This window comes from Pseudonocardia sp. CA-142604, from assembly GCF_050948475.1.
In the GTDB taxonomy this organism is placed as follows: domain Bacteria; phylum Actinomycetota; class Actinomycetes; order Mycobacteriales; family Pseudonocardiaceae; genus Pseudonocardia; species Pseudonocardia alaniniphila.
The window spans coordinates 6580344-6694340 of record NZ_CP192045.1 but is presented as its reverse complement, the minus strand read 5'-3'; the positions used below and the strand labels follow the sequence as shown (position 1 = coordinate 6694340).

Below are 113997 nucleotides of genomic sequence, written 5' to 3'. Positions count from 1 at the left end.
CGGGTTACAGGGGTCGATGCCATGACTGCGGGCGCGGGCGAGTAGCCCGGCGAAGTCCATCACTTCGACCCCGTGCGGGGCTCCGATGGAGGCCCGGAACGGGACTTCGGTGATCTCGGTGTGTCTGTTTTTGCTCATATTCTGTCGCCAGGGTACAGCTTTCGGTCCAGCATCCACGTCTAGCTTAGTGACTACGGAGCTGGTCGGTGACCGAAAAAGTCGATATGCGGTCGTCCATTGATTGGAACGAAGGAGCTGTGCGCTGTGCGTTTGATCGTTGGAATGACCGGGGCGACAGGGGCCGTCTTCGGTATTCGTCTCCTGGAGAATCTGCGCGAACTGCCGGACGTGGAGACGCACCTGGTGCTCTCGCGCTGGGCCCGGACCACCATCGAGCTGGAGACCGGACTTTCCGTCGCCGAGGTCAGCGCCCTGGCCGATGTCAGCCACAACCCCGAGGACCAGGGGGCCACCATCTCCTCCGGGTCCTTCAAGACCGACGGCATGGTGATCGTGCCGTGCTCGATGAAGACCCTGGCCGGCATTCGCGTCGGCTACGCCAACGGGCTCGTGGCTCGCGCCGCTGACGTCGTGCTCAAGGAACGCCGCAGGCTCGTCCTCGTCCCGCGCGAGACCCCGTTGAGCGAGATCCACCTGGAGAACATGCTCGCCCTCGCCCGCAAGGGCGTGCAGATGGTTCCGCCGATGCCCGCTTTCTACAACCATCCCGCCACCGTGGACGACATCGTCGACCACGTCACTGCACGCATTCTCGATCAGTTCGATCTGTCGGTGCCCGCCGCCAAGCGCTGGCAGGGCATGCGCGCCGCCCGCATCGCCGCGCCCGGCACCACCGACCTCCCCATGCACGTTGCCGCCTGAAGGGGACAAACCCATGGCATACGACGACCTCCGCAGTTTCCTGGAGACCCTCGACGCAGAGGGCCAGTTGTTACGGATCACCGACGAAGTGCTCCCCGAGCCGGATATCGCCGCCGCCGCGAACGCCGCTCCACGCCTGGGCGACGCCGCTCCCGCCCTGTACTTCGACAACATCAAGGGTTTCACCGACGCCCGGATAGCCATGAACGTCCACGGCTCCTGGGCCAACCACGCCCTCGCCCTCGGACTGGCGAAAGGAACGGGCATCAGAGAACAGGTCGAGGAGTTCATCCGTCGTTGGGCGGAGTTCCCCGTCGCCCCCGAGTGGCGCGAAAACCCGCCGTGGGCGGAGAACTCCGTCGAGGGCGACGACGTCGACATCTTCCGGGTACTGCCGCTGATCCGGCTCAACGACGGTGACGGCGGCTTCTACATCGACAAGGCCGCGGTGGTCTCGAAGGATCCCGAGGATCCGGCCAACTCCGCCAGCCAGAACGTCGGGATATACCGCATCGAAGTGAAGGGCCCGCGGAAGCTGGCGCTGCAGCCGGTACCCATGCACGACATCGCCCAGCACCTGCGCAAGGCCGAGGAGGTCGGGGAGGACCTGCCGATCGCCATTACGCTCGGAAACGACCCGGTCATCTCGATCGTCGCCTCCACTCCTATGCGGTACGACGAGAACGAGTACGAGTTGGCCGGCGCCCTGCGTGGTGCGCCTGTTCCGATTGCGAAGGCTCCGTTGACCGGGCTGCCCGTGCCGTGGGGCAGCGAGGTCGTCATCGAAGGTGTGATCGAGGGACGCAAGCGCGAGATCGAGGGCCCGTTCGGGGAGTTCACCGGGCATTACTCGGGCGGGCGGAACATGACGCTGATCCGGATCGACCGGATCTCCTACCGCACCAGGCCCATCTTCGAGCACCTCTACCTGGGCATGCCGTGGACGGAGATCGACTATCTCATGGCCGCCAACACCTGCGTCCCGCTCTACGAACAGCTCAAGGCCGAGTTCCCGGAGGTCCAGGCCGTCAACGCGATGTACACCCACGGCCTGGTGGTCATCGTGTCCACCAAGAAGCGCTACGGCGGCTTCGCCAAGGCGGTCGGTATGCGCGTGCTCACCCTTCCGCACGGCCTCGGTTACGCGGCCACCGTGATCGTCGTCGACGAGGACGTCGATCCCTTCAACCTCCCGCAGGTGATGTGGGCCCTGTCCACCAAGATGAACCCGCGCGGCGACCTGGTCACCGTCCCCAACCTGTCGGTCCTGGAGTTGGCCCCGCAGGCGCAGACCCCGGGCATCGTCGACAAACTCATCATCGACGCCACCACCCCGGTCGAGCCTGACCGTCGCGGCCACTACAGCACCCAGGTTCGTGACCTGCCGGAGACCGCCGAGTGGTTGAGCCGCCTACAGCGTCTCTCGGCGCAGCACTGATTCCGCCACCGATTCGGCCGAGATATCGACTTCTGGAAAGGGCACGGAAATGACCATCGAGCCGATCTGTCCGCGCTGCGCCTGCAGCGCCGTCGAGCAGCAGTACACCTCACCCGTACCCGGCGTGTGGGACGTGTTGCAGTGCCGGCAATGCCTGTACATGTGGCGAACCACCGAGCCCGCTCGTCGCACCCGACGTGAGACCTACCCCGAGCAGTTCAGGATGACCGCCGAGGACATCAAGAACGCGCCCGAAGTCCCCTCGATCCCACCGTTACGGAGAGGGCACCGCGCCCATGCAGGAAACGAAGAAAGTGACCCCAACCGATGATGTCAACCCGCGCGACACCAGGAGAACGGAAACGATGACAGCCACGCTCAACCCGTCGTTCGACTTCCACGTCACCCGGCCGGGAACGAGCACTCTGGTAGCCAGACGGCAGCGGCAGGCAGCCGCAATCCGATAAGCGCCGGCCCCTTACGGCAATCACGGCCATCGGCCACGCCTGCCTGGCGCCTCGCATTTCGCGACCCACGGGCCCGTCGATCCGACCGGCCCGTGATCCACCACGCCCGCATCCGGCTCGCTGGTCACCGTCGTGCGGGCGAATCCATCGATCAGGAGTTTCTGATGAGCACGACCTTCGACTACGTCATCGTCGGCGCGGGTTCGGCGGGATGCGTTCTCGCCTCCCGTCTGTCCGAGCAACCCGACGTGAGCGTTCTCCTCCTCGAGAACGGGTCACGTGATGTCCGGCCCGAGGTCCATGATCCGACCGTTTGGCCGACCCTGATGGGTAGCGAGATCGACTACGGCTACCGCACGACGCCGCAACGCGAGTTGGGCGGGGTCCAGGTCGACTGGCCGCGCGGACGGGCGATCGGTGGCAGCAGCGCGATCAACGGAATGGTCTATCTGCGTGGGCATCGCAACGACTACGACCAGTGGGACAGGCAGGGCGCGACCGGTTGGGCGTTCGACGACGTGCTTCCTTATTTCCGGCGGATGGAGTCGGTACCCACGGGCGACCCGCGCTTCCGTGGCACGGACGGGCCCATGCGGCCGAGCCAGGCTCAGGATCCGAACCCACTCTCGGCGGTGTTTCTCGACGCAGCGGGCGCCGTCGGCCACCCGACAACTGCCGACTTCAACGCCGAGATCCAGGAGGGTGCGGGGTGGCAGGATCTCTCGATCACCGGCGGTCGGCGGCAGAGCGTCGCAGGCGCCTACCTGACACCCGCTGTCCTGGAACGACAGAACCTGACCGTGCTCACCGAGTCGCGCGCCGTGAAGCTGATTCTTCGCGGTTCCCGCTGCGAGGGCGTGCGGGTCCAGCAGGCAAACGCGGTAACCGACGTCCTCGCCGCCCGGGAGGTCATCGTCTCCTGCGGTGCGGTGGACTCCCCGCGCCTGCTGCTGCTGTCGGGGATCGGGCCTGCTGACGAACTGCGCGCCGTGGGGGTCGAGGTCGTGCACGATGCGCCCGGCGTCGGGCGCAACCTGCACGACCACCCGCTGACCAGCGTGGTCTACGAGGCGAAGCGGGTGATCCCGCCGGGCTCGGCCAACCTCTCCGAGGCTGCGCTGCTGTGGCGCAGCGACGAGTCGCTTTCCGGCCCGGACATGCAGATGCAGTTCGTTCACGTGCCCCTGCTGCAGGCCGGGATGCAGGCACCGCCGAACAGCTTCACGCTGGCTGTCGCGACGGTGCCCGACAGCCGCGGCACGATCCGGCTCCAGGACGGTGACCCTGACTCTCTGCCGCTGATCGACCCGCGGTACCTGGTCGAGGCCCGCGACCGCCGCCGTCTCGTTCGAGGGGTCGAGACGGCGCGTGCGATCGTCGCCGATGGCGCCTTCGATGACTGGCGTGGGGCCGAGGTGTATCCCGGTGCGGCTGTGGACGGTGCCGATGATCTCGAGGGATTCGTCCGGCGTGGTACGGGCACCTACTTCCATCCGGTGGGCACTTGTGTGATGGGGACGGGGGACGACGCGGTGGTCGCCCCGGACCTGCGCGTACGAGGCGTCGAGCACCTGCGGGTGGTCGACGCCTCGGTGATGCCTCGCGTTCCGTGCGTCAACACCAACGTCGCGACGATCATGATCGCGGAACGGGGTGCCGACCTGATCCGGGCGGGGATTTGAGCACTGCCCAAGACGCTCGCCGAGGTGGCGCCGCCGCCTCGGCGAGCAGGCTTACGCCACCCATTGCCGCGCTCGCTGATGCACTCACGGACGTGGCCGATCGACGTCGGGTGGGTGCAGGTCGATGATCTTCTGAATGGGCTCTGCACCGCACCAGGGCGGGGGCAACCCGCGCACCGTGCTGACCACTCCTCGGCTCATCCTGCGGGAGATGACCAACGCCGATCTCGACGACATGGCCGCGCTGCTCGGCGATCCCGAGGTGATGCGCTACTACCCCGCGCCGAAGAGCCGAGACGAAGCGCAGGCCTGGATCGATTGGAATCAGCGGCTCTACTGTCAGCGCGGATTCGGGCTGTGGGCGGTTATCGTCCGTGCCACGAGCGAGTTCGCCGGCGATTGCGGGCTCACACCTCAGCGGGTGGACGGCGCAGAGGAAATCGAGGTCGGCTACCACATCCGCGCCGGCCTGCAGGGCAACGGCTACGCCACAGAGGCGGCCACAGCCTGCCGCGACTTCGCCCGCGACGTCCTCGGCCTGCGCCGCCTCATTGCGATCATCGACCCGGCCAACATCCCCTCGCAGCACGTCGCCGTCAACCTCGGGCTCGAGGAGGAGAAGCGCACGACCGTCCATGGCGGCCGGCGCGTCATCTACACCGCGACCATCTGCCATCAGCGCCGAGCCTGAGCCCGACCCGGTCAGCCACTGTCCCGGCGATGGCGACCCGTACACGCCGCAGGAAGTCTACACTCGATGTCTACGGTTGGTGGCTAACAATGAGGCAGAGGTGGTGCAGGTCATGGCGTGCCGCTGTGCGCCCACCGGACTTCGCAGGCGGCCGCGCCCGACTCCCACGAACCGGTGCGCGTGCTCGGCCGACCGGGACATCTCTGGCGAGCCGTCTCTCGCGCGCCCGTATGGCGCAATCTTCGCAAATTCGGTGCATGAACCATTGCTGCGTCTGTGCACCGGTCCGGCTGAAGGCCCGGCGGTAACCGCCAAAGCCGGTTTGTCGGCGTTACCGCACAACTCATCATCCATCGAACCGGTCGTGCGCGGCGGCATTCGACCCGAACTGCGACGGCCGAACAGCTTCTCGTTCATCGAAATCGCTGTTGGCCTGAGTGCGTCGCGACTGTCATTCTCGGCAACGCCAGGACCGGCCACGCGCACGGTCCAGTTGATCTCGCGATCTCGTAAGGATCGGCTGGGGGTGCGAAGCCTGATTCGGGAGGTCGATCCGCCGGATCGCTCCATTTTCCGGCGCGTTCTGGCCCGTAGACTGCTACCCACAGAGGCGCGGGCGCTGCGGGAGGGATCCACGACTGCATCATCGGTCTCACGGGTTCGCTCACGCGATCTCGCGCGGAGCGGAAAGGATGGCGATGGCCCATAAATCAGCCGGGCGATCCGCGCTCGCGCGGGTTTTGTCTGTGCTCGAGACCTTCGACCAGGACAACGCTGCGCTCACTGTCAGCCGCATCTCGCAGCGTTCAGGGCTTCCGGTTCCGACCGTTTATCGTATTGTCGCCGAGTTGCTCGAGATGGGGTTGCTGGAGCGCGGCAGCGACCGCCGGCTCCATGTCGGCGTCCGACTTTGGGAGATCGCGTCCAGGGCGCCCCGTGCGCTCGGCCTGCGTGAGGCTGCGATGCCATTCATGGAGGACCTGCACGCAGCCACCCGCCAGCATGCGCAGCTCTACGTTCTCGAGGGCTGCGGCGCGCTCGTGATCGAGCGGTTGTCCACCCGAGGTGCGGTGACCAATGTTACCCAGATCGGCGACAGGCAACCGCTGCACGCGACGACGGGCGGACTGGTCCTGCTGGCGCACTCCAGTGTCAACATGCAGGATTCCTTTTTGTCGGCTCCGATGCGCGCTTACACGCCCAACACCCCGACCGATCCGGCCGAGCTGCGTCGAATACTCGCCAATATCCGCACCCGCGGCTACGTCGTCTGCGACGGATACATCACGCCAGACGCGCTGGGAGTCGGGACTCCGGTGTACTCGCCGGGCGGCGACGTGATCGCGGCCCTTTCTGTCGTTGTCCCCCGCGACGGTGCGCAGCCGATGACGCATGTAAGAGCGCTCCGGGTGTCCTCGCGAGGCATCACCGACGCCCTGGGGAGAGCATCACAAGTTCGCCCTCGGAATCTTCGCTTGTTTCCGTCGGGTACAGATGAGTAAAAACGGCTTCCGTCATATGGTCACCCGATCTCGATCATCTACCGAGGGGGTCGCCGGCGCCCCCCGGAGCGGAACGAGGATGTCACTGAGTCCATCACCACTGTGCCTGCCCGGTTTCGTCGACGAACGGCGTATGAGCCCCTTCCAGTACGTCGTGATCACTCTGTGTGGCCTCGTCATGCTGCTCGATGGGTTCGACACCCAGGCAATCAGCTACGCGGCGCCGCTGATCGCGCACGAGTGGAACCTGTCCGTTCAGCTCCTCGGCCCGATCTTCTCCTCGGCGCTCGTCGGGCTGATGGTCGGGTATCTCCTGCTTTCTCCGTTGTCCGATCGTCTCGGGCACAAGCGTGTGATCGTCGGCGCAACCGTGGGGTTCGCCGGGTGCACGCTCGGAGCGGCGTGGGCGGGTGACCTGACCGGGCTGATCGTGCTGCGGTTCTGCACAGGTCTGGCCCTGGGTGCGGCGTGCCCGAGCTGCGTGGCGCTGACCGGGGAGTTCAGCCCGAAACGGCTTCGCGCCACGCTCGTGCTGGTGATCTACTCCGGCTTCGTGGTCGGCATCGCTGTCGCCGGTGTGGCTTCCGGCTGGCTGCTGCCTGTCTATGGCTGGAGATCGATGTTCTGGGCGGGTGGGCTCACCCCACTCGTGCTGGTGGTGCTGCTGTTGCGGTTCCTGCCGGAGTCGCCGGTGTTCATGATCAAGCGGGGCGTCGACTCGAGGCGCATTTTGCTTGTCCTGCGCAGGATGGATCGCTCGTTGCCGGTCGGTGACACCCCGACATTCGCCGTGGACGCAGAGGGCGGCGGCAAACGAACCGCTCTGGCCAACGTTTTCGCGGAAAACCGAATGCTGGGTACGCTCCTGCTCTGGATACTCTTCGGCGTCAATATTGCTGAGTTCTACTCGTTGCAGAGCTGGCTTCCGACGATCATGACCGGATTGCACTTCGATAACGCGACGGTCGTTACGGTCACCACACTCATCGTCATCGGCGGCCTGGTGGCGACCGTCGTCACCGGACCGGCCATGGGCCGTGTCGGCCCGTACGCGACGGTCGCTGCGCAGCAGATCGGTGGCTTCCTGTTCGTGGCGCTCACCGGGCTCGCCCTCGGGGCGCCGTTGTGGGTCCTGTTCGCCGCCGCACTGCTCACCGGGGCCTGCATCGTCGGCGGGATGAACAGCTTGATCGCGCTGACGACCGTGTTCTATCCAGCGTCGATGCGCTCAACAGGGGTGGGCTGGGCACTGGGCGTAGGGAGGGTCGGCGGCATCCTCGGACCACTCGTGGTCGGCGCGGCGCTGACGGCGAAGTGGCCGGCGAGCACGGTGATCTGCGCGATGGGAGTTCCGATGATCGCGGCCGCACTAGCTGCTCTCTTGCTCGCACGACACTACGGGATGCGCCGTTGAACCGCGGCCACCTGCTCCGCCCGCTTCGACGACAACTGAGGCCAACCACGGCATCGACGCGGCACTGAACCGGATTCTCGTAGGACGCGTGACGATCATGTAGCCAGCGCCGAGATGGAGTCAGCGATGTCGCAACAGGTCGATCCGCACACGAAGCCCTACCCAATCCCGTACTCGACGCCCGCGAGCCCGGCGCAGTTTCCGGTTGCGACCGGCGCAGACGGTGGGCGGGTCCACTCGTCTCGCAAGCCTTGGCTCCGGGTCGGCTTGATCGCCGCCGTGGTGGTGGCGTTGGGCGCAGCAGCGATCGGCGGGGCGTACGCCGTGGCGCCCGACAAGGTCGCCGGCGTGTTCGGTGGCTCGACGGCGCAGCCGGCCGGGTCGCAGTCCGGGCAGCCGGATGCAGGGGTGGGAGCGGTCGGCGTCTCCAGCCCGGCAGTTCCGGACTCCGCCGCGCCGATCACCGTGGTGGCCCCGGACACGCTGGGGAACAGGCCGCGGATCGGCACCGACGACAGTGACGAAAGCGCCGACGATTCGGGGGTGCCGGGGGTGACGGCCACCGCACAGGGGATCTACGGCAACGCCGCGACCCAGGACATCGTCATCGTCACCGCGGTGGCCTCGACCAGCGGCACGCCACAGAGCCGGCTGAGCCAGTTCATCTCCGGCGTGAGCGAGGAACTCGGCGTCGACAGCTACATCGAGGCCGACCCCGGGCCGCTGGGCGGGCTCGCCCGTTGCGGCGACGGCACCCTCAACGGCGTGCCGGTCTCGGTCTGCGTCTGGTCCGACGCAGGAAGCACCGGTGCGCTCGTCCGTGTACTGCAGACTGCTCAGTCGTTCGCGCCGGACTTCCCGGCGTTGCGGGCGGAGGTCGAGCAGCGGGCGTGACGCGGCGACCGAGGACTCCGGCCGGCGACTTTCGCGCGGCGCGGTGCAGTGTGGACCGCAGATCGCAGACGGCGGCGGTTCCGCGGGTGAGGTGGATTTCCTGCTCGGCTGGTGGGGATCGGTGCCGGCCCGACCGAGGCGCGCGACGGCCGCCGGTCGTCGCGTTGATCACCTCCCGCTATCCGCGAGCCTGGCGGCTGGCCTACTCGGCCTGCGGGGCGCTCGCGGCCGGGCCGGCGAGGTCGTTGGAGAGCGGAGTCCGGCGAAGATCCGGCGTCGAATCAGCTAGCCCCGAGCAGACCGTCGAGGAGCGAGAGGATGTCGGCGGTCGTCGCCTGGGCTAGGTGCTCGAAGGTTCCGGCATGCCGACTGATGACAACACCGATGAACGCCGCGACCAGCAGCTCGGCCAAGAGATCAGGACGCTCTTCACCCTCACGAGCAAGCCGTTGGCGGAGTGGATCGATAAGGCGGTTCTCGAGTGCGGCAGCGGCAGCGGCCTGGGCCGCCGGGTCGTCGTAGGGGCGTACGGCAGCTTGAAGGATCGGACCGGGGCCGTGACGTCCGAAGCGGTCGAGAAGGCCTGCCAGTCGGCTGCGGTCACGAATATCGGCCGGTGCTTCGGAGCTGTCTTCCGCCTGGAGGACGGCGATGTAAAGCTGTGCCTTCCCACCGAAGTACCGCGCAATCATCGTCGGGTCGACCCCGGCGCGTTCACCGATGTCACGGGCAGTGCTCTGCTCGAACCCACGATCCGCGAAAAGCTCGGCCGCAGCGCGCAACAGTCGTTCGCGGCTGGCCGCTGCGTCGCGGCGACGGGGGAGCGGCTTGCTGGTCATCGGGCGTTCCTCAGCCAGTAGGAGCAGTGATCTGAGCTCGGAGAGTCGCCGACCGCAAGAACCGAGACCTGTGATTGCGGCGACCACCATCCCGACGGACACCAGGCTCGCGACCAAGCAGACGCCTGGAGCCCTCCCTGCCCGTGGGACTGCCGGTACGCGTCCATGCCCTAAGGCTACGACCGATGTCTACGCTTGATGTCTACGACAGCTGCCCGTACGAGGCGTTCGAGACTCGGCTGAGCGATGACCGTAGGTGGGGCCAGCAGCGGAGATGACGCCGTTCCCGGTGTCCGATCGACGATCATTCTCTTCAGTCCGGCTCATGATCGAGGGTTGGGAGCGGGCAGCGGCAGATGCGGTTCCCCGACCGGCGATCTTCCTGTCGGGCGCCGGCGTAGTCGCTCACTGGGAACCCGGTGTCGTTCGGTTGGACCGGCCCGGCAGTGGTGAGTGACGCGGTGCCGGGTGTCGGTTCGGCGATCTTCCGGGGAGGCGGTGGGGCCTGGCCCTGCCTGTCCCGCGTCTCATGATCGACAGTTGGGTGGCGTGCAGCGGCAGATAGTGCCGTTCCCGGGTCCGGAATGACGATCTTGCCCCGAAGGTGGCGGGCCCGCTCAAGGCCAGCGCCCTGTCCCGTCCGATGATCGTTCGTTCGAGCCCGGCAGCGGTGGGGCGGGCTTCCGGCGTCCGGTCGGCGCATATCCCGGATCGGGACGGGTGATGTGGCGCTGCCGGGTCCAGGGCGTCGGCCATGATCGACGATTGGGTGCCGGCAGCGGCAGATCCAGCCGTTTTCGGGTCCAGAATGGCGATCTTGCCCGGTTGTCGGCGTTGTCAATCGCATCCGGCGGTCGGTGCGGTTCGGTGATCGACGGTTGGGTGCGGGCAGCGGCAAATGCGGCCGTTCTCGGGTCCGGAGTGACGATCTTGCCCCGAAGGCGGCGGGCCCGCTCAAGGCCAGCGCCCTGTGCCGTCCGGTGATCGTTCGTTGGGGCCCGTCTGTGGTGAGATGGCGCGGTTCTGCGCCTCCGGTCGGTGGCTATACCGGATGGGGTCGGGCTCCTGTGGCGCTCGGGGTCCGGGCGCGGTCCATGATCGACGTTTGGGTACGGGCAGCGGCGGATGATGCCGTTCCCGGGTCCAGAATGACGATCTTGCCCCGGTAGCCGGTGTTGTCACCGGCCCGTCGGTCGTCCGGTTCGATCATGATCATCGGTTCGGGACCTGCAGCGGTAAATGACACGGTTCCCGGTACCGGTTCGGTGATCTTCCTCGGAGACGGCGGATGTGGAGACGGCGGACTCTGCCGGCCCCGAGGGCATGGTCGCTTGGTCGGCGCGGGCGGCGGAACCGCCGCGTAGCCCGGCCTCGCTGTGAGCCGGCGCCGGAGCAGCCCGGTTAACGGGACAACGTCGAGGTGCCTGCGCAGCTCGTCGAGGGTGCGGTCGGGACGGCGACCGCGATGCCGAAAGTACCTACGGACTCAACCGGATCGGCCATCTCTACTCGACCCGCGCGAGCAGAAAACCGTCGTAGCCCTTCGTCCCCACTGTCTGGATCACGGTTGCGCTCACCCGCTTCTCCCGGGCCACGGCCTCGGCAAGCCGGCGGCTTCCTACCGCGGTGGGCTCCGTGGTCTCGTTGTCGACCACGCGGCCGCCGCGGACCACGTTGTCCACGATGATCAGGCTTCCAGGCCGCGAGAGTCGCAGTGCGTGCTCGAAGTACTCCGTGCCGGAACTTTTGTCGGCATCGATGAATGTGAGGTCGAACGGGCCGTCCACAGTTCCGTCGAGAATGCTGAGCGTATGGTCGGCCGGGCCGACGCGTAGGTCGACGACGTCGGCGAGTCCGGCCATCGCGATGTTGGATGTGGCGACCTCGGCGCGGTGCGGGTCGATCTCACACGTGATGAGCCGACCGTCCGATGGGAGGGCGCGGGCGAGCCAGATGGTCGAGTAGCCGCCCAGAGTGCCGACTTCCAGGATCCGGCGGGCACCGATCGAACAGGCTAGTAAATGCAGTAGTTTGCCCTGTTGTGGGGAGACATCAATAGATGGAAGTGCGCCGGCCCTGTTTGCCTCGAGTGCGGCATCGAGCACCGGGTCGGGGTCGATCAGTAGTCTGTCGAGGTAGTCGTCAACGGATCTCCACAACTCTCCGGTCATGCTCCGGAATTTACGGTCGCCGCGGACGGTGTCGCCAGCTGATAATCATTGATTGAAATCCACGAAATAGTTCCAGTGCGCATTGATTTCAACTACTTCCGGGGTGACCAGCCCAGGGCCGGGCCCAACATGGTGGCCATGTCCGTGAGGATCTGGACGTAGTCCGCGTGATCGAAACCGAACGGCAGGGCGAAGACCACCTCGTTGACGTCGCGGAAGCCGGCGTGGGCGTAGAGCGTCTCGGCGACCTGCTCGGAAGTGCCCAGGATGTCCGGGGAGAAGAGCATGTTGGCCGGACCCTGCGGCCGGGCGGTGCGTGGGGTGCGGGCCTCGACGTAGGCCGCGTACTTCGCGCGCTGCTCGGGCGTGGCGGTGTCGGTGGGGATGACGACGAGCCCCTGGGAGACGCGGGCGTTCTCGCCGTCGGGGTGCTCGGCGCGGAAGGTCTGGATCTGGGCGTGCTGCAGGGTGGCGAAGTCGGTGGTGTCATCGGGTCCCGCGGCCTTGAGCACGCTGCTGGTGAGCAGCGACAGGCCCTGTTCGCCTGCCCACCTGGCGGAGCCGGGGCTGGCGGCGCCGTACCAGATGCGGTCGGCGAGACCCGGGGCGTGGGGCTGCACGTGGTCGGAGAACTCCTCGATGCCGACGGTGCCCTGGAAGTTGCTGGCAGGCTCGCCGCGGATCAGGCCGACCAGGCGCTTCACACGCTCGTAGGTGAAGTCCTCGACGTCGGCGGTGTCGGGGTAGAGCGCTTCGCGGACCTCGGCGAAACGCATGGGCGGCCCCACGGACACGCCGGGGTTGATCCGGCCGCCGGACAGGATGTCGACGGTGGCGAGGTCCTCGGCCAGCCGCAGCGGGTTCTCCCAGCCCAACGGGATGACGGCCGTGCCGAGCTCGATGCGGCTGGTGCGCTGGGTGGCCGCGGCCATGACGGCGACGGGGGAGGAGATGCCGTACTGCAGGTGCCGGTGGCGCAGCCAGGCCCCGTCGAACCCGAGCCGCTCCCCGAGTTCGATGACCTCGAGGGTGCTCTCGTGGCCTGCACGGGGGGACACGCCATCGAACGAGCCGATGGTGAGGAATCCGAGTTTCTGCAGCGGGACCGAGGGTGGCGGCACGTTCATGACCCTAATCCGGACGCCCATGCGCTCCGCGGCGCGGACAGCACGCGGACCCGTCGACGTACTGTTCCTCCGGACGAGGATCACGGACCGGGCGAGGGAGCCGAAGGTGCTGGTACGAACACGCGACGGGGCGGGCCTCTACGCCGAGGAGCGCGGGTCGGGCGATCCGCTGCTCCTGCTGGCCGGGCAGTCGTCGAGCCACCTCATGTGGGGGGCGGTGATCGACCGGCTCGCCGAGCGGCACCGGGTGCTCGTGTTCGACTACCGGGGAACGGGGCGCAGCGAGTCGCCGGAAGAGGGCTACTCGACACCGGGGTTCGCCGCGGACGCCGTGGCCGTTCTCGATGCCTTCGACGTGCCCAGGGCGCACGTGTACGGCTTCTCCATGGGTGGCCGGGTCGCACAGTGGGTCGCGATCGATCACCCCGATCGGGTGGGCGCGCTCGTGCTGGGCGCCACGACCCCTGGCGACAGGCATGGCGTGCCACGCCCGGACTGGGCGAACGCGCTGCTGGCCACGCCGGACGACAAGGCGGGCATGGACGCGATGATGTTCACCCCGGCATGGCTCGACGGCCGTGCCGAGCGGCCCGGCGTGTGCCAGGACTGGCGGGTGGGCACCCCGCCGCTCACGCAGGCCCGGCACTACGAGGCCAGCCAGGCACATGACGCCTGGGACCGGTTGCCTTCGATCACCGCGCCGACACTGATCATCCACGGGAGCGACGACCCGACCAACGTTCCGGAGAACGCGTTGCTGCTCGCCGAACGGATCCCGGGCTCGACGGTGCACATCATCGACGGCGCGCGGCACGGCTACTGGGAGGAGTTCTCCGACGAGGCCGAGCGGGTCGTGCTCGGGTTCCTCGACCGTCACGCGTTGCACCGCCGCTCCCAGGCCGTCGGCGCCGTGGATCGCGAGCGGGGTGACACAGGCGCCGGATGAGCCGGCGGGAACGGCTCACACCCGCTCGGCCGGCGCGGATCGCTGACCTGCCGGTCTCAGGCTCGCTCGTCGAGCCGTCTCCTGGCGTCCACCGCGGACCGGGCGTCGCCGTGGATCCGTGCCCACGGGTCGCCCTTCTGTGCGAGCCGGCGCCGGACGCTGCGCAGGTCGTATCCGCCGGGGGCGACCTTCCCGAGCTCCTTCATCTCGATGGGGGTCGCGACCGGGGCGCCGGGCCGGGCTCGTGGCGAGTACGGGCTGACGGCGGTCTGGCCGTAAGCGTTGCGGTTGGTGTCGAGGAAGATCCGGCCCCGCCGGGCCGCGATGCGCTGCTCCGTGGTGAGCTCGTCGGGCGCGTCGGCGGCGAGCCGCGCAGCCACGCCCCTGACCAGCTCACGCACGTCGTCGAAGCTCGCCGAGCGGTCGAGCGGCGAGACGACGTGGTATCCGCTGCCGCCGGTCGCCATGAGATAGGTCGAGAGGCCGAGGTCCTCCAGCAGTTCGGAGGTGGCACGCACCGTGCGGCGGAGCACCGCGAGATCCACGTCGTCCGGCGGGTCGATGTCCATCACCAAGAGGTCGGGTTCGTCGATCCGGTCGGCGCGCGAGAGCCAGCGGTGCAGCTCGAGGCAGGCCTGGTCGGCGAGGTACCGCAAGGTGTCGACGTCATCGACCATCAGGTGACGGACGCTTCCGCGCTCGTTGCCGGACGCGACCGTCGTGGTCTCCACGAAGTCGGGGAGGTGGTCCGGCGCCTGCTTCTGGTAGAAGCCCGACTTCCCGATCCCGTCCGGGAAGCGGTGCAGCACGAGCGGCCGCCCCGCGAGGTGGGGCAGCATCCACTCCGCGACATATTCGTAGTACTCGGCGAGATCGGCCTTGGTGTAGCCCGAGTCGGGGTAGAGCACCTTGTCCGGCCGGGAGATCCCCTGCTGGGTCGTCATCGGGGAGGCTCCTCACGCACCACGTCCGCGGCCGCCTTGTCGTCACGGAGCCCGAGGTAGCGGGGATGGCGCAGCCTCCCGTCGCGCGTCCACTCGGTGAACCCGATCTGCGCCACCAGCTCGGGTCTCAGCCAGTGCGTCCCGCGCTCGCGTACCTGGTCCGCGAAGGGCGATGCCGACGTCCCCATCTCGTCGAACTGCGCCCGCAAGCTCACCAGCACATGATGGTCGAAACCCGTGCCGACCTTGCCCGCGTAGCGAAGCGCGCCGTCACCGTCGTGGTAGCCGACCAGCAGGGCCCCGAACCCGATACGGGAGCCGGCCGGGTCCGTGTACCCGCCCACCACGAACTCCTGCCCGCGCACGCACTTGAACTTGAGCCAGTCACCGGAACGCGCCCCGGGCCGGTAGGGGGAGTCCGCGCGCTTGGCGATCAGTCCCTCCCAACCCCGCTCGCACGCCTGCCGCAGGTACTCCTCGCCGTCCGTGTTGCGATGGGTGCTGAACCGGAGCGGGTCGGTGAAATCAAGCGACGCCTGGAGCACCTGCTTGCGCGAGCGCAGCGGAAGCGCCGTCACGTCGTACCCGCCGACCCCCAGCACGTCGAAGAGGTAGAGGATCACGGCCACCCCGGTGGCCCGCGCCCGGTCGGGGTCGGTGATGCCGAGCCGTGCCTGCAGCCGCGAGAAGCTGGTCTCGTCGCCGTCGAACGCCACCACCTCGCCGTCGGCCACGAACTTCTCCGGCGCCGACGCGTCCAGTGCCTCCGCCACCTCCGGATACGTGCCTTCCAACGGGTGACGGGTGCGGGAGTACAGCTTGGTGCCCCGGCCGTCACGCACGACGAGCATCCGCTCGCCGTCGAGCTTGCGCTCGTAGAGCCACTCGGGGTCGGAGAAGTGGTCGTGGGTGAGGAGGGCGAGCATGGGCTCCACGAAGTCCGGCTCGCGGCGAGGCAGGCCGGCGCGCTCGTCGTCGCCGAGGACGTCCAGCGGATCCGGATTCCGGGCCATTCCCCGACGTACCCCAGAACCCGCCGGGGCGAACGTGCGACCCGATTGCCACACGAGCGTGTTGCTTCCGTGTACATCCTCGGGCCATGTCTTGCGGTGGCCTTGCGGATCACGATGTCGAGCCGACGCTCTGCCCACGACGTGCGTCGGCAGACACCGATCTCGTACAGCTGGACTTGTGAGTACGCCGCGAAAGCGATCGTGGCGGGGTTGGTCAGGAACGGCCTGTGGTCCGCGATGTCCGAGTGCCTGAGGGTACGGACGGCCGCACCGAGGACGGCGTCGTCGTGATCCGCGAGACGCTCGGCGATGTACGCTGCGGCGGGCTGATTGCGTCGCCGGGATCGCCGCAATACACAATGTGGACAGCGTGGCCGAGATCGCCACGAGTAACTGATTGACTCGGGTCGGACTTTCTCATGAGCAAGATTCCGATATAGCGCGCTTCTGGTGAATGATCAGTGCATTCGTGAGGTCGTGGATGTGGTTCGCGATCACCCAGCGTGCGGCAGGATGTGAGGACATGGATCTCGAGTTCCGACTTGGCGAGCCACACGACCTGTCGGCCCTCGCGGAGATGGAGGCGGCCGAGGACACCGCCCGCTATCTGACGGTCACCGGCATCGCGTGGCACGAGAAGGCGTTCGACGATCCCGATCAGGAGCACACTGTCGCCGAAGTCGATGGCGTTCCCGTCGGCTATGCCCTGCTCGCGGGGCTTGCGGGCCCGGAAGAGCCGGATCGCGCCATCGAGATCCGACGGATGGTGCTGCGTCCCGAGTGGCGCGGCGGCGGGCGCGGGCGAGCCGTCTTGCAGGCGGCGGTCACCCGGGCCGACAGGGTGCACAAGGCCGGCCGAGTCTGGTTGCGCGTGAAGCCGCAGAACGTCCGCGGGCGAAAGCTGTTCCTCTCCGAAGGCTTCGTGGAAGACCACGTGGAGAAGAATGTTTTCCGTGAGCCGGACGGTTCGTACCCGGACCTCATCATCATGACGCAGACGTTCGGCACCGCTTGACCGCTGCGGTCCAGCTGGTGGGGACAGGAGCCGGGCTGCTCCCGTCGAAGACCGAGCCGCGGGTCAGGAGGAATGCGTCGTTGTCGCCCTGGCGGTTCTACCGGTAGCTCTGCGGGGAACGGTGGAACTGCTTTGCCTGCACGGGATCGTGGCCGAACAGCAGCGTGGCGCTCTGCTCCTGGGCGATGCGCTGGAGCTTGGCGGCCGACTCGGCGGCAGCCTCGGGATCCGCCTGTCCGCCCCACGACGCGTGATCGAGGTTGTCCTGGGTGTAGACGGCGTCGCCGCAGACGACCATGTTGCCGGTCTCCGGCAGCCGGACCATGACCGACTCGTGCGCCGGGGCGTGGCCGGGAGTCAGCAGGACCTCGATGCCGGGGAACAGCTCCATCTCGCCGTCGAGCAGCTCGTACTTCAACTTCGGCAGGTTCCAGTACTGGTTGGGGAACCTGCCGTTGTCCTTGGCGAAGTCGTAGTGCTCGCGCTGGACGAAGAAGGTGGCCCGCTGGAACAGGTCGTTGTTGCCGGCGTGGTCGAAATGCAGGTGCGTGTTGATGACGTAGTCGATGTCGGTGGGCCGGACGTCGAGCTCGGCGAGCCGGACCTCGAGGTTGTCCTCCAGCTGCATCTCCGGCACCAGGACGTCGACCATCTCGGTGCCCCGCCAGGTCGCCAGCGGGTCGGTGATGTGGAGGCGGCTCATGCCCGTGTCGATCAGCAGGTTCTTGCCGTCGTCGAGCTTGATCAGGTACGAGGGAACCGGCAGCTTGACGAGGTTGCCATCGCTCACCCCAGGCGCGACCACCTCGTAAGGGCAGTTACAGGTGCCCAAGGGGATGATGTACATCTCCACGCGAGTTCACTCCTCCAAGCCTGCTGACTGAACGGACCACGACGCTTCGGACGTGTCACCGCGTCGGTGGGGCGCCGCCCATGATCCCTGTCCGGTCGCTCTGGCGCTGTATGACTTCCTGACAATAGGCCGACACGTCGGTGCCCTCGGCCTTCTCCGCCGCCCGGGCGTGCTTGGTGCACATCGGCCAGCCATGGTGGTTTCGTGGGCCGCTGGTCCGATCTCCACCGCCCGGACGACTCCGCTGCTCGGGCACCAACGGGCCAGGTGCCGGATGGTGGGAACCGGTCATGTCCTGGCTGATCTCGACGAGGATCCCCTCGGCCCGGCCCGTACCGGTGATGATCATTGTTTGGGGCCGCACACTCGTGCCCAGCGCGGTTCCTGGTCCCGAACTGCCGATCATCGACGCGCATGGGCCTGCCTCCCAGCGACGCAGGGCCAACCCGCCCAGCCCGCCAAGGAAGATCATCGTTTTGGGCCGCATGGCCGCGTCCAGCGCGGTTGCCGGTCCCGATCTGCCGATCATGGAGGGCGCGGGGCCGTGGCCCGGCGGGCACCGGCTCGTCGCCACCCGTGATCGTCACCTAGTGCTGCGCGGCCGTGTGCCGCCCGACTGCCGGCTCCGACTTGATCATGGACAGCTATCGGTCCGGCCGCCCAGTAGACGGGGCGGACCCGCTCGCCGCGGTGATCATCGTTTGGGTCCGCGCAGCCGTGTCCAGCACGGTTATCGACCCCGGTTTGCTGATCATGGTCGGCAAGGAGGTCGTTTCTCGGCGACCGTCGGCACGGCGCGGGGCGATGATCGTCTTTTGGGGCCGCGCAGCAGTGTGTTGCCCGGTTGTCGGTCCCGAACTGGTGATCATGGTCGGGCAGCGGGCGGGCCGCCCATCAAGGCGGGGGTCGACCCGCTCGCCCGCGCGCCGATCGGCGTTGGGTCGGGTAGGCGTATGCGCGTGTTGTTGGTCCCTAGCGGCTGATCATGGATGGCTACCCGGGCCGGCCGCTGTCGCGGCTGGGCCGACTCGTCCGCGCCGAGGATGATCATTGTTTGGGTCCGCGCGGCCGTGTCCAGCACGGTTATCGACCCCGGTTTGCTGATCATGGTCGCCAAGGCGGCCGCTTCTCGGCGAGCGCCGGCGCGCCGCGGGGCGATGATCGTCTTTTGGGGCCGCGCAGCAGTGTGTTGCCCGGTTGTCGGTCCCGAACTGGTGATCATGGTCGAGTAGCGGGCGGGCCGCCCATCAAGGCGGGGGGCGACCCGCTCGCCCGGGTGCTGATCGGTGTTGGGCCGGGTAGGCGTATGCGCGTGTTGTTGGTCCCTAGCGGCTGATCATGGATGGCTACCCGGGCCGGCCGCTGTCGCGGCTGGGCCGACTCGTCCGCGCCGAGGATGATCATTGTTTGGGTCCGCGCAGCCGTGTCCAGCACGGTTATCGACCCCGGTTTGCTGATCATGGTCGGCAAGGCGGCCGCTTCTCGGCGAGCGCCGGCGCGCGCGGGGCGATGATCGTCTTTTGGGGCCGCGCAGCAGTGTGTTGTCCGGTTGTCGGTCCCGAACTGGTGATCATGGGCAGCTTGGGGATCGCCTCTCGGCGAGCATCGGCTCGCCGTCACCGGTGATCGTCGTCTGGGGCTGCGGAGCCGTGTCTCGTCCGGTTGCCGGGGCCGAACTGTTGATCTTGATCGCGTGTCGGGTACCGGGCCGGCTGCCAGCAGGGAGCCGGCCGGCCCGTTGACCCCGAGCAAGATCGTCGTTTGGGGCCGCACGCCCGTGTCTGGCGCGGTTCCCGGTCCCAAGTTGCTGATCATGGGCGGCACGGGGGCCGTCGCCGGCGGGGTGCTGGCCAGCCGCGAGTGGTGATCGTCGTTTGGGGCCGCGGAGCCGTGTGTTGTCCGGTTGTCGGTCCCGAACTGGTGATCATGGTCGAGCATCGGGCAGGGCTGCCCGGCAACGCAGGGGTCGGCCCGCTCGCCCCGGCTGTGATCACCATTTGGGGCCGCATACCCGGGTGCAGTGCGGTTCCCGGTCCCAAATCGACGATCATGGGCGTGGAATCCGGCGGGGCAGTTGCTCCCACCCGTCCGGCGAAGATCGCCGTTTCGGTCCCCACAGCCGCGTCTGGCACAGGTTGGCGGTCTCGAGCCGCTGATCATGGCCCGCGGGCCGGCCCCCGTTGACCGATGCCGAGCCCGGCAGCTCGCTCAGCCGGGCGCCGGGTCGGCGTCCTGAGCGTCGGCCAGCCGCTGTCGCTGTGGGGCAACCGTGTACTCGGGGTCCCGTGCGGATGCCATACCGGCTTCGAAGATCCCGTAGCGGGTGGCGGCCGACCCGGCGTTGAGCAGCGCTGCGGACACCAGCGATACGAGTCGGGGACGGCGCACGCGACCAGCGAGCAGGGTGCCGGCGGCGCCGGCGAGTGTGGCGGCGCGGGCAGACCTCAGCACCGTGCCTGCACGGCCTGTGCGGTAGGCGCGGGCCGTCGGCCCGAGTCGTCGTTCCAGTGCGGCCGTCGCGCCCAGTTCGATGACTGCGCCGGCCACGGCGATCCCGCGGGCCGGACCGGCCTCGCCCCCGGCCAGCATCCCGACGGCGCCCCCGCTGGCCAGGGCGCTTCCGGCGAAGACGAACGGCAGCTCCCGGTGGCCCTCGTGCCACGCGGGTACGGCGGTGTCGGCGAGCAGAACGGCCGTGTAGGTGGTGAGGGCAGGGCCGAGGGCGCCGGCACCGGCGCCGGCGAGGCGGGCGAGCCCGGGGGCGACGCCGGTGAGCTCGGATGCGGCGGTGGCGCCTGCCAGCGTCCCGAACGGCGCCAGGATCCACGAACCGACCGAGAGCGGCGAGGTCGGTTTGAACACCCGCAGCATGTTCAGGAAGCGGGTGGGCCTGCCGAGGTCGTGCACCAGCGCGCCGACGCTGGCCATCGCCCCGAACCCCGCAGCCAGCCGCCCGACGCGGCGCAGGAGCGGGCGTCCACTGGCGTCGGCGAGGGCGGCCATCGCGGCCGACACGCCCGCCACACCGCCGAGGTAGAGGTAGATCGGGACGTCGGGCACCTTCCAGACCGGGGGCTTGATGATCGCCCGGTCGTAGTAGGTGCGGAACTCGGCCTCGGGCACCATCAGCTGCTCGCCGCGGGGCCGGCCAGGGCGGCTCCGAGGTGCCTCGGCTGTGGGCCGGTCGGGACCTGCACCCCCTGGTCCGGCCCCGCCTGGTGCGGTGGCGCCCGGCCGGTCGTCGCGAGTGCCGTACGGGGCCCAGCCGCCGACCCGGTCCCCGGTCCAGCTCGTCGTCCCGTCGACCGGGCGACGGCGGCTCATCGCCGCGCTCCCAGGAAGGCCGCCACCACGACGCCCGCGACCGCGGCCGCCGCGGCACCCGCGTGGCGCCACATCGAGGGCAGGTCGCGGGTGGTGACCACGGGGTCCGGCGGGAGCCCGTACACCTCGGGTTCGTCCAGGAGCAGGAAGAACGCCCCGTCGCCGCCGACGCCGTCGTTCGGGTCGTGCCCGTACAGGCGGGCATCGGTGACGCCCGCGGCGTGCAGCGCGTCCACCCGCTCGGCGGCACGGGTCCGCAGCTCGTCGAGGGGCCCGAACTGGATGGACTCCGTGGGGCAGGCCGTGGCGCAGGCGGGCATCAGGCCGGCACCGAGCCGGTCGTGGCACATCGTGCACTTGAACGCTCCGCCATCACCGGGCCGTTGGTCGATCACCCCGTACGGGCAGGCCGGGATGCAGTAGCCACAGCCGTTGCAGACGTCGTTCTGGACGACGACGGTTCCGTACTCGGTGCGGATCAGCGCTCCGGTGGGGCAGACGTCGAGGCACGCGGCGTGCGTGCAGTGCTTGCAGACGTCCGACGACATCAGCCAGCGCACCTCGGTGGCGTCCCCGCGCCCGTCGTTCGCCGCGTCGGGCAGCCCGGTGGACGGCATGCCGAGATCGACCGTGGCCGAACGCTGCGCCGGCACCGTCTGCTCGACGAAAGCGACGTGCCGCCAGGTGCTCGCGCCGAGCCCGCCGGTGTTGTCGTAGCTCATCCCGGTGAGGTCGCCGGGAATGCCGGCTTCCTCGGACGGCAGCGCGTTCCACTCCTTGCAGGCCACCTCGCATGCCTTGCAGCCGATGCAGACGCTGGTGTCGGTGAAGAACCCGACCCGTTCCGGGTGGTCGGGCGGGTAGCCGGCGTCTGCGGAGGGATCGGGCAGCGGTCCGGAGAGGCGGTTGGTCATGCGGTCTCCTCCAGCCCGGCACGGCGCTGGTACTCGGTCAGGAACTCGACGAGCTGCGGTCCGCGCGGCCGCCGGCCAGGACGGATGTCGCAGGTGGCGGCCTTGGTCTCCATGATGTGGACGTTGGGGTCGAGCGAGACGGACAGCAGCTCGTTGGCCGCGTCACCGGTCGAGAGCCCGTTCGGCCCCCAGTGCCACGGGATGCCGATCTGGTGCACGGTGCGCCCGCCGCCCAGGCGTAGCGGTTTGGCCCGTTCGGTGACGAGGACCCTGCCCTCGATCGCCGACCGCGCGGTGACGACCGTGGCCCATCCGCCGTGCTCCAGACCGCGCTCGGCGGCGAGCTCGGGGGAGACCTCGAGGAACATGGCGGGCTGCAGTTCGTTCAGGTACGGCGTCCAGCGGCTCATCCCGCCTGCCGTGTGGTGCTCGGTGATCCGGAACGTCGTGAACACGAACGGGAACACGTCGGCGCCGGGCTCTCCCGGATCCGGGTGGTAGCGGTTCTCCGGACGGTCGTAGCGCTGCCGGGCGGGGTTGTTCTGCTGTCCGTAGAGCGCGTTGCGCACCGGCGACTCTTGCGGCTCGTAGTGCGCGGGCAGCGGGCCGTCGACGAGCCCGGCCGGAACGTGCAGCCAGGCCCGTCCGTCGGACTGCATGATGAACGGCTCGTTGCCCGCGAGGGCGTCCTGCGCCCGCGCACCGTCGGGCGGCCGGTAGTCCGGCGGCTTGGTCGCCTCGAAGTCGGGCACGTCGGGGCCGACCCACATGCCCTCGTCTGGATCCCAGCGGATGTAGGCCTTGCGCTCGCTCCACGGATTGCCGTCGGGGTCGGCGGAGGCCCGGTTGTAGAGCGTGCGCCGGTTCATCGGCCACGCCCATCCCCACTCCGGGGCGACCCAGGTCTGCTCCTGGCCCGGGGTGCGGCGCGCGGACTGGTTGACCTCGTCGGCGTAGACGCCGCTGTAGATCCAGCATCCGCAGCGCGTGGAGCCGTCGGCCTTGAGGGCGGTGTAGCCCGAGACGGCCTTGTCGTCCGGACCGGTGCCGCTGATCTCGCGCAGGATCGACTCGGCGCTCGGATCGTCATAGGGACCTTCGGTGGGGTAGTCCCACGTCAGGTCGAGCAGGGGGCGGTCCCGGGGGTCGGTGGAGCCGGCGAGCTTCTCCCTGATCCTCCGGCCGAGGTGGTAGTAGAACCACAGGTCGCTGCGGGCGTCGTCAGGTGGGTCGATCGCCTTGTGGTGCCACTGCAGCAGCCGCTGGGTGTTGGTGAAGCTGCCGTCCTTCTCCGTGTGGGTGGCCGCGGGCAGGAAGAACACCTCGGTGGCGATGTCGGACGTGCGCATCTCGCCGGTCTCGATCTCCGGGCCGTCCTGCCAGAAGGTGGCCGTCTCCACCATGTTGATGTCCCGCACGACGAGCCAGTCGAGGTTCGCGAGGCCCATCCGCTGCTGGCGGGAGTTGGCGGTGCCGACCGCTGGGTTCTCACCGATCACGAAGTAGCCGGGCACCTTCCCGTCGATCTGGTCCACGACGGTCTGGAAGTTGCTGTGGTCACCGGTGAGGCGAGGCAGATACCCGAAGCAGTACTCGTTCTCCTCGGTGGCGGCGTCGCCCCACCAGGCCTTGAGCAGGCTCACCGTGTAGGCGTCGATGTTGCCCCAGAACCCCTTCTGCCCCACGTCGGCCCGCAGGAAGCTCGCGAGGTCCTCTTCCTCGTGGGCGTGTGGCATCGGGATGTAGCCGGGCAGGATGTTGTAGAGGGTCGGGATGTCGGTGGAGCCCTGGATCGACGCGTGACCGCGCAGGGCGAGGATCCCCGCACCGGGCCGGCCGATGTTGCCCAGCAGCAGTTGCAGGATCGACGCGGTGCGGATGTACTGCACGCCCACGGTGTGGTGGGTCCAGCCGACGGCGTAGGCGAACGCGCTGGTGCGTTCGCGCCCGGAGTTGCGAACGAGCGCGGTGGCCATCTGCTCGAACGTCTCCGGCGGGATGCCGCAGACCTGCTCCACCATCTCCGGGGTGTAGCGCGCGAAGTGGCGTTTGAGCACCTGGAAGACGCAGCGCGGGTGCTGCAACGTCGGGTCCTGCGTCGGTTGCGGGCGATGGGAGGCGCCGCCGGAGCCCGCCTCCTCTGCCCCGCTCGACTCCTGCATGCGCTCGTCCGAGCTCGCATGCGTCTCGTCGTCACCAGCGGGCTCGTCGGTCGCGTACGGGTCGTGCTCGCCGGCCGCCGCCGTGACTTGCGTGCCCTCGTACTGCCAGGTCTCGGTGTCGTAGCTGCTCGCCTGCGGGTCGTAACCGGAGAAGAGGCCGTCGAGGTCCTCGGTGTCGGCGAAGTCCTCACGCAGGATCGTCGGTGCGTTCGTGTACGCCGTGACGTACTCGGCGAAGTACGCCTCGTTCTGCAGCACGTAGTTGATCAGGCCGCCGAGGAACGCGATGTCGGTGCCCGCCCGGATCGGCACGTGCAGGTCCGCCACCGCCGAGGTCCGGGTGAACCGGGGGTCGACGTGGATCACCGTGGCCCCGCGCCGTTTGGCCTCCATCACCCACTGGAACCCGACGGGGTGCGCCTCCGCCATGTTCGAGCCCTGGATGATGATGCAGTCGGAGTTGGCCAGGTCCTGCTGGAACATCGTCGCGCCGCCCCGACCGAAGCTGGTCCCCAGACCGGGGACGGTGGAGCTGTGTCAAATACGGGCCTGGTTCTCGATCTGTATCGCGCCCATGGCCGTGTACAGCTTCTTCATGAGGTAGTTCTCCTCGTTGTCGAGGGTCGCCCCTCCGAGGCTCGCTATCCCCATGGTCCGGCGCAGGTGCTGCCCGTTCTCGTCGACGTCCTCCCAGGTACGCGCCCTGGTCTCGAGCACCCGGTCGGCGATCATGTCGACGGCGGTGTCGAGGTCGAGGTCCTCCCACGAGCTGGCGTGGGGACGGCGATAACGGACCTTCGTGACCCGGCTGGGTGAGGTCACCAGTGAGAGCGTCGAGGAACCGCGCGGGCAGAGGCGGCCGCGGCTGATCGGCGAGTCCGGATCGCCCTCCACCTGGATGATCTCGCCCTCCTTGACGAAGACCCGCTGCCCGCAGCCCACCGCGCAGAACGGGCAGATCGACTTCGTCACCTGGTCGGCCTGGCTCGTGCGGGCGGGCTTCTGATCCGTCCGCGGCGACCGGGCGGCACTGCCCCGCCCCAGGCGGTCCGTCCCTGTGGCCTGCCGATACACCGGCCATCTACCGATCCAGGACCTAACGCTCATGCGTCAACCTTCCCCACGGCAGCGCGATCTAATCCGGGGGAAGGCGCATTCCTCGTCCCGTCGGGTGGTGCGGGTCATCGGGGTGCCCAGATCGTGGCCGCCCCGCAGCCGTGAGTGGGAGTCCCCGCCGGCGATTGTCGGGTCGACCGGCGGATCAACCGACGGACAAGCGACCCTACCGGTGATGTAGCGGATTCCGTGGTTGTGTCATCGGATGGCGCGGATCGATTGTCTGAGCGATCCCAGGGTCGCAGTGATCGCGGTGGGTTCGTAGCCGCAATGGGCCATGCAGTTTGCGCAGCGAGGGTCGCGGCCCCGGCCGTAGGCGTCCCAGTCGGTCGTATCGAGGAGCTCCTGATAGGTCTCTGCGTAACCATCGCCCATCAGGTAGCAGGGCTTCTGCCAGCCGTAGAGCGAGTAGGAGGGAATTCCCCAGGCGGTGCAGGGGAAGTCGAGTCTCCCTTCGAGGAAGTCCAAGAAAAGTGGCGAGTGGTTGAGCCGCCAGCGCTGTCGTCGACCGTCGGCGAACGCCTTCCGGAACAGCTCGCGGGTTTCTGCCACGCCGAGAAAGTGCTCCTGGTCGGGCGCCTTGCCGTAGGCGTAGGCAGGGGAGAGCATCATGCCGTCGACCTGCAGATCATCGTTGAGGAAGTCGAGGACCTCGATGACGGATTGAGGGCTGTCGGTGTTGAAAAAGGTGGTGTTGGTGGTGACGCGGAACCCGCGACGCTGCGCTTCCCGGATGTTGTCCACGGCCTGGGTGAACACGCCGGGCTTGGCGACGGATGCGTCGTGGCGCTCCTGGAGCCCGTCGATGTGGACGGCGAACGCGAGGTAGCGGGACGGGCGCAGCTTGTCGATCTTGCGAGGGAGGAGCAGGGCGTTGGTGCACAGGTAGATGTACTTCTTCCGCTTGACCAGGCCGGCGACGATATCTTCGACCTGAGGGTGCATCAGGGGCTCCCCGCCTGCCAGGCACACGACGGGGGCGCCGCACTCGTCCACTGCCGCGAGTGCCTGCTCGACGGGCATGCGTTGTTTGAGCACGCTTGCCGGATGCTGGATCTTGCCGCAGCCGCCGCAGGCGAGATTGCACGCGAATAGCGGTTCCAGTTCCAAGGTCAGGGCGAATTTCTTTCGGCCGGCCAGTTTCTGCTTGATCAGATAGCCGCCGATCTTGATCGCCTGGCGCACCGGGATGCTCATCGAACGTGGATCCTTCCCCGCAAGGTCGGCTTCCGCCCGTCCGATCAACCGGAAGCCGATGAGTGGTGTCGGTTCGTGAAGGCCATCGTCGTGAAAACTTGTGAGATGACGTGCCCTGTCATCGTCACGGAGCAAGGCTGTCCTGCTTGACTACCACCGAGACGGGTCGGTGCGCGACCCGCCGAGTGGCGGACTGTCCTGGATACGGCCGATATCCGACCGTAGTGTGCTCCGCGTGGACGGCCGCTATGCGTCATTTGCAGTACGAGCACGTCATCCGGAGCGTTGTTGTTCAGCGAGCTGCGGGATCCGTCCACCGGCCAGGATCGTGTCGATTTGTCGCGGAGACAGCTGGTGCGTGACCGTGAACGCTCTGTCGTTATCGCCGCACGTGACGGTGAGCTCTGCCGAGGCGGCCAGGGTCGAGTGCAGATCCTTGAGATGCAGGACATCACCGGGCTGGATCCGGTCGTGATCGGCAGGATCGGCGAAGGTCAGTGGAAGTACCCCGAAGTTCACCAGGTTCTGCCAGTGGATGCGCGCGTAGGACCTGGCGATCACCATCGCGAGGCCGAGGTACCGCGGCGTGATCGCGGCGTGTTCACGCGAGGATCCTTGCCCGTAGTTGTTCCCGGCCACCACGGCATGGGCGCCGGCTTCCGCGGCTCGAGCCGGGTAGTTCTCGTCGACCCGGGTGAACGTGAACTCGGCAAGTTTCGGGATGTTGGAGCGGTAGGGCAGAGCCCGCGCCCCGGCCGGCGAGATCTCGTCGGTCGAGACGTTGTCGCCCATCACGAGCAGGACCGGGAGGTCGAGCGCGTCCGGGAGCGGGGACAGATCGGGTAGCGAGGAGATGTTGCTCCCCTTGACCAGCTCGATCTCCGTCGCCTCCGCGGCCGACAGCGGCGCCACGAGCATCGCGGTGTTGACCGACGCTTCGGCGGGCAGTTGCAGGTCCGGGCACGTCAGATGGTTGTCGCGAGCGAACTCACGTGGATCGGTGATGACGCCGGTGAGCGCGGCGGCGGCCGCGGTCTCGGGGGAGCAGAGCCACACCGCGTCCTCGGCCGTGCCCGAGCGGCCCGGGAAGTTGCGGGGGAAGGTGCGCAGCGAGTTCTGCCCGGCCGCCGGTGCCTGCCCCATTCCGATGCAGCCCAGGCAGCCGGCCTGGTGGATCCGCGCCCCCGCGGCGATGAGCTGGAACGTTGCTCCCATCCGGGTCATGTCCTCGAAGATCTGCCGCGACGACGGGTTGACGTCGAAGCTGACGGAGTCGCACGTCTGGCGGCCGTCGACCATCGCGGCGACCACGGCGAAGTCGCGCAGGCCCGGGTTGGCGGACGAGCCGACGACGACCTGACCGACCGGCTCCCCTGCACATTCCCGCACCGGCACGACATTGCCCGGCGACGACGGACGAGCGATCAACGGTTCCAGCTCGGAGAGATCGATCTCCTCGGTGACGTCGTAGAGCGCTCCTGGGTCCGCGGTGATCTCGCGGAAGGCGCCCTGCCTGTCCTCGGAACGCAGGAAGTCGGCTACAGCGGCGTCGGAGGGGAACACGGTGGTCGTCGCACCCAGTTCGGCCCCCATGTTCGCGATGACGTGGCGGTCCATCGCCGAGAGGCCGGCCAACCCCGGGCCGTGGTACTCGATCACCCGGCCGAAACCGCCGTCGACGCCGTGGCGTCGCAGCATCTCGAGCACGACGTCCTTCGCCGACACCCAGTCCGGAAGCCGGCCGACCAGCCGCACGCCCCAGACCTCGGGCATCCGTACGTAGAGGGGTTCGCCCGCGATCGCCAGCGCCACCTCGAGGCCGCCGACACCGATGGCGAGCATTCCCAGTGAGCCGGCCGCGCAGGTGTGCGAGTCCGACCCGGCCATCGTCGCTCCGGGCACGCCGAACCGCTGCATGTGCGTGGGGTGCGAGACGCCGTTGCCCGGCTTGGAGAACCACAGTCCGTACCGGCGGGCGGCCGATCGCAGGAACTCGTGATCTTCGGCGTTGCGTTCGTCGGCCTGCAGGAGGTTGTGATCCACGTATTGAACGCTCACGTCGGTCCGGGCGCGATCCAGGCCGATCGCCTCGAGCTCCTGCATGACCACGGTGCCCGTGGCGTCCTGGGTGAGGGTCTGGTCGATGTGCAGCGCGATCTCCTCGCCTGCGATCGGCTCGCCCGAGACCAGGTGCTCGTCGATCAGCTTCCTCGTCACCGTCCGCGCCACCATCTCGACGTCCTCCCTGCCCGCGACGCACCGTCGGCCGACTGCTCCCGGGTGGCGTACCCCGAACAGCAGGTCGGAACGCGGACCTGAGATCGGATGCGGATGACGGGCTGATATCGGTCACGGTTCGGGAGGCGGATCGTGTTTCGCGGGGGGTGTGCGGGGCATGCCCCTTGGCGAGCCGGCTGGGCCGGGATCACGTGTGGATCGAGGAGGTTGTGGTGCCGAATCCGAGTATCAAGGACGAGAAGCGGTATCAGAAGCTGCGCGACAAGGGGGCGTCCAAGGAGAAGGCGGCTCGGATCGCGAACGCGTCGGCCGGTGAGGGACGCAAGACCGTGTCCAAGCGTGGCGGGCGATCGCCGAGCTACGACGACATGAGCAAGTCGGAGCTGTACGACCGGGCGAAGAAGGTCGGTATCCCGGGGCGGTCGAGCATGTCGAAGAACGATCTGATCTCCGCTCTGCGGAACCACTGATCGGCGCGGGAGTCCGACCGCCGATCGGGGTGAGCGCCCGCTGTGGCGATTTAGTCGTGCGCTGCGGTGAGTAGATCGCGGTGAATGGCGATGAGTTGCCGGATGGACCGGGGCGGCCGGCGGCCGAATCCGCATTCCGTCGCCACGCCGAATCCGGTGACTGCTGACCCTGCAGACGCGATGCGCCGGTTGGCTCCGGGAATCCCGTCCGTGAGGTGTATGACGCCGAGATAGAGTTCGGTGTCGTCGTCGAGGTCCAGTTCCGACAACGGGGCGAAGTAGTCGATGTCGTCGCGGCCCCGCGGAACCGGCATATGTACCCAGTCCAGTTGCCGACGCAGTGTCTGCCGCACGCCGTTGGCGACATCTCGCATCGACCGGGTGTCGGTGGGCTCGATGAAGTGCTTGTGGTTGGCGTCGCCGTAGCAGAGGTGGAATCCGAGTTCGACGTCGGACGGCACCGCATTGCCCAATTCTGCCAGTGTCTCGACGATGTCAGCGAAGGCGTCGCCGCCCCACCACTCGGCTTCCGAACTCCAGCCCTCGATCATGGCGAACTCCCATACGACATCCCACTGTATGGCGAGATCGCGGCCGGGAATGGCAGCCAGAATGGTGTCGAGCTCGGCGCCCAGGGCGGTCTGGTAGGGGCCTTCGACAAGCGGTCGAGCGGCCGGTTCGAAGAAGTTGATGACAACACCGACCGGGGTGGGCAGGCTGACTTGGAAGCGGGTGCCATCGGGAATGACTCCCTCCGAGCGCAGCCGCATGAAAACCTGGTAGCTGTCCACGGCCGCTTTGGCATAGCCCAGCGGCCCGATCGTGACGTCGTCCGGGTCGACCCCCGGGGCGATGGCCAGAAAGTTGCGTGCGCTGTACTGAGGGCGATGTGAGCGGGTTGTCCGGAACTGTGCGTTTCGGGTGAAGACGCCGTGCTGCCAGGCGATCCAGTTGGAGCGTTCTCCTGTCTCTCCATCGGGGATACGGGCAAGGCTGCTGCCGAGCGTCGCTGCCGTCCGGAGTGCCGCTTCCGAATTCTCCAGCGGTATGCTGCCCACCAGATGGACACGCGGGACGTAAGCCGTGGATGTCATGGTTCCATCCTGTCCTGCTCGCCTTGACAAAACATATACGCTGCGACGGTACCAAAGCTCGGCATTCTTGCCATCGCGTTGATCGGATGCTTTCCGAAGAAGACGAAAGTCTCGAAACCGGTTGTGCGCCCGCTTCGCGATCGTCTCCAACGAGACAGAGGTCGGGACCGGTGTGCACGGCTGTTGTGCGGCGGACGCCGGGAGGCAAGTCGGCGATTCCGTCGGGAAATGGGTCTGCGGATCGGTGGAGGTCGTGCAACGCGTGTCGGCTGACGACCTAGTTGTACCGACCGTGTACCTCCCGGGCGCGGGAGGCGTCGGCTGCGGCAGAATTCATCGTATGTCGAGCCGTAAGTCTCCCGCTCCTCGCGGGACCGTGACACTGGCTCTGCTGGCCGAACAGCTGGGCGTGCACGTCTCGACGGTGTCCCGCGCGCTGAGCGAGAACCCCGTCGGGGTGAGCGCTGAGACGGTCACGCGCGTGCGTCAGTTGGCAGGTGAGCAGGGGTACAGGCGCAACGCCGCGGCCCTGTCCTTGCGTACGGGGCGCACCAAGATGATCGGCGTAATGGTGCCGCGCTTGACCGACGTGGTCCTGGCCACCATCTACGACGGCATCGACCAAACGGCGATCGACGCCGGCTACAACACTGTGGTGGTCAATACGCGAGACCGCCCGGACCTGCAGCGCTCACGTTTGGACCTCATGCTGTCGCGCCAGGTCGACGGGATAATCGTGGGGGACTCGCGGACGGACTCCAATCTCATTTCGGAGTTGCACGGGTGCGGCGTGCCCTATGTGCTGGTGGCACGCCGAATGCCCCGCGAGATCTCGGTGAGCACCGACGACCTGGAGGGCGGTCGCCTGGCTGCCGAGCACCTGCTCTCGCTCGGCCACCGGCGTATCGGGATCGTGGCAGGAGACCCGCACGCCAGCACCGGAGCGGAGCGGACGCTCGGGTTCCGGCGGGCCTATGCCGCGGCGGGGTATCCGCTGCCGGACGACTACGTGATCCCGTCGGGCTTCGACGTGCGCTCGGGCCGCGAGGCGGGGGATCACTTGTTGTCGTTACCTCGTCCACCCACCGCGATCTTCGCCGCGAGCGACTTTGCGGCGGTCGGTGTGATGGGCGCGATGCGTGACCGGGGCTTGGAAGCCCCGCGAGATGTCGCCGTCGTGGGCTTCAACGACCTCGATGTGGCTTCCGAGTTGCCGACGCCGCTGACGTCCGTGCACTCGCCACTGTTCGAGATGGGCGCACTCAGCATGCGGGTGCTGCTCTCGTTGCTGCGCGGCCGCCGGGTGCGGTCCCGGTTGCTGCAGCCGACCCTGTACCCCCGCGCCTCCACGGTGGGCGTGTCACCGAATCGAACCGGCGCTGATCATCCGCGGCGCTCCGAGGTCGTCGCTGGGAGTCCTCGCCGCGCGCACGTCCCTTGACGACGGCAACGTCGCGACATACGTTACGCAAACGTTAGAGCGAACGTTTGCGTGGCCGTCCTGGAGGAAGAAACCATGGACAGGAAGTTCGATCTTGCGGTGGCCCAGGTCGGAGGCATACAGCCTTCCGAGGGCCGGGCGACGGCGGTACAGCGGCTCATCCAGCTGCTGGAGCAGTCGCGCGATAAGGGCGCCTCGTTCGTAGTTTTCCCCGAGTTGACGTTGACGACATTCTTCCCCCGATACTGGGCCGACGACGTCGCGGTCATGGACCAGTACTTCGAGACCGAAATGCCCGGAGCCGAGATCAAGCCGCTCTTCGACCGCGCAGCGGAGTTGCGGATCGGGTTCTACCTGGGCTACGCCGAGCTCACCCCCGGCGGGCAACACTTCAATACCGCAATCCTCGTGGATTCCACGGGAAACATCGTCGGTAAGTACCGCAAGATCCATCTGCCCGGCCACGCGGACAAGCTCGACGTTGTCCCCGTCCAGCACCTCGAGAAGCGATACTTCGAGGTGGGCGACCTCGGGTTCGGTGTCTTCGAGGTGGACGGTGTCCGCTTCGGGATGTGTCTGTGCAACGACCGTCGATGGCCGGAGGTCTACCGCGTGCTCGCCCTGCAGGGAGCCGACGTGGTGGTGCTGGGCTACAACACTCCGATCGAGGTGCCGGGGTGGCAGGAGGAGCCGCACGCCAAGATGGCCACGCATCTGCTGTCGCTGCGTGCCGGTGCCTACCAGAACGCCGTGTGGGTGGCCGCCGCCGGCAAATCGGGCAGTGAGGACGGCTGCCACATGATCGGTGGATCCGCGATCGCCGCGCCTTCCGGTGAGATCCTCGCAAAGGCACGTACCGAGGGCGACGAAGTGGTGATGGCCACTGTGGACCTGGACTACTCCGAGCCGTACCGCCGGAGCGTGTTCGACTTCGACGCGCACCGGCGGCCGGAGCACTACTCGCTCATCGTCGATCGAGTGGGCCGGGGCGATCCGCTTCCGGTGGACTTCGCCTGAGTCACCCGAGACATGTAACCCCGAGACATGTAAGAGGTCATCGAGCCGCGGGCCACAGCGCCGTCGGCTCACGAACCGCATGTGCACTTCGGTCTGTCCGCCGGCAGCGCCGCTGGGTCGTCGCGCACCTCCATGACGTCTACGGACCCGGGTGCGGACTGTTCGAAACGGAGTGGAAGCAATGGATGCTTCAGCGCAACGGATATCGCAGGTGCCTCGCGTCACCGAACGGGACGTGAAGATTGCAACATGGGTTTGTTTCTTCGCATGGACATTTGCCGTTTATGACTTCGTCTTGTTCGGCAACCTCCTCCCCAAGCTTGCCGAAGATCATGGCTGGAGTTCCTCCCAGTCGACGGGGATCAACACCTGGGTGACCATCGGCACCGCACTGGTCGCCTTCGGCGTCGGCCCGCTCGTCGACAAACTCGGCCGCCGCAAGGGCATCATCATCGCGGTCATCGGCGCCGCGCTGGCGTCGGCGATGACCGCTGTCGCCGGCTGGGTGGTCGGCGCCGTGGCAGGCCTCGGCATCGTGCTGCTCATCCTCGTGCGGTCCGTCGCCGGTCTGGGCTACGCCGAGCAGGCCATCAACGCCACGTACCTGAACGAGATGTTCGCCCACGTGTACTCCGACCCGGCCAGGGCCCGTCGCCGCGGCCTGATCTACTCGCTGGTCCAGTCCGGCTGGCCCGTCGGTTCCGTGCTGGCGGCCTTGTCGATCTACCTGCTGTTCCCCGTGGGCGGCTGGGCACTCTGCTTCATCGTCGCGGTGTTCCCCGCCATCTTCATGGTGTGGGCCGCCCGCTACCTCAAGGAGAGCCCGCAGTTCGCCGTCCGCCACGAGGCCGAGAAGCTCATGGACCAGGGCCGGGGCGAGGAGGCCACCGCACTCGCGGAGGCGGCGGGCATCGACCTGGCCAACCGCTCGGCGCCGCTGACCTCGGCGTTCACGGGCGAGGCGCTGCGGTCGACGCTCGTGATCGGCTCCGCCTTCCTGCTCAGCTGGCTCGGTGTCCTGACGTTCTCCATCCTCGGCACGTCGCTGCTCACCGCAGAGAGCGGCAAGAACATCAGCTTCGACAACGCCTTGGCGATCCTCATCATCTCCAACGCCACCGCGTTCGCCGGCTACCTCTTCCACGGCTGGCTGGGTGACCGGATCGGGCGCCGCAACACGATCGCGATCGGCTGGATCTTCTCCGGCCTCTCCTTCAGCGGGATGCTGCTGGCCCCGGACGGCAGCTACGGCCTGATCATCGCCCTGTACAGCGCCGGTCTGTTCTTCCTGATCGGCCCCTACTCGGCGCTGCTGTTCTTCAACGGCGAGAGCTTCCCCGTGCACACTCGCGCGACGGGCGGGTCGATCATCAACGCCGCTGGTCAGATCGGCGCCGTGATCGGCGGCCTGCTGATCACCTTTGCGCTCGCCAGCGGCCACAGCTGGGACCAGGCCGCGTTCATCTGGGGATGCCTGCCGATCTTCGCCTCGGGAATCATCATCCTCGGCGCGCGCAATGTCTCGCCCCACCAGGTGCGGCGTGACTGAGATGCCCTTCCGTCAAACTTCCAGGAGCTCTCATCGATGACCCAACGTGTGATCGACTTGTCCCTGCCCATAGACGACAACATGCCGAGCCACAAGTTCTTCCAGCGGCCGGTCCACGTCCCGCATATCCGCCACGAGGACAGCGCCGAGCTCGGCCTCGGGGTGCCCGATGACCCGATGTCGATGGCGACGTCCTACATCGGGACGCTCGACCACATCGGCACACACGTCGACTCGTTCTTCCACGTCAAACCGGACGGCATGAAGATCGGTGAGATGCCGCTGGAGATGTTCTTCGGTAAGGCCGTGTGTTTCGACCTCACGTACATTCCCGATCTGGGAATGATCGAGGTCGAGGACTTGGAGCGGGCGGAGGCAGCGTCCGGCGTCAGGGTCGACGGCCACATCGTTCTTCTCAACACCGGCCTGCACAAGCGGCACTACCCCAGGCCGGAGGTGGTGACGAGCAATCCCGGCATCAGCACGGCGGCAACACACTGGCTGGCGGACCGGGGCTCGAAGGTGCACGGTGTCGAAGGACCGTCCACCGACGCGCCGAACCACAACTACTTCTACAACCACCGCGTCTGCCGGGACCGGGGCATCACGCACTACGAGTGGCTGGTGAACCTGGAAGAGCTGGTGGGGAAGGGGGAGTTCATGTTCTACGGGGTGCCGCTCGCTCTGGCGAACGGCACCGGGGGCCCGACCCGCGCATTCGCGATCCTCGAGGAGTAGCGATCCGCTGATGGCCACTGACTTTGCGTACATGACGGCGCTGGAGATCAGCCACCTCGTGTCGAGCAGGCAGGCATCCGCGGTGGAGGTGGTCAGCGCCGCTCTCGACCGACTGGACTCCGTGGAGCCGACCCTCAACGCGTTCGTCACGAGGACTCCCGAGCTGGCGCTGGAGGCCGCCCGCGAGGCGGACGCGGAAGTGAGCAAAGGTGCTGTCGCCGGGCCGCTTCTCGGGGTGCCGATCTCGGTGAAGGACCTGATCGACGTCGCTGACGTTCGTACGACCTTCGGTTCGAGGGTCATGGCAGGCAACGTGGCTGGAGCGGACGCGCCCTCGGTCAGCCGGGTGAGGGCTGCGGGCGCGTGCATTCTGGGCAAGACGACCACAACGGAGTTCGGTTGCAAGGCGGGTGGCGGGGACAGCCCGTTGACCGGCATCACCCGCAATCCCTGGCACACCGGCAGATCGACAGGCGGATCCAGCGCGGGAGCCGCCGCCAGCGTGGCGGGCGGTGTCACCCCGGTGGCGCTGGGGACCGACGGCGGCGGGTCCTGCCGGATCCCGGCGGCGCTCTGCGGCCTGGTGGGCATCAAGGCCCAGTACGGCCGGGTGCCGGTCTTCCCGGCCAGCGCCACGCCCTCGCTCGGTCACGTGGGAGCGATCGCGAGGACCGTTCGGGACGCCGCCCACCTGTTGCAGGTGCTGTCGGGGTTCGATGCTCGGGACCCAGCAAGCGTCGCGCAGCCGGTACCTGACTTCGTCGGTGCTTGCGGGCGAGGGGTTGCGGACCTGCGGGTCGCCTGGAGCCCGACTCTGGGGTACGCGCGCCTGAACGACGAAGTCCGCCAGGTCACGACGTCGGCGGTCGGGCGGCTGGAGGATGCCGGTTGTCACATCGAAACGGTCGAATGCGTATTCGGTGAGGATCCGATCGAGCTCTGGAACGCGGAGTTCTACGGAGGAGTGGGCGCGAAGCTGAAGTCCGCATTGGACAACACACCCGAACTTCTGGATCCGGCGGTGGCAGCGGTTCTGGGAGACGTGCTCTACAGTCAGACCGTGGAAGAGTATTTCCTCAAGCACTTCAAGCGATTCGATCTCAGGGAGCGGTTCAGAACCTTCCTCGAACCGTACGACGTGCTCATCACCCCTACTCTTCCCGTTGCCGAACTCGCGGCAGGCGTGAACGTTCCGCCGGATCTCGCGGATCGCAACATCGTGTCGTGGGTCTATTACACCTATCCCTTCAACCTCACCGGAAACCCCGCGGGCTCGGTGCCGTGTGGATTCACGCGCTCCGGGATGCCGGTAAGCCTGCAGATCGTCGCGAAGACGCTCCGGGAGGTCGACCTGTTCGCGGTGGCCGGAGCGCTGGAGGCGGCTCTGCCCTGGGCCCACCTGACCCCCTCTGAGGAGGCCTGGCAATGACATACCTGATGCTGACCGGCGGGCGCGTCGTCAACAGCGGTGGTTCGGTCGACGCGGATGTTCTGGTGCACAACGGAAAGATCGAGGCGATCGGCAACCTTTCCGGCCTCCCGATCGACGACGTGGAGCGGGTCGACTGTTCCGGACGGCTCCTGCTCCCGGGTGGCGTGGACGTGCACACCCATCTCGACTCGCCGATGATGGGCACCACCACGTCCGACGACTTCGAGACCGGCACCAGGGCAGCGGCGTGCGGCGGCACCACCACGCTGGTGGACTTCGCGATGCAGGGGCCGGGGGAGAAGCTCCTGGAATCCCTGGACAAGCACCGGGCGAAGGCGCAGGGGCGCGCTGCTGTCGACTACGGGTTCCACATGTGCGTCACCGATCTCTACGACGGCGCCGTGGACGAGTTCACGGAGATCATGCAGACCGGTGTCACCAGCTTCAAGGTCTTCATGGCCTATCGCGGCACGCTCATGCTGCACGACGGCGCGCTGTTCAACGTGCTGCGCGAGTCGGGCCGGATCGGCGGGCAGGTGTGTGTCCACGCGGAGAACGGCGATGTCATCGACCGCCTCGCCGCCGACCTGGTGGCCGCGGGGAAGACCGGCCCGGGATCGCACGAGATCTCCCGGCCGCCGTCCACGGAGATCGAGGCCGTGCGCCGGGCGATCCAGATCGCGCGCATGGCCGACTCGCCGATCTACTTCGTGCACCTGTCGACCGAGGGCGCGGTCGAGGCCGTCGCCGAGGCGCGATCCCAGGACCACGCGGTCGCCGGAGAGACGTGCACGCACTACCTGACGCTGGACCGCTCACTCTACGACGCGCCCGGTTTCGAGGCAGCCAAGGTGGTGCTGACGCCACCGCTGCGCACCGAGGAGCACCGGGCCGCACTCTGGCGCGGGCTGCGCGCCGGCACCCTCGGCGTCGTCAGTTCCGACCACTGCCCGTTCTGCCTGGAGGAGAAGCGCAGACTGGGAGCGGCCGACTTCCGCGCGATTCCCAACGGCGGCCCGGGCGTCGAGCACCGGATGATCGTCATGTACGCCGAAGGCGTCCGTAAGAACCAGATCTCGCTGGAGAAGTTCGTCGACCTGACGGCCACGGCGCCGGCCCGCCAGTTCGGCCTCTTCCCGACCAAGGGCGCGATCGTCAGCGGGGCGGACGCCGACATCGTGGTGCTCGACCCGAACGGCACCACGACGATCTCGGCGCAGACCCAGAACCAGCGCATGGACTACACGCCCTACGAGGGATGGACGCTGCCCGGCTCCCTGGAGGCGGTCTACTCGCGTGGCGAGGAGGTCGCCCGCGGCGGGAAGTACGTCGGGGCGGGCGGTCGCGGCCGGTTCCTGGCGCGCTCGACGCTGTGACGGAGGGTCCCGCGGCCGGTCTCTCGTGCGGAAGGAGGAGCTGAGAATGCCGTCCAAGCCGGAGTCGCTGACGCCGCAGCCGTCACGGCTCGAGCACGATCTCGCCGAGCTGGCGAGGATCCGGAACCCGGAGAGCGGGGGTTGGACCAGGACGGTGTTCTCCGAGCCCTATCGGGCATCGCGGGAGTGGATCAGGTCTCGGATGGCGGACGCCGGGCTGGAGGTCCACACCGACGGGGCGGGCAACATCGTCGGGGTGCGGCCCGGACGACGTCCCGGGGCGCCGAGCCTGATCACCGGATCGCACACCGACACGGTGGAGTCGGGCGGCCGGTTCGACGGGGCCGTCGGTGTGCTCGGCGCCCTGGAACTGGTGCGGCAGCTGACGGAGCATGACGTCGAGCTGGAGCGGGACCTGCTGGTCGTGGACTTTCTCGGGGAGGAGTCCAACGACTTCGGGCTGAGCTGCCTGGGCAGCCGAGCGCTCGCCGGTGAGCTGACTGCGGCCGACCTCGATCGCCATGACCACGAGGGCAGGCGACTCGGCGACCGCTACGCGGCGTTCGGTCTCGACCCCGCTGGTGTCCCCGGCGCGGGCTGGACCAGCTCCCGGCCGTTGCACGGGTACGTCGAGTTGCACGTGGAGCAGGGTCCGCTGCTGGAGGAACGCGGCGCGCCGATCGGAGTGGTCACCGCGATAGCGGGGATCGAGCGGTTGCTGGCCAGGTTCGACGGCAGGCCGGACCACGCAGGGACCATGCCGATGGGCGACCGGCGGGACGCGCTGGTCGCGGCGGCGGAAGCGGTGCTGGCCGTCCGGCGGGAGGGTTGCGGTGCACCCGTGCACGGTGTCGCCACCACCTCCCGGCTCGTCTCCGAGCCCGGATCGCCCAACGTGGTCCCCGGAGCGGTACGGATGCACGCCGAGATCCGCAGCGTGGACACCACGTGGCTGTCTGCTGCCACCCGCCGGTTGGCCGAGGAGATCCGGGCCACGGCGGCGGGCTACGGGGTCGACGTCGACGTCGAGTGGTCCACCGACAACGCCCCTGTCCCCGCGAGCGCTGACGTGCACGAGGTCGTGTCCGCAGCAGCGGATGGGCTCGGAATCGCGTGGGAGCCGGTGCCCAGCGGCGCGACGCACGATGCCGTGCACATGGCCCGGCTGTGCCCGATGGGGATGATCTTCGTGCCCTCCCGTGGCGGTCGGAGCCACTGCCCGGACGAGTGGTCCGAGCTCGAGCACATCGTCACCGGCGTCCAGGTCCTCGGCGCCACCGTTCTCGACATGGATCGGCGGGAGATGACGGCGGGAACGACGTCGTGATCCTCTGTGTGGGTCAGACGCTCGGACCGAACTCCGGGGACGTGATGCGATGAGCACCTTCGACGCAGCCGACGATGCCACCCGCGAGACGTACCGGAGCGCGGGGTTCACGGGCCGCTTCGAACTGGGAGAGCGGCCGGCGATCGTGGTCGTCGACTTCTGCCGCGGGTTCACCGACCCCGAGTGCCCGCTCGGCTCGGACACCACAGCCGAGGTCGAACGCACGCGGGAAGTGCTCGACGCCGCCCGGGAGCACGGGCTGTTCGTGGCCTTCACGACCATCGCCTACGACGAGGGTGCACGTGCCACGACAACCTGGCTGCGCAAGGTGCCGTCGCTCGGCGAGCTGACCGTCGGCTCACCCTGGGTCGAGATCGATCCGCGCCTGGGCAGGCTCGCCCGCGAGCCGGTGATCGCCAAGGGTGGCGCGTCCGCCTTCTTCGGCACGCCGCTGCACGCACTGCTCGTCGCGAACCGGGTCGACAGCGTGCTCGTGCTGGGTGCGACCACATCGGGGTGTGTCCGCGCCTCCGTCGTGGACTCCGTGCAGCACGGCTTCCCCACGTTCGTCGTCACGGACTGCTGCGCGGACCGGTCGGCAGGCCCGCACGAGGCGAACCTGTTCGACATGACGGCGAAATACGCCGATCCCCTCACCGCCGAGGAGGTCGTGGTTCACCTCAGCGGTTCGTCCACTACAAGGAGATGAACATGCCCAAGGACATCAAGTGCGTGTTCGGCGTCGACATCGACGCCGTCGGAGGATGGCTGGGTTCCTACGGTGGTGAGGACTCGCCTTCGGACATCCAGCGAGGAATGTTCTCCGGTGAGATCGCCACCCCGCGGGTTCTGAAGCTCTTCAAGAAGTACGACCTGCCGGCCACGTGGTTCATCCCCGGGCACTCGATCGAGACGTTCCCTGACTCGGTGAAGATGATCGTCGATGCCGGCCACGAGATCGGCGCGCACGGCTATTCCCACGAGAACCCGATCGCCATGACGCCCAAGCAGGAAGAGGACGTCCTCGCCTACACCGTCGAGCTGATCGAGAAGGTCAGCGGCAAGGCCCCTCGCGGCTACGTGCCGCCGTGGTGGGAGATGTCGAACATCACCACGGCGCTGTTGCAGAAGTACGGCTTCACCTACGACCACGGACAGGGCCTGCACGACTTCGTCCCGTTCTACGCCCGGATCGGCGACTCCTGGACCAAGATCGACTACTCGCAGGAGGCCCGCACATGGATGAAGCCGCTCCAGCGCGGTGAGGTGATCGACCTCGTCGAGATCGGCGCGAACTGGTACATGGACGACCTGCCTCCGATGATGTTCATCAAGGGTGCCCCGAACAGCGCCGGCTGGGTGAACCCGCGGGACGTCGAGGCCTGGTGGAAGGACCAGTTCGACTGGGTGTACCGCGAGCAGGACTACGGCGTCTTCGCCTTCACCATCCACCCCGACGTCTCCGGCCGCCCCCAGGTGCTGCTGATGCTCGAGCGGTTGATCGAGTACATCAACGGCCACGAAGGCGTCAGCTGGGTCACCATGGAGGATGCGGCGAACGACTTCCGCAAGCGCTACGCCTACCCAGGCCCCGACGGCAGCCCGTTCATGCCGGGTTCCTGATCGGCAGGCGGGGGCGGGCCGGCCGGCCCGAGCCGTACCGCCCCCGCCGGACCCCGCAGGCGACAACCGCAAACCCGAAGGAACACTGATCTGCGATGTGCGTGCTGTGCTACGAGCTGGCTCCCGAGGACCACTGGACGGACGGAGTGTCCGTCGGTGAGACGCCGGACATGCCCGGCCGCCCGCGGTACAGGCGCACGCGCATCCTCTCCGCGGTGCTGGCTCCGTACGGCCTCACCGTGTCGGACCCGGGCAAGGGAGCACACCGGGTGATCGCCGACCGCAAGGGGTCGGCGGAGGTGGCCGCCGCGTTGCCCGCCGTCTGGCAGGCGGCCGAACGCCTGTCATCGCGCAAGATCGACGTGCTCGATCCCGACCTCCTGGCTGCCATCGCCCCGGACGATCCGGCATGACGCTGCTCGGCCTGCCCGCCGCCGAGCCTTCCCCGGCCGGACGCGCTCGGCGCTCGGTCACCCTGCTCAGCGGCTTCCTCGGATCGGGCAAGACCACGCTGTTGCGCCGCGAGCTGGACCGAGCCGGTGATCACGCGCCCGCGGTGATACTCAACGACTTCGGGGAGACGCTCGTCGACGACGTCCTCCTGAGCGTCGACGGGGACCGGCCGGTCGTGGTGTCCGGCGGATGCGCCTGCTGCACCCGCCGTGACGACCTTGCCCAGGCCCTCGCCGGCCTGCTCGACGCCGAGCAGAGCGGCCGAGCGCCGCGCCGCGACCACGTGGTGATCGAGACCAGCGGGCTCTCCGATCCCGGGCCCATCGCGTTCACCATCGCGAACGACCCCGTCCTGAAGCATCACTACGCCCTGGCGCGGATCTGCGTCACGGTCGATGCCCTCACCGGTCTGGACAGCATCGAGAACCACGAGGTCGCGATGCGGCAGTTGCTCGCGGCCGACGACGTGGTGGTCACCAAGGCGGACCTGGTCGAACCCGAGCACGTCGAGGACCTGGTCCGCAGCCTGCGCCGGATCGTCCCCACCACAACGGTCAGCGTCACGGCAGCCGGTGAGCTGCTGCGCACCGAGGTGCCGACCGGTGCGCCCGCCTCCACGCCGCCGGTCCCGCTTACCGGGGGCTCCGCGGACCCGGCGCACACCAGCGCCGTCTCCACCCTGGAGCTGGCGACCGACGAGCCCCTGGACTGGCAGGCTTTCGCCATCTGGCTGAGCCTCCTGCTGCATCGGCACGGTCCGGCCGTGCTGAGGGTCAAAGGCGTCCTCGACGTCCACGGCGCCGGGCCGGTCGCGCTCAACGGGGTGCAGCACGTCGTGCACCGGCCGGAGCACCTCACCGGCGCCGTTCCGCCAGGCAGCAGGCTCGTGCTCATCGCCCACGATCTCGACGCCGAGCTGCTGGAGCGTTCCTTCCACGCTTTTCTCGCCATCAGGTGAAGGGTGAGGTGACATGTGAACCGAGATGCCGGACTGCCCCGAGTGGTGGTCTTCTCCCTCGGCGGCACCATCGCATCGACCAACGCGAATGGAGGGGCTGCGGGCGGGGTGGCGCCCCGGCTCGGCGCCGGCGATCTCGTGGAGGCGGTTCCACAGCTACGGGAGGTCGCCGAGCTGGAGACCGTCTCGTTCCGCCAGGTCGCCTCCTCCGACCTGACCTTGCCGGACATCATCGCGCTGGCCGCGCAGATCACCGACTGCTTCGAGGCCGGAGCGAGTGGTGCCGTCGTCACCCAGGGCACGGACACGATCGAGGAGACCTCGTTCGCGCTCGACCTGCTCGTGCGTGATCACCGTCCCGTCGTCGTCACGGGTGCTATGCGCAACCCCACCCTCGCCGGGCCCGACGGACCCGCCAACCTGCTCGCGGCCGTGCAGGTGGCGGCGGCCCCGGACGCAGCCGGCCTGGGCACCCTCGTCGTTCTGAACGACGAGATCCACGCGGCACGGTTCGTGCGCAAGACCCACACCTCGAGCCCGGCCACGTTCCACTCGCCGACCGCCGGCCGACTCGGATGGATGAGCGAGGGTCGGCCGCGAATCGCCTTCCGCGCACCCGCACTCGAGGGCATCCCGTCGGGGGTGAACGAGCAGGAGGTGCCGCCCGTCGCCCTTCTGACGTCCGTTCTCGGCCACGACTCCAGGCTCATCGGGCAGGTGGAGACCCTCGGATACGCCGGCCTCGTGATCGAGGCATTCGGCGGCGGTCACGTTCCTTCGCACGTCGTCCCGGTGCTGGCGGACCTGGCCTCACGGCTGCCGGTCGTGCTGGCCTCGCGCACCGGCGGTGGTGAGCTACTCCAGGGGACCTACAGCTTTCCCGGCTCGGAGCGAGACCTGCTCTCCCGCCCACTCATCCCCGCGGGCTTCCTCGACGGCCCGAAAGCCCGCGTCCTGCTGAGCCTGCTCCTGACGGCCGGAGCGGACCTCGACCGGGTGCGCACGGCGTTCGAGCAGATCAACGCATCCATCTCCGCCCCGATCGTCGGTGGGGCCCACTGATCGCCCGACACGACGATCTCAGAGATCACGGTCCGCCAGGCGAGCGCGTTCGTCAGGAACCAGCGTCGAGCATCAGTCAGTCGCGCGCGGCTCCCGGTACGGACGGCTCCGGGGCGAGCAGGACTGTGCTCTCGTATGCGCCTCGAAACGCACCGATCACCAGGTCCCCCGCAGCGACGTACGGGCCCATGTGGCGCAGATAGAGGTTCCCCGCCACACCGTCGATCATGAACGGGCTGAGCACGAACGGCACCTCAGCGGTGATCTGCTGACCGGAGTCAAGTTCGTGAAATTGTATCGGCGTGCGGTCGGATACGACGCGTTCCTGCAGGACCACCGGGTTCGTCCGCGCCTCCTCCACGAGGGCTGAGGGCCAGTCCTGTTCCGCGGCCTGGCTGCCGAACAACACGCCTTTTCCGGAACTGCCGGAGGCGGGCTTGGCCACCAATTGATCACGTCGGCCGCTTGCGACGCTCAGCAGTTCCTTCTGTTCGTCCGGGTCACAGTCCAGGCCTAGGCATGCGGTCCATGGAACGTGCTCGCGTACCAATTCCTGATCGGCGGCGGCGAGCAAGCCCGCAGCACAGTCCTCGTGCAGCCAGGCCAGGATCGCCTTCGACGAGATGAGCCCCGACTCCGTGCGCGGGAACAGTCCGACCGTCTGGGCCCGGTCAGCGCCACACAATGCGGCAACCCCGCCGCCGTCCTCCACGATGCCGCCGCCCCACTGGAGTAGCACGACGTCGATCGGCACGTCGGCGGCGAGCAGCCGACCGGTGGTGTCGAGGCGCAGTTCGGCGAGATCGGCCTGCACCACCTCGAAGCCCACTCGCTCGGCGTCGGCCACGGCGGCACGTCTGGCCGTTTTGTGTGACTTGGTTTTGCCGGTGCCGGATTTCATCTTCTTGTAAGTGGGCATGAGCAGCCGGATCGGGATGCCGTTTCCGATCTCGCCAGGGAGCGTACGGACCAGCGCCTCGGAACGTGCGGCCACGGTAGAGGGTGGCCGGTACAGGCCGCTGTGCGGGCACAGCTGGGCGTAGGCGTCCGCCAGTTGGGGGCACAAGGTGACGCTGCGGCCGAGGTTAGGGAGGGTGTTGAGCTCGAGCAGCCGGGGTCGCCCCTGCTCGATCAGGAAGTCGGGACGTGCGTACCGGATGAGCTCTGTGGCCACGATCGGACGATCAGGATCCATCAGCAGCAGCGCATCGGGAAAGCGGAGTAGCCGCTTCAGCTCACCCACGGTCGACGCACGCCGCCGGCACGCATCCACCGCCAGGTGCAACAGCCGAGCTGTGATCGAATCGAGGCGCCCGTAGGCCCGTTCTCCGATGACGACCGGCCGGAGTGGCTCCCAGTATTTGCCGTCCGATTCCTGAAGCTGGTGGAAATTCCACCCGGTCGACTCCGTCCGACGGGCGAGGAACTCTGCGCGCAGCTGCTCCGGCAGCGCATCCCAGACATCGCGGATCGGGACGTCGAGGCGAGGGGTATCGGTCATATGGTGCCGCCTTCCGTAGGTGATCACCGTCAGTGGGACGGAGCTTGCGATAGCGGTATGGAAGAGTCGCAGTGGCGATCACAAGCGTCGAGGCTGGGGCCTTGAGAACGGCGTCTCGACGCGGCAGTAAATTGTATCTCATTCCATATTACGTAGATCAGACATATCTCTTTTATTTCTCTCCTTGAGAGGCCGGGATCACTGCCACTTCCCATGCAGGCCGCATTTAGCTCGTCGAGGACGATCGGCTCGACGTAGCCGGGTGGATCCAGCCGAATTTCGAAGGAATCGGACATGCGTCCGGCCTCCCCTCCAGCGCACACGCTGGTGTCGGCTCACGGCGGGCATGGGGCGCCGGTGCGGGGTCGGGCGGACCGAGTACTTCCGGTGTGATCAGGGCGCGGGCGGTGGCGGCGAAGTAGCGCTCGGAGACCGACCCGGTCAGGCCGAGGATGACGCCCTGGCTGAGACCGACGAGCAGTCCTCTGAGTTCCATGGCCAAGCGCTGCGTCTGTCGTGGGATCACCGGGGCCTCGTTGTGGGATCTACCGGTGAACAGTGCGGTCAGTCGTTCATCGTGCGTCCGGATCAGCAGCAGCGTGAAAGCACGCCTGATGAACGATAAATGGATGGGAGGTGGTCGCCAGACATACCTACGGTGTGGCGCGCGGCCAGGTCCGGCGTCGACATATGCGAATAACTGAATTGGTTGAACCGTGTCCGATCTTGATCCGTGTGCCCCGAAGATCGGGTTGGGGTGTCCGGCCCGCAGACCCGGGGGATCCAGATCCACATGAAGAAGCTCATCCGCGCAGTTCGGTACGGGGCTGTCGCCGTAGTGAGCATCGCCGCGCTCACCGCCTGCAGCTTCCAGGCCGCCGCTCCGGCCGTGCCGCTCCCGCAGGCGGGAGCGCTCGGGCAGGTGGTCGGCAGCAGCCCGCCTCCGATCGCGAACTCGGTAGGGCAGGTGCAGGTTTTCGGGGGCCCGACGACCGGCACCCTGACGCTGCCCACCAATCACGGCGCGGCTTCCAGCATTCAACTTCAGGCGGTCAACAACCCCCAGATCGGCGTCTACGTCACGGACAGCGCCGGCATGACCCTGTACCGCTCCGCCGCGGACAGCACGAACCCCCCGCAGTCCACCTGCGACAGCAACTGTGCGGCGACTTTTCCGCCGCTGGTGGTCGGGCCTTCCGCGAAGATCTACACGGCCGGAGTCAACGCCTCAAGCGTCGGTTACGTCCAGCGGTCCGACGGCACCTACCAGGTGACCATCAACGGATCGCCGATGTACTACTACTGGCAGGACCAACAGCCCGGCCAGATCAACGGTCAGGGTGTCGCCAACAACTGGTCGACCGTGAGCCCGACGGGCGGCAATGCCGCATCCGGGCAGTCGTCGGGTGGGCAGTCGTCAGGTGGGCGGTCATCAGGTGGGCAGGGCTCGGGCGGGCAGTCGTCGGGCTCCGGTTCCGTCGACGGAAGGCCCAACGAGCTCACGGTCTACGAAGGGGCGAATTTCCGGGGAGAGTTCACCTCGCTGGAAGGATCTTTCAGCAACTTTGCCACCGTGGACCTCAATGACAAGATCACATCCATTGCCAATAACACGGGCAAGGACATGTGTTTCTGGACCAATGCCAACTTCCAGGGGTCGGAGGTCAAAGTTCCTGCGGGTGTCACCGTGGCGCAGCTCAGCCAGCCCTTCGACGACAAGATCTCCTCAGAGAAGCAGTGTTGATACCGGCTGCTGATCCGCGGTAAGTCCCGGCAGCGAGGAACGGACTCCTGGCGCCGCCGGTCAGGGCGACGCCAGGGGACCACCGTGAGGACATCGGCAGCCCGTGACGACGGCTTCCGGCATTTCGGACAGCCCGGGCGGGCCAGTTGCTTCGTTCGGGTGACTGGCCAATACTGCCCGTGCGTCAGGATCACCCGTTCGGACAAGGAGGTCTGGCGGTAGTGGCTAACCGGCACCAACGCCTCACCCTGTTGGACCTGGTCGACTGCAACGCGATCGAGCATCCCGATGCCCTCGCCCTGGTGGACGGCGAGATCCGGTTGAGCTGGTCCGAGTATCGGGCTCAGGCTCGGGCGATCGCGCTGGTGCTGCTGGACCTGGGGGTGGGCCGCGGCGACGTCGTGGGTCTGCACATGGTCAACCGCGCAGAGCACGTGCTTGCTGATGTCGGCGCGGTGATGGCGGGTGCCATTCCCTGCAGCTACTACAACAGCTTGGCCGCCGAGCAGCTTGCCTGGGTTGCGGCGGACTCGGCGGCGTCGGTGGTGGTCGTCGATGCCGTCCGGCTGCCCACGTGGCTGGCTATCCAGAGGCAACTGCCCAGGCTGAGGTACGTGCTCGTGCTCGACCTGGAACCGGATGTCGTGCCGCCGCTGGGCGTGGAACGGTTCGAGCAGTTGGTGGCCGTCGCCTCGGAGCAGCTTGGTCAGCGCGGGCCCGAGATCGACTACGCCAGCTACCAGATGCACCCGAGCGACCCGCTGACCATCGTCTACACCTCGGGTACGACGGGGTTTCCCAAGGGCACGATCATCACCCATACCGCCGCGTTGTGGGTGATGGAGCAGGTGAACAGGCAGCTCGTCGAACATCTCGGCGGTCCGGTTCCGATCGGGTGGTCGACGGTTTCCTATCTGCCGTTGGCTCACGTGGCGGAACGGCTGTTCTCGCACTACCAAGGTTTGGCGCGGGCGATCACGGTCACTTATGTTCGGGATACCGCGAAGTTGCCTCAGATACTCCCGGCGACCCGGCCCAACCTGTTCCTCGGGGTGCCGAGGGTCTGGGAAAGAATGTACGGCGCCATCCGGGAACGAGCGGCGAATCAGAAGAGCCGTTTCCGGCGTCTCCTCGTCAACTCGGCGATCTCGGTTGCTCGCGAGGTCGGCGCCGCACGATTGACCGGGAAGAACGCACGCTGGTGGACCCGCCTCCGGTGTCCGCTCATGGAGCGAGTCGTCTATAGGCGGCTGCGCGCGGGGCTCGGTCTGGATCGGGTGGAGCTCGCGGTCAGTGGTGCGGCGTCGCTGCCGGCCGAGGTGGTGGCGTTCTTCGCCGGGATGGGAATCACCATCATCGAGGTGTACGGGATGACCGAGACCTGCGCGATGCTCGCGCACAGTCCCCTGGACGCACCGCGGCTGGGCAGCGTCGGGCGCGCGCTGGCCGGCATCGACCTGAGGATCGCCCCGGATGGCGAAGTACTGGCGAGAGGGCCCAACATCACCCCCGGCTATCTGAACCAGCCGCGGGCGACGGCGGAGGCGATCGACGCGGCGGGCTGGCTGCACACCGGCGATATCGGCGCCCTGGACGACGACGGATACCTGCGCATCACCGGTCGCAAGAAGGAACTCATCAACACCGCGTCCGGGAAGACGATCTCACCCGCCGGCGTGGAGGGTGCGTTGTCATCAGGCTCCGACCTGGTCGGGTCGGTCTACGTGCACGGTGATGACAAGCCCTGTCTCGTGGCCCTGGTCACCCTCGATCCCGGCTGGGCGCAGTGGTGTGCAGCGCGGGACATCAAGGTTCGTTCGATCGCCGACGCGGTGGCCGATGGACGGGTGCGGCTGGAGGTGGCCCGGTGCATCGGCGCGGGCAACGCTGCCCTCTCACGGGTCGAGCAGGTCAAGAACTGGGCCCTCCTCCCGGAGGAATGGAGCAGCGAGGCGGGTCAGCTCACGCCGACGTTCAAGCTGAAACGCACGGTGATCGCCGAGTGGTACCGCGACGAGATCGAGGAACTCTACGACCCGCTGACGGCCGAATCGTGGACGGACGAGTAACTCACACCGGATCCGGCGCGATGAGTGCCGTGCTCTGGAAACCGCCTCGACTGGCACCGATCACCACGTCTCCGGCACGAACGCCCGGGCCCATGTGGCGCACCCCGACACTCGCCGCCCCGCCGTCGATCATGAACGGACTGAGCACATACGGCACCTGCGCCACGATCTCCTGCCCGGAGTCCCGATCGAGGAACGGCATCGTCATGCGGTCGGATTCGACGCGCTGTTGGAGGACCATCGGCGACTCGCGGGCGGCATGGACAGCGGCCGCGAGCCAGTCCTGCTCCGACGTCTGACTTCCGAAGAGCACACCGTTTCCGGACTTGCCGACGGCGGGCTTCGAGACCAGCCGGTCGCGCTCGTCGGCCGCCATGCGTAGCAGCTTCTCGGGCACGGCCGGATCTCCGTCCAGGCCCAGGCAGGTGGTCCACGGAACGTGGGTGCGGACCAAAGCGCTGTCCGCCGGGTCGAGCAGGCCCGCGTCACAGTCCTCATGGAGCCAGGCCAGGACCGCCTTCGAGGAGATGAGGGCCGACTCCGTACGCGGGAACAGCTCCACAGTTCGGGCGCGGTCGGCGCTACGCAGCGCGGCGAGTCCACCGCCGTCGTCCACTATGCGGTCGCTGCCCCACTGGAACATGACAAGATCGATCGGCAGACCGGCGGCGAGCAGTCGACCAGCGGCGTTGATGCCGAGATCGACGAGGTCGGCCTGGACGACCTCCAGGCCCACCCGCTCAGCATCGGCCAGGACGAGCTTCTTGATCCTCTCGTGGCGACGGCGCGTTCCGTTGGCGTCGATCCCCCAACACGCGGGGACGAGCATCCGACGTGGACGGCCGTTCCCGAGCTGGGAGCCGAGCGTCCGGACCAACGCCGCGGAGCGGGCGGTCACACAGGAGGGCGGCGGGTGCAGACCGCTCTCCGGCCACAATCGGGCGTAGGCCTCCGCGAGCCGGGGCGTCACCGTGTCGCCCCCGAGCCGTGTGCTGTTGTTGAACTCGAGCAAGCGTGGCTGACCCTGCTCGACCAGGAGGTCGGGACGGGCGTACCGGGTGAGCTCTGCGGCCACCAGCGGGCGATCGGGATCCATCAGCTGGAGCTCATGGGGAAAGCGGAGTGCCCGGTGTAGTTCGCCCAGCGTGGCGGCACGGCGACGGCACGCCTCGACGGCCAGGTGCAACAGCCGGGCCGTGAGCCACCCGAGGCCGCGGTAGGCCCGTTCTCTGATGATCACCGGCCGGAGCGGTTCCCAGTGCCTGCCGTCCCATTCCTGGCGTCTGTAGCCCTTCCATCCCGTCGAAGACCTGCGGCGGGTGAGCAACTCTTCGCGGAGCTCCTCGGGTAGCGCAACCCAGACATCATCGACCAAAAGGACAGAAGGTTCGTGATCGTTCATGTCGCGAATCTCTCTCCGGTGAGGACGGCGACGGCGTACGGATTTCGGCCCCGGCTACGTCGAAAGGTCATGGCGATCACGTGCGCGGCTATACAGCGAGATCAGGAGTGGGTCGCGTACGCGGCCACGCTCGAAATATGAATGGAAGCGTCGATGGTATTCTCTGAACCATCGTTCGGAGTCGTGCAAGAAAAGGATGTCGTGTGGTGCCATGTGTCGTATCGCGAGCAGCGCGACCGGGGCGATCGAGACTCTGAAACCTGAATTCCGGAACGCTCTCTCGTCGCAGTTCGGATGGAATTGTCCGACCATCACCCCGGATTGCACGGCGAAGTCCTTCAGGCGTTCATACACCGCATCCAAGCGCTCCCAGCCTTCAGGGCCCATGCGTGGCATGACTATCAGCCTGCTGTCGAGCAGGACTCCCGAACTGCGCGGTGGGTGGCCCGCAGTGCCGAATTCGCGGATCTCGGTCTGCAGTGTACTGATCAGCTCCGGTTCGTCGGAGCCGTCGATGTCATATCGTATGTGAGTCTCCAAGGCGTGCTCGTTGAGCGCACGAGGAACGAAGGGGCACACGGGCCCGGATCGGCCGATCCGTCGGTCGCCCACCGAAACGTATTCGCGCAGCCACGTGTCCACCAGGCTGCGGTGCTCGTCGGGATTGAACTCATCGATCATGGTGCGGCCGCCGCTGGAGCGGAAAGTGCCGCGGGCGCCCCGGTCTGTCCGAGGTCTCTCGCGGATGCGTCCACCTTGTTCGAGGAACACTCCACTCGCTCGGCCATTGCGCACCGTTCATCCAGCGGCAACAGTCGACCGGAACAATTGGACAACAATCTCAGCACCTCCGACACCATGAGCTCGCCACGTCGCGCATTGCGACGAGGTCGGCCGCTCGACCACAACATCTGCGGTTGATCGATGCGCCACGATCGCCGTTGGCCGACGCGCCTCGAAGATCCGTCTCCTACCGGTTGTTGAACGCCTCTCGGCCGCCAATCTCCCCCAATGCGACCGAACTAGCCGATCGTCTGTGTTTCGCGCATCGTAATGAACTCCTAAACGCAGTGCTCTGGCCGCTGTGAGACCCACCGGCCGTGGCCACGATAAAGGACGCTCCAGTCTGAACCGCTGCACGGCTGACCACCCAGCGGGTGACATGAGTCCAGTTGGCGCGTAAATAGGCGGCATGTTACGAAACTGGTGTCGTTTGCGGTACTCCGTGCTTTCGGCGATCCGCCGGCGCATCAGCTTCGGGCAGACCGGCGGAAATGCACCCATATGGCCGGAGCACATGTGGCCGGAGTGCGAAGTTCGACCCTCTTGCAGGGGGAGCAAAGTGTGGCCATGATCTCGTCGACGGCTTCGTGAGTGGTCGATAAGATTGATCCTCACGGCTGGGGAGCCCACCGAAAAGTAAACGTCAGGCTATTTGTGGTGCAGAAAGATCGTTGTCGGGAATCCGCGGTTGACCCCGGAGATGCGAGACCGGTCGTTGCCGGTGGAGGTCAGGCCGCGGGCTTACCTCGGGCGGGAGGAGGCTCGGCCAGGGACGGCGGCGCCGCTCATCGCGGGCGGCGGGGAGTCTGCCGCCCCGCATCCGATCACAACGGCGTGTGCGTCGATCACATCCCGGACCGCACCGTGAACGCCGCGCCCCCACCGCGACACTGCGTCGTCGGATGATGAGCCGCGGACCGACCAGCCTGGCCGGCCGGGAACACGTTTACTGCGGTGAATCGTCTCCGAGGCCGGTGAGTGTCACGTCGCTGACCGCGTCGTGCGCTCCTATCGCAGCCGCGTGCGGAAGGCTGGTGGCGCTGCGGACGCTGTACCGGCCGGCCGGGACGTTGTCGAAGCGGTACGCGCCATGGTCATCGGTCACGGTCGTGTCGACCGTGCGTCCGTGCTGATCGTGCAGGTGGAGGGTGATCCCGGGGACGGCCTGCCCGGCCGCTGTGACGGTGCCGGTGAGAATGCCGAGGGTCTGGACGGGCAGGTCGACGACGTGGTCGGAGCCGGTCGCGGCACCGAGCTCGATCACGCGGGCGACCGGTTCGGCGCCGGGAGTCGCGACCGCGATCGTGACGGTCGTCGTGGCGATACCGTCGAGGCGGTAGCGGCCGTCGGGGTCGGACATGGTGCTGGCGATGACCTCGCCTGCAGGATCGAGCGCGAGCACTGCGGCGGCCGGAACGGGGCGGCCGGTCTGCGTGTCGTGAACGATCCCGGTGATGCTCCTGATCGTCTTGAGTTCGACATCGATCAGCGTGGAGCCTGTTCGGTCGAAGATCGTCGCCGTCACCGAGACGGCGTGCGGTTCGTAACCAGGTCGGCGGGCGATCAGGATGTAGTGGCCGGGTCGGAGGCTGTCGAACCGGAACCGGCCGTCCTCACCGCTGATCACCCGCGAGATCTGGCTGCCGACGCCGTCGGTCAGTGTGAGAGTCACGCCGGACAGCGGTCTCGTTGCACTGTGGACTCGGCCGGTGAGCGATGCCGAGGGTGCTTCGTCGGTGGCTATGGGCCCGGCGAAGACATCGTGCTGGTCCGTCACGGGATGTCCTTCCTAGTGCCGCTGCAGAACCGGCAGGGCGATGTCGTGCTGCTGGGTTGTGCCCGCCGCGACGGTCACGACCTCGTGGATCGCCGGGTGTTCGACGGTGACGAGGGTCAGTGGTTGCACGGGTAGGGCGTCGAGCCGGTATCGGCCGTGCGCGTCGGCGACGGTGCTGCTCACGACGCTGCCGTCGGTGGCGTGCGCGGTGACGGTGACCAGGGCGGGCGTGGGTCCGGTGGTCCCGTCGACCGTGCCCGTGACGGCTCGGGTCGCGGGTCGCGCCGGCTCGCCATGGGCCTGCCCGACGGACTCCAGTGCGTCTGCCGCTCGTCCGGCGAGAGACACGGTCGGGTCCGGTTCGATGGGTGCAGACACCTTCTGCAGGGGCAGGCTGCGCTGCCGTCCCGGGATGAAGGAGGTGATGACGAGCGCGAGGAGCGCCGCGCCGGACCCGACCGCCAGGACGACGCGGAACGCATCCTGCGAGGGGAAGGTGGCGCCCTCGATCGTGATGGTGATCTGTGCGAGAACGACCCCGGCGACCGCGCTGGAGACCGAGGTGCCGATGGAGCGCATGAGCGTGTTGAGGCTGTTGGCGGCGGCGGTTTCCGACACGGGGACGGCGCCCATGACGAGGGCGGGCATCGCCCCGTAGGCAAGGCCGACACCGGCGCCGATGATGCTGGAGACGACGACGAGTTGCCAGATCTCGGACATGAGCACGATGGCCAGCGCGTAGCCGGCGGCCACGACGAAGGCACCCCACATCAGCGTGACCTTCGGCCCCCGGGTGCGGGAGATGCGAGCGGAGACGGGAGCCATCGCCATCATGACCAGCCCGTTCGGTGCCATGATCAGGCCGACGGCGAGCATGCTCTGCCCCAGCCCGAAGCCCGAGCTCGCGGGCAGCTGGATCAGCTGTGGCAGCACCAGCGACATCGCGAACATCGCGAACCCGAACACCGCCGAGGCGATGTTGGTGAGCAGGACCTGGGGACGTGCGGTGGTGCGCAGGTCCACCAGCGGTCGCGGTGTCCGGAGCTCCCATCGGCCCCAGAAGGCCAGTACGACGACCGCCGCCGCAACCAGGCCGAGGGTCAGCCCGCTGCCCCATCCCCAGTCCGCGCCGCTGGAGATCACCAGCAGCAGAGCCACCAGTGCCGCCGAGAGTCCGACGGCTCCGAGGAAGTCGAATCGCCCACCGGCACGGACGGGGGACTCGGGCACAACGGTCACCACGAGCACGGCGACGAGCGCGCCGAGGCCGGCGGCGGTCCAGAACAGGACGTGCCAGTCGGTGCGTTCGGCCAGGAACGCGGCCGCGGGAAGCCCGAGTGCGCCGCCCACCCCGAGAGACGCGCTCATCATGGCCGTCGCGGAGCCGAGCCGTTCCGCGGGGAGCTCGTCGCGCATGATGCTGATCCCGAGCGGGATCACACCGGCCGCGAGGCCTTGCAAGGTCCGTCCGACGACCATCGGGACGAGGCTGTCACTGAGCGCACAGACGACCGATCCGATGACCAACATGACCAGACTGACGAGGAGCAGCCGCCTCTTGCCGTACATGTCGCCCAGCCGCCCGATGGTCGGCGTGGCCACTGCGCCGGCGAGCAGGGTCGCGGTGACGGCCCAGACGGCCTCGGACGCCGAAGCGTGGAGGAGCGTGGGCAGCTGCGGGACCAGCGGGATGATCACGGTCTGCATCAGTGCGACCACGATCCCGCCGAAGGCCAGCACGGCGACCACGGCGTTGGGGCGAGGCCGGGCGACGGTCTCGGCCTTGTGCCGATCTGCGTGCGATGGATCGGCGGAGGCCTGATGGACAGCGGACATGCGTCTCCCTCGTGGGACTGCGCAGACGTGACGGAGCGGCTTAAATCACCCGGTTGATTTACACTAACAGGCGCGGTTGACTGGGCTGCGTCCGTGGACGATCAATCTCGAGGAGGCGCGTAGTGCAGCACCAGGCAGGTGAGCAGGCTCTGTGCTCGCCGTTGCCCGGCCGACTCCGCGAGCTGCCGGTGAGGTGCTGACCGTGACCTGGAGATCGGCGGGGGCGGACCGCGCGAGCGCGACCCGAGAGATCATCCTGGTCACCGCGGAGCGGCTCTTCGCCGAGCACGGCGTCTACGCGGTGTCCAACCGGCAGATCGGCGAGGCCGCGGGCCAGGGCAACACCGCGGCTGTCGGCTACCACTTCGGCAGCAAGTTCGATCTTGTGCGGACGATCGTGCGTGGACACACCGCAGACATAGATCGGATCCGAGCGGCGATGGTGGCCGTGACGGCCGGTTCCACCGAGGTCCGCGACTGGGTCGCATGCATCGTGCGGCCGATGACCGAACATCTGGACGCGCTCGGCAGCCCCACGTGGTTCGCCCGGTTCAGCGCGCAAGTGATGACCGACCCCGCACTGCGGGAGATCATGTCCGAGGAGACGCTGACGTCTCCGTCGCTCGTCGAGGCCCTCGACGGGCTCAACGGCTGCCTGCCCGCGCTGCAGCCCGAGGTGCGGACCGAACGCGGAGACATGGTGCGTCAGCTCATGGTGCACATTCCCGCCGAGCGCGAACGCGCACTCGCCGACGGCACCTCGACCCCCCGAGCCACCTGGCGCGCCGCCGCCACCGGGCTGATCGATGCGATCGCCGGGATCTGGTTGGCGCCGAGCACCCCGCCCGCGGGTGACGTGGCGATCAAGGACTCGGCGCGCTGACGGGGAGCCGGCGGCGGGACGCGATCCCCACCTGGGCGGATGGCCGGAGTTAGCCTCGGAGCTGTGCATGTCCAGGAGTTCTCCGGTGAGGATCTGGAAGGCGTCGCCCGCGAGATGCCGGTGATCATGCAAACGCGTCCCGATTACCGCGGGCGGTTGGCGCTACACGGGCTGGGTGAGGCCGTCACACTCTCGCGGACGAACTCCGGAGGGTCGTTGCGGACCACCCGGACCCCACGGTTGGCCACGAGAACATCGGGCGGCCACCTGCTGCGCTTCTGCGTGTACGGGGCCGGTCGGGGCCACGTCCACCAGCACGACCGCTTCGCGGAGCTGGTGTCCGGTACCGGAGTGCTGTACGAGGGGGCTCGCCCATGGGAGCTGTTCTCGTCGGAGGAGAGCCAGTGCATGAACCTGCAGTTCTCCCGGGAGCTGCTCCCGATGCGCCCAGCTGAGATCACCGAGGCGTGTGCGCGCAGCGTGGCCCCGGCAGGGCCGGCCATGCAGATGCTGTCCGGCTATCTCGATCGGCTGTTCGAGGTGGCCGACGGGCTCACCGCGGGGCAGCGGCTGGACGCCGGGCGAGCCGCGATCGAGCTGCTGACAATGGTGTTGCGGGACGTCACCCCTGCCGTGCCGGGCGGGGACGGTCCTGATGAGGTGCTGCTCGAGATGATGCAGATGTATGCGCGCGAGCACCTGGCCGATCCGCGCCTGCGGGTCGAGGAGCTGGCGCGGCGCCACCATGTGTCGGTCCGCTACGCCTACAGCCTGTTCGCACGGATCGGGACGACGCCCGGTGCGTACCTTCGCGAGCAGCGGCTGCTCGCGGCACAGGTGATGTTGTCCGACCCGAGGTGCGCCTGGCTCGGGACGTCGGACATCGCGGCTGCGGTCGGGTTCGTCAGCCTCAGGACGTTCGAACGGGCCTTCCAGCGGCAATACGGAATGACACCGGCCGGCTGGCGATGTGAGCACCGCTGCCGGGGATCCGCTCCCACAGGACTGGAACAGGAAATGTTTCCGCGCTGAGGGTTCGGTGCCGTCAGGCCGAGGACTGGGGGCGGGGGACCAGGGCGGCCACGATCCGAGCCGTTGCGTCGTCTGCGGACAGCCCCCCAGGCCCAGTCGGACTTGTGCAGCCGGAGCGATACGAGGCCGTGGTACGCCGACCACAGCAGGAGCGCTGTGGACAACGGCGTGTCCGGATCCGTCTCAGCCACCAGTTCGACGATTCGCTTCTGTAGGCGAGGACCGTGCGGGGCTCGAGTCGGCGGCAGATCGTCCCCGCTTTCGAACAGCAGTTGGTAGGCGCCGGGGTGCGCGAGGCCCCAGCGAACGTAGGCCTGGCTCGCGATGACGAGAGTGTCGTCGGGTGCGTCCGCGATGGCCCGTTCGATGCTGTCGATCAGGTCGGTGTACTCCGCGTCCAGCACGGCCGAGCGGAGATCGGGTTCCGAGGGGAAGTGCCAGTACACGGCGGACGGCGCGACCTCGCACTCGCGGGCGATCGACCGCAGCGAGGGCACCGTCACGGCCTGCGGCTCGGCGAGCATCGCGCGTGCGGCGGCGATCAGATCGGCGCGAAGATCTCTGCTTCCCACGACGGAATTGAACACGTGTTCAGGTACAGTCCGCCACTGAACAGGTGTTCAAGGACGTGGGGGTGGAGACGTGAAGACGATCTTCTTGACCGGAGCCTCGCGTGGTCTGGGCCGTGCGATCGGCGAGGTTGCGCTCGCAGCGGGACACCGTGTGGTGCTGACTGCCCGTGACCCGAAGGCGGTGGCCGATCTCGCGCGGGACCACCCCGCAACCGCGGTGGCGCTCCCTCTCGATGTGACGGATGCTGCGGCGGCCGTGCACGCGATGGCGGCTGCCGTGGAACATTTCGGGGTGCCGGACGTCGTGATCACCAATGCCGGCTACTCGGACATCGTCAGCATCGAGGACGCTTCGCTCGCCGCCCTGCGCTCTGCGTTCGAGACGAATCTGTGGGGTGTCGTGCACGTGGTCAAGGCGGCGCTGCCCATCCTGCGGGAGTCCGGCCGCGGCCACCTGATTCAGATCTCTTCCGTCAGCGGTCGACTGGCTCCCGCCCCGGGACTGGGTGCCTACGTGACCGCCAAGTTCGCGGCCGAGGGCTTCCTCGAAGCAGTGGCCAAGGAGGTCTCCGGGTTCGGCATCCGCGTGACCATCGTCGAGCCCGGCCGGATGGCCACGTCGATCGCCTCGTCGATGGCGATTCCGGAAGCGAGCGAGCCGTACGCGCCGCTGGTCGCGCCGCTCGCGTCCGCCTACGCCGGAGGTGCCTCCGCGGGAACCGACCCGGCGCGCGCTGCCCGTTTCGTTCTCGATGTCACCGACGTCGACGAGCCGCCGCTGCACCTTCCGCTGGGCGAGTCGGCGTTCGAGTACATTCTCGCCGCCGAGACGCAGCGCCTGGCCGAGCTGACGGCGTGGGAGCGGATCAGTCGTTCCGTCCGCTGAATCGCTGTACGGACGACCGTGCACGAGCGCAGTGCCGACGGTGCTACCAGAAGTCGTGCGGGGCGGGCCCCTTGCTGCCGCCCGTGGAGTTGACCAAGGTGTTCGGACATGGACGGCTTCCTCGATGGCCTCGCTCGCACGGCGCTCGCCCGCGAGCCGATCCCCCGCGAGGCGGCGCTTCGGGTGCTCGCAGGCGACGACGAACTGCTCGACGTCGTCGGCGCGGGCTCGCGCGTGCGTCGCGCGTTCTTCGGTCGCAGGGTGAAGCTCAACACGATCATCAACATGAAGAGCGGGCTGTGCCCCGAGGACTGCAGCTACTGCTCGCAGCGGCTGGGCTCGGAAGCGGAGATCCTCAAGTACTCCTGGATCGACCCGCACGACGCGGCGGGCATCGCCGACCGCGCGGTGCGCGCGGGCGCCAAGCGGGTGTGCCTGGTCACGAGCGGCCGCGGGCCGGGTGAGCGCGACGTCGCCCGCATCGAGCGGACGATCGGCGCCATCAAGGCCGACCAGCCCGACGTCGAGGTGTGCGTGTGCCTCGGGCTGCTCTCGGACGGGCAGGCCGACCGGCTGCGGGCGGCGGGTGCCCACGCCTACAGCCACAACCTCAACACCAGCGAGGAGCGCTACGGCGAGATCTGCTCCACGCACACGTTCGCCGACCGGGTCGACACGGTGCGGCGGGCCACCGCCGCAGGCCTCTCTCCGTGCTCCGGGGCGATCTTCGGGATGGGGGAGTCGGATGACGACGTGCTCGACCTCGCCTACGCACTCCGGGACCTCGACCCCGACTCGGTTCCGGTCAACTTCCTGATCCCGTTCGCCGGCACCCCACTGGCCGGGCGCTGGGAACTCACGCCGGAGCGCTGCCTGCGCATCCTCGCGCTCTTCCGTTTCGTGTTCCCCGACGTCGAGGTCCGGCTCGCAGGCGGCCGTGAGATCCACCTGCGGGGCATGCAGTCGCTGGCTCTGCACCTGGCCAACTCGATCTTCCTCGGCGACTACCTCACGAGCGAGGGCCAGCCCGGCTCGGACGACCGGCAGATGATCGCCGACGCCGGGTTCACCGTCGAAGGGCTGGAGGAACAGAGCCTGCCCGACGCCCGCCACGACCTCGTCGTGCTGCGGCGGCGGGGCGCCGGCACCGATCTGCCGGCGAACGCCTGACGCGAGCCGCGGATCAGAACAGCTCGAAGTACTCGCGGTGCTCCCAGTCGGTGACGTCGTTGACGTAGGTCTTCGGGTCCGGGTTCTCGACCAGCCACGCCTCGTAGCGGCTGACCTCGCTGCGTTTCATGGTGACCAGGTAGTCGATGAAGACGCTGCCGAACTCCTTGCGGTAGAAGTCGTCGGCGGCCAGCACGTCGACCGCCTCGCTCAGCGTGGTCGGCAGGCGGGCAACGTCCTCCGCGTAGGGATCCTCGCTGATCTGCCCCGGCGAGATCTCGCCGACGATTCCGTCGAGCCCGGCCGCGGCCTGGGCGGCGAGGTACAGATACGGGTTGGCCGCTGCCTCGCCGACCCGGTTCTCCACGTGCGACGCCTGGTCACCGGGCTCGCTGATCACGCGCACCATGGCGGCGCGGTTGTCCTTCGCCCAGGTCAGCCGGTCCGGCGCCAGTGAGTAGGGGCGCCGGCGGCGGTACCCGTTGACGGTCGGCGTGGTGAACACCGACGCCGCACGACCGTGTGCCAGCGTGCCCCCGACGTAGTGCTGCCCGAGCGTCGACAGCGCCTGCCCCGGCTCGGGAACCATCAGGTTCTGACCGGTAGTCGCGTCGGCGATGGACGTGTGGAGATGCCAGCCGCTGGCGTAGAAGCCGGCGATGGCCGGCGTGCACATGAACGAGGCCAGGTAGCCGTTGCGCTTGGCGACCTGCTTGGTCGCCATCTTGAACAGACTCGCCGTATCGGCCACGGCGAGACCCTCGAGGACGTCGAAGGTGGTCTCCACCTGGCCTGGCGCCCACTCGTCATCGAAGGTGCGCAGGGGGAGTCCCATGGCCGTGACCGCGTCCCGGATCGGGGCGAGCGCATCGTCGATCTCGTCGAGATGGTCGAGGAGGAGGTAGTTGTAGCCCCGCGCCACCGGTGCCACCACGGGTGGGTCCGCGGGAGTGCCGGGGCCACCCATCGAGCCCGTGCCGAGCAGGTCGTCGACAACACGGGTCAGGTACCACTCGATCTCGATCCCGGCGACGATCGCGAGGTTGCGTTCCGCCAGGCGGCCCAGAGTCTGTTTGAGGATCGTCCGCGGTGCGAGGGGGAATGCCGCGCCGTTGGTCTGATACAGGTCCGCGAAGACGACCGCGGTGTGCGGCGCCCACGGCAGAACGGTGAAGGTCCCCGGATCGGGCACGGCTGTGACATTCGGACTGCCGCCGAAACCGTCGATCTCGATACCTCCGTCCGGGGTGAACGGGTCCAGCACGATGGCGTTGGCCGAGTCCAGGATGAACGGCGCCATCGTGATCTGGCTGCCGGCCTCGAGTGCCCCGAAGTACGCCGGACGCGTCAGCGCCTTCCCCCGCAGCAGGCCGTACTGGTCGGGCCAGACGAGCCGGACGACGTCGATGCCGTGCTGCTCGACCAGCTTCCTCGACCGAGCGGCCGCCTCCACCTGGTCGGGCGAGTAGAGGCCGTGCCGTTCGATGAACGTGGAAGTGGTGGGCATGGTCATCCTTTGCAGGAGTCGTTGTTGCGGGAATTCTCGGGATGAATCGGTCGAATTCACCAGGAACGGGTTCGAGGCGAGCCTCGGCTCTATTATCAGTCGTTCCGTGATCGATGAGAAATGCGGATCCCAGCTACCAGCCATCGAGGATCGTGCTAACAAGGGATGATGGAGCTCCGGCATCTCGCGGCGTTCACCGCCGTCGCCGAGGAGGGAAGCTTCACCGCCGCTGCGAGGCGTATGCACATGGTGCAATCCGCGATCTCGGCGACGGTGCGCACGCTCGAGCGCGAGCTGGACGTGCGTCTGTTCGACCGGACCACGCACCGCGTCCAGCTCACCTCGGCCGGCCGGCTGTTGCTGCCCGAGGCGCGGCGCACATTGGCCGCGGCCGCCGCTGCTCGCGACGTGATCGCCCAGGCACACGGCGGGCTGCGGGGCACGGTGCGGCTGGGGATCCTGCAGTGGCACCGGGGCTTCAGCGTGCCGAGGCTCATCGCGGAGTTCCGCGCGGAGCACCCGCACGTCGAGATCGAGTTGCACCGCGGGGACAGCACCAGCCACGTCGCAGCCCTGCACAAGGGGCAGCTGGACCTGGCGTTCCTCGCCGTGGACCCCGACGTCGCCCCCGGCCTGTCGCTCCTTCGCCTGATACGGGACACGATGCCGGTGGTCACCTCGCCGGACCATCGCCTCGCGGGCCGCACCTGCGTCGACCTCGCTGCTACCGCCGACGAGCCATTCGCCGAGACCCCGCCGACGTGGGGCCTGCGCATGTCCAACGACCGCGCCTTCCGCGCGGCCGGTCTCGAACGCAGGGTCGCTTTCGAGGTCGCCGATGTCGCGACCGTGCTCGACTTCGTCCGCTACGGACTGGCCGTGGCGATCGTGCCCTCGTGGGTGCTCGATTCGACGTCGGGTGTGTGCGCGATGCCGATACGAAGCGGTGCCCCGGTGCTCACGATCTCGCTCGCTACGGTCGCCCAGCGGGATGTGCCAGCACCTTGCCGGGCCTTGATGTCCACCGCCTGGCGGCTGGCCGGCGGCACTCCTGACTGATGCGGTCAGTTCCGGGTGGCCGTGCCGGTGCGCGTTGCGAGCAGTGACATGTCGAAGCCGATCAGGCGTTCCACGGCCTCGGCCACGGCGAGCAGCCCGTGGTCGTCGTGGACCTGCCCGACGAGTTGGAATCCCATCGGCACCCCCTCGGCCGCGAGCCCCATGGGCAGGCTGACGGCCGGATGACCGGACTGGTTGATCACCGACGTGTTGCGGATCAACTCCAACACGTCGGGCGTCTGAACGTCCGCGATCCGCGGCGGCACTATCGGCAGTGTGGGCATGGCGAGTACGTCGACGGCGTCGATGGCCCGGCGTAAGGCCTCGATCACCAGCCTGCGGGCCCGCAGCGCACGGATGTAGTCCTGGGCGAGCACGTATTGCCCGGCCATCAGTTGGTGTCGCAGATCCGGCGAATACAGCTCGGGGCACGCGTCCAGCGTCGGCTGATGGAAGACGTAGGCCTCGACGAACAGCGGGAGCAGCAGCAGCGGCGCGAGGTGAAGGATGTCCATCGGCACGGGCGATGGCGTGGCGCCGTTGCTGATCATCAGGTCGAGCACAGCCAGCGCCGCCGCTTCGACCTGTGGGTCCAGGTCGTCCCAGAACCAGGCCTCCGGCACGCCCACGCGTAGACCGGCGAGATCGTCGCGCGGTGGCGCCGACGATGCGGGACGGCCGCAGGAGTGCGGGTCGTCCGGATCCGGGGCGGCCATGACCTGCAGCATCGCCCGGGCATCCGCGACCGAGCGGGCGAGGGGTCCGACGTGATCGGTGTGCTCGCAGCCGGTTGGGATCAGGCCTCGGAGCGGAACGAGCCCGTGTGTCGGCTTGAACCCGACCAGCCCGCAGCAGCTCGCCGGAATTCGAATGGAGCCGGCCGCGTCGGTGCCGACAGAGGCATATCCGACGCCGAGCGCAACGCCGGCGGCCGACCCGCCGCTGGAGCCGCCCGCGATGTGCTCAGGTTGCCACGCGTTGGGCACGGTGCCGTGGAACGGGTTCATCGTCGTGCCACCCAGCGCCAGCTCGTGCAGGTTCGTCTTGCCCAGCACGATCGCGCCCGCCTGTCTCAGCTGCGTGACGACGGGAGCGTCGGTGGTGGCGACGCGGTCGGCGAACACCGGGGAACCAGCGGTTGTCGGCAACCCGGCCACATCGATGTTGTCCTTCACGGTGATCGGGACGCCGTGAAGCGGTCCACACGGACCGTCTGTTTCCCAGGCGCGATCAGCTGCGGCCGCAGCCTCGCGCGCTTGCTCTGGCAACGCGGTGATGAACAGGTTGTACCCGGCGAAGCGTTCACCGCGTTCCAGGGCCGCCTCCGTGACCTCCACCGCACTCAGCTCGCCGGCGGCCAACGCGCGCCGAACCTCGACCAGAGACAAGTCCGCCACGACATCGCCTCGCCCCGCCGTCATTTCCGGCCGCCCGCTGCCAGCACCAACGCGTTGGACACCTCTCCGAGCGGCAGAGCCCGCAGCGCTGCGACCGTTCGTGAGTTCTGCCGGACGTAGGGAAGCAAGGCGTCGAGTACGTCGTCCGGGTGCTCCTTTCCGATGAGCAGTTTCTCGATTCTGCGCAGATCCTCGCGTTCCATGTCGTGTCCTTCTCGTTGGGAACGGCGTCGGCCTCCTGCAGAGCGCCCGCGCCCGGCCCGCGAGCGTCGTCGTCGGGTCAGACGAGGAAGAAGACGGTCTCGTCGTTGCCCTGCAGGGTGATGTCGAACCGGTAGCGGGTGGTCGGGCCGCTGGGTTCGGGGTGGGCGAGCAGTGTGTGCCGGCGGTCGTCGGGAAGAGCCGCGAGGACGGGATCGGTGGCGTTGCCGGACGGGTCGTCGGCGAGGTAGACGCGGGTGATGACGCGGTCGTTGAGTCCGGAAGTGAACAGCGACAGTGCGATGTGCGGCGCCGCGTCGGCGCTCGTGGGGGTGCGGCGGGGTCGTGCGGTGCGCAGCCGGTAGTGGCCGCTGAACCCGGTGCCGGTGCGGGTGAAGTGGCCGTTGCTGGTGGCAGCGGGGTCGGGTTGCCAGGTCTCGATCATGGCGTGGGGGACGGGTTTGCGGGCGCCGTCGTAGATCGTGCCGGTGAGTTCGATGGCGGTGGGGTCGTTCTCGGGAGTGGAGTTGTACCAGTGCGGCCGCAGGAGCGCGGGGGCGAAGAACGGGCCGATGGTCTGTGGTGGTGTCTGCCAGGCGTCGGGCGCTGCCCCTGTATGCGGGCCGTGTTCGGCGGGCGGGTGCGGGGTGTCGGGCAGGACGATGTCGAAGCGATAGCCGCGGGCCCAGCCGTTCTCGCCGATGGCGTGGTCGAGTCGGCTGATGAGGTGGGATCGCTGTGGTTCGGGGGCGGCTTGCACGACGGAGTCTTCGCGCAGGAGGGGGTCGCCGGGGAAGTACATCTGAGTGATCAGGCGCTGGTTGAAGGTGGTCCCCATGATCGAGAAGTGGATATGGGGTGGGCGCCAGGCGTCGCATCGGAGATCCGAGCGGTGGCTGCCGGGCATGATCGTGGTGAAGCGGTACCAGCCGTCGGTGTCGGTGAGGCAGCGTCCGGTACCGGTGAAGTTGGGATCGAGTGGGGCGTCGTAGTGGTCGGCGGGGGAGGCGTAGCGCCCGGCCGAGTTGGCCTGCCAGATCTCCACCAGGTTGCGGGTGATCGGGCGGCCGCCGGCGTCCAGAACCCGGCCGCTGACCACGATGCGTTCGCCGATCGGGCTGCCGGCGTATTGATGGGTGAGGACGTGCTCGGAGTCGCTGATCGGGCCGAAACCCGTGATCGGCCCGGTCGCCTCGGTGGCCGGGTCGGGAAGCCGGACGAGCGCGTGCATCGGTGCCCGGCCGAGCGTCGGGGCATATATCGGCGCGAAGCAGGGGAGAGGTCCGGTGTTGCTGTCCTGGGGTCGGCGCTGCCGGCCCTCGCGAGGATCGATGTCACCCCGTCGCAATTTCTACCTCGCTGATCAGTGTCTGGAGCGTGCGAAAGGCGTGGTGCGTCCGTGATTTAACGGTGCCGGGCGAGACGCCGAGTTCTCGAGCTGTTTCGTCAACCGAGCGGCATTTGAAATATCTTTCGACCAACACGTCGCGATGCTTCGGTGTGAGCTTGTCGAGCGCGTCGGTGAGGGCTCGGCGCTGCAAGAATCGGTCGACGTCGTCCGCGACATATGCCGCATTCGGCATCTGCTCGTGAGACACGGTCGCGGGCTCCCTGGAGCGTGCCCGCCAGATATCGATCAAGTGATTGCGGGCTGTGGCGTACAACCACGCCCGCAGCGCATCGGATCCGGGCTCGAGATGACCGGCTCTCCGCCAGGCGCGCACAAGTACCTCCTGTACGACATCCTCGGACACGGCGCGATCACGGGTGAATCGAAAAGCAAATATGAACAGAGGTACGGCTGCCTGCTCGTACACGACTCGAATGAATTGATCGGAATCCTCAATGTGCATGGTTCCGGCCCATCGTAGACAAAATATCCTTTCGGCTGGAGGTTGCTGGTTGCGGCGGGCCTGTCGCATGGCGGTCGACGTATCGGATGACGAACCTGGTCATTCCTGGATCCGGATCCGGCAGGCACCGAGCGTCCCCGACCGGTGCGAACGCCGGCGAGCCGGCGCTCATCCCAGCTCTGCCCGTACTTTCGGGGCGACCGAGGTGCCCAGCAGTTCGATGGAGCGAAGCACTTCCCGGTGGGGCATCCCGCCGAGATCCATTTGCAGGATCTGTCGGCTGTGGCCGAGCTTTTGCTGGAAGGCGATCAACCGGTCGGCGATCTCACTCGGCTCACCGACCATGGTCATGCCACCGGGGGCGTAGTTGGCGTCGAAGTAGGCCCGGTCGGGAACGGTCCGGCCGACGGTCCTCAGAACCGAGCTCTCATGCCGGTAGAAGTTTTCCTTGGCAGCGCGGCCGTCATCGGACACGAAGCCGTGCGCTGCGACGGAGACCTCGAGGCGCGCCGCGTCGTGCCCGGCCTGGCGGCCCGCCTCCCGGTACGCAGCGGCGACGCCGGCCCAGCGCTCGGCGGTGCCGTTGAGGATCCCGTAGGCGATCGGCAGGCCGAGGTTACCGGCGCGTACGGAGGATTCCGGGCTGCCGCCGGAACCGAGCCAGATCTTCATCGGAGGATCTGCGCGGGGCACCACCAGGGCGTCGCGCAGCGGTTGTGCGCGGTGCAGGCCGTCCCAGGTGACCCGCTCGGCCTCGTTGACCGACAGGAGCAGGTCGAGCTTGGCCGCAAACAGCGAGTCACGGTCCTTGAGCGGGTAGCCGTACAACGGATACGAATCGATCCCCGATCCCCGGCCGGCGGTGATCTCGACACGCCCCGGGGCCAGTGCCGCCGCCGTGGCGTGTTGTTGGTAGACCCGCACCGGGTCGTCGGTGGACAGCACGATCACTGTGCTGCCCAGTCCGATGCGCGTGGTCACGGCGGCCGCTGCGTTGATCACGGACGCGGGCGAGGAGATCGGCATGACATGGCGGTGATGCTCGCCCACGCCGAAGAAGTCCAGCCCGACCTGTTCGGCCAACCTGATGGTCTCCAACAGATCGCGAATTGCCTGCGAGGTCGGGCCGAGGCCTTCGCCGTCCGACAACGGTGTGTTGCCGAAGCTGTAGGCCCCCAGCTGAAAGGTCATCGAATCTGCTTCCGCTTCCGCAGGTCATCCGTGGACCGCGGGTGAACCGGGCACATCCGGTGGAGCAGGTAGCAACAGTCCGTCTCACGATCGCCGGCGGTGAACCGTCGCGACGGAATGCACACCGCGAGCCCGTCGTTCGGTCCGGGATGGGCGGGATGTACCGAATCGTTTCGAGTTCGAGGATCCCTGATGGCGGGCATGAACGTCCTTCCGAGCAACCGTCGAGTCAACCCAGTTGACTGCATCGGGCCCGTAGCCCGGACGGCATTTTCTGCTCAGCGTGAAGGCATTTCCTGCTTCAGGGTTGCGGCGGCTGATCCGGGGTGGCAGTGCTCACAACGCCAGCTGCCAGGTGACATTCCGTACTGCCGCCGGAAGGCCCGTTCGAACGTCCTGAGATTACGGAACCCGGTCGCAGCCGCGATGTCCGGCATCCCGAGCCGGGCGTATCCCGGGTCGGCCAACATCGTCCGTGCCGCGAGTAGCCGCTGTTCGCGGAGGTACGCGCCGGGTGTGGTGCCGATCCGTGCGAACAGGCTGTAGGCGTAGCGGACCGACACATGGTGGCGCCGCGCCAGCTCCTCGACCCGCAGGCGCGGATCGGCCAGATGTTCGCGGGCGTGCATCCGCATCATCTCGAGCAGCACGTCATCGGGGTCGTCCCTGCTCGGCTCCGAGGGTGTGACGTCCCGTAGCACCATCGCGAGCAGATCGATCGCGGCTCGCCCTGCGTCGAGTCGCTGCGGCGCGGTGAGGTCGTCGGCTACCTCGAACAGCCGACCGAGGTATCCCGCGAGCATCTGCATGGCCGGGTCTGCGGGGTCCGTGCCGCGTGCACGGACTTCGCTGATCTCGGCGGTTCGGAGCGGGAGAAGCTCACGGGAGAAACGCAAGGTCAGAGTGCGGGTCTCCGTCGGCGAGACCTGCTCCCGCGCGCAACAAGCCTCCGAGAGCATCCCCGCACCGGCCGTCAGCTCGACGAAACGGTCCTGTTGGTGGACGTAGCCCCGCCCGGCCAGGTGCACGCAGAAGAGCATCATGTCGTCTCTCGGTGCCGCCGCTGCCATCCGAGCTCGTTCCTCCCTTTCGTCGCCGTCAGTGACGTGCATCGGACGCCTTCACAGGCCTTGAATACGTCCACCGTCGATCACGCTGGCCGTGCCGGTCATGAAGGAAGTGTGGTGGGAGCACAGAAAAGCCACGATTCTTCCGAAATCGGCCGGATCGCCGATATATGCCCGATCCTGGGCGCCGAGCTCCACCGCGCGGTCGGTCGCATGCGCGCCCGGGCAGACGAGATTGAGCGTCACTCCCGATGCGATGAGTTCGTTCGCCGCGGTCTTGGCCCATCCCCACAGCGCCGGACGGGCGGTGTTGGACAACGCGAGGTTCTCCATCGGCTGGCGAGCCGAGCCTGAGGCGATCAGGCACACACGTCCCCACTGCTGCCGGACGAGGATCGGTCGAGCGGCCCGCACCAGCCGGACGGCGGAGAGTGTGTTGGCCGTTATCGCGTCGAGAATCTGCTGGTCGGTGAGGTCGAACGCGCCGCCTCGCTTGGGTCCGGCGTTGTTCGCCACGACGATGTCGAGGCGGCCGAATCGGTCGAGTGCACGGTCCACGAGCAGGCCCGGAAGACGGTCGTCGTTCACGTCCCCTGCCACGATCTCCACCTCGACGTCGACGTCGTCGCGCAGCCGCTCCAGTTGCTCGGCCGAACGCGCGTTCACGACAAGGCGCACTGCCTCTGCGGCCAGCGCAACGGCCGTGGCTCTGCCGAGCCCTCTCGAGGCGGCGGTGACTACAGCGACACGATCTGCAATCCCTAAGTCCACCTAGCTAGTATACTTTTCAGATGTCCTAGGCGACCGGGTCGTGGCTGTCGTCACGGAAACGCGACGAGGTGGTGCGAGCGCGGTCCGGTCACCCCAGGGCCGAGGAGGGCCTGTCCCGGTTGAGCGGTTTGATCACCGGGCCGGCGGAGGCGGCTTCCCGGATTGCCTGGCGGAACCGTTGATCCGAGGCGCGGATGTGAGCACGCATCAGCTCTGCGGCCTTATCGGGATCACCCTCGGCGATCGCGGCGAAGATCTGGTGGTGTTCGGCGACCCGCTGTGCCGTCGCCTCGTACGGAATCACGACGCCGGCCGTGGCCGCGGCCGTGACGCTGCGCAGGCCCTCCAACATCGTCCGGGTGCGATGGAGCCCGGCAAGCTCCGCGGCCGACAGATGGAACTCTTCATCGAGCGCGAATATGTGCTTACCTGCGGTGTCCTCGTCCTGGCGCCGAAGGGTGTCGGCGAGTGGGGCGAGATCATCTGGAGTGTGATTGGTCGCGAGCGTGCGCACCACCAGGACTTCGAGCTGTTCGCGCAGGGCGACGATCTCGTCGATCTCCGCGTCGGTGAACTCGCGGATCCGGTACCCGCGCCTGCGGGCCGCGATCACGACTCCATCGCGTTCCAAGGCCTTGAGTGCCTCCCGGACGGGCGTCCGGGACACGCCGAGAAGCTCCGCGAACTCCGTTTCCGAGTAGAAGCGCCTCGGGATGATCGCGCGGTCGCGCAGCGCTCGCCGTAGCGCCTGGTAGGCCTGGCGCCCGAGAGAGCTCTCGCCGTCCTGGCTGTCGTCATGCATGCGATATACCCACGTACCGATGTGGAGCTAGATGAGACACTAGATCAGCATACTAACTAACCGCACCTTGTTCGCGGGCATCGCCTGCTCGCGGCGCAGGTGATGTTGTCGTCCGACCGGAGGCGCTGCCGGTTCGCGTGTCGGGCATCGGTTGCCGTCGGCCTTCTCGATCTCCGGACGGAGCAGGAAATGTCTCCTCGCCGAGCAGGAAACGCCGGTTTCGCCGGTGCGCCGTGCGGTCAACTGGGGTTATTCGATGTTTTCTCAAGAGGGCGCTCATGTCGCCGTCCCGGGGCCTGAAATTCCGGTGATGCGACACATTCCACGCAGTTCGTACCTGGTGGTCGAACCGTTGTACGATATGTGAAACACTCTGGTGGTATACTAGACAAGGCCGATTCCCTCCACTCAAAGGAGGTCGTGATGGTGGTTGGTTCGACTGGCATACCTGGGCTCACGGTGCACGGCATTCGAGGCGCCACTCGGATCGCCGCCCGCACCGGTGGCCACGGGCCTGCAGTCCTGCTGCTCCACGGCGTGGGAACGGCGAGCGCATCGTTCTGGGCCCAGTTCGACGCTCTCAGCGCCACGTTCCAGCTGATCGCATGGGATGCCTTCGGTTACGGAAGATCGAGCGATCCTCCGATCCCGGTCCGGCTCGACGACTACGCGGACGCGGCGGCGGACTTGCTCGACGCGCATGGGCGATACGACGCGCATGTGGTCGGGGTCTCGTGGGGAGGTGTCGTCGCGACGCGGCTGGCCCTGCGTCATCCCGAGCGCGTTCGCACGCTCGCGCTGGTTGCCTCCACGTACGGCCGTGGGAACGACGAGGCATCACATGAGCAGTTCGTCGAGCGGATCGCCTCGCTTCGGCGCGATGGGGTCCGGATGTGGGCGCAGGCTCGGGTCGACCGTCAGGTCTCGCCGGAGGCGCCGCCGGAGTTGCGGCTACGGATCGTCGACACCGCCGTCGCATCGGTCCGGATCGCCGGCTTCGCGGCGGCGATGCACACCATGGCCGACACCGATCACCGCGCCCGACTCGGGGCGGTCCGCGCGCCGACGATCGTGCTGTGCGGCGATCGCGATCCCATCACCGGACCGGTCGAGAGTCGCGTGTTGGCGGAGGGCATATCCGGGGCCGACCTCGTGCTCGTGCCGGGCGGGGGCCACCTGCTGAACCAGGACAAACCGGCAGCGGTCAATGTGGCGCTCCAACGACATTGGCACGAGTTCGACGGTCACGAAGGAGGCAGGGCATGACAAGCACGCCGGAGGTGCGGCAACTGGTCTCACCCGGATCTCTCGTCCGCGATGGTGGCGCCGAGGTCGGGATCAGCGCTTTCCATGACGAAGCTGTGTACCGGGCGGAGCTGGAGAAGATCTTCGCGAGGTGTTGGCTCTTCCTCGGCCATGAAAGCCAGCTGCGCAATCCCGGGGACTACGTCTCGGCTCGGATGGGCGAGGACGACGTCGTCGTGGCGCGAAACTCCGCAGGACAGATCCGTGCCTTCCTCAACAGCTGCCGTCATCGCGGCGCGAAGATCTGCCGCGCCGATCACGGCAACTCCCAGGCCTTGCGGTGCCCCTACCACGGCTGGACCTATGATCTCGACGGCAATCTGATCGGTCTGCCCCGCTTCAAGACGGCCTATCTGGGCGAGATCGATCGTGCCTCGATCAAACTCGTCGAGGTCGCCAAGCTCGACACGGTGCACGGACTGATCTTCGCCACCTGGGATCCGCAGGCGCCGACGCTCGCAGAGTATCTGGGCGATTTCATGCCCTACCTGGATCTCCTGCTGGGTCGATCCGAAGCCGGCTTCGAAGTGATCGGAGGGGTCCACAAGTGGACCATCGAGACGAACTGGAAGATCCCGGCGGAGAACTTCTCGGGCGATGAATACCACTTGTCGACGGCCCATGCCTCGAGTGTCGAGGTGGGACTGCGCAATCGGGTGACCGAGTACGGGCACACCATCCACGTCGATGAGGGCCACGGCTTCACGCGGGAGAAGGGGGGCGCTCAGCAGGGCACGGCCGCGGTCACGGAGTACACCGAGTACGTCCGCAAGATGCAGGCGCGGATCGTGCAGAAGGACCCCGGACTGGCGGAGTTCGTTCCGGTCGGTGTCGGGACGATCTTCCCCAACGTCTCCTTCATGGACAGCATGCGGTTCATGACGCTCCGCGTGTGGCAACCAGCCGGCCCGCGCCGGGTAGACGTCAACTCCTGGTGCCTGGTGGACAGTTCGCTTCCTGCTGAGCTGAAGAACGCGGCCATGCGCCAGTACGTCCTGTCCTTCGGCCCCAGCGGGATGTTCGAGCAGGACGACGGTGAGATCTGGACGTCGATCAGCGAGGCCACGCGCGGGGTGATCGCTCAGCGTCATGCGTTCGACTACACGATGGGGCTGGGCCATGAGGTGCCGGTGAAGGACCGGACCGGGGTCGCCCTGCCGGGCGTGATGGGCGAGGCCTTCATCACCGAGGCGAACCAGCGGTCCTTCTATCGCCGCTGGCGTCAGCTGATGGAGCGGTGACATGACGACATCACCCGACGCCCACGAGCTCTGGCCGGCGGTCGAGCGCATCTACCGCCGTGAGGTCCGGCTGCTGCAGCGGGCGGACTACCTCGAGTGGCTGTCGTTCTTCGCGCCGGAGTTCCGGTATCGAGCCCCGGTGGTGAGAAGTACCGATGCGCGTGCGGACATGGTCGCACTCGACGGGGAGCTCGCTTACTACGACGAGGACCGGACGACCATGGAGCTGCGGGCGAAGAAGCTTGCGAGCTCTCGGGCCTGGACCGAGGTCCCGCCGCCTCGACTCCGCTACTTCGTGCAGCTGCTCGACATCAGCAGCGCCGACTCCGCGGTCGTGGCCATCAGCAACATTCTCGTCTTCCGCACCTGCCACGAGAGTCAGGAGAACGTGTTCTACGGGGAACGCATCGACCGATTCGTCGATGTCGACGGACAGTTGAAGATCGCCGAGCGCACGGTGGTGCTCGACAGGGTTCGCCTTGCCGCTGAGAACTTGACCGTTTTCCTGTGACGTTCTCGTGCCACGGAGAGAGCTGATGGAACTGCGAGACGAGGCCGGCACCGTGATCGTGCATCTCGGCATCGACATCTCGGCCAACGGTCAACGGCTCGAGATCACCTCGGCGTCGACGGGCGAGACCCGGTACGTCGATGCGCTCATGCTCGAAGTCCTGACCTGGCTGCCCGGCGAGCTACTGGGCGAGCCGCCGACGGACACGGCAGAGAGCCCGGGCAATGAGCGGTTCGCGAAAAACGGACACGGCACCATTCGACGTGAGGAGGAGTAAGCGATGAGAGCACACATCAACCTGGACAGGTGTCAGGGCTACGCCAACTGCGTGCTGGAAGCCGATGTCTTCGACATAGACGACGGCACGGGGCAGGCGTACGTGCGCCTGGCGGACATCCCCGCCGAGCTCGCCGACGATGTGCGCCGGTCCGCATCGAGCTGCCCGGCCCACGCGATCCGGGTGGAGGACTGAAAGCCTCTTGGTATACTAGTCTAGTATTCGTGGAGGTATCGTGGGATCGACGGATCACGAGGACGTAGAACTCTCGTCATCGGTGGTGCTGATCGGCAATGAGTTCGCGCAGGTACGGCTCGAGGTCGTGCCCGGGCCCCACGGTGACCACCTGCGGATCTCCTCGATCCGCACGGGACTCACCCGGACCTTGTCGCCGACGAGTGTCGAGAGCCTCAGCCGCCTGTCGATCGGCCCCTATCTGGACGCGCTGGAGACCCCGTTCGGTCCCGAGCCGGATCTCGCGTTCAGCGCCGACTTTCCGTAGTCGTCGCGAGAAGAGAGCGAGCATGAGCCTGCAGAAACTGATCTGGGCTGAGCTGGCCGTGACGGATCTCGATGAGGCCCTCGGGTTCGACGTCGAGGTCGTGGGGTTGACCGAGGTCGCTCGCGACAACGGCAAGGTCTATCTCAGCTGCGACATCGAGGATCCGCATGCGCAGCTCATCCTGACCGAAGGCGGCACGGGCGTGCGGTCCTTCGCTCTCGGCGTCGACTCCGAGGACGAACTGGCGCAGATCGAGTCGCGGCTCACGGCGATCGACGTGGCCACCCACCGGCGCAGTGACGCTGCGCCGGACCAGCCCGCGAGCCTGGCGTTCGGGCTGCCGGCTGGACACGAGGTGGTGCTGGCCCCTCGCCCGGACCGACCGCTCTACCGCCATCCCGGGTCCGTCGCCGACTCTCGGCGTCGAGGCATCGGCCCGGCCGACATCGACCACATCACCATCGCCTTCAGCGACGGGGCCGATGCGCGCGCCATCGCGCGCGTACTGTCGGACGGCTTGGGCTTCGCCATCTCAGACCTCCTCGTGAACGCCGACGAGGAGTGGCAAGCGGCGTGGACACGCGTCGGGAATGTGCACCACGACATCGCATTGATCCGCTGTCAGCCGGGCGCATCGTTACATCATCTGGCGTGGACGGTGGACAACATGGAGCATCAGAAGCGCGCCGCGGACATCCTGGCGAGCTCGGGTCATGCCGTGGAGACCGGTCCGGGTCGGCACGGCGTCGGAGGCAATCTCTATTCATATTTCTGGACTCCCGGAGGAAATCGTTACGAGTTGTCCGCTGAGATGCCGCGGATCCTCGGTGAACGCTGCGATCCTGTCGTCCACAAGGCGGGGGAGTTCAACGCGTTCAGCGCCTGGGGGGCGCCGCGCCCGGAATCGTTCACGCGCGGATCGTGAGAGCAAGCAGGGTCCGGACGTTCGTCCGGAGAAGGGGTCGACGATGATTGTGACCGATCACGAGAAACTGGAATGGGACGAATGGCGTCCCGGCGTTCGTTCGCGGGCCTGGGCGACGGCGGCCAACGGGGCGAGGCAGATCAGGGTTGCCGAGCAGATCCTCGAACCCGGCAACGAGGCTCCCATGCATTGGCATTATTTCGAGGAGAACATCACGGTCATCGGTGGGCGCGGTCGGTTCACTGTCGACGGGGAGACGGTCGAGCTCGGACCGGCCAACACGGTGATCGTGCCCAGCATGGCGGTGCACGGGTTCGAGAGCATCGGCGACGAGCCTCTGCACATCATCGCCGCGATGGGCTGGCCGATCAACGAGGCCTACTACGTCGACGATCCGTTCGCCGTTCACCGAGCGGGAGAGACTCTCAACTCGGGACAACGCCGGCGTCTGGTGCCCCAGGGCGGCTGATGACGTCCGGCTCCGATTCCCCACGGTCCGGTTCGCACACCGAGCCGGCCACGCCGGCCCGTCTGGGCGACCGCGTGGCCCTGGTCACCGGAGCCGGATCGGGGATCGGCGCCGGTGTGGTCCGCAGGTTCGTCGACGAAGGCGCCCGGGTGGTCGCGGTGGAGCGCGACGGAGAGCGGCTCGATCAGGTCGTCGAGCCGCTCGGCGATCGTGCGGTCGCTGTCCGGGGCGATGTGACTGATCCCGGTGACTGCCGGCGGGCGGTGGAGGTCGCCGTGGACCGCTTCGGCCGGCTCGACGTGCTGGTGCCGAACGCTGGTGTGCACGACCAGGGCGTCACGTTGACCGATCTGACGACCGAGCAGCTCGTCCGGGCCTACGAGGAGGTGTTCGCGGTCAACGTCAAGGGCGTGCTTCTGATGGTCCACGCCGCGGTCGACGCGCTGATCCGCGCTCGCGGCTCGATCGTCGTCACCGGATCGATCTCCAGTTTGGCGCCCGGGTTCGGTGGCGTCCTCTACGTGCCGTCCAAGCACGCGGTGTTGGGTCTCGCCCGGCAACTCGCCGTGGATCTCGCGGGTCGTGTACGCGTCAACACCGTGGCACTGGGCTATGTGCACACCAACCTGGTCGCGTCATCAGCTCTGGGCGGCGGGCCCGCGCTCCTGCAGCCCGACCAGGTCGCCCGCCGGATACCGACCGGGGTCGCGCCCGAGCCTGCCGACGTCAGCGGGATCTACGCGATGTTGGCCTCCGACAGCGACGGCTCGGCACTCACCGGTTCGGTGATCACGGTGGACGCAGGTCAACTGCTGTGGGGGCCGGTCAACCACCACCCCACCGGACCGTAGTCAGCCGCCGGGCGTCCCGGCCCGGGATGTCGGTGCGACGAGCTCGGCCAGGTGATGCAGCGAGTTGATGAGATGCTCGGGGCCGAACGGCGGGAACTGGAGATACTCCCGGATGGACCGCGGCACGGCTGACCAGTCGTAGGTGAGCGTGACCTCGGTCTCGGACGGACCGAGTGGGGCAAGGTCGTAACGCCAGACCCAGCCGCCGAACTCCAGGTGACCGTCGTCCTTCTCCTGCCCCGTCAGCCAGCCGATGGCGAGCGGCGGGTCGAGCACCGCGACCTTGTTGGCCACCTGGTAGCCACCGTCCGGATGGTTGGCGTGATACATGTCCATCCGGAAGATCTGCCCCACCTCGGTCAGCGGGGCCCGGTCGACAGCCTCTTGAACCGAGCCGGTGCCGTCGATCGCGGAATGGATCGTCGGGTCCGCCAGCATCGCGAACACCCTCGCGGCGGGCTCCGCCACGATCAGGGTGGCGCTCACGTTCTCCTCGGCCACGCTGTGCACGCTCCTCGTCATCTCAGCTCGGGCCTCCCGCTGGCGCGGAACGGGACGCCCCACCATGCAGACGACGCGGAGAGGTGAAACTCATCGGTCGTGTGCGCGGAACGCGCCGAGAAGCGCAGCGGTACGACAGGAGAGACGTGATGCGGGTTCTGATCGTGACAGCGGGTTCGCGAGGCGATGTCGCGCCGTTCACGGGCCTGGGTCAGCGGCTGCAGCAGGCAGGCCACCAGGTGGCGGTGGCCGCGCACGACCGGTTCGCCGATCTCGTGCGCGAGTGCGGGCTGGAGCATCGGGTTCTTCCCGGCGATCCGCTCGATCTCGTGCGCGCCCGCACGGCCGTTCCCTCGCCGGACGCCGCGCAAGCGGTCTTCGCCGCGTTCCTCGATGAGCTGGGCGAGGGCGTGACAGCCGCCGTGGCCGCCGGCACCGATGTCCTGCTGACCGCTTTCGGCCCGGCCCCGCTGAGCCGGGTCGTCGCCGACGGCTTCGGCATCCCGAGCCTCGGCGTCTATCTCGTGCCAGGGGTCCCCACCCGGGAGTTCCCGCCACCCGGTTGGCCCGTCACCGGGCAGGTCTCACCCGCTGACAACATCGCCGCGGGCCGTGAGTTGCTCGCCCGGACCGCCTCCCTCTACGCCGACGTTCTGCGGCGGTTGCGCGCCCGGCTCGATCTCCCTGCCGCCGCGGAGGCGCCCGGCCCACCGGATGACTGGCCGATCTGCCACGGCTTCAGCCCGGCAGTGGTCCCGCGGCCCGCCGACTGGCCCGCCGCAGCGCACGTGACCGGATACTGGTGGCCTGCCACATCGCCGCGATGGCAGCCCCCGGAGCAGCTGGTCGACTTCCTCGGGGCCGGTCCCGCTCCGGTGTTCGTCGGGTTCGGCAGCATGACTCCGAACCACGAACGACTGCACGACGTCGTCGCAACCGCCGTAAAGCGTGCCGGCGTGCGTGCCGTCGTCCAGTCCGGCTGGGCCGACCTCGGGCCCGTCGGTGACGACATCCTCGTTGTCGGGGACATGCCACACGACTGGTTGTTCCCCCGGATGGCTGCCGTGGTCCACCACGCCGGGGCCGGCACCACCGGGGCCGGGCTGCGCGCTGGGGTCCCAGCCGTCCCGGTGCCCGTGCTGCTCGACCAGCCCTTCTGGGCGGCCAGGCTGCACCACCTCGGCGTTGCGCCGCACCCGCTGCCACTGGACGAGCTGACCGCCGACGCCCTGACCGACGCCCTGCGGTCCTGCCTCGACGGATCGACCTACCGCGACCGCGCCACCGAACTCGCTCGCCTGGTCCGTGCCGACGATGGCCCCGCTGTCGTGCTCTCGCTCGTCGCCCAACTCGACGGCCGGCGCGGGCAGCGGATCTGAGCCTCGCGCACCGACGGGCAGAGGATCACTTCCGCGGCCTGCGCTGCTTGAAGTCCTCCGCGATGGCGTCGAAGGTCGACCAGCGGACGCCTTCGTGCGTGTTGATGTGCTTGATGAGGCGCTCGAGCATCAGCAACACCTGCGGCCGACCCGAGACGTCCGGGTGGACCGTCATCGTGAACACCGCGTAGTCCAGCTTGCGGTAGACCCAGTCGAACTGGTCTCGCCACAGATCTTCGACGTGGCGAGGGCTCACGAATCCGTGGCTGTTGGGGCTCGCCTTGACGAACATCATCGGCGGCAGGTCGTCCAGGTACCAGCTCGCGGGGATCTCGACGAGGTCGGTCTCCGTTCCCCTGACGAGCGGCTTCATCCATTCCCGGGCGTTCTTCGAGTAGTCGATCTTCGTCCACGAGTCGCCGACGCGCACGTAGTAGGGCTCGAAATCGCGGTGCATCAACGAGTGGTCGTACTTGATGCCGCGCTCGAGAAGCAGCTCGTTGGTGACGGGGGAGAACTCCCACCACGGGGCCACATAGCCGGTCGGCCGCTTTCCGGTGCGCTTCTCGATCAGCTCGATGCAGTAGTCGAGGATGTCCGACTCCTGAGCGCGGGTCATGGCGATCGGGTTCTCGTGGCTGTATCCGTGCGCACCGATCTCGTGGCCGGACGCGACCACCTGGTCGAACTGCTCAGGGAACGTCTCGATCGAGTGGCCGGGCCAGAACCAGGTGGCCGGCAGGTCGTACTCCGCGAGCAGGTCGTTCAGCCGGGGCACGGCGACCTCCCCTGCGAACATCCCCCGCGAAATATCATCCGGGGAGTCCTCGCCCCCGTAGGACCCCAGCCATCCACCGACGGCGTCGACATCGATTCCGAACGCAACGAAAATTTCCTTGGCCACAGCGCATCTTCCTCACGGATTGACTGACGGTCTCGGATCAGATGTAGGGGCACCGACGAGATCGGAATCGCCCCCGTTCTCATATGTGGGTACCACCGGGCCTTCGGGAACGCGAGTGGACGACCCGTCCACCGTTCCCGCCATTCAGCCGTCCGTGCACGCTGGGAACATCCCGGTCTTCACGGCATCACGTCGCCGCTGTTGGGTCCGAGCGTCTGGCCGACGTAGAGATCGCCGTCGGGGGAGCACGCCAGCAGCAGCGCCGTCGGGGCCACCTCCTCGGGCCTGCCGAACCGGCCCAGCGGCAGCTCAGCGGCCTTGTTCGCCTTCCACTCGGGAGACAGGCCGTCGATGAGCGGGGTCTCGATCGGGCCGGGGGCGATCGCGTTGACCAGGACGCCGCGCGGCGCGAGCTCCAGCGCGAGCGCCTTCGTGAGACCGATGACGCCGGCCTTGGCGGCGACGTAGTGCGCCAGGTTGATGCCCCCCTTGATCCCCAGCTGGGACGCGATGTTGATGATGCGGCCCTTGCCTGCCTCCGCCATGTAGGGAGCGGCCCAGCGCGCGGCCAGGAACACGCCTCTGAGGTCGACCGCGAGGGTCTTGTCGAACCGTTCGGGCGTCAGCTCCAGGAACGGCACCTCGTCGAGAATGCCGGCCGCGCAGACCAGGATGTCCAACCGGCCGTGCCGATCGACGACGGCTGCCATCGCGTCCTTGACCGAGTCGGAGTCGGTGACGTCCACGGTGTGGGTGCTCACCGCGTCCAGGGATGCGAGGTCAGTGGGGATCGGGGCGACGTCCAGCAGCGCCAGCGTCGCCCCTTCCTTCGCGAACGATCTCGCGATGGCCGCGCCGATCCCGCTCGACGCCCCGGTGACGACGGCGACCTGACCGTCCAGCTTGCTCAACTCGAGAACCTCCTCAGCTCGGCCAACGGACCATGAGGCCACCGTCGACGACGAGGCTCTGCCCGGTGACGTACGCGGCATCGTCGGATGTGAGGAACCGGATCGCGCGCGCTGCCTCGTCCACGGTGCCCACGCGGCCGGCGGGAATGATCTTTCCCGCCTCTCGCAACCCTTCCGGTCCGAGGGAGTTCACGCTGTCGAGCGACTGGGGGCTCTCGATGAGTCCGGGGATCACCGCGTTGACCCGGATGCCCCGTGGCGCGAGCTCGACGGCGAGGGAGCGGCAGAGCCCGAGGACGCCGGCCTTGGCCGCCGCATAGTGGCTGTGGTCCTCCCAGCCGTACACGCCGCCGGCGATGGACGAGGTCGCCACCATGGCGCCGGCCCGGTTCATCCTCGCCGCGCAGGACCGGAACACCCGCATCACGCCGCTCAGGTCCACGGCCAGCATGTCGTCCCATGCCGAGTCGGTCATGTCCGCGATGGACTGACGGCGCAGGATGCCCGCGGCGGCCACGGCGATGTCGAGCCTGCCGAACGTGTCCACTGCGGCCTGGGCGATCCGCTCGGTCTGTTCGAAGGACCGGACGTCGAGCTCGACCGCCTCGCAGCGTCCGTTCTCCGACTCGACGGCGGCCACCGTCTCACCGACGTTGTGGGGGTCCCCGGGGAAGAATCCGACGACCGTGTGCGCACCTGCCCGTGCGTAGGCGACCGCGAGTGCTCGGCCGATGCCGCTGGCGCCTCCCGAGATCACGGCGACCTTGCCCTCGAGCCCGTCATCCCTGTTCATGCAGCAGCCTCCACCTGTTCCCTGACACGATCGCCACGGCGGTTCGTGGTCTTCGTGCCGATCATCAGCACGCCGGAGATCAGCATGAACACCGAGCCGGCCGAGAGGGCGGCGACGGTCATGGACATTCTGTCCGCCAGCAGAATGCTGAGCAGGGCAGATCCCGCGATACCGCCGAGCGGGGCCATCACGTGCGCCACGTTCGCCCCTGTTCCACGGACGTGCGCCGGGAACGACTCTCCCATGTAGAAGAGCATCGCGGCGTACGGACCGTTGAGGAAGAAGAGCGTGAGGGCGTACAGAGTGATCGTCAGCCCGGTGCCGGTCGGGAGCACCAGCATCAGGATGCTGATCACACCGCCCACGGTCCACCCGAGCGCGATGGTGAGCTTTCGCCCGATCCGGTCGCCGATCCACCCGTGGAAGAGGTAGCCGGCGAACCCTGCGATGTTGGACAGGACGAGCACGATGAGCGCGTTCTCGAAGGAGACCTGCTTCGCGCCCACCAGCACCGTGGTGCCCAGCACGGAGAAGACCTGGATGCCCATCCAGTTGGTCAGCCAGGCGAGCGCCAGGCTGATCGTGTGACGTCGCAGGTCGGGAGCGAAGACCTGGCGCAGACCGCCTTGCGTCGCGTCCTGCAGGAGCTGTGGCACGTCGTACTCCTCGGCGAGGGCACGGGCGCCTGCCTCGTCACCGGTCTGCCGTAACCGCTTCACCTCCTTCATCGCCTGGAAGGTGGGCGACTCGGGAAGCCGGAGCGCGAGCAGGATCATCGGGACCGCCAAGACTGCGGCCACGACGAACGACCAGCGCCACCCGACGAGCGGCAGGAGCAGCGCCGTGATGCCCGCGGACAGCAGCGCGCCCACGGGCCAACCGGACTGAACGAGGCTGTAGAGGAAGCCCCGGTTCCTGACCTTCCTCAGCATCTCGTTGAGGTAGACGGAGTTGACCACCTCCTCGGACAGCGACAGCCCGGTGAAGGACCGGATGATGACGACGCTGACCGCCCCGGCGACGAGCCCGGTGAGTCCGGAGGCGAGTGCCCCGCCGGTCATCAGGACGACGAGTGCCTTCTTCCGGCCGACCTTGTCGAGAATCGGGCCGACGACCAGAGAAACGACAAAAACGCCGATCGTCGCGAATGTGTTCACGGCGGTCGCCCCGCTCGTGGACCAGCCGAATTCCTTGGCCAGCACGGGCAGGAGGGTTCCGAAGAGCGTGTAGTCGTAGACCGACATCACCCAGGCGAGGAACGTGATGACGCTGACGTAGGTGATCGTCTTCGTGGTGACCGGGCGCCTCCACGGCTGCGCCGACGCGCCCGGCGGCGGCATGCCGAAGTCCCCTGAGGTGCTTGCCATGTCGCTCCTTTGCAATCCACTGGCGGAGGGAGCCCACAAACGTTTGTGAAGCTACTCAAACGTTTGTGCAATGCTCGGTATCCCGAACAGGTGGTTCTGCGGGGGTCACCCGCAAATTAACCCGGCGGGTCCAGGCATGCTGCGAGCGTGTGACACACCCCTCGTGCGTTGCCTCGCTGTGGAACCGAGTCATCGCGGACCGTCACCGGCGCAGGGGCCGGGGCTCGTCGCCCGGTTCCCGTTGACTCGCGGATCACGAGCGTGGGGGTGAGGCGTTGCGACTCCACCGGTTCGTCCCGCAGCATCGCCAGCAGCAGGGCCAGGCCCCGCCGCCCGATCTCGTGCATGGGTGACCGCACGGTCGTCAACGGGACGGGGAGGGCCGCGGCCAGGGCCGTGTCGTTGTAGCCGACGAGCGCGACATCGTCGGGAATCGTGATCCCACGATCGCGCAGCGCCCCCATGGCGCCGATGGCGGCGAAGTCGTTCGTAGCGAAGATCGCATCAGGCAGAGGGTGCCTGGCGAGGATCCGCTCGGTGGCCTCGCGGCCACCTTGAACGTCGAACGGGCCGTGCACCACCAGGTCTGCCGGCACGTCGACGCCCGCGGCCCGAAGCGCGTCGACGGCCCCCTGCGTCCGGTCGATTCCGGTGGACGCGTACGCCTCTCCGGCCAGGATCGCTATGTTGCTGCGGCCGGTGGCCAGCAAGTGCTCAGCCACGAGCCGGCCGCCCATGAGGTCGTCGCAGGTCACGGAAATGAAGTCCCGGGCACGCCTCGACACCAGGACGAACTTCACGCCGCGCTCGGCGACGGTGTCCAGGTACGTCCCGTCGATGTGCGCATCCCCGAGGATCAACCCCTCCACCCGGCGCGAGAGCAGCGTCTCGACGACGAGTTCGTGCTTCTTCGGGTCGTCGAGCGAGTTGGTCACGAGGGTGGCGAAGCCTTCCCCTCGTGCCGCTTCGTCGATGCCCTCGTAGATCGTCGCCAGGACGTAGTCCTGCAGCCTGGGGACGACGACGCCGATGAGGTTGGAACGGCGCGTTCGAAGCCCGACGGCCTGAGGGTTCGGGCTGTACCCGTGTGCCGCCGCCGCCTCACGCACCCGGCGGATCGTGTCGGCCGACGCCCAACGTCGGGCCGACGAGTCCGAAGCGGAGTTCAGCACACGGGATACCGTCGATGGCGTCACGCCGATCTCGGTAGCGATCGTCTGGAGCGTGGCGTGGTCGCGATGGCCGGCCATGCGTTTCCCCTCGCCGCAGGTTGTCCGACGGGACGCTACAGCGCCGGCTCGACGCCTCCGGCTGTTCGGCCCGCTGCGGCAGCCCGGCGGCCCGGTGGCCGCGCACGTCACGACGGGGCCGGGATCAGTCGAACTGCCCGCCCTGAGCCTTCAGATGCTCGAACACGGAGACGTCGTGGCCGTAGACCATCGTCGCGTCGTAACGTTTCTGCAGGTGCTTCATCCATCGATGAGAACGAGACCACCCGTACAAGTCATTGCCGAACCACCCCTGCACCAGGCCGTCCCGCTCGAACAAGTCTCGCACGTGGTAATGATCAGAAGTCAGTACGAAGTGTCCGGAGTGCCGAGTCTCGATCTGCATCGTGAGCAAACCAGGACTGTGCCCGGGCATATTCCGAAGCGTAACGCCGTCGAACAGCTCGGTCTCCTCCCGATGGATGGGCTGCCAGTTCAGCTCCCAGTTGAGGTCGATCGGCAAATATGCTCCTGCCTCTTTGGTTGCAACGGCATAGTAGTGCTCCTTGATCTCTGATTCGTGGGCGTAAATCGGAACGTTGGTACCTCGAAAATGTTCCAGCCCGCCGGCGTGGTCCAGATGCAGATGGCTGATGACGACGGCCTTGATCTCGTCGACGCCGTAGCCGGCTGCTTCGAGCGCGCGGTCGAGGTGATGCTCCTCCTCGTATCGGGTCATCGGAAAGAGGTCCCAAGCATGCTCAGGCCATTCTTCTTCGGCACGCTGGCGGCACCCGGTGTCAAAGAGGATCGGCCCGACCTCGGGATGTTCGACCACTGCCGCTAATATTGCAACGGTGCGGCGATCATGGCGTGGATGCGGATTCGACGTCGCAACAGCATTGCACCCCCGAATGAAGTACCCGTCATCGACGGCCATCCGGCCGAGATCAAGCAGGGAGAACCTTATTCCAGGCATTAATCTGGCGTCCTTTCGTTCAGAATTGTTGAGGCCGACTACTTGAGTCTCGTGAATCAGTGTGAGCGATCTCTTTCGCTGACTGCGTCCACGCGGCCCTTGAAGCACTCTTGCAACGCCTCGATCCCGCTCTCATACACGGCGCCAGTGAAGGTCTGCGTGAGTCCCGCCTCGTCCTCCGCGTTCGCGTCGTATTCTGACCACCACTCGAGGAAAGTGTGGTTCGAACGCGTGACCGGGGCGAGGCGCAAGCTCGCGATGTAGCGCCGCAGCCCCGGGAACGGGCTTCCTGTCAACTCGTAGGTAAAGGTGTGGTCGCCGTCGTCGAGCGCGACGAGCCGCTCGCGCGCCTCTCTCCCGTCGGCCAGGACGAGACGGCGGACGGCGCCCACTTCGGCGCCGGACGCCCCGGTGTCGAGGGAGCTCTTCTCGACGTTGGGGTGCCAGCTGGGCATTTCGTTGAAGTCGCGGATCTTTGCCCAGACCTTCTCGACCGGGGCGGGCACGATACCGCTGACGTACAAACGGGGCACGTGATCTCCTAACGTGTCAGGCGAGACGTGGAGGACCCGGGAACGGCGTGGCGACCCGGCCACGTCGAGCGATGAACTGGCGTAGCGAACGGTGAACGCGCACGTCCCGCCGGCTGGGTTGTTGATGTTCTCGGCCAGGGTGACCAGCACGGGCCGCCGAATCTTCGATCTTGTCGTCGATGTCGACCGGCTGTTCAGACGGCTGTGTTGACCGGTGGGTGCCTGGCCATCAGGTGGCCGTCGACGAGGGCGAACTCGAGTCCCTCGACCGGGCCGGAGAGTGCCGCTTTGAACTGTCGGCTCACGTCGTCGGACAGCACCTCGGTCTGTCCGTTCTCGACCGCCAGCAGTGCCTCACGGGCCACCTCGTGAGGATCGCTCTTCACGACGTCGAGGTCGGCGGTCAGGTCCGTCGCGGTGTACCCCAGGTGGACCCCGACGACCTGGGTTCCTTGGGCAGCCAGGTCGACACGAAAGGAGTTCGTCGCCGACCAGAGCGCGGCCTTGCCCGCACCGTACCCACCCGCTCCGGCGGCCCAGGACAACACGGAGTGGACGTTGATCAACGCTCCGCCACCGTTGGCTGCGAGGGTGGGTGCGAGCGCCTGGGTGACGCGGAGTACGCCGAAGAAGTTGGTGTCGAAATGATCTTTGATCTCGTCGATTGCCGTGCTGATGAGTGGCTTGCGCAGTGTCACGCCGGCGTTGTTGATGACGATGGACACATCGCGGGCCCGGTCGGCGAGTGCGGCCACCGAGTCCGGGTCGGTGACTTCGAGAGGGAGCGGCACGATTCGTGGGTCTGCGCTGGGCCTCGGCCTGCGGGCGGTTGCGTACACCTTGGCCGCGCCCAGATCGAGCGCGGCCTCGACGAACGCTTTTCCCAGGCCACGTTGCCCACCGGTGACGAGGATGTTCGATCCATTGATGGATACCACTTACCTTCTCTCCTCTGCGTCATGAACCGTTCCAGCTCGCCAAGAACTTGAGCAACTCGGCGTTGACGAAGTCAGGGCGCTCCTCCTGGCAGAGGTGACCACATTCCGGAATCGGGATGGCCGTCACGTCCTTCGCCATGCCGTGCCACACCTCCGCAACGTCGTATGCCTTACCGACGACGTCGGACTCGGCGCCCCACATGGTGAGGACCGGACAGTCGATCAGGACGTTCTCGTCCTCGATGTCCTGTGCCGTGTCCTCTGCCATCGCCCGATAATCTGCGAACGACCCGCGCAGCGTTCCGGGCTGCTGATAGTTCTTGACGTACACGTCCACCTCGTCGGCGCTCAACATCTGCGGGTTGTAGGACCAGGTGCGGAAGAGGTGGGTCAAGAATGCTTCCTCGTTGCCACCGCCGATCAGCTTCTCGGGAAGGTCCGGTACTCCCATGAAAGGGAAGATCCAGTAACCCGCCCGGGCGCGCTCGAGATCGAACGTGCTCGAGAGCACCCGAGTCGGCACATTGTCGAGGATGACCAGCCTGTCCACCCGGCCTCGGTGATCCTTTGCGAACCGAGTGGAGACACGAGCACCCCGGTCATGCCCCACCAGTGCGATGGTCTGGTGGCCGAGGTGGTCCATGAGCGCGACCACGTCGTTCGCCATGGTCCGCTTGTCGTAACCGACCGCCGGCTTGTCCGACAATCCGTACCCTCGCAGGTCCGGCGCAACAACCGTATAGCGCTGGGCGAGCACCGGTATCTGCTTCCGCCACCCGAACCAGGTTTCCGGGAAGCCGTGGAGGAGATAAACCGGTGGGCCATCGCCTGCGGTGACGTAGTGGTGCCTCAGCCCGTTCAGTCGAACGGAATGGTGCGTGACTTCGGGATATAGACCCGCCATGACGGTGCGACTCCTTCGCTGTGATCAGGCCGCAAATTTTTCCGCGGCATCCTGGTTCCAGGTGATTCCGATCCCGGGCCCTTGGGCCGTAATGTTCCCGTCAGCAGGACGGAGCGGGCTCCGCAGAACCGGTCCTGCGATATCGAGATATTCGAGCCAGTGTCGCGTGGGCGTCACGGCCAGCGCGTGGGCACTGGCCTCGACGAGCATATGGCTGCTCACGAGAATCGAGGCGGTCTCTGCTAGCCGCGCAGCCTCCACCCAGCCGGTGAAGCCGCCGACCTTCACCAGGTCGGGCATCACCAAGTCGCTCGCACCCACGTGCAGGGCGGTCTGGAAGCCGCTCGGAAACCACCAGTTCTCTCCGGATTGCAACTTCCCGCCGGCAAGCCGGCGAACTCGGGAGTGGCTGGCAAGGTCCTCGGCGGCGACGGGCTCTTCTATCCATGCGACGTCGAGGTCGCGAAGCCGCTCGATGCGTCTCTCTGCCTCCTGCACGCCTAGTGACTGGTTGTAGTCCACCATCAGTTCCGTGTTCGCACCGACGACCTTCCTGGCCCAGCGAACAACGTCCAGATCGTCTTCAACGTCGGGATAGCCGAGTTTGATCTTCACTCCGCGGAAGCCGGCTTCGACGGAGTGGCGTAATTGCTCTGCGTCCTTTGCTGGATTGACCATGCCGAAACTGTCGTATGCCGGGACGGCGACCGGCACTCCGCCGAGAAGGCTGACGACTCCGGCGCCGAGTCTTTTACCCAGCGCATCCCACAATGCCATCTCCACTCCGGAGATCACCATTCCCAACAGGCCCTGCAGGCCGAGCAGGCGGAACCGGCTGCGGAGTCTCGTGAGGCAAGTTTCCGGCGAAGCGGACTGTCCGACCAGGTCTTGTTCGAGGGCCGCCGCAACAGCGACCATCGCCGGCAGGACGGTCGCTGTGTACGCGAACACATAGGAATGTCCTGTCACGCGACCTTCGGTGGCTATGTCGATCAACAGCAGCGGACTCGCTGGGATTTCACCGGAAGCTGTGCGCAATGGCCGTTGGAGGGGCACGACCACCGGGCGTACCCGGAAGCCTGTTATCTCGGAGAAATCCATGACGGGTCAGATGCTGCGGTGTGTGCTGACGGCGGCTCGGAGTTGGGCGAGCTTCGGTGCGAGGGCGGCATCGACGGCGAGCGGTTCCCGCGCGTTGAGCTCCTCCATCGCGCGGCGCTCGGGGAGTTGGGTGTTGATGTCGATTCGACGTTCCTCGAGGCCGGCCACGATCTCCGCGACCAGCTGGTCGACGGGGCGGAGCTTGTAGCCGAGGTCAGCGCCGGCTCGGGTCGTCGCCATCATGGGCGTGTCGGCCGGGCCGGGATAGACCGTGGCGACGTGGACGCCGCTGTCGTACAGCTCGCGGCGCACTGCTTCGTCGAACCGGATGAGGCCGGCCTTGGTGGCCGCGTAGGTGGCGTAGAAGGGCGTGCCGAGCAGGCCGGCACTCGCGGCGATGCCGACCAGCGCGGCGTGTCGGTGCTGGGCACCGGCGGCGCGCAGCTGGGGCAGCGCGGCCCGTGTCATGAGGATGGGGACGAGCAGGTTGAGCCCGATCATGGCGCGGATGTCGGCCACGTCGATGTCCTCGAGTGCCGCCGCCCGCACGTTCCCGGCGTTGTTGACCAGGATGTCGAGACCGCCGAGCGCAGCGACGGTCTCGGTGACGACGCGTTCGGGTTCTCCGTCGGTGGTGAGGTCGGTGGTGATCGTGTGCGCGGTGCCGCCGCGCTCTGCGACCAGGGCCGCGGTCTCCGCCAACGGTTCGGGGCGCCGGCCGGCCAGCGCCAGGGTGCCGTGGCGGGACGCTAATTCGAGGGCCAGGGCGCGGCCGATGCCGCTGCCGGCTCCGGTGATGAGGGTGCGGCGTCCTTGCAGGTCAAGAGGGGGAGAGCTCATCGAAGGCTCCTTGGAGATGGAGGGATCGGAAAGTGCCCGGCCCCATGCGTTACAGCCCTGTCATCTTTGACAAGCTCGCATACTTTGGCGGAGGTGTCAAAGACGGGTACGCTCTCCACGTGGCTGGGCGGCGGCAGTTCGACGAGAAGGCGACCTTGGAGCGTGCTCTGGAGGTCTTCTGGGCCAAGGGCTACGGCGCGACCTCCATGCAGGACATCGCGACGGCCTCCGGCGTGCTGCGTGGATCGCTCTACAACGCCTATCAGGACAAGGAAACCCTGTTCCTGCACGTCTTCGAGGACTACGCCAAGCAGTTCCTCGCCGAGGTGGCCCAACTGCTCGCCAACCCGAGCATCGACCGCGCCCTGCTCGACTTCTTCGACTTCAGCTTCACGTCCATGGCCACAGGCGTCCCGCCGCGCGGATGCCTGACGACCAAGACGGCCATCGACACCCGGGCGGACGGGGAGCGCATCAACGCGGTGCTTCGCGATCTGCTCGACAACCTGGAGCGGCTCATGTGCGAGCGGCTCTGCGCTGATGACGCCCGAGCCCGACTAACCATCTCTCCGGTGGAGGCGGCGCGGGTGCTGGTCACCGTGAGCCGGGGCAATGTGATCGTGGAAAGCGTCTACCAGGATCACGAGCGCCTCAGGGGTACGGCCGCCGCGCTGATCGGCGCGTTGCTCTCGCCCGCGCCCTGAGCGTGCGGTCGCTGAGCTGACCCCGTCTCTGTCGACGCTCACGCGAGTGCAGGTCCGGCATCTGTGCAAGATCGACGGCGCGTGCCGATCATCTCGACGTGGTCGGATGATGAACTGGGATACCCCTCAAACCTCAGGCACCATCCGACCACATTCCCTTCTGGAATCACGCCGTTGTGCCAGCAGATCTACGGAATGAGATATTCCGAGTCAGCGCGCGGCGATTCCACCGGCTTCGGTGAAGAAGCTATGGCGTCCTTGTAGGCCAAAGACAGGCCTCATCAAAGGCTCCTTCGGAGACGGAGGGGATCGGGCAGTATCCGGCTCATGTGTGCCACGCCGTCGGCCGGGTGAGCGGCACAATGCCCATGCTTGGCGGCGCTGTCAATATTGACAGGCTTGCATACCTTGGCGGCGGTGTCAAAGACGCGATCGACACAGGACAGCACGACGGCGCCGGCGTCTTGCGTGAGTCGCTCTACAACGCCGACCTGGACAGGAATCCCCTTTCCTGGACCGGCGCGCCATCAGCACGCTGTGGGGTGCCGAGAACCCGGTGACGCCCATGCGGCCCGTATCTACGCATGGGGAAGCCCGCCGAACCGCCTCCGCCGCAGGCTCCGGATCGCAGCGACGGAGTCTGGGGAAGCGCGGCCGGCGGGCAGGTGCTGATGGCATTCAGTGACGCTGGTGGGCGCTGTCGTGCTCGACGTGGCCGCCCGGCGTTCAGTCGGTGATGACGACGACACCGGTCGGCTCGTCCAGCGCCTTCACCGTGAGCTCCGCAGCTCGGTCGATGCTGACCCGAGGCTCCGCGGGAATCTGCTGCTCGTTGTAGGTGCCGGGTCCGTAGAACTGTCCATAGCGCAGCACGACACCGCCCTCGGCCAGAACGGCACGCTCCAGTTCTGCGACAGCCTGGGCATCGGGTCCATCGGGCAGTTGCCAGGCGACGCTTTGCGTCAGAATCTTCGGCGACGCGCTGCGCCGCGCGGCCTCGATCAGGTTCTGGGTTCCCTCGGTCCGGATGCGAGCGTTCAGCTCTGCGAGCGCACCGATCTGGGCCACGTCATCCGGCAGATCGGTCAGCTCGTTCAGCACGACGTCCGGGGTGAAGTCGCGAACCGCCTGGATGAGTGCCTCGCGATCGAAGACGTCGCAGAGGGTCGGTTCGGCACCGAGATCGCGCAGCAGGCCCACTTTGCTGGATGAGCGCGTCATGCCGCCGACTACGTGCCCGGCCTGAACCAGCAGGGGAATCAGCCGCTGCCCGATCACGCCGGACGCGCCGGCGAGAAAGATTCTCGAACCCTGATCGGTCTGACCGCGCTCGGTCGAGATCGCCATCATTTGCTCCTGGTTGTCTCGTCATCGCCCTGAATCCGGGCGGGTGGGTGCTTCTTAGCTTCTTTCTGTTCATCCAATCTGCTGCCAACGCTAGCGCCGGTACGGCACACCATCGTGGGTCATTTCCGAGCAGATCAGAGGGGCCATTTGAGCGTGCAGAAGCGCGAGGCAACGGCAGGATGACCGGTGCTCCGGTCCCGACGGCGACGAGCGTGTGCTCTCGCGGTGGCCCTGGCCCGATCCGGGACCGTAGGGTCGAACGCCCCCGCGCGACGGGGAGCCGGGGATGGGGAGACGGGCATGCGCGACAGGTCGTACCGAGGGCTGCGGGCGGCTGTTGTCGGCTGCCTGGTCGCGTGCCTGGCGGGATGTACCGGGATGACGACCGGGTCGAACTCGGTGGGGCCCCCGCCTGGTCCGCCGGACCCGGCAGGTGGCGTGCAGGCCGGGCCGGTACGGGTGCTCCAGATGAACCTGTGCAGCAGTGGCATCGCCGGCTGCTACACCGGCCGGTCGACGGCCGAGGCCGCCGCGGTGATCCGCGCAGAGGCACCCGACCTCGTCACCGTGAACGAGGTCTGCCAGGACGACGTGTCGACCCTCGAGCGGGCGCTCGCCGATGTGGTGCCCGGCGGGATGGTCGCGTCGGCGTTCCAACCGGCACGGGACGGGCGCACCGGAGATCCGTACCGCTGTCGCAACGGCCAGCGGTACGGCATCGGCCTGGTCTCGCGGTGGCCGGTTGTGCCTGGGTCCTCGGCAGGCAGTGGGATCTATCCGGCCCAGGACAGGGCGGACCCGGAGGAGCGGGCGTGGCTGTGTCTGGACGTTGCGGCTACTCCGGCCGTCACCGTCTGCACCACGCACCTGGCCTACACCAAGCGGGAGGTCACGGTTGCCCAGTGCAGGTACCTCTTCGGCACGGTCATAGCAGCGCTGCGCGCGCGGGGCGAGGCGGCGCCGCTGGTGCTGGGCGGTGACCTGAATCTCGGGTCCGGTGACAGCGCAGACCTCACGTCCTGTCTCCCGGCCGGCTCCGCGGTCGCCGACGACGGCGGGCAGCAGCATGTCGTGGCGACACCCGAGTTCGTCGTCGACAGCTCACGGACGATCGACCTGCGCGGCACCACCGATCACCCGGCCCTGCTCGTCACGCTCGCTCCGCAGCCGGCAGGCCGTCGTACGGCGTAGCTCCTTGCGGCAGGCCCTGAGGTGTGAGTCTCCGGACACCGTGCCCTGGCCGGACCGACGGGGGAGATCATGGCGTTGCGGTCCGTCCCGGCCGGTCCCAGGAGGTGTGTCATGTCAACGTTGACCGGATGGCGGCTGTGCCGTGGCTAGCGCCGGAAATGGGCCGGTGGTTCCGGACGCCGGGCTGGACGCGGTGGCGGACGACTTCGCCCAGCTGCGGCCGCGCCTGTTCGGGATCGCGTACCGGATGCTCGGCAGTGTCGCCGATGCCGAGGACATCGTGCAGGACGTCTGGGTGAAGTGGCAGGCGTATGACCGTGCCGCGGTGCGGGACGCCACCGCTTTCCTCGTCACGTTGACCACCCGGCTGGCGATCAACGCGACGCAGACGGCCCGCGCGCGGCGGGAGACCTACGTGGGTCCCTGGCTTCCCGAACCGGTCGACACCACCGCCGATCCTCAGCTGGGCGCCGAGCGGGGCGAGGCGCTGGAGACCGCGGTGCTCGTGCTGTTGGAGAAGCTCTCGCCGACCGAGCGGGCGGCGTTCGTGCTGCGCGAGGCGTTCGACTACCCGTACGCCCGCATCGCCGAGGTGCTGCAGACCAAGGTGAGCAACGCGCGCAAGCTGCTCAGCCGGGCGCGGCAGGCCGTCGCGGCGGAGCGGCAGAAGTCCGTCGACGCTACTCAGCAGCACAAACTCCTCGCGGCGTTCCTCTCCGCGGCGCAGGCAGGCGACTTCGACGAGCTGGAGTCGTTGTTCGCCGCGGAGGTTGCCAGCTACACGGACGGCGGCGGCACCGTCCGGGACGCGTCGCGCTTCCCGGTGTTCGGTCGCGTGCGCGTGGCGAAGTTCATCGCGGCGTTCGCCTCCCGGTTCTGGACGGGGATGCGGGTGGACTGGGTCGATGCCAACGGCCGCCCGTCCGTGCTGGCCAGCCGGGACGGGGTGCCGGTGGTGTGGTTCACCGTGAGCGTGTCCGCGGAGGGAATCGACCGCGTCTACTGGGTCATGAACCCCGTGAAGCTGGAGCGCATCGCCGCCGCGGTACGGGCGCGGAGCGCCGAGTAGCGGCCCTCCACCGGCTCACTCCACGAGCTTGCCGGCGGACGAGACCTCCCGGACGAGGGCCGCGATCTCCACGGGCGTCTCCGCCACCGGCTCGCGGACCACGTTCCCCGGCCCGGACCAGACCATGTTGACCCGCAGTGACTCGTCGAGGTTCGGGAAGTCCGAGCGGTTGTGGCAGCCGCGGGTCTCCCGGCGCTCGATCGCGGCATCCACGGTCGCACGGGCCGCGACCAGCGACGACCGCAGGTCGAACGCGTGGGCCAGGTCCTGGAAGCCGGCCAGGTCGGGATGCACGCCGACGTTCTTCGCGGTCGTCTCGATGTCGTCGAGCCTGGCGAGCCCCGCCTGCAGACCGTGCTCGTCGCGGACGACGCCGGCGTGCTCGGTCATGGTGTCGCGGACCGCACGCTGCAGTGAGCGGACGTTCTCGGGCCCGTCCGCGGCGAGCAGCTGGTCCACCTCGTCGCGGGCGTCGGCGACCGCGGCGGCGCTGCGTTGCTGGGCGCCGAGGGCGGCCGAGTAGTCCGCCGCTGTGTCGCCCACGATCCGGCCGTACACCAGGAGTTCGATCAGCGAGTTGCCGCCGAGCCGGTTGGCCCCGTGCAGTCCGCTGGAGGCCTCGCCGATGGCGTACAGGCCCTCGATTCCGGTGCCGTGATCCTCCGAACGCACCCAGACCCCGCCCATCGAGTAGTGGGCGGTCGGTGCGATCTCGATCGGCGTCGTGGTGATGTCGAGCATCTGCAGCTCGAGCAGGGTCTGGTAGACGCGGGGGAGCCGCTGCATGATCGTCTCCCGAGGCAGGTGGGAGACGTCGAGCCACACCCCGCCGTGTGGCGTGCCCCGGCCCTCCTTGATCTCGGTGTAGGCGGCGAGGGCAACCCGGTCACGGGTGGAGAGCTCCATCCGCAACGGGTCGTAGCGTTCCATGAACCGCTCGCCGAGCTGGTTGCGCAGGATCCCACCCTCGCCGCGGGCGGCCTCCGACACCAGCGTGCCGGCCGCGTTCTCGGGCTCGATCAGGCCAGAGGGATGGAACTGCACCAGCTCGGGATCGCGGATGCGCGCGCCCGCTGTGAGAGCGAGCCGGAACGAGTCGCCGGTGTTCTCATCGCGGCGCGAGGAGGTCCGGCGCCAGATCCGGGTGTGTCCGCCCGCCGCCAGGATCACGGCATCGGCGTGGATCACGTAGCGGGTGCCGTCCTCGGTGTCGAAGCCGTACGCGCCGAACACAACGCCGTCCCGGGTCAGGATCCGGGTCACATACATCGTGTCGATGATCCGCACGTCGAGCTGCCGGGCCCGGTTCACCAGGGTTCGTTGGATCTCCAGGCCGGTGTAGTCGCCGGCGAAGGCGGTGCGCCGGAAGGTGTGCGCGCCGAAGTATCGCTGCGAGATGCGCCCGTCCGCCTCGCGGGCGAAGGGCATGCCCCAGCGTTCGAGGTCGGCGATTCCGCGAGCCGCACCCTCGGCCACGATCCGGACGGTGTGCGGATCCGCCAGGAAGTAGCTCTCCTTCAGCGTGTCCGCGGCGTGCTGCTGCCAGGAGTCCTCGGGGTCCATCGTGCCGAGAGCGGCGTTGATGCCGCCCGCCGCGAGGGTGGTGTGGGCGTCGGCGGAGGGTCGCTTGCCCACCACGAGGACGTCGGTGCCGCGCTCGGCCAGTTGGATGGCGGCACGCAGGCCGGAGCCGCCGGTGCCGATCACCAGTACGGAGGTCGCGATCCGCTGCTCGGCCGGTTTCATCGTTCTCCTTCGGGTGGGGTGATGGTGTCCGGCGGCGGGTGGGACCAGTCACGCTCTGCTTGACGCCTACTCCGAAGAGCCGTCTGAAACCCGGTGCTCCCGCTCTTATCTCGCGACTCGGCCGGACACGCTTCACCGGATAGGACAGGAGAGCCCGCCGGAATGTGACGTCACGTGGGCGCGATGCGCCTCGTGTCACAGATCCGGACCCCGTCCTGTCCTCCGGAAAGGCGGGTGCGCACATCCCGCGTGCCCCTGAGGAAGGACCACCGTGACGCTCTCCACCACAGGAATCGCCACGCTCGACGACCTGCGCACGCACCTGCAGTGGGCGATCGAGCTGGAGCACTCTACCCTGCCGCCGTACTTCTGCGCGCTGTCCTCGCTCGATCCCACGCGGAACGCCGAGGCGACGCAGGTCCTGAGCAGCGTGTTCGTGGGCGGTGGCCGGGTGGACGTCGTGCAGGACCTCGCGTCGGCGCTCGATGCACTCGGCGAGATCGTCGAGCAGGGCGAGGGTACGGCCCGTACGGACGTCTGAGACGGCGACCGTGACGTGTTCCATCCGGAGTCCTGCTCGTCGCCAGAGGCGGCGTACTCCCGCAGAATGTGCCGGTTGAAGGTGGTGTTCACCAGGACAGCTGGTGGCTAGCCTCATGTTCGTGAGAGGCGCTACGGCGCCGAACGGCGCCAGTCGAGGCCGCTCAGCGGTGACCCGAGCGCGGGCGCTGGCGATGCTGGTCGCCTCCGCGGTAACCGGGTACGTGGTGGGCGAGCTGGCCGCGCCTGCGCGACGGGTCACGCGTGGGGCGGACTCGCTGGCCCAGGATGTCGAGCGATTCGGCATGGAGCAGGCCGCGCTGCGCAGGGTGGCCACGCTCGTTGCCCGGGCGGCGGCGCCGGAGGAGGTGTTCGCCGCTGTCACCGCGGAGGTCGGGCGGCTGCTGGGTACCGAGTATGCGAGCTCGCTCCGGTACGAGCCGGACGGCGCGGCGACGTGGGTCGGTGCGTGGACCAGCACCGAGGTCGCTTTCCCTGTCCCCGTCGGTACTCGGGTCGCGCTCGGGGGACGGAACGTGTTGACGCTGGTGTCCGAAACGGGGCGGCCGGTGCGGATCGACGACTACTCCACCGCCTCGGGCCCGGTCGCCGAGACCCACCACAGGTGGGGCGTCCGCGCGGCGGTCGGCGTGCCGATCAACGTAGAGGGCCGGCTGTGGGGCCTGGTGCTCGTAGCGTCCACGCGCGCGCGGCCGTTGCCGGCAGACACCGAGGCGCGACTGGCCGGGTTCACCGAGCTGGTCGCCACCGCCCTCGCCAACGCCCAGGCGCGGGTAGAGCTGCGCGGGTTCGCCGAGGAGCAGGCCGCGCTGCGCAGGGTGGCCACGCTCGTTGCCCGGGCGGCGGCGCCGGAGGAGGTGTTCGCCGCGGTCACCGCGGAGGTCGGGCGGGTGCTGCACGCTGAATTCATCACGATGACCCGGTACGACCCGGACGGCGGGGCCACGATCCTGGGCGCGTGGAGCAGCACCACCGCCTCCCCCATCAAGGTCGGTACCCGGTACAAGCTCGGCGGGCGGAACGTGACCACGCTGGTGTTCGAGACCGGGCGGCCGGCGCGGATCGACGACTACACCACCGTCTCGGGCGACGCCGCATACATCGCCCGGGCGTTCAGCTTCGGCGCGGCGGCCGCCGTGCCGATCAACGTCGCCGGCCGGCTGTGGGGCCTGATGGGCATAGCGTCCACGCGCGTGCGGCCGTTGCCCGCGGACACCGAGGCCCGGCTGGCCGGGTTCACCGAGCTGGCCGCCACCGCCGTCGCCAACGCGGAGAGCCAGGCGCAGCTGACCGCCTCGCGTGCCCGGATCGTGGCCGCCGCTGACCAGGCGCGGCGGCGCATCGAGCGCGATCTGCACGACGGCGCCCAACAACGGCTGGTCTCCCTCGCCATGGCACTACAACTGGCGCAGGCGGCGGCGCCGCCCGAGGCCGTCGAGCTGGCGGCACAGCTGGACGACCTGGCCGCCGAGGCCACCAGCACCCTGGATGAGCTGCGCGAGCTCGCCCGCGGCATCCACCCGGCAGCCCTCGCCGAAGGCGGCCTGTCCTCGGCGCTGGAGGTGCTCGCCCGCCGCTGCACCATCCCGGTCCGCCTGGACGTCCGGGCCGATCGACAGCTCCCCGAGCCGATCGAGGTCGCCGCCTACTACGTGGTGGCCGAGGCGCTGACCAATGCGGTCAAACACGCGCACGCCTCCACCATCGATGTCCAGGTCGACACCGCTGCTGCGGGCGGCGACGCCGACGCGCTGCGGGTGTGTGCGCGCGACGACGGCCGCGGCGGCGCCGATCTCTCCGGCGGATCCGGCTTGGTCGGGCTCAAGGACCGGGTGGAGGCTCTGGGCGGCCGGCTCTGGGTGCGGAGCGTTTGCGGCGCGGGCACCACGGTGCAAGCCGAGCTCCCGCTGGGCCCAGCCCGTGGGCTCTAGGGCGGGCACGCCGATGTCCTGCAAGCTCGACTCCGAGGGCGAGCGGTTCCGGTGGTCGAAGGCCTGAGGCCGGCCCCGAACACACGCACACCCCCCGCCCGGCAACGCGCCACGCAGAGGCGGGGGACGGCCTACCCGAGGGGGCGGACCACCGGGGCCGGGGACGCAGCCCAAGGCTCCAACGCACGCCGCAACCCGGCCAGCCACGTGTGCTCGACCTCGATCGCCTGGGCCAGACCACCCACCGAAACCTCAGGCTGGGTGAAGGACACGAGCCCTGGGCCAAGCACCGCCACCTGTCCGCGCCCGCACCCCATCGCCGACCAACCGAGCGGCTGTTGATGCTCCGCGAGGTACGCGTGACCCAGCAGCACATCGCACGCGACCACCAGCCCCGGTACCAGCCCGCGGTCCAGGGTCAACGCGACCACACCGGCACCACGACGCACCGCCGGGAAACCCACGGACTGATACCCCGCGAACAGGTGGCTCGACTCCGAACGCACCTCCACCGACCACGGCTCCGCCTCGACCGGAACTGCGAGCACGGCACCCACATCAACACCCCCTGTTCAGCTTGACGCCGCACACAATGCCCTGCCCCCCAACACATCGCACAACGAAGGTCAACAAACCCACGGGAAGGAGGGTCGAAAAATCTCCGCATGCGGGTGCGCTCTCGACATGGACACTTGTCGCTGATTGTCAGCCAATGCGTTCCGCGTCACGTGTCCATGTCGGGGGGCTGCTCACCCGCTGCGCACCACCGTCACGGCGACCGCCGCTGCGGCGATCAGCGCGATCACGGCGAGGATCGCGCCTACGCCTGCCCGGGCGAGCGCGATCGGAGCCAGCAGCACGAGGGCGGCGGCGCCCAGCAGGACGGACGGGCGGGCCCGCGATCGCGGCACGATCGGCGCGTGGCTCAGCCACAGCAGCGCCAGGAACGCCGCGGTCGGGGCCGCCACCGCGTAACCCGTCCCGAGCGTGCCCACGGCGTCGTGGCCCCCGGTCTGCCGGACGGCGACCTCGAGGCCCGCCCCGAGCGCCGCGAGGGCCGCGAAGATCCCGTAGTGCCCGTAGCCCCACAGGTACGAGCGCTCTCGCCGATCCGACAGCCCGTCGCCGCTCGGCTCCGTGTCGTAGAGCCACCAGAGCGCGAACAGCAGCACCAGTCCGGAGCCCGCGACCACCACCAGCGACCCATGGAGACCGGCACCGACGACGTCGGCGAACCCGGTGGACACCGCGAGGACGCTCTCGCCCAGCAGGATGATGGTGAACAGTGCGTACCGCTCGGCGATGTGGTGCGGATGCCAGCTCGTTCGCCAGTTGTTGCGTTCGGCCCACGCAGGGACAGCCAGCTCGGCCCCGGCCAGGGCGACGAACACCACCACCGGCCCCGCCGCGCCGCTGAGCACACCGAGCTCCGCCAGTAGCTGGCGGACGAGCCAGAGCACCTCGACGGCGGAGATGCCTACGGCGTACCGGATGGTGGTGCCGCGGCGATCGGGGTCCTCCCGTGCCGCCCGCAGCCACTGCACCACGAGGCCGACGCGCATCACCAGGTAGCCGAGGGTCACCGCGCGGTAGTCCCCGGCGGCGAACGCGGGCGGCACACCGGCGGCCAGGATGAGCACGCCGCCCATCTGCAGCAGGGTGAGCAGCCGGTACGGCACGTCGTCGGTGTCGTAGGACGAGGCGAACCAGGTGAAGTTCATCCAGGCCCACCAGATGGCGAAGAACACCTGCAGGAACGGCGCCACGGCCTCGGCCGCGTGTCCCTCGGCCAACCCATGGGCGAGCTGTGTGACGAGCCCCGCGACGGCCACCACGAACGTCAGATCGAAGAGCAGTTCGAGCTGCGTGGAGACCCGGTGCGGCTCGTCGGCGGCGCGCGCCGTCATCCGGATCCGGAGCGACGGCCGGCCGCGCACCGGTCCGGGCTCGGGCAGGATTCGCGGCTGCACGCCTAGTTCCAGTCCTCTTGCCAGGAATAGTCAGGGCCCGCATTGCCCGCGACCGCAACGCGCCCGGGCGTGCCGAGCACGAGCCCGACGGTCAGCAGCACGGCGGAGTCCGCGATCGCGTGGAGCGTGTGGGCCTCGGCGGGCACCGTGAGGAGGTCGCCCGCGACGGCTTCCACCGCCTGTGTCGCGCCGGTCAGCCGCACCCAGCCGGCAAGCACCTGCAGCGTCGCCTCCCGTGTGCTGTCGTGCTCCTCCAGCGTCTCGCCGGCTCGCAGCGCGATGACGGTCTGCCGCAGCACGTGGTCGTGGCCTCCGTGCACCGTGTGAGCGCTACGGCCGTGCGCCGACGCCTTGGCCCGTTCGATATGGCTCCGCGCGGTCTCCGCCAGCGATGTCGTGTCCATGTGTGCTCCTCGCGAGGTGCCGTTGTCGGGAGCGTGGACAGGACGAGGCGCCGATTCGTGACATGACGGGCATCACAGCGGGTTCGGCGGATCAGCTGTCACAGATCCGGAGGCTGTCCTGTCCTCGCTTCCGACACCGCCCCACGCAGCAGCCGACGGGCGGCACAGGCACTCGGATGGAGGGATTCGTCGTGAAGATCGTCGTAATCGGTGGGACCGGGCTCATCGGGTCGAAGCTGGTGGCCACGCTGAACGAGCACGGGCATGAGGCGGTGCCCGCTTCCCCGAACACCGGCGTGAACACGCTGACCGGCGAGGGCCTCGCGAAGGTGCTCGAAGGCGCAGCGGTCGTGGTGGACGTGTCGAACTCCCCGTCGTTCGCCGACGAGCCGGTGATGGAGTTCTTCCGCACCTCCACCACGAACCTGCTCGAGTACTCCGCGAAGGCGGGAGTCGGGCACTACGTGGCGCTGTCGGTGGTAGGCACGGATCGACTGGCGGATTCGGGCTACTTCCGGGCGAAGATCGTCCAGGAGAAGCTGATCCGCGACTCGGGCCGGGCGTACTCGATCGTGCACGCCACCCAGTTCTTCGAGTTCGTCAAGGCCATCGCGGACTTCAGCACCGTCGACGGCACGGTCCGCCTCCCGTCTGCCCTCATCCAGCCGATGGTGTCCGACGACGTCGCCGCCGCGGTCGCTCGCGTCGCGGTGGGGGAGCCGCTGAACGGGATCCGCGAAATCGGCGGCCCGGAGGAGTTCCGGCTCGACGAGCTGGTGCGCAAGGGTCTTGCGGCGAAGGGTGACCCGCGCGAGGTCGTCACCGACGAGCAGGCCCTCTACTACGGGGTGCGGCTGGGCGAGCGGACGCTGCTCCCCGGTCCGGACGCCCAGCTCGGGGAGACCACGTTCGACAAGTGGCTCGCGCAGCAGTAGTCGCGCGCACCCATCTGCACCGGGCTGCCGTTCATGACCAGCGCTTGCCCGGCGCCCGCACCGCCGCCGACAACACACGGCCGCCGGCGGCGGTGCCCGCATCCACCGCGCAGCCAAGGAGACACGGACATGGACCAGCCGAAGGTGTCGGTCATCTTCCACGGGGCGTCGGGCGCCCTGCAGAGCCTGGCGAAGGAGGTGGCCGCCGGCGCGGAGGAGGAGGGCGCTGCCGTCCGCGTCCGGCGCGTCGCCGACCACGAGGTGCCGGGGGACGGTGGGACCGAGGGCCTCGCCACGCTCGACGACGCACGCTGGGCGGACGCGGTGATCTTCGGCTCGCCGAGCCGGTACGGCAACGTGGCGTCCCAGCTGAAGGCCTATGTGGACACTCTGGAGGCCCTGGGGGGTGACAGCCTGCGCAGGATCGTCTGGTCCGGCTTCGCCTCCGGCGACGGCGTGCTGCACCGTGGGCGCGAGGCCACGCTGAGCGCCCTTTTCCAGACGCTGTCCCACCTCGGCGGCGTCCTCGTCTCCGCACCCCGCGCGAGGGACCTGCCGACGGGTGGTGACGCGGACGCGCTCGCCCGCCGGACCGGGCGAGATGTCGCGGAGGTCGCGCGTCGGCTGCTCGTCGGTGCCGCGGCCGAGAGCGGACGGGAGCGCGGTCACCGGGCGGGATGAACCCGGCCCGTCCCGGTGTGACGCGGTCCACCGCCATTGCCGGATGCCGGGCCACGGCCCGTCGTCACGGACGAAGTCGCTGTCCTGTCCTAGCTGGTGTCGATTCCGAGGCACCACACGAGAAATGGGAGTACTCATGACCATCGACCACTCGCACCACATCGAGGACCCGAACCGAACGACACCCCCGCCGCAGATCGAGCTCATCGGATCGGTGCCGACCCCGCCTGTGCCTGCCCCCTCCGAGGCGATGACGATCCTCGTCACCCTGCCGCCGGGGAGCGCCGGCAGCCCGCCCCACCGCCACACCGGTCCCGCCTTCGGCTACGTGGTCCAAGGCGAGATGATCTTCGAGCTGGAGGGTGAGCCCGAGCGTGTCGTGCGTGCGGGCGAGACGTTCTGGGAGCCGGGCGGTGACGTCATCCACTACCAGGACGGCAACAATCTCGCCGACGCCGAGACCCGGTTCGTGGTCACCATGTTCGGCGTCCCCGGCCAGCCGATGCTGATCCCGGTGAGCGCCGAGGAGCTCGAAGAACGCAAGCCCCGCCGCGCTCCTCGTCCGTGATTCCACGACAAGGCCTTCGGCTCGGGAGTCCCGGGCTCGAAGGCGATCGCCGGAGTCGCTGACCGACGGCTCGCCATTCCGGTTGCCATCGAGCCTGCACCGGCGGCCCGCGGCGAGACCGCCCGGGCCGCCGCCGGTTTCCGAACGACCATCATCGAGGAAGAAGGACATGCCCGCTCAGACCGTCACCGTGCTCCTGGTCCACGGTGCTTTCGCCGAATCCGCCAGCTGGAATCCGGTACTCGCCAGGCTGCGCGCTGAATCGGTCGACGCCGTCGCCGTGGCCAACCCGCTGCGCAGCGTCTCCGGCGACGCGGCCTACCTCCGCGACGTCATCGCCGGCATCGGAACGCCGGTCGTGCTCGTCGGCCACTCCTACGGCGGCATGGTCATCACGGAGGCGGCCGCGGACAACGATTCGGTCGTGGGTCTCGTCTATGCCGCCGCATTCGCCCCCGAGTCGGGAGAATCCGCGTTCGAGCTGTCGAGCCGATTTCCCGGCAGCACCCTCGGCGACGTCCTCGTGACCTCCCCGGTCCCGACCGGCGACGAGTTCCGCATTCGGCCGGAGAGCTTCCACCAGCAGTTCGTCGCCGATGGATCGGAGGCCGACGCCCAGCTGATGGCGCTGACCCAGCGTCCGGTCACCGAGGTCGCGCTCGCCCAGGGTCTGCCCACGAATGCCCCGGCGTGGAAGCAACTGCCGTCGTGGTTCGTCTTCGGCGACCAGGACCGCAACATCCCGGTGGAGGCGCTGCGGTTCATGGCCGAGCGCGCGCAGTCGAAAGGCACCAGGGAGGTCGCAGGCGCGTCGCACGCGATCAGCATCGGAGCGCCGGATCAGGTGACCGCAGCGATCCTCGACGCCGTCGGGGTGGCCCGCTGAGGGATCGACCCGGGGCGGATATCTACCACATCACGGAGGATGAAATGAGCGACCCGACGGGCGACGGCACATTTCTCAGCGAGCTCGAGATCGAGGTCAAGACCGAACTGGACTTGGCCGAGTCGAGTGGCCCGGAGGGGGCCGCCGAGCAGGCGAGCGCCGAGTGGCTGTACGAGTCCATCGACATCCAGCGAGAGGAAATCGGCCTCCGCAGCCTTCTCGGGGCGGTCGAGGCGATAGAAGGCGACGACCCTCGAAACGACGACCGCACGCCGGGTCTCTGACGACTCGGGCTGGTAGCGAACGACTCGTCGGACAGGGTGCATGATCGTGCGGTGACACCTCCTCGTGACACCGGCAAGGCCCGCCTGTCGGGACATTCCGCATGAGCCGTGTCGTGGTCGTCGGAGCGACCGGGCACATCGGCTCGTACCTGGTCCCCCGGCTCGTGCGTGCGGGGCACGAGGTCGCTGCGCTCAGCCGCGGGACTCGCGAGCCCTACCACCACGCGCCGGAGTGGTCGCGGGTCGAACGGGTGACCGTCGACCGGGAGGCGGAGGATGCCGCCGGGACGTTCGGGTCACGGGTCGCGGCCCTGGATCCCGACGTCGTGGTGGACCTGGTGTGTTTCACCGCCGGGTCGGCGGTCCAGCTCGTCGAGGCGTTGCGGCCCACCCGGCCACTGCTGCTGCACTGCGGCACGATCTGGGTGCACGGTCCCGTGGCGCGCGTGCCGGTCACCGAGGACGAGCCGCGGAATCCGGTGGGCGACTACGGGATCGGCAAAGCGGCGATCGAGGATGTGCTGCACCGCGAAACCCGCAGCGGTGGTGTGCCGAGTGTGGTGCTGCACCCCGGCCACATCAGCGGGCCCGGGTGGCCGGTCATCACTCCGGCCGGCAACCTCGACCCAGGCGTGTGGCGCGCTCTCGCGCTGGGTGAGCCGCTTCCGCTGCCCGATCTCGGTCTCGGCGTTCTGCATCATGTCCACGCCGACGACGTCGCGCAGGCGTTCGAGCGAGCGTTGACGCGCCCTGCGGCGATCGGTTCGAGCATCCATGTCGTCGCGGAGCAGGCGATGACCTTGCGTGGTCTCGCGCAGGGCGTGGCTGGATGGTTCGGCCGGGAGCCCGTGCTCGAACTGGTCGACTGGCCCACGTTCGTGTCGCGGGTCGGAGCGGAGCATGCCGGCACGACTCGCGAGCACGTCTCCCGCTCGATCAGTGCCAGCATCGAGCGCGCCCGCACGCTGCTGGGCTTCGCCCCTCGCTACACCGCGTTGGAGGCACTCCGCGAGGCACTGGAGTGGCTCGTCGCGAACGGTCAGGTCGACCTGGAGTCCTCGAACCTCTGACGGGCCCATTCACGCAGCGTGGCCGCCCGGATCTTCGTGCCGTTCGTTCCCGACGTGGTCGGCATGGCGTCGATGAGGTGCACCGCGTCGGGCACCTTGAACCGTGCGAGGGTCTCCGCGCACCATTCCCGCAGCGACGCAGGCTCCGGCGCTCTGCCCTCCTCGGGAACGACGAACCCGATCGCTCTGGTGGAGCCGTCGGGACCGGGGATGCCGACGACCCTGGCGGTGAACACGTCCGGGTGTTCGGCCAGCCGCCGCTCGATCTCCGCGGGGTCGACGAGGAAACCCCGCAGCCGCAGCGCGTCGCCCATCCGGCAGACGAACGCGAACACGCCCTCGTCGACGAGGGTGCCCAGGTCGCCGCTGTGGAACCAGCCGTCGGCGGTGAACGCCCTGGTCGCCGCGGAGTCGTCGCCGAGGTAGGCGTCGACCACGTTCGGGCCCCGGAACTGCAGCTCGCCCTCCTGCCCGGGCGGGAGCTCCTCGCCGGTCACCGGATCGACGACCCGTACGGCGATCCCGTCGTGCACCACCCGTCCGCCGCCGGTCCAGCGGCCGGGTGCCGGTTCGTCGTGGGGCCAGAACGCGGCCAGTGCGAACACCTCCGACGAGCCGTACACGCCGGCCGTCGCGGTGCCGAACGCGTCACGGGCCCATTCGGCGAGCTCGCGGGAGCGGCCCTGGAAGTCGGCGACACCCAACCAGCGCCAGGCGGAGAGGTCGCGCGGACGGGCTTTCCACGCTTCGGCCAGCCGCAGGACCAGATCGTCACCGCCGACGACGTGCGTCACACCGTGGTGGGCCATGTCGTCGAGCACCGTGTCGGCGTCGAAGACCGGCTGCAGCACGCACGTCGCGCCCGCGGCCAGCGCCGCCATCGCGGTGTTGTAGCCGAAGACGCCCGACAGCGGAAGCGCGCACAGCATGCGGTCGGCCTCGTCGATACCGATGGTCGCGGCATCGGCGACGGCGTGCGTCAGCACCCCGCGAGCGCGGTGCGCGGCAAGCTTGGGCATCCCGGTCGAGCCCGAGGTCGTAAAGGCGACCACGAGATCGTCGAGGCAGGAGCCGCCGATGCCGGGAGGCGCGGAGACAGGCGCGGGAGCCCAGGCGCCACCGCCGACGTCCGACGCCGACGGGTCGGCGACGGCCGGGGCACCGGGCCCCGCGACCACGGCGACCGCCGGTGGCGGGTTCGTCGACCGCGCGACCGCGTCACGCAGGCGGCCCAGCAGATCCAGATCGTGGAAGTCGTGCGCCAACGCGACCAGCCGGGGCCGCGCCCGGTCGAGCACGTGCGTGACCTCGTCGACGTTGTATCGGGTGTTGATCCCGATGACGTGGGCCCCGCGGGCAGCGACGGCGAACTGCCAGGCCAGCGCGTCGCTCCAGTTCGGCAGCCACACCGCTACGCAGTCGCCCGCGCCGATCCCGCCCGTGCGCAGCTCCTCGGCGAGCGACAGCGTGCGTTGCCACAGCTCGCCCCGGCTCACCGGGATCGTCGTCCCGTCACGACCCTTGTCGAGGGCCACGATCCGGTCCGGGTCGCGACGGGCGAGGCGGCCGAGCAGGTCGGGCAGGTCCGCGGGGACTTGGTCGGCCGTGTCGGCGCCCCGGGCGTGTGCGGGGACGACGTGCGGCGCGACGGCGGGACCGTCGACGTCCGGGGCGCTCATCGCGCACCCGCCGGCGTCGCAGCCGCAGCTCCGGTGAGCGCACGCAACCAGCGGTCGAGCAGCGCGGCGAAGCCGTCGATCTCCTCCATCGGGTAGTGCCCGACGCCGGGGAGCACGGTCATCCGGGCGCCGGGGATCTGCTCGGCGGCCCGCCGGACGTCGGCGGCGTCGACCCACAGGTCGTCTGCACCGACGACCAGGTGCGCGGGGCAGGTGATCGACGCCAGCTCGGCGCGCACGTCGTGGCCTGCCCAGGCGATCAGATCCGACAGGGAGACCGCAGGGTCCTCCCGCCGGTGCATGGTGGCGATCAGTTCGGCCCGCTGCGGCGACACCGACTCTCCGACGACGGCGAGCGTGCCGAGGTAGGTGCGGTCGCTACGGCTCGGCGCGGCGACGTCGGACAGTTCGCGGCGCAACCCGCGCACGCTCGGCCTGCCACCGGTCCAGGCATCCGCGGCCATCGCGACGACGCCGGAGAGCCGATCGGGGATCCGCCTTGCGATGTCGAGAGCGGTCTTGCCGCCGATGGAGCAGCCGACCACGAAGGGCCGTTCCAGCCCCAGCAGCTCGATCAGCTCGACGCACCATGCCGCGTAGATCCCGAGATCGGTGACCGGCCCACCGACTGCGGGCTCGGATCGACCGTGACCGGGCAGGTCCGGCACCACGGCGCGGTAGCCCAGCGCAGCCAGCTCACCGGTGACGTGCCGCCACTGCACGCCGCTCTGCCCCGCGGTGTGCAGGCACAGCACCGGGATGCCCGCTCCGCTCTGTTCGACGAACGCGAGCGATCCTCCGACCTGCAGGTATGCGGCCTCGATGCCGTTACTGCCGTTCATGCTGCTCCTCTTGTGCGAGTGCCCGCGCCGCGTCGGCGATCAGGTTCAGCACCGGGGTCAGGCGCAGGTACTCGTAGCCGTTGCCGCGCACCGCGAACTGCCCGGACATGCTGCGGCGCATGAACTCATTGGACGCTGCGGTGACCAGCTGGGTCCAGGTGAGCTCGTCGGCCTCCATGGTGAACGTCGCTCCGAGCGCCGCCCGCCGTGACACCTCGATCACTGTGCCCCGGTAGACCCGCAGGTGCACCTCGTGCTCGCCGGCCCGCAGTCCGATCGTCCCGTCCCACGACTCGAGCGCCTCGGCGAAGGCCGTGCCCGCGCGCAGCCGCTCGGCGAGCGCCTCGCCCCATCCCGTCGTGCCGAACGCACGGCCGACCGGATCCGGTCCCGCCTCCCGGGCGGCCAGCAGCACGGACGTCGTCCCCTCCTGCCGGGTCTCGCCGTCGGCTCCCGCGAGAGTCATGTGCCTGCTGACGACCCCCCGGTCTCCCGCCGACGTACGCCGGCACCGCACGATCGTCAGGTCGAGGTGGAGCTCGTCGCCCACCCGTATCGGGCGCCGGTAGGACCAGTGCGTGTCCAGCAGGCCCAGCACGGTGGTGGCAGCGCGGTCGCCGTGCAGCTCGAGGGACTGCAGCAGCCCCATCGCGACGGCCAGTCCGAAGGGGCCTTGCAGTATCGGGCCACCGGGATAGGCGGGATCGGTGTGCACGGGGTGGTCGTCGCCGCTGAGCCGGGTGAAGTCGGCGAGATCAGCAGCCGTGACGGTGCGGGGCCGGCTGGTGAACCGCTGCCCGACTGCGAAGTCCTCGAAGTACCCGCCTGTTCGGGCACGGGGCGGAGCGGCTCGGCCGCGCGTCATCGACCCTCCTGACCACGTCGTCATCGCCACATGAACGAGCGTTCTTGTCAGTTACAGAACCATCGGGAAGATCCCAGGTCAAGCCAGGCAGTTCGCCATGCAGGTGTGGTATAGCCTGATTGACGTGATCGACCGTTCGCGTGGCACCGCCCTCATCGCCGACACCGGCCGCGGCAACGAGGCGGCGATTCTCAACGCGGCGCTCGAGGCATTCGGCAACAGCGGCTTCAACGGTGCGTCCATGCGCGACGTCGCCCGCGGCGCGGGCACGAGCCTGTCGAACCTCTACAACTACTTCCCCTCCAAGTCCCGCCTTCTCGCGGAGGTGCTGCGGCACGCCAACGCCGAGCTGTACGCGCGGGTGGTGCGGGCGGTGGAGGACGCGGGCGACGCCGCGAGCCCACGGATGCGCGACGCCGTCCGCGCCTACGTCGGGTTCGTGGTGGACCACCAGGTCGCCATGCTGGTCTCGGCGAGCGAGGTCCGCTACCTGCAGGGTCCGGACCGGGAGCGGCTGGTCGCCGAGCGCGACGACACCCAGTCACTCATCGAGCAGATCGTCGCCCAGGGCGTCGAGAGCGGGGAGTTCCGCACGCCCTACCCCGCCGATGCGGCCCGCAGCATCCTCTCGCTGTGCGCGGCCATCGCCACCTGGTACCGACCGGACGGGCGCCTGTCCCGCGGCCAGCTCGCCGAGCAGCACGCGCGCTATGCGCTGGCGCTCGTCGAGGCGCCGCTTCCGCGACACGACTGATCGGCCCGAAACACCGCGCTCGGGCCGGGTTGCTCGCCGGAGTCATATGTGATTATCGTCTGAACGATCGTTCGTACTGACGTTGACGTCGTGGCGCTGCAGCGGTGCGGCCCGGAGGTGGACAGCGATGAGCCCAGACAATGCCGACCTCCCCTCCACCGGACAGATGGGCCGGCTCGCTTCGGCCGCCGTGTTCGCCACGACCCTCGAGTGGTTCGACTTCCTCATCTACGCGACGGCGGCAGCGCTCGTCCTGAGCGACCAGTTCTTCCCGTCCGTCAACCCGGTCGCCGGCACCCTCGCCGCCTTCGCGACGTTCGCCGTCGGATTCCTCGCCCGCCCGCTGGGTGGCATCGTCGCCGGGCACATCGGTGACCGGTTCGGTCGCAAGCCCCCGCTGGTCGCGGCGATGCTCGTGATGGGTCTCGCGACGTTCGGAATCGGCGTGCTGCCGCCGTACGCGAGCATCGGGGTGTGGGCGCCGATCCTGCTGGTCGTCGCCCGGCTCGTGCAGGGCCTCGGTGTCGGTGCGCAGTGGGGTGGCGCGGCGCTGCTGCTCACCGAGCACGCGCCCGTCGAGCGCCGCGGTTTCTACGGCAGCCTGATCCAGACCGGCTCGATCTTCGGTGCAGTCGCGGGCAACGCGTTCTTCCTGATCCTCACCGCGACGCTGTCCGAGGAGCAGTTCGACACCTGGGGGTGGCGGCTGCCGTTCCTGAGCGGCCTGCTGTTGGTGCTGATCGGCATCTACGTCCAGCTGAAGATCTCCGACACCCCGGTGTTCCGGGCGATGCAGCAGCACTCCGCGGAGTCGAGGCGCGAGGCAGGCCTGCGCAAAACGCCTCTCCAGGAGGCGGTGCGCAGCTACTGGCGGCAGATCCTCCAGGCCGCGGGCGCGTTCTTCGTCGTCAACGCGACGTTCTACATCCTGATCAGCGGTCTGCTCGACTACGCGACCAAGCAGGTCGGCATGTCCCGCACCGCGATTCTGGTCTGTGTCATGGTCGCCGGCGCCACCCAGGTCGTCACGATCCCGTTCTTCGGCGCGCTCACCGACCGGCGGGGCAACCGCAAGGGTGTCTACCTGACGGGCACCGTGCTCATGGCCGTGTTCGCGTTCCCGCTGTTCTGGCTGGTGGACACCGGCTCGATTCCGGTCGTCCTGATCGGGCTGATCATCGGCTTCACGATTCACGCGATGATGTACGGGCCGCAGGCAGCGCTGTACGCCGAGATGTTCCCTGCCGACGTCCGCTACTCCGGGGCGTCGCTCGGCTATCAGTTCGCGTCGGTGTTCGCGGGCGGCCTGGCCCCGTTCATCATGACCGCGCTGCTCGCCGCCACGGGCGCGTCCTGGTCCGTGGCGTTGTACATCATCGCCACGGCTGTGATCACCTTCGTCGCGGTGGCCTCGATCAAGGAACGGTTCCGCCGCAACCTCTACGAGACCTCGTACGACCTGGCCGCGTCCTCCACAGCGCCGCGGTGACTCGTGCGCCCGGTGCGCACCACCTCTAGCGGGACGTGTCTTCAGGCTTCCCGCGACGCTGCACATCTGCAACGATCACCTGCAGGGCGTGACTGACAGTAACCAATCTGCGCATACCCCCTCATCCTCCTGTTCGACGCGCTCACGGAGCCGCCCGGAAATTCGCGAGTTCGACCTCAGCAAGGGAGCTGAAGATGGCACTGAAGTTCGGGACGTTCATGGCCCCGTTCCACTGCCCGGTGGGCCAGGATCCCACCTACGCGATCGAGCGCGATCTGGCCGTCATCCGGCACATGGACATGCTCGGCTTCGACGAGGCGTGGATCGGCGAGCACCACTCGTGCGGGCACGAGCTGATTCCCGACCCGTTCATCTTCATCGCCTATGCCGCGCAGGAGACCCGGCACATCAAGCTCGGCACCGGTGTCGTGTCGCTCCCGTACCACAACCCGTTGTGGGTCGCTGATCGTGCGCTGTTCACCGACCGCTTGCTGCGTGGTCGGTTCATGCTCGGTCTGGGGCCGGGTGCGCTCGCGACGGACGCGACGATGATCGGTATCCCGCTCGAGGATCTGCGCGGTGCGTTCGAGGAGGACGTCGAGGTTCTCATGGCGATCCTGCGTGGGGAGAAGGTCACGCACAGGACGCCGCGCTACAACCTGGTCGACGCACAGACCCAGTTCGCGCCCTACAGCGACTTCGACGTCGCCGTGGCTGCGATCGCGAGCCCGACGGGTCCGCGGGTGGCAGCGAAGAACGGGCTCAGCCTGCTCTCGGTAGGTGCAACGGCCCCCGAGGGTGGCTTCGACGCGCTGGCGCTGCATTGGGACGTCATGCAGGAGCGGGCGCCGCAGTTCGGGCACACGCCTGACCGGTCGGGCTGGCGGCTGTGCGGGCCGATGCACCTCGCGGAGACGAAGGAGCAGGCGATCGAGGACGTGCGCCACGGCCTCGACGCCTGGTGCGACTACACCCAGAAGGTTCTCGCCGCGCCGCATTTCCGCGCTGCGGGCACGACCTTCGAGGAGCGGGTGGCCTGGGTCAACGAGACCGGGCTGGGCGTGATCGGTACGCCGGACGAGGCGATCGCGCAGGTCGAGCGGCTGGAGAAGCAGTCCGGTGGCTTCGGCTCGTACCTGCTGATCCACCACGAGTGGGCGCGGCACGAGGCGACGCTGAAGAGCTACGAGCTGTTCGCCAACCACGTGAAGCCGCGGTTCCAGGGCAGTGCCGGGCGTCTGCAGAAGGCGTCGGACTACGCAGTGTCGCGATGGGAGGAGCTCGACAAGCGCCATGGCGACGCCATCCAGGCCGCGACGGATCGGCACGCCAAGGAGCGCGCCGACGCCGGTCAGGCCTGACCCGGCGCCGCACACACCTCGTGGCCACCGCACACATGTTCGGACATGTGTGCGGTGGCCAAACGATGTGTGCGGCGATCTTCGATATCGGCGAGCGCGCGGTTAAGCTGCTTGTCGCGAATCCGGGGCTGACATACCGATCGACAGGGAGTCCCTGTGAAACGAGCAATGACCTTCGCGGTTGCCGCGATCGCGTTGCTTGCCGGGTGCGCAACGGCCCAGGAATCCCCGGTGAAACAGTCGTCGAACACGCTGTCTGCGCCGCGGGCAGCACCTCCGGAGGGCGAACGACCGGCGTTGAGCACGACGAAGCCCACCGAGCCGGTCAAGATTGCGATCATCGCTATCGAGAACAACCCGTTCTTCGCGCAGGTGAAGGCCGGATATGACGCGGTCAAGCCGAAGGTCGAGGCCGCAGGCGGCACAGTCGACTGGATCAACGCCGGTACCGACGTAACGGTCGACAACATCGGTGACGCGATGAGCGCCGCCGTCGTCGACGGCTACGACGCCGTTGCCGCGCTGATGCCCGGCGACGGTATCTGTACGTACATTCAGCAGGCAGATTCCAGGGGTGTGCTCGTCGCGGCCTACAACGGCAATGCGTCCTGCGCCGAGAGGTCAGGTGCTCTCTTCTTCCACGGCCAGGATCTTCGTGCCGCCGGCATGGAGGCGGGAAAGCTGATGTGCGCCGCCACCAAGAACCTGGCCGACGCGAGCAAGCCCGGCGTCGTCGGCGTCGAGACCGAGTCGTTCACGTTCCAGGCGCTCGAAGAGCGGCGGCTCGGGTTCCTCGACGGACTCAAGGAGAACTGCCCGTGGGTCACCCAGGCCGGCGGTGGGGTCGAATATCAGACGTCGACCGACCGGGTGGCGTCAGCGACACGCGACTACCTGGGCTCCACGAAAGACCTCGTCGGGATCTATGTGACCGGCGGCAACCCGCAGATCGCGGCCCAGACCGTGGCGTCTGCGGGCCGGACCTCGACGGTCAAGGTGATCGGCTTCGACTTCACCGCCGAGAACGTGGCCCAGATCAAGGCCGGCAACATGTATGCAGCCATCGGCCAGGACCCGTACGGCCAGTCCTACGACACCATCGTCTGGCTGTACAACGCGCTGGTCGACAAGCAGAAGCCGTCGCCCGACTACTTCATCCCGACGGCGGCCGTCGTCGGGACCCGGGCCAACATCAGCGTCGTCACGGCTGCGAAGTAGCAGGTCTCTCCCGGCCGTCAGGTGGGTTCGGCGGGAGCCGAGAGGGGGAGCCGGACGTGCATCGCCGTGCCCTCACCCGGCGGGCTGTGCACGGTGATCGATCCGCCGAGCGCCTCGACCCTGTCGGTGAGGCCGGTCAGCCCGGAGCCTTTGGCCGGGTCCGCGCCACCGATGCCGTCGTCGCAGACGGACAGTTGGAGGCGGCGGTCCACCACGTCGGCCGCAACCCATATGGCTGTGGGATGCGCGTGTTTGGCGGCGTTGGTGAGTGCCTCCGCGACCACGTAGTAGGCCGCGACCTCGACATGCTCCGGGAGGCGGCCGTCGAGATCGAGGTCGAGCTCGACCAGGATTGGTGAGCGGCGGGCCAGCACCTTGAGCGCCGGCCCCAGGCCGCTCGTGGCGAGCAGCGCCGGGTGAATGCCGCGGGAGATCTCCCGCAGGTCGTCCAGCGCGGCGACCAGGCCGTCGGCGATGTCGGCCAACTCGGCTCTCAGCTCGGGCTGGGTGTCCGGGATGTCGGCCTGCGCGTTGCGCAACTCGAGTACGAGTGAGACGAGCCGCTGCTGGGTGCCGTCGTGCAGGTCGCGCTCGATGCGGCGGCGGATGTCGTCGGTGGTGGCCACCACGCGCGCTCGTGACGCCGTGAGGTCGGCCCGCGCCTGGGCGTTGGCGATGGCGGTGCCGACGAGGTCGGTGAAGTTGGCCAGCCTCAGTTCGATGCCCGAAGCGAACGGCGCGTCCGTCTTGGTGATGAATCCGCTCACCGCGCCCCAGAGCCGCCCCTCGACCATGATGGGCGCGCCGATGGTCGAACGGATGCCGCGCTCGCGGGCGATCGCGGCGGCAGAGCCGGGGGCGTCCGCGTAGTCCTCGATGCGCGTCGGCTTGCCGCTGCTGCGCACGAGAGATCCGATGTTGCGTCCCTCCAGCGTGATCCTCGTGCCCACCGGGACGATCGTCGGCTCGCCCCAACTGGCGACGATGGTCGCCGTACCGTCGGCTTCGTAGCGCATCAAGCGCGTGCCGTCGACGTCGAGCAGCCGAGCCACCTCCTCGGTGACCGCGGGAAAGACCTTCTCCGGCGGGGTGCCCTCGGCGACGACTGTGGCGACCCGGCGCAGGGCGGCTTGCTCCGCGAGCAGATCGGCGAGCTCCGATTGGCTGCGCTCCAACGAGCCGGCCATGGTGTTGAAAGACTTCTCGAGTACTCCGATCTCGGCCACTCCGGTCGTCGGCATGCGGGTCGACAGATCCCCGCTCGCGAGTTGCTCCGCCGTCACGGACGCCTGGCGGACCGGTCGTGCGATCGCCCTGCTCAGGTAGGTGGCGAAGAGGCCGACCAGCACCACGGTGACGCCCAGCCCGGCGATCGCGGCGATCGTGGCCCGGTTGGCGATCTCACGCGCACGGTCGTCACGCTCGGCGGCGACTCGCTGCTCGGCCAGCTCCAGTGTGTTGAAGTCCCACCGGATGTCGTCGAACTTCGACTTGCCCAACTGCGCGTTCTCGACGCTGCGCGCGGCTGGATCGCCGCGTTCCGCCGCCGCTATGAGCGGGCGAAAATAGTCTCTTATGTACGATTCACCCTTGATCTTGATCGCCTGTGCTGTTCCCGACACGTGGATCGAGGTCAGCCTTCCGGGCGCCTCGTTCTGGTCCGCGATGTTGGTGAGGTCGACGAGGTCGCGGCTGGCCTGCGCGAAATCGGCTTCGCCTGCGTGCGCCGGTTGCAAGAACCGGTCGTCGCCCGTCAACAAGTAGCCGCGGGTCCCTGTTTCGATATCGACCAGGTTTCGCTCGACCCGAGCCGCAGCGACCAGCACCTCCTGCGAGTGTCGATCCAGCTGGGCCGAGTTCCGCTGATCACGGATCGCCAGCAGCAGCACGGCGAATGCGGCGCTCGTCAGCAGCGTGAGCAACACGCTGGCGGTGACCATCCGGCTGGTCAGGCTGCCGCGCACGGTGGCTCACCTCCCGGCGGTGAACGCGACGATCTGCCGCCCGTTGTCGGCCCGGGGGAGCGGGAGGTGCCGCCTGTGATGGCTGTGGAGCGCTCCACGACAGGCATCGCCCGCCAGGTGTGAGCCACGGAGGGCGCAGTCGAGAAGCACGTACACGGCATCCGCACCAAGCCGACATTGTCGCAGATCAGGGCATGGATGGCGCGTGTCGGACAGAGCCGATTCCGGCAGCGGTGAGCCGGCGTTCCGCCGTTCGGCGGACTACCGCGGGGCCATGCCGATGTCGGGGACGAGCCACGTGCAGGCGCTACCTACCAGCAGGAGTCCGAGCACTCCGGTCAGCAGCAGATCGTGACGGCTGCTGGCGGTGATGTACCTGGCACACCTCGCGCCGACACTGGCTTGACAAGGATCAGAACGTCCATCTGCGCTACAACGATCGACTTCGCCGGAACGAAAGGGTGGCAGCTATGGCGGTCGTGGCCCACTGGTTCTGCGGGCACTGTGAGGTCGAAGGCCGCGATGCCGCCAAGGAGCCCAGCTGCTGGAACTGCGGGGGCGCTGTCACCGTGACGGCCCGGCCTTCGCTCGAGTGGACGGACTCCGCGCTGACCGACGAATGACCAACAGGTCTTCCGACCGATCGGACTAGGCACACTCATGGCGCTCGATCACAATGAATTCATCCGCTTGAGCAAGATCGCGGACTCTCTCCGGAGAAGCGACCCCGAGCTGGCCCGCAAGCTCGCTGCTCCCGTGCGCCGTCGCTCGGTCTGGAATGTGCTCTGCTACCTGGCGCTGTCTGTGTTCGCCCTGGTGGCACTGACAACCGCGGCGATCGGCGGGACCACCGCTCCGAGCACCGTCGCGAAGCACACGTCACACGGAGGCGAGAGGACGGCGGCGGAATCGCAGGCACCGGTCCGCTCCGATGTCGACTGGAAACCCACGGTGCGCCCTGGGCCGCCGATGCGCTCCCCGGTCGATTACGGCGGCGGTGCCGAGGCACCGTGACGCGACGCATCTGCATGCTCAGCCCCGTTGGCGTGCCAGCCGATCGAGCAGGTAGTCCCGCAGAGCGATGGCGTTGTTGTGCTCCCGGTCCCGGGAGCTGTAGAGCAGGGTGATCGCGCCGGTCGCCGCGGCGTCGACCAGTGGCTGCCAGGC

At 68.1% G+C, this 113997-nt stretch carries 107 protein-coding genes and 1 pseudogene (2 of these 108 running past the window's edge); 57 read left to right on the top strand and 51 right to left on the bottom strand.

Annotation, left to right across the window (positions count from 1 at the left end; translation table 11 throughout):
- Positions 1 to 138, bottom strand: the beginning of a protein-coding gene (locus ACQPZQ_RS30305) for a helix-turn-helix transcriptional regulator (protein WP_433286396.1). 756 nt of this gene lie to the left of the window's left edge; 138 of the gene's 894 nt are visible here — the first part of the coding sequence; the start codon lies at positions 136 to 138; its stop codon lies off the left edge, out of view.
- 126 nt (positions 139 to 264) lie between these two features.
- Between ACQPZQ_RS30305 and ACQPZQ_RS30300 the strand changes: the two genes are divergently transcribed.
- From ACQPZQ_RS30300 to ACQPZQ_RS30265, 8 genes are all read left to right on the top strand, one after another.
- Positions 265 to 882, top strand: a complete 618-nt coding sequence (locus ACQPZQ_RS30300; protein ID WP_433286394.1) for a non-oxidative hydroxyarylic acid decarboxylases subunit B — start codon at positions 265 to 267, stop codon at positions 880 to 882.
- A 13-nt stretch (positions 883 to 895) separates the two neighbouring features.
- Positions 896 to 2320 (top strand): non-oxidative hydroxyarylic acid decarboxylases subunit C, encoded by a 1425-nt coding sequence (locus ACQPZQ_RS30295; protein WP_433286392.1) that lies wholly within the window; start codon positions 896 to 898, stop codon positions 2318 to 2320.
- A gap of 49 nt (positions 2321 to 2369) precedes the next feature.
- A complete protein-coding gene (locus tag ACQPZQ_RS30290) occupies positions 2370 to 2651 on the top strand; it encodes a non-oxidative hydroxyarylic acid decarboxylases subunit D (RefSeq protein ID WP_433286390.1) in 282 nt (93 codons plus the stop codon).
- A 300-nt stretch (positions 2652 to 2951) separates the two neighbouring features.
- Positions 2952 to 4469: a GMC family oxidoreductase gene (locus ACQPZQ_RS30285; protein WP_433286388.1), complete on the top strand. Its 1518-nt coding sequence runs from the start codon at positions 2952 to 2954 to the stop codon at positions 4467 to 4469.
- A 136-nt stretch (positions 4470 to 4605) separates the two neighbouring features.
- Positions 4606 to 5160: a GNAT family N-acetyltransferase gene (locus ACQPZQ_RS30280; protein ID WP_433286386.1), complete on the top strand. Its 555-nt coding sequence runs from the start codon at positions 4606 to 4608 to the stop codon at positions 5158 to 5160.
- Between the two features lie 692 nt (positions 5161 to 5852).
- Positions 5853 to 6662 carry an IclR family transcriptional regulator gene (locus tag ACQPZQ_RS30275; protein WP_433286384.1) on the top strand — a complete coding sequence of 270 codons (810 nt, stop codon included), beginning with the start codon at positions 5853 to 5855 and terminating at the stop codon, positions 6660 to 6662.
- A gap of 133 nt (positions 6663 to 6795) precedes the next feature.
- On the top strand, positions 6796 to 8076 hold the full coding sequence (locus ACQPZQ_RS30270) for an MFS transporter (RefSeq protein ID WP_433286382.1): 1281 nt from the start codon (positions 6796 to 6798) through the stop codon (positions 8074 to 8076).
- A 126-nt stretch (positions 8077 to 8202) separates the two neighbouring features.
- Positions 8203 to 8970, top strand: a complete 768-nt coding sequence (locus tag ACQPZQ_RS30265; protein ID WP_433286380.1) for a hypothetical protein — start codon at positions 8203 to 8205, stop codon at positions 8968 to 8970.
- A 281-nt stretch (positions 8971 to 9251) separates the two neighbouring features.
- Here the strand turns inward: ACQPZQ_RS30265 and ACQPZQ_RS30260 are convergent, their stop codons facing one another.
- From ACQPZQ_RS30260 to ACQPZQ_RS30250, 3 genes are all read right to left on the bottom strand, one after another.
- The gene (locus ACQPZQ_RS30260; protein WP_433286378.1) at positions 9252 to 9809 is read right to left on the bottom strand and encodes a TetR family transcriptional regulator; all 558 of its coding nucleotides are present in this window, start codon (positions 9807 to 9809) and stop codon (positions 9252 to 9254) included.
- A 1505-nt stretch (positions 9810 to 11314) separates the two neighbouring features.
- The gene (locus ACQPZQ_RS30255; protein ID WP_433286376.1) at positions 11315 to 11980 is read right to left on the bottom strand and encodes an O-methyltransferase; all 666 of its coding nucleotides are present in this window, start codon (positions 11978 to 11980) and stop codon (positions 11315 to 11317) included.
- A gap of 92 nt (positions 11981 to 12072) precedes the next feature.
- The gene (locus ACQPZQ_RS30250; RefSeq protein WP_433286374.1) at positions 12073 to 13101 is read right to left on the bottom strand and encodes an LLM class flavin-dependent oxidoreductase; all 1029 of its coding nucleotides are present in this window, start codon (positions 13099 to 13101) and stop codon (positions 12073 to 12075) included.
- Between the two features lie 112 nt (positions 13102 to 13213).
- Between ACQPZQ_RS30250 and ACQPZQ_RS30245 the strand changes: the two genes are divergently transcribed.
- A complete protein-coding gene (locus ACQPZQ_RS30245) occupies positions 13214 to 14053 on the top strand; it encodes an alpha/beta fold hydrolase (RefSeq protein WP_433286372.1) in 840 nt (279 codons plus the stop codon).
- A 56-nt stretch (positions 14054 to 14109) separates the two neighbouring features.
- Here the strand turns inward: ACQPZQ_RS30245 and ligD (ACQPZQ_RS30240) are convergent, their stop codons facing one another.
- Both ligD (ACQPZQ_RS30240) and ligD (ACQPZQ_RS30235) read right to left on the bottom strand, forming a co-directional pair.
- Positions 14110 to 14997, bottom strand: coding sequence for a non-homologous end-joining DNA ligase (gene ligD / locus ACQPZQ_RS30240; RefSeq protein ID WP_433286370.1), 888 nt, complete (start codon positions 14995 to 14997; stop codon positions 14110 to 14112).
- Positions 14994 to 16010 (bottom strand): non-homologous end-joining DNA ligase, encoded by a 1017-nt coding sequence (gene ligD, locus ACQPZQ_RS30235; RefSeq protein WP_433286367.1) that lies wholly within the window; start codon positions 16008 to 16010, stop codon positions 14994 to 14996. Before ligD (ACQPZQ_RS30235) ends, ligD (ACQPZQ_RS30240) begins: the two co-directional genes overlap by 4 nt.
- 523 nt (positions 16011 to 16533) lie before the next feature.
- Between ligD (ACQPZQ_RS30235) and ACQPZQ_RS30230 the strand changes: the two genes are divergently transcribed.
- Entirely contained in the window at positions 16534 to 17025 is a 492-nt protein-coding gene (locus tag ACQPZQ_RS30230; protein WP_433286365.1) for an N-acetyltransferase family protein, read from the top strand.
- Between the two features lie 97 nt (positions 17026 to 17122).
- Here ACQPZQ_RS30230 and ACQPZQ_RS30225 read toward each other — a convergent pair whose 3' ends face one another.
- The 6 genes from ACQPZQ_RS30225 to ACQPZQ_RS30200 form a co-directional block, all read right to left on the bottom strand.
- Positions 17123 to 17815 (bottom strand): N-acyl homoserine lactonase family protein, encoded by a 693-nt coding sequence (locus ACQPZQ_RS30225; protein ID WP_433286364.1) that lies wholly within the window; start codon positions 17813 to 17815, stop codon positions 17123 to 17125.
- A gap of 2271 nt (positions 17816 to 20086) precedes the next feature.
- Complete coding sequence (gene nrfD / locus ACQPZQ_RS30220) at positions 20087 to 21004, bottom strand: NrfD/PsrC family molybdoenzyme membrane anchor subunit (RefSeq protein WP_433299420.1); 918 nt, start codon at positions 21002 to 21004, stop codon at positions 20087 to 20089.
- A 194-nt stretch (positions 21005 to 21198) separates the two neighbouring features.
- Complete coding sequence (locus ACQPZQ_RS30215) at positions 21199 to 22116, bottom strand: 4Fe-4S dicluster domain-containing protein (protein ID WP_433286363.1); 918 nt, start codon at positions 22114 to 22116, stop codon at positions 21199 to 21201.
- Positions 22113 to 25385: a formate dehydrogenase gene (gene fdh, locus ACQPZQ_RS30210; protein WP_433286361.1), complete on the bottom strand. Its 3273-nt coding sequence runs from the start codon at positions 25383 to 25385 to the stop codon at positions 22113 to 22115. The genes ACQPZQ_RS30215 and fdh overlap by 4 nt, the downstream gene beginning before the upstream one ends.
- A 207-nt stretch (positions 25386 to 25592) precedes the next feature.
- On the bottom strand, positions 25593 to 26591 hold the full coding sequence (hpnH, locus tag ACQPZQ_RS30205) for an adenosyl-hopene transferase HpnH (protein WP_433286359.1): 999 nt from the start codon (positions 26589 to 26591) through the stop codon (positions 25593 to 25595).
- 273 nt (positions 26592 to 26864) lie between these two features.
- Positions 26865 to 28823, bottom strand: coding sequence for an aconitate hydratase (locus ACQPZQ_RS30200; RefSeq protein WP_433286357.1), 1959 nt, complete (start codon positions 28821 to 28823; stop codon positions 26865 to 26867).
- A gap of 218 nt (positions 28824 to 29041) precedes the next feature.
- Between ACQPZQ_RS30200 and ACQPZQ_RS30195 the strand changes: the two genes are divergently transcribed.
- Complete coding sequence (locus ACQPZQ_RS30195) at positions 29042 to 29299, top strand: DUF7218 family protein (RefSeq protein ID WP_433286355.1); 258 nt, start codon at positions 29042 to 29044, stop codon at positions 29297 to 29299.
- 50 nt (positions 29300 to 29349) lie between these two features.
- Here the strand turns inward: ACQPZQ_RS30195 and ACQPZQ_RS30190 are convergent, their stop codons facing one another.
- Positions 29350 to 30393, bottom strand: a complete 1044-nt coding sequence (locus ACQPZQ_RS30190) for a hypothetical protein (protein ID WP_433286352.1) — start codon at positions 30391 to 30393, stop codon at positions 29350 to 29352.
- Between the two features lie 340 nt (positions 30394 to 30733).
- Here ACQPZQ_RS30190 and ACQPZQ_RS30185 point away from each other — a divergent pair, with 340 nt between their 5' ends.
- From ACQPZQ_RS30185 to ACQPZQ_RS30130, 12 genes are all read left to right on the top strand, one after another.
- Positions 30734 to 31834, top strand: coding sequence for a LacI family DNA-binding transcriptional regulator (locus tag ACQPZQ_RS30185; RefSeq protein ID WP_433286350.1), 1101 nt, complete (start codon positions 30734 to 30736; stop codon positions 31832 to 31834).
- 75 nt (positions 31835 to 31909) lie between these two features.
- On the top strand, positions 31910 to 32851 hold the full coding sequence (locus tag ACQPZQ_RS30180) for an N-carbamoyl-D-amino-acid hydrolase (protein ID WP_433286348.1): 942 nt from the start codon (positions 31910 to 31912) through the stop codon (positions 32849 to 32851).
- A gap of 181 nt (positions 32852 to 33032) precedes the next feature.
- Positions 33033 to 34400, top strand: coding sequence for an MFS transporter (locus ACQPZQ_RS30175; RefSeq protein ID WP_433286347.1), 1368 nt, complete (start codon positions 33033 to 33035; stop codon positions 34398 to 34400).
- A gap of 36 nt (positions 34401 to 34436) precedes the next feature.
- Positions 34437 to 35138 (top strand): cyclase family protein, encoded by a 702-nt coding sequence (locus ACQPZQ_RS30170; protein ID WP_433286345.1) that lies wholly within the window; start codon positions 34437 to 34439, stop codon positions 35136 to 35138.
- Between the two features lie 10 nt (positions 35139 to 35148).
- Complete coding sequence (locus ACQPZQ_RS30165; RefSeq protein ID WP_433286343.1) at positions 35149 to 36567, top strand: amidase; 1419 nt, start codon at positions 35149 to 35151, stop codon at positions 36565 to 36567.
- The gene (hydA, locus tag ACQPZQ_RS30160; protein ID WP_433286341.1) at positions 36564 to 37946 is read left to right on the top strand and encodes a dihydropyrimidinase; all 1383 of its coding nucleotides are present in this window, start codon (positions 36564 to 36566) and stop codon (positions 37944 to 37946) included. Before ACQPZQ_RS30165 ends, hydA begins: the two co-directional genes overlap by 4 nt.
- A 46-nt stretch (positions 37947 to 37992) precedes the next feature.
- Positions 37993 to 39273: a M20 family metallo-hydrolase gene (locus ACQPZQ_RS30155; protein ID WP_433286339.1), complete on the top strand. Its 1281-nt coding sequence runs from the start codon at positions 37993 to 37995 to the stop codon at positions 39271 to 39273.
- A gap of 49 nt (positions 39274 to 39322) precedes the next feature.
- Positions 39323 to 39982, top strand: a complete 660-nt coding sequence (locus tag ACQPZQ_RS30150) for an isochorismatase family protein (RefSeq protein WP_433286337.1) — start codon at positions 39323 to 39325, stop codon at positions 39980 to 39982.
- A gap of 2 nt (positions 39983 to 39984) precedes the next feature.
- Positions 39985 to 40896 carry a polysaccharide deacetylase family protein gene (locus ACQPZQ_RS30145; protein WP_433286335.1) on the top strand — a complete coding sequence of 304 codons (912 nt, stop codon included), beginning with the start codon at positions 39985 to 39987 and terminating at the stop codon, positions 40894 to 40896.
- Between the two features lie 95 nt (positions 40897 to 40991).
- Entirely contained in the window at positions 40992 to 41309 is a 318-nt protein-coding gene (locus ACQPZQ_RS30140) for a hypothetical protein (protein ID WP_433286333.1), read from the top strand.
- A complete protein-coding gene (locus ACQPZQ_RS30135) occupies positions 41306 to 42307 on the top strand; it encodes a CobW family GTP-binding protein (protein WP_433286330.1) in 1002 nt (333 codons plus the stop codon). Before ACQPZQ_RS30140 ends, ACQPZQ_RS30135 begins: the two co-directional genes overlap by 4 nt.
- Positions 42308 to 42322: 15 nt before the next feature.
- On the top strand, positions 42323 to 43369 hold the full coding sequence (locus tag ACQPZQ_RS30130) for an asparaginase (RefSeq protein WP_433286328.1): 1047 nt from the start codon (positions 42323 to 42325) through the stop codon (positions 43367 to 43369).
- A gap of 76 nt (positions 43370 to 43445) precedes the next feature.
- On the opposite strand, the gene ACQPZQ_RS30125 is transcribed toward ACQPZQ_RS30130, so the two are convergent.
- The gene (locus ACQPZQ_RS30125; protein WP_433286326.1) at positions 43446 to 44870 is read right to left on the bottom strand and encodes a hypothetical protein; all 1425 of its coding nucleotides are present in this window, start codon (positions 44868 to 44870) and stop codon (positions 43446 to 43448) included.
- A gap of 793 nt (positions 44871 to 45663) precedes the next feature.
- Here ACQPZQ_RS30125 and ACQPZQ_RS30120 point away from each other — a divergent pair.
- Positions 45664 to 46614 carry a peptidase inhibitor family I36 protein gene (locus ACQPZQ_RS30120; RefSeq protein ID WP_433286324.1) on the top strand — a complete coding sequence of 317 codons (951 nt, stop codon included), beginning with the start codon at positions 45664 to 45666 and terminating at the stop codon, positions 46612 to 46614.
- A gap of 221 nt (positions 46615 to 46835) precedes the next feature.
- Positions 46836 to 48683 (top strand): AMP-dependent synthetase/ligase, encoded by a 1848-nt coding sequence (locus ACQPZQ_RS30115; RefSeq protein WP_433286322.1) that lies wholly within the window; start codon positions 46836 to 46838, stop codon positions 48681 to 48683.
- Position 48684: 1 nt separating this feature from the next.
- Here the strand turns inward: ACQPZQ_RS30115 and ACQPZQ_RS30110 are convergent, their stop codons facing one another.
- The 4 genes from ACQPZQ_RS30110 to ACQPZQ_RS30095 form a co-directional block, all read right to left on the bottom strand.
- Entirely contained in the window at positions 48685 to 50085 is a 1401-nt protein-coding gene (locus ACQPZQ_RS30110; RefSeq protein WP_433286320.1) for a hypothetical protein, read from the bottom strand.
- A gap of 54 nt (positions 50086 to 50139) precedes the next feature.
- Positions 50140 to 50766 carry a DUF6875 domain-containing protein gene (locus ACQPZQ_RS30105; RefSeq protein ID WP_433286318.1) on the bottom strand — a complete coding sequence of 209 codons (627 nt, stop codon included), beginning with the start codon at positions 50764 to 50766 and terminating at the stop codon, positions 50140 to 50142.
- Positions 50767 to 51814: 1048 nt separating this feature from the next.
- Entirely contained in the window at positions 51815 to 52645 is an 831-nt protein-coding gene (locus tag ACQPZQ_RS30100) for an MSCRAMM family protein (RefSeq protein ID WP_433286316.1), read from the bottom strand.
- Positions 52646 to 52657: 12 nt separating this feature from the next.
- Entirely contained in the window at positions 52658 to 54481 is a 1824-nt protein-coding gene (locus tag ACQPZQ_RS30095; RefSeq protein WP_433286315.1) for an MFS transporter, read from the bottom strand.
- Between the two features lie 196 nt (positions 54482 to 54677).
- On the opposite strand from ACQPZQ_RS30095, the gene ACQPZQ_RS30090 reads away from it, so the two are divergent.
- Together ACQPZQ_RS30090 and ACQPZQ_RS30085 are read left to right on the top strand one after the other, a co-directional pair.
- Entirely contained in the window at positions 54678 to 55364 is a 687-nt protein-coding gene (locus ACQPZQ_RS30090; protein ID WP_433299418.1) for a TetR/AcrR family transcriptional regulator, read from the top strand.
- 63 nt (positions 55365 to 55427) lie between these two features.
- Entirely contained in the window at positions 55428 to 56396 is a 969-nt protein-coding gene (locus ACQPZQ_RS30085; protein ID WP_433286313.1) for an AraC family transcriptional regulator, read from the top strand.
- A gap of 116 nt (positions 56397 to 56512) precedes the next feature.
- On the opposite strand, the pseudogene ACQPZQ_RS30080 reads toward ACQPZQ_RS30085, so the two are convergent.
- Positions 56513 to 56920 (bottom strand): annotated as a pseudogene (locus ACQPZQ_RS30080) (TetR/AcrR family transcriptional regulator); the annotation flags it as partial.
- A gap of 118 nt (positions 56921 to 57038) precedes the next feature.
- Here ACQPZQ_RS30080 and ACQPZQ_RS30075 point away from each other — a divergent pair.
- Positions 57039 to 57854, top strand: coding sequence for an SDR family NAD(P)-dependent oxidoreductase (locus ACQPZQ_RS30075; RefSeq protein ID WP_433286311.1), 816 nt, complete (start codon positions 57039 to 57041; stop codon positions 57852 to 57854).
- 108 nt (positions 57855 to 57962) lie between these two features.
- Complete coding sequence (gene bioB, locus ACQPZQ_RS30070) at positions 57963 to 59024, top strand: biotin synthase BioB (RefSeq protein ID WP_433286309.1); 1062 nt, start codon at positions 57963 to 57965, stop codon at positions 59022 to 59024.
- A gap of 13 nt (positions 59025 to 59037) precedes the next feature.
- Here the strand turns inward: bioB and ACQPZQ_RS30065 are convergent, their stop codons facing one another.
- Complete coding sequence (locus tag ACQPZQ_RS30065; RefSeq protein ID WP_433286307.1) at positions 59038 to 60531, bottom strand: glutamine synthetase family protein; 1494 nt, start codon at positions 60529 to 60531, stop codon at positions 59038 to 59040.
- A 165-nt stretch (positions 60532 to 60696) separates the two neighbouring features.
- Between ACQPZQ_RS30065 and ACQPZQ_RS30060 the strand changes: the two genes are divergently transcribed.
- On the top strand, positions 60697 to 61590 hold the full coding sequence (locus ACQPZQ_RS30060) for a LysR family transcriptional regulator (RefSeq protein ID WP_433286306.1): 894 nt from the start codon (positions 60697 to 60699) through the stop codon (positions 61588 to 61590).
- A gap of 5 nt (positions 61591 to 61595) precedes the next feature.
- Here ACQPZQ_RS30060 and ACQPZQ_RS30055 read toward each other — a convergent pair whose 3' ends face one another.
- The 8 genes from ACQPZQ_RS30055 to ACQPZQ_RS30020 all read right to left on the bottom strand — a co-directional run bounded on the left by ACQPZQ_RS30055 (position 61596) and on the right by ACQPZQ_RS30020 (position 68872).
- Complete coding sequence (locus tag ACQPZQ_RS30055; protein WP_433286304.1) at positions 61596 to 62987, bottom strand: amidase; 1392 nt, start codon at positions 62985 to 62987, stop codon at positions 61596 to 61598.
- A gap of 20 nt (positions 62988 to 63007) precedes the next feature.
- Complete coding sequence (locus ACQPZQ_RS30050; RefSeq protein WP_433286302.1) at positions 63008 to 63190, bottom strand: hypothetical protein; 183 nt, start codon at positions 63188 to 63190, stop codon at positions 63008 to 63010.
- A 77-nt stretch (positions 63191 to 63267) separates the two neighbouring features.
- Positions 63268 to 64419 (bottom strand): protocatechuate 3,4-dioxygenase subunit alpha, encoded by a 1152-nt coding sequence (gene pcaG, locus ACQPZQ_RS30045; protein WP_433286301.1) that lies wholly within the window; start codon positions 64417 to 64419, stop codon positions 63268 to 63270.
- A 103-nt stretch (positions 64420 to 64522) separates the two neighbouring features.
- On the bottom strand, positions 64523 to 65041 hold the full coding sequence (locus ACQPZQ_RS30040; protein WP_433286299.1) for a sigma-70 family RNA polymerase sigma factor: 519 nt from the start codon (positions 65039 to 65041) through the stop codon (positions 64523 to 64525).
- Positions 65042 to 65209: 168 nt separating this feature from the next.
- On the bottom strand, positions 65210 to 66232 hold the full coding sequence (locus ACQPZQ_RS30035; protein WP_433286298.1) for an LLM class flavin-dependent oxidoreductase: 1023 nt from the start codon (positions 66230 to 66232) through the stop codon (positions 65210 to 65212).
- A 278-nt stretch (positions 66233 to 66510) separates the two neighbouring features.
- Positions 66511 to 67302, bottom strand: a complete 792-nt coding sequence (locus ACQPZQ_RS30030) for a helix-turn-helix transcriptional regulator (RefSeq protein WP_433286296.1) — start codon at positions 67300 to 67302, stop codon at positions 66511 to 66513.
- 51 nt (positions 67303 to 67353) lie between these two features.
- On the bottom strand, positions 67354 to 68070 hold the full coding sequence (locus ACQPZQ_RS30025; protein WP_433286294.1) for an SDR family oxidoreductase: 717 nt from the start codon (positions 68068 to 68070) through the stop codon (positions 67354 to 67356).
- 88 nt (positions 68071 to 68158) lie between these two features.
- Positions 68159 to 68872, bottom strand: coding sequence for a GntR family transcriptional regulator (locus ACQPZQ_RS30020; protein ID WP_433286292.1), 714 nt, complete (start codon positions 68870 to 68872; stop codon positions 68159 to 68161).
- 363 nt (positions 68873 to 69235) lie between these two features.
- Here ACQPZQ_RS30020 and ACQPZQ_RS30015 point away from each other — a divergent pair, with 363 nt between their 5' ends.
- The 9 genes from ACQPZQ_RS30015 to ACQPZQ_RS29975 all read left to right on the top strand — a co-directional run bounded on the left by ACQPZQ_RS30015 (position 69236) and on the right by ACQPZQ_RS29975 (position 74953).
- Positions 69236 to 70138, top strand: a complete 903-nt coding sequence (locus ACQPZQ_RS30015) for an alpha/beta fold hydrolase (protein WP_433286290.1) — start codon at positions 69236 to 69238, stop codon at positions 70136 to 70138.
- Positions 70135 to 71418 (top strand): SRPBCC family protein, encoded by a 1284-nt coding sequence (locus tag ACQPZQ_RS30010; RefSeq protein ID WP_433286288.1) that lies wholly within the window; start codon positions 70135 to 70137, stop codon positions 71416 to 71418. The genes ACQPZQ_RS30015 and ACQPZQ_RS30010 overlap by 4 nt, the downstream gene beginning before the upstream one ends.
- Before the next feature lies 1 nt (position 71419).
- Entirely contained in the window at positions 71420 to 71929 is a 510-nt protein-coding gene (locus ACQPZQ_RS30005) for an aromatic-ring-hydroxylating dioxygenase subunit beta (RefSeq protein WP_433286286.1), read from the top strand.
- A gap of 25 nt (positions 71930 to 71954) precedes the next feature.
- Positions 71955 to 72206: a hypothetical protein gene (locus ACQPZQ_RS30000; RefSeq protein WP_433286285.1), complete on the top strand. Its 252-nt coding sequence runs from the start codon at positions 71955 to 71957 to the stop codon at positions 72204 to 72206.
- Between the two features lie 3 nt (positions 72207 to 72209).
- Positions 72210 to 72401: a ferredoxin gene (locus ACQPZQ_RS29995; protein ID WP_433286283.1), complete on the top strand. Its 192-nt coding sequence runs from the start codon at positions 72210 to 72212 to the stop codon at positions 72399 to 72401.
- A gap of 40 nt (positions 72402 to 72441) precedes the next feature.
- The gene (locus tag ACQPZQ_RS29990) at positions 72442 to 72708 is read left to right on the top strand and encodes a hypothetical protein (protein WP_433286281.1); all 267 of its coding nucleotides are present in this window, start codon (positions 72442 to 72444) and stop codon (positions 72706 to 72708) included.
- 106 nt (positions 72709 to 72814) lie between these two features.
- Positions 72815 to 73633, top strand: a complete 819-nt coding sequence (locus ACQPZQ_RS29985) for a VOC family protein (RefSeq protein ID WP_433286279.1) — start codon at positions 72815 to 72817, stop codon at positions 73631 to 73633.
- 43 nt (positions 73634 to 73676) lie between these two features.
- Positions 73677 to 74102, top strand: coding sequence for a cupin domain-containing protein (locus ACQPZQ_RS29980; RefSeq protein ID WP_433286277.1), 426 nt, complete (start codon positions 73677 to 73679; stop codon positions 74100 to 74102).
- Positions 74102 to 74953 (top strand): SDR family NAD(P)-dependent oxidoreductase, encoded by an 852-nt coding sequence (locus ACQPZQ_RS29975; RefSeq protein ID WP_433286275.1) that lies wholly within the window; start codon positions 74102 to 74104, stop codon positions 74951 to 74953. Before ACQPZQ_RS29980 ends, ACQPZQ_RS29975 begins: the two co-directional genes overlap by 1 nt.
- Here the strand turns inward: ACQPZQ_RS29975 and ACQPZQ_RS29970 are convergent, their stop codons facing one another.
- Positions 74954 to 75454, bottom strand: coding sequence for a polyketide cyclase (locus tag ACQPZQ_RS29970; RefSeq protein WP_433286273.1), 501 nt, complete (start codon positions 75452 to 75454; stop codon positions 74954 to 74956).
- Between the two features lie 149 nt (positions 75455 to 75603).
- Here ACQPZQ_RS29970 and ACQPZQ_RS29965 point away from each other — a divergent pair, with 149 nt between their 5' ends.
- Entirely contained in the window at positions 75604 to 76833 is a 1230-nt protein-coding gene (locus tag ACQPZQ_RS29965) for a glycosyltransferase (RefSeq protein ID WP_433286271.1), read from the top strand.
- Positions 76834 to 76858: 25 nt separating this feature from the next.
- Here ACQPZQ_RS29965 and ACQPZQ_RS29960 read toward each other — a convergent pair whose 3' ends face one another.
- The 11 genes from ACQPZQ_RS29960 to ACQPZQ_RS29910 all read right to left on the bottom strand — a co-directional run bounded on the left by ACQPZQ_RS29960 (position 76859) and on the right by ACQPZQ_RS29910 (position 87311).
- A complete protein-coding gene (locus ACQPZQ_RS29960) occupies positions 76859 to 77737 on the bottom strand; it encodes a polysaccharide deacetylase family protein (protein WP_433286270.1) in 879 nt (292 codons plus the stop codon).
- A 179-nt stretch (positions 77738 to 77916) separates the two neighbouring features.
- Positions 77917 to 78648 (bottom strand): SDR family NAD(P)-dependent oxidoreductase, encoded by a 732-nt coding sequence (locus tag ACQPZQ_RS29955; RefSeq protein ID WP_433286268.1) that lies wholly within the window; start codon positions 78646 to 78648, stop codon positions 77917 to 77919.
- A gap of 13 nt (positions 78649 to 78661) precedes the next feature.
- Positions 78662 to 79441 (bottom strand): SDR family NAD(P)-dependent oxidoreductase, encoded by a 780-nt coding sequence (locus ACQPZQ_RS29950; RefSeq protein WP_433286266.1) that lies wholly within the window; start codon positions 79439 to 79441, stop codon positions 78662 to 78664.
- Positions 79438 to 80808 carry an MFS transporter gene (locus tag ACQPZQ_RS29945; RefSeq protein ID WP_433286264.1) on the bottom strand — a complete coding sequence of 457 codons (1371 nt, stop codon included), beginning with the start codon at positions 80806 to 80808 and terminating at the stop codon, positions 79438 to 79440. Before ACQPZQ_RS29945 ends, ACQPZQ_RS29950 begins: the two co-directional genes overlap by 4 nt.
- A 116-nt stretch (positions 80809 to 80924) precedes the next feature.
- Positions 80925 to 82058, bottom strand: a complete 1134-nt coding sequence (locus ACQPZQ_RS29940; RefSeq protein ID WP_433286263.1) for a LacI family DNA-binding transcriptional regulator — start codon at positions 82056 to 82058, stop codon at positions 80925 to 80927.
- Between the two features lie 124 nt (positions 82059 to 82182).
- Positions 82183 to 82956, bottom strand: a complete 774-nt coding sequence (locus tag ACQPZQ_RS29935; protein ID WP_433286261.1) for an N-acyl homoserine lactonase family protein — start codon at positions 82954 to 82956, stop codon at positions 82183 to 82185.
- Positions 82957 to 83051: 95 nt separating this feature from the next.
- Positions 83052 to 83678 carry an SRPBCC family protein gene (locus tag ACQPZQ_RS29930; RefSeq protein WP_433286258.1) on the bottom strand — a complete coding sequence of 209 codons (627 nt, stop codon included), beginning with the start codon at positions 83676 to 83678 and terminating at the stop codon, positions 83052 to 83054.
- Between the two features lie 44 nt (positions 83679 to 83722).
- Positions 83723 to 84466 carry an SDR family oxidoreductase gene (locus ACQPZQ_RS29925; RefSeq protein WP_433286256.1) on the bottom strand — a complete coding sequence of 248 codons (744 nt, stop codon included), beginning with the start codon at positions 84464 to 84466 and terminating at the stop codon, positions 83723 to 83725.
- Positions 84467 to 84485: 19 nt separating this feature from the next.
- Positions 84486 to 85370, bottom strand: a complete 885-nt coding sequence (locus ACQPZQ_RS29920) for an alpha/beta fold hydrolase (RefSeq protein WP_433286254.1) — start codon at positions 85368 to 85370, stop codon at positions 84486 to 84488.
- Between the two features lie 24 nt (positions 85371 to 85394).
- Positions 85395 to 86471 carry an enolase C-terminal domain-like protein gene (locus ACQPZQ_RS29915; RefSeq protein ID WP_433286252.1) on the bottom strand — a complete coding sequence of 359 codons (1077 nt, stop codon included), beginning with the start codon at positions 86469 to 86471 and terminating at the stop codon, positions 85395 to 85397.
- Between the two features lie 6 nt (positions 86472 to 86477).
- Positions 86478 to 87311 carry an SDR family NAD(P)-dependent oxidoreductase gene (locus tag ACQPZQ_RS29910; protein ID WP_433286251.1) on the bottom strand — a complete coding sequence of 278 codons (834 nt, stop codon included), beginning with the start codon at positions 87309 to 87311 and terminating at the stop codon, positions 86478 to 86480.
- A 119-nt stretch (positions 87312 to 87430) separates the two neighbouring features.
- Between ACQPZQ_RS29910 and ACQPZQ_RS29905 the strand changes: the two genes are divergently transcribed.
- Positions 87431 to 88015, top strand: a complete 585-nt coding sequence (locus tag ACQPZQ_RS29905; RefSeq protein WP_433286249.1) for a TetR/AcrR family transcriptional regulator — start codon at positions 87431 to 87433, stop codon at positions 88013 to 88015.
- Between the two features lie 726 nt (positions 88016 to 88741).
- Here ACQPZQ_RS29905 and ACQPZQ_RS29900 read toward each other — a convergent pair.
- Positions 88742 to 89362 carry an NAD-dependent epimerase/dehydratase family protein gene (locus ACQPZQ_RS29900; RefSeq protein ID WP_433286248.1) on the bottom strand — a complete coding sequence of 207 codons (621 nt, stop codon included), beginning with the start codon at positions 89360 to 89362 and terminating at the stop codon, positions 88742 to 88744.
- A 300-nt stretch (positions 89363 to 89662) separates the two neighbouring features.
- On the opposite strand from ACQPZQ_RS29900, the gene ACQPZQ_RS29895 reads away from it, so the two are divergent.
- The gene (locus ACQPZQ_RS29895; RefSeq protein ID WP_433286246.1) at positions 89663 to 90553 is read left to right on the top strand and encodes an endonuclease/exonuclease/phosphatase family protein; all 891 of its coding nucleotides are present in this window, start codon (positions 89663 to 89665) and stop codon (positions 90551 to 90553) included.
- A 166-nt stretch (positions 90554 to 90719) separates the two neighbouring features.
- On the top strand, positions 90720 to 91622 hold the full coding sequence (locus ACQPZQ_RS29890) for an RNA polymerase sigma-70 factor (RefSeq protein WP_433286244.1): 903 nt from the start codon (positions 90720 to 90722) through the stop codon (positions 91620 to 91622).
- A gap of 15 nt (positions 91623 to 91637) precedes the next feature.
- Here ACQPZQ_RS29890 and ACQPZQ_RS29885 read toward each other — a convergent pair whose 3' ends face one another.
- A complete protein-coding gene (locus ACQPZQ_RS29885) occupies positions 91638 to 93368 on the bottom strand; it encodes an L-aspartate oxidase (RefSeq protein WP_433286242.1) in 1731 nt (576 codons plus the stop codon).
- Between the two features lie 271 nt (positions 93369 to 93639).
- On the opposite strand from ACQPZQ_RS29885, the gene ACQPZQ_RS29880 reads away from it, so the two are divergent.
- Both ACQPZQ_RS29880 and ACQPZQ_RS29875 read left to right on the top strand, forming a co-directional pair.
- A complete protein-coding gene (locus ACQPZQ_RS29880) occupies positions 93640 to 93909 on the top strand; it encodes a ferritin-like domain-containing protein (RefSeq protein ID WP_433286241.1) in 270 nt (89 codons plus the stop codon).
- A 169-nt stretch (positions 93910 to 94078) separates the two neighbouring features.
- Entirely contained in the window at positions 94079 to 95860 is a 1782-nt protein-coding gene (locus ACQPZQ_RS29875) for a GAF domain-containing sensor histidine kinase (RefSeq protein WP_433286238.1), read from the top strand.
- Between the two features lie 131 nt (positions 95861 to 95991).
- Here the strand turns inward: ACQPZQ_RS29875 and ACQPZQ_RS29870 are convergent, their stop codons facing one another.
- The 3 genes from ACQPZQ_RS29870 to ACQPZQ_RS29860 form a co-directional block, all read right to left on the bottom strand.
- Entirely contained in the window at positions 95992 to 96408 is a 417-nt protein-coding gene (locus ACQPZQ_RS29870; protein ID WP_433286236.1) for a hypothetical protein, read from the bottom strand.
- Positions 96409 to 96609: 201 nt separating this feature from the next.
- Positions 96610 to 97830 carry a low temperature requirement protein A gene (locus ACQPZQ_RS29865; protein ID WP_433286233.1) on the bottom strand — a complete coding sequence of 407 codons (1221 nt, stop codon included), beginning with the start codon at positions 97828 to 97830 and terminating at the stop codon, positions 96610 to 96612.
- Positions 97831 to 97832: 2 nt separating this feature from the next.
- A complete protein-coding gene (locus ACQPZQ_RS29860) occupies positions 97833 to 98234 on the bottom strand; it encodes a hypothetical protein (RefSeq protein ID WP_433286231.1) in 402 nt (133 codons plus the stop codon).
- A gap of 191 nt (positions 98235 to 98425) precedes the next feature.
- Between ACQPZQ_RS29860 and ACQPZQ_RS29855 the strand changes: the two genes are divergently transcribed.
- The 6 genes from ACQPZQ_RS29855 to ACQPZQ_RS29830 all read left to right on the top strand — a co-directional run bounded on the left by ACQPZQ_RS29855 (position 98426) and on the right by ACQPZQ_RS29830 (position 102658).
- Positions 98426 to 99169 (top strand): SDR family oxidoreductase, encoded by a 744-nt coding sequence (locus tag ACQPZQ_RS29855; protein ID WP_433286229.1) that lies wholly within the window; start codon positions 98426 to 98428, stop codon positions 99167 to 99169.
- A 129-nt stretch (positions 99170 to 99298) separates the two neighbouring features.
- Entirely contained in the window at positions 99299 to 99850 is a 552-nt protein-coding gene (locus ACQPZQ_RS29850; RefSeq protein ID WP_433286227.1) for a flavodoxin family protein, read from the top strand.
- A 136-nt stretch (positions 99851 to 99986) separates the two neighbouring features.
- Positions 99987 to 100418 (top strand): cupin domain-containing protein, encoded by a 432-nt coding sequence (locus ACQPZQ_RS29845; protein ID WP_433286225.1) that lies wholly within the window; start codon positions 99987 to 99989, stop codon positions 100416 to 100418.
- A 169-nt stretch (positions 100419 to 100587) separates the two neighbouring features.
- On the top strand, positions 100588 to 101304 hold the full coding sequence (locus ACQPZQ_RS29840) for an alpha/beta fold hydrolase (RefSeq protein WP_433286223.1): 717 nt from the start codon (positions 100588 to 100590) through the stop codon (positions 101302 to 101304).
- A 44-nt stretch (positions 101305 to 101348) separates the two neighbouring features.
- Complete coding sequence (locus tag ACQPZQ_RS29835; RefSeq protein ID WP_433286222.1) at positions 101349 to 101588, top strand: hypothetical protein; 240 nt, start codon at positions 101349 to 101351, stop codon at positions 101586 to 101588.
- A 101-nt stretch (positions 101589 to 101689) separates the two neighbouring features.
- Positions 101690 to 102658 carry an NAD-dependent epimerase/dehydratase family protein gene (locus ACQPZQ_RS29830; RefSeq protein ID WP_433286220.1) on the top strand — a complete coding sequence of 323 codons (969 nt, stop codon included), beginning with the start codon at positions 101690 to 101692 and terminating at the stop codon, positions 102656 to 102658.
- On the opposite strand, the gene ACQPZQ_RS29825 is transcribed toward ACQPZQ_RS29830, so the two are convergent.
- Genes ACQPZQ_RS29825 through ACQPZQ_RS29815 form a run of 3 tightly spaced genes read right to left on the bottom strand, consistent with a single transcriptional unit; the run spans position 102628 to position 106044 of the window.
- A complete protein-coding gene (locus ACQPZQ_RS29825; protein WP_433286218.1) occupies positions 102628 to 104337 on the bottom strand; it encodes an AMP-binding protein in 1710 nt (569 codons plus the stop codon). The genes ACQPZQ_RS29830 and ACQPZQ_RS29825 overlap by 31 nt on opposite strands.
- Positions 104334 to 105179: an alpha/beta fold hydrolase gene (locus ACQPZQ_RS29820; protein WP_433286216.1), complete on the bottom strand. Its 846-nt coding sequence runs from the start codon at positions 105177 to 105179 to the stop codon at positions 104334 to 104336. Before ACQPZQ_RS29820 ends, ACQPZQ_RS29825 begins: the two co-directional genes overlap by 4 nt.
- Positions 105166 to 106044, bottom strand: a complete 879-nt coding sequence (locus ACQPZQ_RS29815; RefSeq protein WP_433286214.1) for a MaoC/PaaZ C-terminal domain-containing protein — start codon at positions 106042 to 106044, stop codon at positions 105166 to 105168. The genes ACQPZQ_RS29820 and ACQPZQ_RS29815 overlap by 14 nt, the downstream gene beginning before the upstream one ends.
- Before the next feature lie 124 nt (positions 106045 to 106168).
- Here ACQPZQ_RS29815 and ACQPZQ_RS29810 point away from each other — a divergent pair, with 124 nt between their 5' ends.
- From ACQPZQ_RS29810 to ACQPZQ_RS29800, 3 genes are all read left to right on the top strand, one after another.
- Positions 106169 to 106798: a TetR family transcriptional regulator gene (locus tag ACQPZQ_RS29810; RefSeq protein ID WP_433286212.1), complete on the top strand. Its 630-nt coding sequence runs from the start codon at positions 106169 to 106171 to the stop codon at positions 106796 to 106798.
- A 127-nt stretch (positions 106799 to 106925) separates the two neighbouring features.
- Positions 106926 to 108287, top strand: a complete 1362-nt coding sequence (locus ACQPZQ_RS29805; protein ID WP_433286209.1) for an MFS transporter — start codon at positions 106926 to 106928, stop codon at positions 108285 to 108287.
- Between the two features lie 194 nt (positions 108288 to 108481).
- Complete coding sequence (locus tag ACQPZQ_RS29800; protein ID WP_433286207.1) at positions 108482 to 109648, top strand: LLM class flavin-dependent oxidoreductase; 1167 nt, start codon at positions 108482 to 108484, stop codon at positions 109646 to 109648.
- Here ACQPZQ_RS29800 and ACQPZQ_RS29795 read toward each other — a convergent pair.
- Positions 109639 to 109977: a hypothetical protein gene (locus ACQPZQ_RS29795; protein ID WP_433286205.1), complete on the bottom strand. Its 339-nt coding sequence runs from the start codon at positions 109975 to 109977 to the stop codon at positions 109639 to 109641. The two genes, ACQPZQ_RS29800 and ACQPZQ_RS29795, sit on opposite strands and share 10 nt — an antisense overlap.
- Between ACQPZQ_RS29795 and ACQPZQ_RS29790 the strand changes: the two genes are divergently transcribed.
- Positions 109946 to 110866 (top strand): sugar ABC transporter substrate-binding protein, encoded by a 921-nt coding sequence (locus ACQPZQ_RS29790; protein ID WP_433286203.1) that lies wholly within the window; start codon positions 109946 to 109948, stop codon positions 110864 to 110866. The genes ACQPZQ_RS29795 and ACQPZQ_RS29790 overlap by 32 nt on opposite strands.
- A gap of 17 nt (positions 110867 to 110883) precedes the next feature.
- Here the strand turns inward: ACQPZQ_RS29790 and ACQPZQ_RS29785 are convergent, their stop codons facing one another.
- Positions 110884 to 112830, bottom strand: coding sequence for a CHASE3 domain-containing protein (locus ACQPZQ_RS29785; protein WP_433286201.1), 1947 nt, complete (start codon positions 112828 to 112830; stop codon positions 110884 to 110886).
- Between the two features lie 470 nt (positions 112831 to 113300).
- On the opposite strand from ACQPZQ_RS29785, the gene ACQPZQ_RS29780 reads away from it, so the two are divergent.
- Together ACQPZQ_RS29780 and ACQPZQ_RS29775 are read left to right on the top strand one after the other, a co-directional pair.
- Positions 113301 to 113453, top strand: coding sequence for a hypothetical protein (locus ACQPZQ_RS29780; protein WP_433286199.1), 153 nt, complete (start codon positions 113301 to 113303; stop codon positions 113451 to 113453).
- A 37-nt stretch (positions 113454 to 113490) separates the two neighbouring features.
- Positions 113491 to 113844: a DUF3040 domain-containing protein gene (locus tag ACQPZQ_RS29775; RefSeq protein ID WP_433286197.1), complete on the top strand. Its 354-nt coding sequence runs from the start codon at positions 113491 to 113493 to the stop codon at positions 113842 to 113844.
- 18 nt (positions 113845 to 113862) lie between these two features.
- Here the strand turns inward: ACQPZQ_RS29775 and ACQPZQ_RS29770 are convergent, their stop codons facing one another.
- Positions 113863 to 113997, bottom strand: partial view of a DUF488 domain-containing protein gene (locus ACQPZQ_RS29770; protein ID WP_433286195.1) — the final stretch only. The gene runs 234 nt beyond the window's last position; only the last 135 of its 369 coding nucleotides appear in the window; its start codon lies beyond the right edge, outside the window; the stop codon is at positions 113863 to 113865.

Coding starts and splice junctions, on each gene's coding strand:
- ACQPZQ_RS30065 (WP_433286307.1), bottom strand. CDS start 60,531: ATGCCCACCACTTCCACGTTCATCGAACGGCACGGCCTCTACTCGCCC.
- ACQPZQ_RS30110 (WP_433286320.1), bottom strand. CDS start 50,085: ATGAACGATCACGAACCTTCTGTCCTTTTGGTCGATGATGTCTGGGTT.
- ACQPZQ_RS30030 (WP_433286296.1), bottom strand. CDS start 67,302: ATGGCAGCGGCGGCACCGAGAGACGACATGATGCTCTTCTGCGTGCAC.
- ACQPZQ_RS29805 (WP_433286209.1), top strand. CDS start 106,926: ATGAGCCCAGACAATGCCGACCTCCCCTCCACCGGACAGATGGGCCGG.
- ACQPZQ_RS30285 (WP_433286388.1), top strand. CDS start 2,952: ATGAGCACGACCTTCGACTACGTCATCGTCGGCGCGGGTTCGGCGGGA.
- ACQPZQ_RS30145 (WP_433286335.1), top strand. CDS start 39,985: ATGCCCAAGGACATCAAGTGCGTGTTCGGCGTCGACATCGACGCCGTC.
- ACQPZQ_RS29820 (WP_433286216.1), bottom strand. CDS start 105,179: ATGAACGGCAGTAACGGCATCGAGGCCGCATACCTGCAGGTCGGAGGA.
- ACQPZQ_RS30230 (WP_433286365.1), top strand. CDS start 16,534: ATGGATCTCGAGTTCCGACTTGGCGAGCCACACGACCTGTCGGCCCTC.
- hpnH (WP_433286359.1), bottom strand. CDS start 26,591: ATGAGCATCCCGGTGCGCCAGGCGATCAAGATCGGCGGCTATCTGATC.
- ACQPZQ_RS29885 (WP_433286242.1), bottom strand. CDS start 93,368: ATGAAACCGGCCGAGCAGCGGATCGCGACCTCCGTACTGGTGATCGGC.
- ACQPZQ_RS30280 (WP_433286386.1), top strand. CDS start 4,606: ATGGGCTCTGCACCGCACCAGGGCGGGGGCAACCCGCGCACCGTGCTG.
- bioB (WP_433286309.1), top strand. CDS start 57,963: ATGGACGGCTTCCTCGATGGCCTCGCTCGCACGGCGCTCGCCCGCGAG.
- ACQPZQ_RS30215 (WP_433286363.1), bottom strand. CDS start 22,116: ATGACCAACCGCCTCTCCGGACCGCTGCCCGATCCCTCCGCAGACGCC.
- ACQPZQ_RS30035 (WP_433286298.1), bottom strand. CDS start 66,232: ATGACCTTTCAGCTGGGGGCCTACAGCTTCGGCAACACACCGTTGTCG.
- ACQPZQ_RS29780 (WP_433286199.1), top strand. CDS start 113,301: ATGGCGGTCGTGGCCCACTGGTTCTGCGGGCACTGTGAGGTCGAAGGC.
- ACQPZQ_RS30150 (WP_433286337.1), top strand. CDS start 39,323: ATGAGCACCTTCGACGCAGCCGACGATGCCACCCGCGAGACGTACCGG.
- ACQPZQ_RS29800 (WP_433286207.1), top strand. CDS start 108,482: ATGGCACTGAAGTTCGGGACGTTCATGGCCCCGTTCCACTGCCCGGTG.
- ACQPZQ_RS29840 (WP_433286223.1), top strand. CDS start 100,588: ATGCCCGCTCAGACCGTCACCGTGCTCCTGGTCCACGGTGCTTTCGCC.
- ACQPZQ_RS30010 (WP_433286288.1), top strand. CDS start 70,135: ATGACAAGCACGCCGGAGGTGCGGCAACTGGTCTCACCCGGATCTCTC.
- ACQPZQ_RS30050 (WP_433286302.1), bottom strand. CDS start 63,190: ATGGAACGCGAGGATCTGCGCAGAATCGAGAAACTGCTCATCGGAAAG.
- pcaG (WP_433286301.1), bottom strand. CDS start 64,419: ATGCACGCGCTCGTCCGGCTTCCCGACCCGGCCACCGAGGCGACCGGG.
- ligD (WP_433286367.1), bottom strand. CDS start 16,010: ATGGCCCGGAATCCGGATCCGCTGGACGTCCTCGGCGACGACGAGCGC.
- ACQPZQ_RS29845 (WP_433286225.1), top strand. CDS start 99,987: ATGACCATCGACCACTCGCACCACATCGAGGACCCGAACCGAACGACA.
- ACQPZQ_RS30000 (WP_433286285.1), top strand. CDS start 71,955: ATGGAACTGCGAGACGAGGCCGGCACCGTGATCGTGCATCTCGGCATC.
- ACQPZQ_RS30020 (WP_433286292.1), bottom strand. CDS start 68,872: ATGCATGACGACAGCCAGGACGGCGAGAGCTCTCTCGGGCGCCAGGCC.
- hydA (WP_433286341.1), top strand. CDS start 36,564: ATGACATACCTGATGCTGACCGGCGGGCGCGTCGTCAACAGCGGTGGT.
- ACQPZQ_RS30165 (WP_433286343.1), top strand. CDS start 35,149: ATGGCCACTGACTTTGCGTACATGACGGCGCTGGAGATCAGCCACCTC.
- ACQPZQ_RS30040 (WP_433286299.1), bottom strand. CDS start 65,041: ATGCACATTGAGGATTCCGATCAATTCATTCGAGTCGTGTACGAGCAG.
- ACQPZQ_RS29900 (WP_433286248.1), bottom strand. CDS start 89,362: ATGGCGATCTCGACCGAGCGCGGTCAGACCGATCAGGGTTCGAGAATC.
- ACQPZQ_RS30275 (WP_433286384.1), top strand. CDS start 5,853: ATGGCGATGGCCCATAAATCAGCCGGGCGATCCGCGCTCGCGCGGGTT.
- ACQPZQ_RS29815 (WP_433286214.1), bottom strand. CDS start 106,044: ATGACGCGCGGCCGAGCCGCTCCGCCCCGTGCCCGAACAGGCGGGTAC.
- nrfD (WP_433299420.1), bottom strand. CDS start 21,004: ATGGTGCCCGAGGCCGAGTTCCGCACCTACTACGACCGGGCGATCATC.
- ACQPZQ_RS29915 (WP_433286252.1), bottom strand. CDS start 86,471: ATGGATTTCTCCGAGATAACAGGCTTCCGGGTACGCCCGGTGGTCGTG.
- ACQPZQ_RS30125 (WP_433286326.1), bottom strand. CDS start 44,870: ATGACCGATACCCCTCGCCTCGACGTCCCGATCCGCGATGTCTGGGAT.
- ACQPZQ_RS30105 (WP_433286318.1), bottom strand. CDS start 50,766: ATGATCGATGAGTTCAATCCCGACGAGCACCGCAGCCTGGTGGACACG.
- ACQPZQ_RS29935 (WP_433286261.1), bottom strand. CDS start 82,956: ATGGCCGTCGATGACGGGTACTTCATTCGGGGGTGCAATGCTGTTGCG.
- ACQPZQ_RS30175 (WP_433286347.1), top strand. CDS start 33,033: ATGGATGCTTCAGCGCAACGGATATCGCAGGTGCCTCGCGTCACCGAA.
- ACQPZQ_RS29995 (WP_433286283.1), top strand. CDS start 72,210: ATGAGAGCACACATCAACCTGGACAGGTGTCAGGGCTACGCCAACTGC.
- ligD (WP_433286370.1), bottom strand. CDS start 14,997: ATGACGACCCAGCAGGGGATCTCCCGGCCGGACAAGGTGCTCTACCCC.
- ACQPZQ_RS29975 (WP_433286275.1), top strand. CDS start 74,102: ATGACGTCCGGCTCCGATTCCCCACGGTCCGGTTCGCACACCGAGCCG.
- ACQPZQ_RS29910 (WP_433286251.1), bottom strand. CDS start 87,311: ATGAGCTCTCCCCCTCTTGACCTGCAAGGACGCCGCACCCTCATCACC.
- ACQPZQ_RS30265 (WP_433286380.1), top strand. CDS start 8,203: ATGTCGCAACAGGTCGATCCGCACACGAAGCCCTACCCAATCCCGTAC.
- ACQPZQ_RS29850 (WP_433286227.1), top strand. CDS start 99,299: ATGGACCAGCCGAAGGTGTCGGTCATCTTCCACGGGGCGTCGGGCGCC.
- ACQPZQ_RS29945 (WP_433286264.1), bottom strand. CDS start 80,808: ATGGCAAGCACCTCAGGGGACTTCGGCATGCCGCCGCCGGGCGCGTCG.
- ACQPZQ_RS30120 (WP_433286324.1), top strand. CDS start 45,664: ATGAAGAAGCTCATCCGCGCAGTTCGGTACGGGGCTGTCGCCGTAGTG.
- ACQPZQ_RS29950 (WP_433286266.1), bottom strand. CDS start 79,441: ATGAACAGGGATGACGGGCTCGAGGGCAAGGTCGCCGTGATCTCGGGA.
- ACQPZQ_RS29775 (WP_433286197.1), top strand. CDS start 113,491: ATGGCGCTCGATCACAATGAATTCATCCGCTTGAGCAAGATCGCGGAC.
- ACQPZQ_RS29830 (WP_433286220.1), top strand. CDS start 101,690: ATGAGCCGTGTCGTGGTCGTCGGAGCGACCGGGCACATCGGCTCGTAC.
- ACQPZQ_RS29860 (WP_433286231.1), bottom strand. CDS start 98,234: ATGGACACGACATCGCTGGCGGAGACCGCGCGGAGCCATATCGAACGG.
- ACQPZQ_RS29920 (WP_433286254.1), bottom strand. CDS start 85,370: ATGGCGGGTCTATATCCCGAAGTCACGCACCATTCCGTTCGACTGAAC.
- ACQPZQ_RS30170 (WP_433286345.1), top strand. CDS start 34,437: ATGACCCAACGTGTGATCGACTTGTCCCTGCCCATAGACGACAACATG.
- ACQPZQ_RS30185 (WP_433286350.1), top strand. CDS start 30,734: ATGTCGAGCCGTAAGTCTCCCGCTCCTCGCGGGACCGTGACACTGGCT.
- ACQPZQ_RS30270 (WP_433286382.1), top strand. CDS start 6,796: ATGAGCCCCTTCCAGTACGTCGTGATCACTCTGTGTGGCCTCGTCATG.
- ACQPZQ_RS30155 (WP_433286339.1), top strand. CDS start 37,993: ATGCCGTCCAAGCCGGAGTCGCTGACGCCGCAGCCGTCACGGCTCGAG.
- ACQPZQ_RS30135 (WP_433286330.1), top strand. CDS start 41,306: ATGACGCTGCTCGGCCTGCCCGCCGCCGAGCCTTCCCCGGCCGGACGC.
- ACQPZQ_RS30295 (WP_433286392.1), top strand. CDS start 896: ATGGCATACGACGACCTCCGCAGTTTCCTGGAGACCCTCGACGCAGAG.
- ACQPZQ_RS29825 (WP_433286218.1), bottom strand. CDS start 104,337: ATGAGCGCCCCGGACGTCGACGGTCCCGCCGTCGCGCCGCACGTCGTC.
- ACQPZQ_RS30060 (WP_433286306.1), top strand. CDS start 60,697: ATGATGGAGCTCCGGCATCTCGCGGCGTTCACCGCCGTCGCCGAGGAG.
- ACQPZQ_RS30095 (WP_433286315.1), bottom strand. CDS start 54,481: ATGTCCGCTGTCCATCAGGCCTCCGCCGATCCATCGCACGCAGATCGG.
- ACQPZQ_RS29965 (WP_433286271.1), top strand. CDS start 75,604: ATGCGGGTTCTGATCGTGACAGCGGGTTCGCGAGGCGATGTCGCGCCG.
- ACQPZQ_RS29835 (WP_433286222.1), top strand. CDS start 101,349: ATGAGCGACCCGACGGGCGACGGCACATTTCTCAGCGAGCTCGAGATC.
- ACQPZQ_RS30260 (WP_433286378.1), bottom strand. CDS start 9,809: ATGACCAGCAAGCCGCTCCCCCGTCGCCGCGACGCAGCGGCCAGCCGC.
- ACQPZQ_RS30190 (WP_433286352.1), bottom strand. CDS start 30,393: ATGACATCCACGGCTTACGTCCCGCGTGTCCATCTGGTGGGCAGCATA.
- ACQPZQ_RS30255 (WP_433286376.1), bottom strand. CDS start 11,980: ATGACCGGAGAGTTGTGGAGATCCGTTGACGACTACCTCGACAGACTA.
- ACQPZQ_RS30290 (WP_433286390.1), top strand. CDS start 2,370: ATGACCATCGAGCCGATCTGTCCGCGCTGCGCCTGCAGCGCCGTCGAG.
- ACQPZQ_RS29895 (WP_433286246.1), top strand. CDS start 89,663: ATGCGCGACAGGTCGTACCGAGGGCTGCGGGCGGCTGTTGTCGGCTGC.
- ACQPZQ_RS29980 (WP_433286277.1), top strand. CDS start 73,677: ATGATTGTGACCGATCACGAGAAACTGGAATGGGACGAATGGCGTCCC.
- ACQPZQ_RS30140 (WP_433286333.1), top strand. CDS start 40,992: ATGTGCGTGCTGTGCTACGAGCTGGCTCCCGAGGACCACTGGACGGAC.
- ACQPZQ_RS29940 (WP_433286263.1), bottom strand. CDS start 82,058: ATGGCCGGCCATCGCGACCACGCCACGCTCCAGACGATCGCTACCGAG.
- ACQPZQ_RS30005 (WP_433286286.1), top strand. CDS start 71,420: ATGACGACATCACCCGACGCCCACGAGCTCTGGCCGGCGGTCGAGCGC.
- ACQPZQ_RS30180 (WP_433286348.1), top strand. CDS start 31,910: ATGGACAGGAAGTTCGATCTTGCGGTGGCCCAGGTCGGAGGCATACAG.
- ACQPZQ_RS30200 (WP_433286357.1), bottom strand. CDS start 28,823: ATGGTGGCGCGGACGGTGACGAGGAAGCTGATCGACGAGCACCTGGTC.